General features: G+C 62.0%; 91 protein-coding genes and 14 pseudogenes (2 of these 105 cut by a window edge). 72 read left to right on the forward strand and 33 right to left on the reverse strand.

Features of this window, described 5'->3' with window-relative positions; translation table 11 throughout:
- A protein-coding gene (locus N0Q91_RS29220; protein ID WP_275598971.1) for a D-TA family PLP-dependent enzyme crosses the window boundary here: on the reverse strand, positions 1-931 show its 5' portion. Its footprint begins 128 nt before the window's first position; the window shows 931 of its 1,059 coding nt (coding positions 1-931); the start codon lies at positions 929-931; the stop codon falls past the left edge of the window.
- Positions 932-1,088: 157 nt separating this feature from the next.
- Here N0Q91_RS29220 and N0Q91_RS29225 point away from each other — a divergent pair, with 157 nt between their 5' ends.
- The 6 genes from N0Q91_RS29225 to N0Q91_RS29250 all read left to right on the forward strand — a co-directional run bounded on the left by N0Q91_RS29225 (position 1,089) and on the right by N0Q91_RS29250 (position 5,380).
- Positions 1,089-1,931, forward strand: coding sequence for a transporter substrate-binding protein (locus N0Q91_RS29225; protein ID WP_102762326.1), 843 nt, complete (start codon positions 1,089-1,091; stop codon positions 1,929-1,931).
- A 63-nt stretch (positions 1,932-1,994) separates the two neighbouring features.
- Positions 1,995-2,657, forward strand: coding sequence for an amino acid ABC transporter permease (locus N0Q91_RS29230; RefSeq protein ID WP_026168824.1), 663 nt, complete (start codon positions 1,995-1,997; stop codon positions 2,655-2,657).
- Positions 2,658-2,662: 5 nt separating this feature from the next.
- The gene (locus N0Q91_RS29235; RefSeq protein WP_275598972.1) at positions 2,663-3,322 is read left to right on the forward strand and encodes an amino acid ABC transporter permease; all 660 of its coding nucleotides are present in this window, start codon (positions 2,663-2,665) and stop codon (positions 3,320-3,322) included.
- A gap of 13 nt (positions 3,323-3,335) precedes the next feature.
- The gene (locus N0Q91_RS29240) at positions 3,336-4,103 is read left to right on the forward strand and encodes an amino acid ABC transporter ATP-binding protein (RefSeq protein WP_275598973.1); all 768 of its coding nucleotides are present in this window, start codon (positions 3,336-3,338) and stop codon (positions 4,101-4,103) included.
- Positions 4,104-4,139: 36 nt separating this feature from the next.
- Complete coding sequence (locus N0Q91_RS29245) at positions 4,140-4,523, forward strand: RidA family protein (protein ID WP_275598974.1); 384 nt, start codon at positions 4,140-4,142, stop codon at positions 4,521-4,523.
- Positions 4,520-5,380, forward strand: a complete 861-nt coding sequence (locus N0Q91_RS29250; protein WP_275598975.1) for an IclR family transcriptional regulator — start codon at positions 4,520-4,522, stop codon at positions 5,378-5,380. The genes N0Q91_RS29245 and N0Q91_RS29250 overlap by 4 nt, the downstream gene beginning before the upstream one ends.
- A gap of 41 nt (positions 5,381-5,421) precedes the next feature.
- On the opposite strand, the gene N0Q91_RS29255 is transcribed toward N0Q91_RS29250, so the two are convergent.
- The 6 genes and pseudogenes from N0Q91_RS29255 to N0Q91_RS29280 form a co-directional block, all read right to left on the reverse strand.
- Entirely contained in the window at positions 5,422-6,504 is a 1,083-nt protein-coding gene (locus N0Q91_RS29255; RefSeq protein ID WP_275598976.1) for an ABC transporter ATP-binding protein, read from the reverse strand.
- Positions 6,501-7,441 (reverse strand): annotated as a pseudogene (locus tag N0Q91_RS29260) (PfkB family carbohydrate kinase). The gene N0Q91_RS29255 and the pseudogene N0Q91_RS29260 overlap by 4 nt, the downstream one beginning before the upstream one ends.
- Positions 7,438-8,463: an SIS domain-containing protein gene (locus tag N0Q91_RS29265; RefSeq protein ID WP_275598977.1), complete on the reverse strand. Its 1,026-nt coding sequence runs from the start codon at positions 8,461-8,463 to the stop codon at positions 7,438-7,440. Before N0Q91_RS29265 ends, N0Q91_RS29260 begins: the two are co-directional and overlap by 4 nt.
- Positions 8,460-9,305, reverse strand: coding sequence for a carbohydrate ABC transporter permease (locus N0Q91_RS29270; RefSeq protein ID WP_018097139.1), 846 nt, complete (start codon positions 9,303-9,305; stop codon positions 8,460-8,462). Before N0Q91_RS29270 ends, N0Q91_RS29265 begins: the two co-directional genes overlap by 4 nt.
- On the reverse strand, positions 9,305-10,186 hold the full coding sequence (locus N0Q91_RS29275) for a carbohydrate ABC transporter permease (protein ID WP_275598978.1): 882 nt from the start codon (positions 10,184-10,186) through the stop codon (positions 9,305-9,307). The genes N0Q91_RS29270 and N0Q91_RS29275 overlap by 1 nt, the downstream gene beginning before the upstream one ends.
- Before the next feature lie 244 nt (positions 10,187-10,430).
- A complete protein-coding gene (locus N0Q91_RS29280; protein WP_275598979.1) occupies positions 10,431-11,669 on the reverse strand; it encodes an extracellular solute-binding protein in 1,239 nt (412 codons plus the stop codon).
- Between the two features lie 221 nt (positions 11,670-11,890).
- On the opposite strand from N0Q91_RS29280, the gene N0Q91_RS29285 reads away from it, so the two are divergent.
- The 8 genes and pseudogenes from N0Q91_RS29285 (at position 11,891) to N0Q91_RS29320 (ending at position 21,726) form a co-directional block, all read left to right on the forward strand.
- Positions 11,891-13,120 carry an ROK family transcriptional regulator gene (locus N0Q91_RS29285; RefSeq protein WP_275598980.1) on the forward strand — a complete coding sequence of 410 codons (1,230 nt, stop codon included), beginning with the start codon at positions 11,891-11,893 and terminating at the stop codon, positions 13,118-13,120.
- A 207-nt stretch (positions 13,121-13,327) separates the two neighbouring features.
- Positions 13,328-14,227 (forward strand): sulfate adenylyltransferase subunit CysD, encoded by a 900-nt coding sequence (cysD, locus tag N0Q91_RS29290; RefSeq protein WP_100670571.1) that lies wholly within the window; start codon positions 13,328-13,330, stop codon positions 14,225-14,227.
- Positions 14,227-16,127 (forward strand): annotated as a pseudogene (gene nodQ / locus N0Q91_RS29295) (bifunctional sulfate adenylyltransferase/adenylyl-sulfate kinase NodQ). The gene cysD and the pseudogene nodQ overlap by 1 nt, the downstream one beginning before the upstream one ends.
- Positions 16,124-16,930: a 3'(2'),5'-bisphosphate nucleotidase CysQ gene (cysQ, locus tag N0Q91_RS29300; RefSeq protein ID WP_275599758.1), complete on the forward strand. Its 807-nt coding sequence runs from the start codon at positions 16,124-16,126 to the stop codon at positions 16,928-16,930. The pseudogene nodQ and the gene cysQ overlap by 4 nt, the downstream one beginning before the upstream one ends.
- A 135-nt stretch (positions 16,931-17,065) precedes the next feature.
- Positions 17,066-19,027 (forward strand): asparagine synthase (glutamine-hydrolyzing), encoded by a 1,962-nt coding sequence (gene asnB, locus N0Q91_RS29305; RefSeq protein ID WP_275598981.1) that lies wholly within the window; start codon positions 17,066-17,068, stop codon positions 19,025-19,027.
- A 31-nt stretch (positions 19,028-19,058) separates the two neighbouring features.
- Positions 19,059-19,799, forward strand: a complete 741-nt coding sequence (locus N0Q91_RS29310; RefSeq protein ID WP_275598982.1) for a PHP domain-containing protein — start codon at positions 19,059-19,061, stop codon at positions 19,797-19,799.
- Positions 19,796-20,791 (forward strand): ATP-grasp domain-containing protein, encoded by a 996-nt coding sequence (locus N0Q91_RS29315; RefSeq protein ID WP_275598983.1) that lies wholly within the window; start codon positions 19,796-19,798, stop codon positions 20,789-20,791. The genes N0Q91_RS29310 and N0Q91_RS29315 overlap by 4 nt, the downstream gene beginning before the upstream one ends.
- A gap of 5 nt (positions 20,792-20,796) precedes the next feature.
- The gene (locus tag N0Q91_RS29320; protein ID WP_275598984.1) at positions 20,797-21,726 is read left to right on the forward strand and encodes an NAD-dependent epimerase/dehydratase family protein; all 930 of its coding nucleotides are present in this window, start codon (positions 20,797-20,799) and stop codon (positions 21,724-21,726) included.
- A gap of 116 nt (positions 21,727-21,842) precedes the next feature.
- Here N0Q91_RS29320 and N0Q91_RS29325 read toward each other — a convergent pair whose 3' ends face one another.
- The 6 genes and pseudogenes from N0Q91_RS29325 to N0Q91_RS29350 form a co-directional block, all read right to left on the reverse strand.
- Positions 21,843-23,006 carry a calcium-binding protein gene (locus N0Q91_RS29325; protein WP_275598985.1) on the reverse strand — a complete coding sequence of 388 codons (1,164 nt, stop codon included), beginning with the start codon at positions 23,004-23,006 and terminating at the stop codon, positions 21,843-21,845.
- A 119-nt stretch (positions 23,007-23,125) separates the two neighbouring features.
- Positions 23,126-24,206 (reverse strand): annotated as a pseudogene (locus tag N0Q91_RS29330) (glycosyltransferase family 4 protein).
- A 65-nt stretch (positions 24,207-24,271) separates the two neighbouring features.
- Positions 24,272-25,498, reverse strand: a complete 1,227-nt coding sequence (locus N0Q91_RS29335; protein ID WP_275598986.1) for a glycosyltransferase family 4 protein — start codon at positions 25,496-25,498, stop codon at positions 24,272-24,274.
- Positions 25,499-25,704: 206 nt separating this feature from the next.
- A pseudogene (locus tag N0Q91_RS29340) lies at positions 25,705-27,889 on the reverse strand (polysaccharide biosynthesis protein).
- Positions 27,890-28,171: 282 nt separating this feature from the next.
- Entirely contained in the window at positions 28,172-28,594 is a 423-nt protein-coding gene (locus tag N0Q91_RS29345) for a DNA-3-methyladenine glycosylase (protein ID WP_275598987.1), read from the reverse strand.
- A 1-nt stretch (position 28,595) separates the two neighbouring features.
- A complete protein-coding gene (locus N0Q91_RS29350) occupies positions 28,596-29,111 on the reverse strand; it encodes a formyltransferase family protein (protein WP_275598988.1) in 516 nt (171 codons plus the stop codon).
- Between the two features lie 520 nt (positions 29,112-29,631).
- Between N0Q91_RS29350 and N0Q91_RS29355 the strand changes: the two genes are divergently transcribed.
- From N0Q91_RS29355 to N0Q91_RS29400, 10 genes and pseudogenes are all read left to right on the forward strand, one after another.
- Positions 29,632-30,480, forward strand: coding sequence for a TRAP transporter substrate-binding protein (locus N0Q91_RS29355; RefSeq protein WP_275598989.1), 849 nt, complete (start codon positions 29,632-29,634; stop codon positions 30,478-30,480).
- Between the two features lie 23 nt (positions 30,481-30,503).
- Positions 30,504-31,055, forward strand: coding sequence for a TRAP transporter small permease (locus tag N0Q91_RS29360; protein WP_275598990.1), 552 nt, complete (start codon positions 30,504-30,506; stop codon positions 31,053-31,055).
- 3 nt (positions 31,056-31,058) lie between these two features.
- Positions 31,059-32,339, forward strand: coding sequence for a TRAP transporter large permease (locus N0Q91_RS29365; RefSeq protein ID WP_275598991.1), 1,281 nt, complete (start codon positions 31,059-31,061; stop codon positions 32,337-32,339).
- A 41-nt stretch (positions 32,340-32,380) separates the two neighbouring features.
- Positions 32,381-33,436, forward strand: coding sequence for a LacI family DNA-binding transcriptional regulator (locus N0Q91_RS29370; protein WP_275598992.1), 1,056 nt, complete (start codon positions 32,381-32,383; stop codon positions 33,434-33,436).
- Between the two features lie 9 nt (positions 33,437-33,445).
- Complete coding sequence (locus N0Q91_RS29375; RefSeq protein ID WP_100670545.1) at positions 33,446-33,904, forward strand: MaoC family dehydratase; 459 nt, start codon at positions 33,446-33,448, stop codon at positions 33,902-33,904.
- 139 nt (positions 33,905-34,043) lie between these two features.
- Positions 34,044-35,236 (forward strand): annotated as a pseudogene (locus N0Q91_RS29380) (CaiB/BaiF CoA transferase family protein).
- On the forward strand, positions 35,236-36,387 hold the full coding sequence (locus N0Q91_RS29385; protein WP_275598993.1) for an ABC transporter substrate-binding protein: 1,152 nt from the start codon (positions 35,236-35,238) through the stop codon (positions 36,385-36,387). Before N0Q91_RS29380 ends, N0Q91_RS29385 begins: the two are co-directional and overlap by 1 nt.
- Positions 36,388-36,509: 122 nt before the next feature.
- Positions 36,510-37,280, forward strand: coding sequence for an enoyl-CoA hydratase/isomerase family protein (locus tag N0Q91_RS29390; protein WP_275598994.1), 771 nt, complete (start codon positions 36,510-36,512; stop codon positions 37,278-37,280).
- Positions 37,281-37,600: 320 nt separating this feature from the next.
- Complete coding sequence (locus tag N0Q91_RS29395; protein ID WP_275598995.1) at positions 37,601-38,524, forward strand: sulfotransferase family protein; 924 nt, start codon at positions 37,601-37,603, stop codon at positions 38,522-38,524.
- A 163-nt stretch (positions 38,525-38,687) separates the two neighbouring features.
- Positions 38,688-40,156, forward strand: a pseudogene (locus N0Q91_RS29400) (pectate lyase).
- Positions 40,157-40,273: 117 nt separating this feature from the next.
- Here N0Q91_RS29400 and N0Q91_RS29405 read toward each other — a convergent pair.
- From N0Q91_RS29405 to N0Q91_RS29430, 6 genes and pseudogenes are all read right to left on the reverse strand, one after another.
- Positions 40,274-42,269, reverse strand: a pseudogene (locus tag N0Q91_RS29405) (polysaccharide biosynthesis tyrosine autokinase).
- 82 nt (positions 42,270-42,351) lie between these two features.
- Positions 42,352-43,185, reverse strand: coding sequence for a class I SAM-dependent methyltransferase (locus tag N0Q91_RS29410; protein ID WP_275598996.1), 834 nt, complete (start codon positions 43,183-43,185; stop codon positions 42,352-42,354).
- Between the two features lie 157 nt (positions 43,186-43,342).
- On the reverse strand, positions 43,343-44,656 hold the full coding sequence (locus N0Q91_RS29415) for an O-antigen ligase family protein (RefSeq protein WP_275598997.1): 1,314 nt from the start codon (positions 44,654-44,656) through the stop codon (positions 43,343-43,345).
- A gap of 34 nt (positions 44,657-44,690) precedes the next feature.
- Positions 44,691-45,929, reverse strand: coding sequence for a glycosyltransferase family 4 protein (locus N0Q91_RS29420; protein WP_275598998.1), 1,239 nt, complete (start codon positions 45,927-45,929; stop codon positions 44,691-44,693).
- Between the two features lie 54 nt (positions 45,930-45,983).
- Complete coding sequence (locus tag N0Q91_RS29425; RefSeq protein ID WP_275599759.1) at positions 45,984-46,823, reverse strand: sulfotransferase family protein; 840 nt, start codon at positions 46,821-46,823, stop codon at positions 45,984-45,986.
- 327 nt (positions 46,824-47,150) lie between these two features.
- Positions 47,151-48,503 (reverse strand): lipopolysaccharide biosynthesis protein, encoded by a 1,353-nt coding sequence (locus tag N0Q91_RS29430; RefSeq protein WP_275598999.1) that lies wholly within the window; start codon positions 48,501-48,503, stop codon positions 47,151-47,153.
- Positions 48,504-48,916: 413 nt separating this feature from the next.
- Here N0Q91_RS29430 and N0Q91_RS29435 point away from each other — a divergent pair, with 413 nt between their 5' ends.
- The 4 genes from N0Q91_RS29435 (at position 48,917) to N0Q91_RS29450 (ending at position 52,911) form a co-directional block, all read left to right on the forward strand.
- Positions 48,917-50,170, forward strand: a complete 1,254-nt coding sequence (locus tag N0Q91_RS29435; RefSeq protein WP_275599000.1) for a polysaccharide biosynthesis/export family protein — start codon at positions 48,917-48,919, stop codon at positions 50,168-50,170.
- 62 nt (positions 50,171-50,232) lie between these two features.
- Complete coding sequence (locus N0Q91_RS29440) at positions 50,233-50,913, forward strand: sugar transferase (protein ID WP_275599001.1); 681 nt, start codon at positions 50,233-50,235, stop codon at positions 50,911-50,913.
- A 52-nt stretch (positions 50,914-50,965) separates the two neighbouring features.
- Positions 50,966-51,652 carry a PIG-L deacetylase family protein gene (locus tag N0Q91_RS29445; protein WP_275599002.1) on the forward strand — a complete coding sequence of 229 codons (687 nt, stop codon included), beginning with the start codon at positions 50,966-50,968 and terminating at the stop codon, positions 51,650-51,652.
- Positions 51,653-51,720: 68 nt separating this feature from the next.
- Positions 51,721-52,911 (forward strand): DegT/DnrJ/EryC1/StrS aminotransferase family protein, encoded by a 1,191-nt coding sequence (locus N0Q91_RS29450; RefSeq protein ID WP_275599003.1) that lies wholly within the window; start codon positions 51,721-51,723, stop codon positions 52,909-52,911.
- A 37-nt stretch (positions 52,912-52,948) separates the two neighbouring features.
- On the opposite strand, the gene N0Q91_RS29455 is transcribed toward N0Q91_RS29450, so the two are convergent.
- Together N0Q91_RS29455 and N0Q91_RS29460 are read right to left on the reverse strand one after the other, a co-directional pair.
- Positions 52,949-53,791 carry a sulfotransferase domain-containing protein gene (locus N0Q91_RS29455; protein ID WP_275599004.1) on the reverse strand — a complete coding sequence of 281 codons (843 nt, stop codon included), beginning with the start codon at positions 53,789-53,791 and terminating at the stop codon, positions 52,949-52,951.
- Between the two features lie 179 nt (positions 53,792-53,970).
- Positions 53,971-54,246, reverse strand: coding sequence for a hypothetical protein (locus tag N0Q91_RS29460; RefSeq protein WP_275599005.1), 276 nt, complete (start codon positions 54,244-54,246; stop codon positions 53,971-53,973).
- A gap of 49 nt (positions 54,247-54,295) precedes the next feature.
- Here N0Q91_RS29460 and N0Q91_RS29465 point away from each other — a divergent pair, with 49 nt between their 5' ends.
- From N0Q91_RS29465 to N0Q91_RS29480, 4 genes are all read left to right on the forward strand, one after another.
- Entirely contained in the window at positions 54,296-55,486 is a 1,191-nt protein-coding gene (locus N0Q91_RS29465) for a glycosyltransferase family 4 protein (protein WP_275599006.1), read from the forward strand.
- 260 nt (positions 55,487-55,746) lie between these two features.
- Positions 55,747-57,858, forward strand: a complete 2,112-nt coding sequence (locus tag N0Q91_RS29470; protein WP_275599007.1) for a mechanosensitive ion channel family protein — start codon at positions 55,747-55,749, stop codon at positions 57,856-57,858.
- A gap of 78 nt (positions 57,859-57,936) precedes the next feature.
- Positions 57,937-59,034, forward strand: coding sequence for a glycosyltransferase family 4 protein (locus N0Q91_RS29475; protein ID WP_275599008.1), 1,098 nt, complete (start codon positions 57,937-57,939; stop codon positions 59,032-59,034).
- A complete protein-coding gene (locus N0Q91_RS29480) occupies positions 59,031-59,801 on the forward strand; it encodes a polysaccharide deacetylase family protein (RefSeq protein WP_275599009.1) in 771 nt (256 codons plus the stop codon). The genes N0Q91_RS29475 and N0Q91_RS29480 overlap by 4 nt, the downstream gene beginning before the upstream one ends.
- A 21-nt stretch (positions 59,802-59,822) precedes the next feature.
- Here the strand turns inward: N0Q91_RS29480 and N0Q91_RS29485 are convergent, their stop codons facing one another.
- Complete coding sequence (locus N0Q91_RS29485; protein ID WP_275599760.1) at positions 59,823-62,195, reverse strand: aconitate hydratase AcnA; 2,373 nt, start codon at positions 62,193-62,195, stop codon at positions 59,823-59,825.
- Here N0Q91_RS29485 and otnK point away from each other — a divergent pair.
- The 4 genes from otnK (at position 62,160) to N0Q91_RS29505 (ending at position 65,641) form a co-directional block, all read left to right on the forward strand.
- On the forward strand, positions 62,160-63,374 hold the full coding sequence (gene otnK, locus N0Q91_RS29490) for a 3-oxo-tetronate kinase (RefSeq protein WP_275599761.1): 1,215 nt from the start codon (positions 62,160-62,162) through the stop codon (positions 63,372-63,374). The genes N0Q91_RS29485 and otnK overlap by 36 nt on opposite strands.
- 124 nt (positions 63,375-63,498) lie before the next feature.
- A complete protein-coding gene (locus tag N0Q91_RS29495; RefSeq protein WP_275599010.1) occupies positions 63,499-64,899 on the forward strand; it encodes an NAD-dependent succinate-semialdehyde dehydrogenase in 1,401 nt (466 codons plus the stop codon).
- Positions 64,900-64,910: 11 nt separating this feature from the next.
- The gene (locus N0Q91_RS29500) at positions 64,911-65,327 is read left to right on the forward strand and encodes a cupin domain-containing protein (protein WP_275599011.1); all 417 of its coding nucleotides are present in this window, start codon (positions 64,911-64,913) and stop codon (positions 65,325-65,327) included.
- The gene (locus tag N0Q91_RS29505; protein WP_275599012.1) at positions 65,324-65,641 is read left to right on the forward strand and encodes an antibiotic biosynthesis monooxygenase family protein; all 318 of its coding nucleotides are present in this window, start codon (positions 65,324-65,326) and stop codon (positions 65,639-65,641) included. Before N0Q91_RS29500 ends, N0Q91_RS29505 begins: the two co-directional genes overlap by 4 nt.
- Positions 65,642-65,702: 61 nt before the next feature.
- Here N0Q91_RS29505 and N0Q91_RS29510 read toward each other — a convergent pair whose 3' ends face one another.
- Positions 65,703-66,533 (reverse strand): MBL fold metallo-hydrolase, encoded by an 831-nt coding sequence (locus tag N0Q91_RS29510; protein ID WP_102762356.1) that lies wholly within the window; start codon positions 66,531-66,533, stop codon positions 65,703-65,705.
- 229 nt (positions 66,534-66,762) lie between these two features.
- Between N0Q91_RS29510 and N0Q91_RS29515 the strand changes: the two genes are divergently transcribed.
- Positions 66,763-67,983, forward strand: coding sequence for a DUF3095 domain-containing protein (locus tag N0Q91_RS29515; protein ID WP_275599013.1), 1,221 nt, complete (start codon positions 66,763-66,765; stop codon positions 67,981-67,983).
- On the opposite strand, the gene N0Q91_RS29520 is transcribed toward N0Q91_RS29515, so the two are convergent.
- The gene (locus N0Q91_RS29520) at positions 67,954-69,291 is read right to left on the reverse strand and encodes a nucleotide sugar dehydrogenase (RefSeq protein ID WP_275599014.1); all 1,338 of its coding nucleotides are present in this window, start codon (positions 69,289-69,291) and stop codon (positions 67,954-67,956) included. The two genes, N0Q91_RS29515 and N0Q91_RS29520, sit on opposite strands and share 30 nt — an antisense overlap.
- Before the next feature lie 447 nt (positions 69,292-69,738).
- On the opposite strand from N0Q91_RS29520, the gene N0Q91_RS29525 reads away from it, so the two are divergent.
- From N0Q91_RS29525 to N0Q91_RS29565, 9 genes and pseudogenes are all read left to right on the forward strand, one after another.
- Positions 69,739-71,088, forward strand: a complete 1,350-nt coding sequence (locus tag N0Q91_RS29525; protein ID WP_100670486.1) for an adenylate/guanylate cyclase domain-containing protein — start codon at positions 69,739-69,741, stop codon at positions 71,086-71,088.
- An 8-nt stretch (positions 71,089-71,096) separates the two neighbouring features.
- Positions 71,097-72,066, forward strand: a pseudogene (locus N0Q91_RS29530) (heparin lyase I family protein).
- A gap of 220 nt (positions 72,067-72,286) precedes the next feature.
- A complete protein-coding gene (locus N0Q91_RS29535; RefSeq protein ID WP_275599015.1) occupies positions 72,287-74,179 on the forward strand; it encodes an ABC transporter ATP-binding protein in 1,893 nt (630 codons plus the stop codon).
- Positions 74,176-76,077, forward strand: coding sequence for an ABC transporter substrate-binding protein (locus N0Q91_RS29540; protein WP_275599016.1), 1,902 nt, complete (start codon positions 74,176-74,178; stop codon positions 76,075-76,077). Before N0Q91_RS29535 ends, N0Q91_RS29540 begins: the two co-directional genes overlap by 4 nt.
- A 1-nt stretch (position 76,078) precedes the next feature.
- Entirely contained in the window at positions 76,079-77,077 is a 999-nt protein-coding gene (locus N0Q91_RS29545) for an ABC transporter permease (protein ID WP_275599017.1), read from the forward strand.
- Positions 77,074-78,249: an ABC transporter permease gene (locus tag N0Q91_RS29550; RefSeq protein WP_275599018.1), complete on the forward strand. Its 1,176-nt coding sequence runs from the start codon at positions 77,074-77,076 to the stop codon at positions 78,247-78,249. The genes N0Q91_RS29545 and N0Q91_RS29550 overlap by 4 nt, the downstream gene beginning before the upstream one ends.
- A gap of 79 nt (positions 78,250-78,328) precedes the next feature.
- Complete coding sequence (locus tag N0Q91_RS29555; protein WP_275599019.1) at positions 78,329-79,543, forward strand: glycosyltransferase family protein; 1,215 nt, start codon at positions 78,329-78,331, stop codon at positions 79,541-79,543.
- Positions 79,544-79,549: 6 nt separating this feature from the next.
- Positions 79,550-80,797, forward strand: coding sequence for a glycosyltransferase family 4 protein (locus N0Q91_RS29560; RefSeq protein ID WP_275599020.1), 1,248 nt, complete (start codon positions 79,550-79,552; stop codon positions 80,795-80,797).
- A pseudogene (locus N0Q91_RS29565) lies at positions 80,779-81,950 on the forward strand (glycosyltransferase family protein). Before N0Q91_RS29560 ends, N0Q91_RS29565 begins: the two are co-directional and overlap by 19 nt.
- Positions 81,951-82,077: 127 nt before the next feature.
- On the opposite strand, the pseudogene N0Q91_RS29570 reads toward N0Q91_RS29565, so the two are convergent.
- Positions 82,078-82,487 (reverse strand): annotated as a pseudogene (locus N0Q91_RS29570) (class I SAM-dependent methyltransferase); the annotation flags it as partial.
- 272 nt (positions 82,488-82,759) lie between these two features.
- On the opposite strand from N0Q91_RS29570, the pseudogene N0Q91_RS29575 reads away from it, so the two are divergent.
- The 10 genes and pseudogenes from N0Q91_RS29575 to N0Q91_RS29620 all read left to right on the forward strand — a co-directional run bounded on the left by N0Q91_RS29575 (position 82,760) and on the right by N0Q91_RS29620 (position 94,507).
- A pseudogene (locus tag N0Q91_RS29575) lies at positions 82,760-85,470 on the forward strand (ABC transporter transmembrane domain-containing protein).
- A gap of 95 nt (positions 85,471-85,565) precedes the next feature.
- Entirely contained in the window at positions 85,566-86,030 is a 465-nt protein-coding gene (locus N0Q91_RS29580; protein WP_100670470.1) for a cyclic nucleotide-binding domain-containing protein, read from the forward strand.
- 80 nt (positions 86,031-86,110) lie between these two features.
- Complete coding sequence (locus N0Q91_RS29585; protein ID WP_275599021.1) at positions 86,111-86,860, forward strand: FkbM family methyltransferase; 750 nt, start codon at positions 86,111-86,113, stop codon at positions 86,858-86,860.
- A gap of 113 nt (positions 86,861-86,973) precedes the next feature.
- Positions 86,974-88,067: pseudogene (locus N0Q91_RS29590) on the forward strand (LacI family DNA-binding transcriptional regulator).
- Positions 88,064-89,086: an ABC transporter substrate-binding protein gene (locus tag N0Q91_RS29595; protein WP_275599022.1), complete on the forward strand. Its 1,023-nt coding sequence runs from the start codon at positions 88,064-88,066 to the stop codon at positions 89,084-89,086. The pseudogene N0Q91_RS29590 and the gene N0Q91_RS29595 overlap by 4 nt, the downstream one beginning before the upstream one ends.
- Before the next feature lie 88 nt (positions 89,087-89,174).
- Entirely contained in the window at positions 89,175-90,002 is an 828-nt protein-coding gene (locus N0Q91_RS29600; RefSeq protein WP_018097071.1) for an ABC transporter permease, read from the forward strand.
- The gene (locus N0Q91_RS29605) at positions 89,999-90,778 is read left to right on the forward strand and encodes an ABC transporter permease (protein WP_018097070.1); all 780 of its coding nucleotides are present in this window, start codon (positions 89,999-90,001) and stop codon (positions 90,776-90,778) included. Before N0Q91_RS29600 ends, N0Q91_RS29605 begins: the two co-directional genes overlap by 4 nt.
- Positions 90,771-91,799, forward strand: a complete 1,029-nt coding sequence (locus N0Q91_RS29610; protein WP_275599023.1) for an ABC transporter ATP-binding protein — start codon at positions 90,771-90,773, stop codon at positions 91,797-91,799. Before N0Q91_RS29605 ends, N0Q91_RS29610 begins: the two co-directional genes overlap by 8 nt.
- Positions 91,800-91,805: 6 nt before the next feature.
- The gene (locus N0Q91_RS29615) at positions 91,806-92,729 is read left to right on the forward strand and encodes a nucleoside hydrolase (RefSeq protein WP_275599024.1); all 924 of its coding nucleotides are present in this window, start codon (positions 91,806-91,808) and stop codon (positions 92,727-92,729) included.
- A complete protein-coding gene (locus N0Q91_RS29620; RefSeq protein WP_275599025.1) occupies positions 92,726-94,507 on the forward strand; it encodes an adenine deaminase in 1,782 nt (593 codons plus the stop codon). Before N0Q91_RS29615 ends, N0Q91_RS29620 begins: the two co-directional genes overlap by 4 nt.
- Before the next feature lie 6 nt (positions 94,508-94,513).
- On the opposite strand, the pseudogene N0Q91_RS29625 reads toward N0Q91_RS29620, so the two are convergent.
- Positions 94,514-95,682 (reverse strand): annotated as a pseudogene (locus N0Q91_RS29625) (M20 aminoacylase family protein).
- A 151-nt stretch (positions 95,683-95,833) separates the two neighbouring features.
- Here N0Q91_RS29625 and N0Q91_RS29630 point away from each other — a divergent pair.
- The 4 genes from N0Q91_RS29630 (at position 95,834) to N0Q91_RS29645 (ending at position 98,924) form a co-directional block, all read left to right on the forward strand.
- On the forward strand, positions 95,834-96,544 hold the full coding sequence (locus N0Q91_RS29630) for a phosphoribosyltransferase (protein ID WP_275599026.1): 711 nt from the start codon (positions 95,834-95,836) through the stop codon (positions 96,542-96,544).
- Between the two features lie 278 nt (positions 96,545-96,822).
- Positions 96,823-98,115: an NCS2 family permease gene (locus tag N0Q91_RS29635; protein ID WP_014530473.1), complete on the forward strand. Its 1,293-nt coding sequence runs from the start codon at positions 96,823-96,825 to the stop codon at positions 98,113-98,115.
- Between the two features lie 169 nt (positions 98,116-98,284).
- Entirely contained in the window at positions 98,285-98,524 is a 240-nt protein-coding gene (locus tag N0Q91_RS29640; RefSeq protein ID WP_018097064.1) for a DUF4160 domain-containing protein, read from the forward strand.
- Positions 98,517-98,924, forward strand: coding sequence for a DUF2442 domain-containing protein (locus N0Q91_RS29645; RefSeq protein ID WP_275599027.1), 408 nt, complete (start codon positions 98,517-98,519; stop codon positions 98,922-98,924). The genes N0Q91_RS29640 and N0Q91_RS29645 overlap by 8 nt, the downstream gene beginning before the upstream one ends.
- Positions 98,925-99,033: 109 nt before the next feature.
- Here N0Q91_RS29645 and alc read toward each other — a convergent pair whose 3' ends face one another.
- On the reverse strand, positions 99,034-100,056 hold the full coding sequence (gene alc / locus N0Q91_RS29650; protein ID WP_275599028.1) for an allantoicase: 1,023 nt from the start codon (positions 100,054-100,056) through the stop codon (positions 99,034-99,036).
- Positions 100,057-100,065: 9 nt separating this feature from the next.
- Entirely contained in the window at positions 100,066-101,481 is a 1,416-nt protein-coding gene (puuE, locus tag N0Q91_RS29655; RefSeq protein ID WP_275599029.1) for an allantoinase PuuE, read from the reverse strand.
- Between the two features lie 167 nt (positions 101,482-101,648).
- Between puuE and uraH the strand changes: the two genes are divergently transcribed.
- The 4 genes from uraH to xdhC are packed head-to-tail and all read left to right on the forward strand — an operon-like array spanning position 101,649 to position 106,747.
- Positions 101,649-102,020 (forward strand): hydroxyisourate hydrolase, encoded by a 372-nt coding sequence (gene uraH, locus N0Q91_RS29660; RefSeq protein ID WP_275599030.1) that lies wholly within the window; start codon positions 101,649-101,651, stop codon positions 102,018-102,020.
- A 5-nt stretch (positions 102,021-102,025) separates the two neighbouring features.
- Positions 102,026-103,507: a xanthine dehydrogenase small subunit gene (xdhA, locus tag N0Q91_RS29665; protein ID WP_275599031.1), complete on the forward strand. Its 1,482-nt coding sequence runs from the start codon at positions 102,026-102,028 to the stop codon at positions 103,505-103,507.
- Between the two features lie 13 nt (positions 103,508-103,520).
- Entirely contained in the window at positions 103,521-105,854 is a 2,334-nt protein-coding gene (gene xdhB / locus N0Q91_RS29670; RefSeq protein ID WP_275599032.1) for a xanthine dehydrogenase molybdopterin binding subunit, read from the forward strand.
- 35 nt (positions 105,855-105,889) lie between these two features.
- The gene (xdhC, locus tag N0Q91_RS29675) at positions 105,890-106,747 is read left to right on the forward strand and encodes a xanthine dehydrogenase accessory protein XdhC (protein WP_275599762.1); all 858 of its coding nucleotides are present in this window, start codon (positions 105,890-105,892) and stop codon (positions 106,745-106,747) included.
- Here the strand turns inward: xdhC and N0Q91_RS29680 are convergent.
- Positions 106,737-107,129: a winged helix-turn-helix transcriptional regulator gene (locus N0Q91_RS29680; protein ID WP_275599033.1), complete on the reverse strand. Its 393-nt coding sequence runs from the start codon at positions 107,127-107,129 to the stop codon at positions 106,737-106,739. The two genes, xdhC and N0Q91_RS29680, sit on opposite strands and share 11 nt — an antisense overlap.
- Before the next feature lie 100 nt (positions 107,130-107,229).
- Between N0Q91_RS29680 and N0Q91_RS29685 the strand changes: the two genes are divergently transcribed.
- Positions 107,230-108,210 carry a quinone oxidoreductase family protein gene (locus N0Q91_RS29685; RefSeq protein WP_275599034.1) on the forward strand — a complete coding sequence of 327 codons (981 nt, stop codon included), beginning with the start codon at positions 107,230-107,232 and terminating at the stop codon, positions 108,208-108,210.
- An 11-nt stretch (positions 108,211-108,221) separates the two neighbouring features.
- Here the strand turns inward: N0Q91_RS29685 and N0Q91_RS29690 are convergent, their stop codons facing one another.
- On the reverse strand, positions 108,222-109,169 hold the full coding sequence (locus N0Q91_RS29690; RefSeq protein ID WP_018097054.1) for a LysR family transcriptional regulator: 948 nt from the start codon (positions 109,167-109,169) through the stop codon (positions 108,222-108,224).
- Positions 109,170-109,318: 149 nt separating this feature from the next.
- On the opposite strand from N0Q91_RS29690, the gene N0Q91_RS29695 reads away from it, so the two are divergent.
- Both N0Q91_RS29695 and guaD read left to right on the forward strand, forming a co-directional pair.
- Positions 109,319-110,557, forward strand: coding sequence for a urate hydroxylase PuuD (locus tag N0Q91_RS29695; RefSeq protein WP_018097053.1), 1,239 nt, complete (start codon positions 109,319-109,321; stop codon positions 110,555-110,557).
- Entirely contained in the window at positions 110,554-111,897 is a 1,344-nt protein-coding gene (gene guaD, locus N0Q91_RS29700) for a guanine deaminase (RefSeq protein ID WP_275599035.1), read from the forward strand. Before N0Q91_RS29695 ends, guaD begins: the two co-directional genes overlap by 4 nt.
- Before the next feature lie 213 nt (positions 111,898-112,110).
- Here the strand turns inward: guaD and N0Q91_RS29705 are convergent, their stop codons facing one another.
- Positions 112,111-112,617 (reverse strand): Hsp20/alpha crystallin family protein, encoded by a 507-nt coding sequence (locus N0Q91_RS29705; RefSeq protein WP_275599036.1) that lies wholly within the window; start codon positions 112,615-112,617, stop codon positions 112,111-112,113.
- A 121-nt stretch (positions 112,618-112,738) separates the two neighbouring features.
- Positions 112,739-113,218 carry an Hsp20 family protein gene (locus N0Q91_RS29710; RefSeq protein WP_275599763.1) on the reverse strand — a complete coding sequence of 160 codons (480 nt, stop codon included), beginning with the start codon at positions 113,216-113,218 and terminating at the stop codon, positions 112,739-112,741.
- A 374-nt stretch (positions 113,219-113,592) separates the two neighbouring features.
- Between N0Q91_RS29710 and N0Q91_RS29715 the strand changes: the two genes are divergently transcribed.
- The 5 genes and pseudogenes from N0Q91_RS29715 (at position 113,593) to N0Q91_RS29735 (ending at position 115,220) form a co-directional block, all read left to right on the forward strand.
- The gene (locus N0Q91_RS29715; RefSeq protein WP_275599037.1) at positions 113,593-113,898 is read left to right on the forward strand and encodes a DUF982 domain-containing protein; all 306 of its coding nucleotides are present in this window, start codon (positions 113,593-113,595) and stop codon (positions 113,896-113,898) included.
- Between the two features lie 95 nt (positions 113,899-113,993).
- Positions 113,994-114,212, forward strand: coding sequence for a hypothetical protein (locus tag N0Q91_RS29720; protein WP_275599038.1), 219 nt, complete (start codon positions 113,994-113,996; stop codon positions 114,210-114,212).
- Between the two features lie 35 nt (positions 114,213-114,247).
- Positions 114,248-114,481: an AbrB/MazE/SpoVT family DNA-binding domain-containing protein gene (locus tag N0Q91_RS29725; protein WP_275599039.1), complete on the forward strand. Its 234-nt coding sequence runs from the start codon at positions 114,248-114,250 to the stop codon at positions 114,479-114,481.
- Entirely contained in the window at positions 114,478-114,882 is a 405-nt protein-coding gene (locus N0Q91_RS29730) for a type II toxin-antitoxin system VapC family toxin (RefSeq protein ID WP_275599040.1), read from the forward strand. The genes N0Q91_RS29725 and N0Q91_RS29730 overlap by 4 nt, the downstream gene beginning before the upstream one ends.
- 48 nt (positions 114,883-114,930) lie before the next feature.
- A pseudogene (locus N0Q91_RS29735) lies at positions 114,931-115,220 on the forward strand (DUF982 domain-containing protein).
- A gap of 39 nt (positions 115,221-115,259) precedes the next feature.
- Here the strand turns inward: N0Q91_RS29735 and pbpC are convergent.
- Positions 115,260-115,343: the 3' portion of a penicillin-binding protein 1C gene (pbpC, locus tag N0Q91_RS29740; protein ID WP_275599041.1), read on the reverse strand. The gene runs 2,061 nt beyond the window's last position; the window shows 84 of its 2,145 coding nt (coding positions 2,062-2,145); the start codon falls outside the window, past its right edge; its stop codon occupies positions 115,260-115,262.

Raw genomic sequence — 115,343 nt, forward strand, 5'->3', positions numbered from 1 at the left:
CGACCTTTAGCCCGATCGGACCGTCCGAGACGAGGCGGCCATGCTCCTCGGAGAGCTGATCGATACGTATGTCGTCGCGGCCGAGCACGTGGCCGTAGCCGGTGAGACCCAGCAGGTCGGAGGTCAGGACCTTGCTGCCGGCATCGATGATCGCCCGGTTTTCGCTGGGAACCGAGACCACGGTCGCGAGAACGGTGAGGGCGCAGTCGTCCCATGACGCCACGCCCCGGGCAACCAGCGACCGGTCGTTATAGATATACGTACCCGGCCTGTGCTCGCTCGCTATCGGCGCCTCGGCTGCCTGCATCATACCGGGCGTGCCCCCTGATGTAATGCAGGGAACTTCGAGCCCCTCTGCCTCGATCAGCCGCTTCGCATCGCTCATGAAGGTCTGGACGCGTGCGGCGCCATCGGCCGGCGGATAGGTCATCAATCCGCCGAAGCGCAGTCCCGGTGCCTCGGCTATGCGCCGGGCAAGGCGCGCCGCCTCGGACGGTGTCCCGACGCCGCAACGATCTGCCCCGGTGTTGCATTCGACAAGTACGGTCAAGGGCTTGCCGGCATCGGCGAAGAAAGCTGCGAGCCCGTCGACGACGGTCGCATTGTCCGCGACGACGCTGACCGTCACCTTTTCCCTGAGTCGCGCGAGCCGCGCGAGCTTCTCGGTCCCGAGGAGGTTGTAGGTGATCAGCACATCCTCGATCCGGGCGCTGCCGTCGACCATCGCCTCCGCCTCCGTCACCTTCTGGCAGGTGATGCCGATCGCCCCTGCATCGAGCTGCAGCTCGGCCATCTGCGGAAGCTTGTGGGTCTTTATGTGCGGGCGCACGCGGATGCCGTTCCGGTCGGCATAGGCTTGAAACGCAAGGACATTGCGCCGGGCGATATCGAGATCGACCAGCACGGCGGGGGTTTCGATCGGCAGTGTCATGCGGGCATTTCCTCGATGCGAAGTGGATCGGCGGCGAATGTAGCCGATCCTGCTTGACAAGTAATGGCCCAAGGCATTTGATGGGTCAATCCGTTATTCAGGACGCATGTCCATTATACCGGAATATATGAGTGGGAGCGAAAGGGGAGGTCTTTCAATGATCAGCAAATTCACGGTCGCCGCGAGCGTCATCGCGGCCGTGCTGGCGGCTATGCCGGCGCAAGCACAACAGGCATCGAGCAAGCTCGACGAAATTCTGAGCCGCGGCCATCTGATACTCGGCACCGGCAGCACCAACGCGCCGTGGCATTTCAAGAGCGCCGAAGACAAGCTCCAGGGTTTCGACGTCGACATGGGCCGCATCATCGCCAAGGCGCTCTTCGGGGACCCGGAGAAGATCGAGTTCGTCAACCAGTCGTCCGATGCCCGCATTCCGAACATCACCACCGGCAAGGTCGATATCACCTGCCAATTCATGACGGTTACCGGGGAACGCGCTCAGCAGATCGCCTTCACTATCCCTTACTACCGGGAAGGCGTCGGCCTGATGCTGAAGGCGGACGGCGAGTATGCCGATTATGAAGCGCTGAAAGCTGCCGGCTCTTCGGTGACGATTTCCGTATTGCAGAACGTCTATGCCGAGGACATGGTCCATGCGGCCTTGCCGGAGGCGACGGTCGACCAGTACGAATCCGTCGACCTGATCTATCAGGCGCTCGAATCCGGCCGCGCCGATGCCGCCGCCACCGACCAGTCCTCGCTCGCCTGGTACATGACCCAGAACTCGGGGCGCTATAAGGACGCCGGCTATGGCTGGAACCCGCAGACCTATGCCTGCGGCGTCCGGCGCGGTGATCAGGACTGGCTGAACTTCGTCAACACGGCGCTGCACGAAGCCATGACCGGTGTCGAATTCGATTTCTATGCGAAGTCGTTCAAGACCTGGTTCGGCAAGGACCTCACCCCGCCGCAGATCGGTTTCCCCATCGAGTACAAGTGAGCCCTGCCAATGGCGGCTCCGCCTCTTGGTGGAGCTGCCTTGTTCCACGAAACGGCTGCTTCCATGACATATTCCTTGAACTTCGCGGCCGTGTGGCGCTCGTTCGACCTGCTTCTCGAAGGTCTGGCGCTCAGCCTCGGCCTTGCATTTGTCGCGATCCTCGCGGGTTGCGTGATCGGGTTGATCACGGCCTTTGGGCTCGTTTCCAGAAGGGCATTGCTGCGCAAGCCTGCCGGGCTCTACGTCACCGTGATCCGCAACACGCCGATCCTCGTCCTCGTCCTCTTCAGCTATTTCGCGCTTCCTGAACTCGGAGTCCGTCTCGGCAAGATCGAGAGCTTCGTCGCGACGCTTGCAATCTACTCGGGGGCCTACCTTGCCGAAGTGTTTCGCGGCGGCCTCATCGCCATACCGCCGGGGCAGCGCGAGGCGGGGCTCGCGATCGGGCTTACGGAGATGCAGATACGCACGTCGATCATCATTCCGCTGATGCTGCGCAGCGTCCTGCCGTCGCTTAGCAGTACGATGATCTCGCTCTTCAAGGATACCTCGCTCGCCGCCGCGATCGCGGTTCCGGAACTCACTTTCGAGGCACGCAAGATCAACGTCGAGACCTTCCGCGTCATCGAGACCTGGATCGTTGCGAGTTGCCTCTATGTCGCGACCTGCTCGTTGCTGGCCGCGCTTATGCGCGCCGCCGAGCGGCGTCTTGCAGTGCCGAGGTGACCGTCATGGATTTCTCGTTTCTCGACCAGCTCTGGCTTGCCCGGATACCGCTCCTCAAAGGGCTCGGCGTCTCCGTCTCGATATCGTTTCTCTCGATCGTCGTCGGCACCGTGCTCGGTGTCTTCGTCGGTCTGGCGCTCGTCTACGGGTTTCGTCCCTTCAAATGGGTCGTGCGCGGCTACACCGATTTCATCCGCGGCACGCCGGTGCTCGTCCTGGTGCTCGCGAGCTACTACGTCCTGAGCACGATCGGCATCGATCTCGGACCGTTCCAGGCCGGTGTTCTGGCCCTTGCCGTCTTCTGCAGCTCGCATGTCGGCGAACTGGTGCGCGGCGCGCTGCAATCGATCCCCAAGGGGCAGACCGAAGCCGCCAAGGCGATCGGTTTGACCTTTGCGCAAACCTTCGCCTATGTGCTCGCCCCGCAGGCTTTGCGGCAGGCACTTCCTGCCTGGGTCAACACAGCGGCCGAGATGGTCAAGGCATCGACGCTGCTTTCGATCATCGGCGTGAGCGAGTTGCTGTTGCGGACGCAGGAAGTGATCTCCCGCACCTTCATGAGCCTCGAATTCTATTTCTTCGCAGGCTTTCTCTATTTCGTCATCAATTACGGCATCGAGCGCTTTGGCCGTTACGTCGAGCGCAAGACCGCCGTTCCATCGTGAGGCTCGCAATCCGATGACCAATCTTCTCGAAATCCGCGATCTTCACAAACGCTACGGCACGGTCGAGGTGCTGAAGGGCGTCGATTGCTCGATGCGCCAGGGGGAGGTGATCAGCATCATCGGCTCCAGCGGCTCGGGCAAGACGACGATGCTTCGCTGCATCAACATGCTGGAGGAGTTTCAGGGCGGCACGATCGCCATCGACGGCCAGGAGATCGGCTACGAGACGGCAGGAGGCGCCCGCCGGCGCAAGTCCGAGCGGGAGATCGCCCGTCAGCGCGCACTGACCGGCATGGCCTTTCAGCAGTTCAACCTGTTTCCGCATATGACCGCCGCGGCCAATGTCATGCTCGGGCTTGTCAAAGTGAAAAAGATGAGCCGCGACGAGGCGAGGGTGCTTGCCGAGAGATGGCTCGACCGGGTCGGCCTGCTCTCGCGCAAGGATCATTATCCGGGGCAGCTTTCCGGCGGCCAGCAGCAACGCGTGGCGATCGCCCGTGCCATCGCCATGAATCCGAAGCTCATGCTCTTCGACGAGGTCACTTCGGCGCTCGATCCGGAGCTCGTCAACGAGGTCTTGCAGGTCATCAAGGGTCTCGCCGAGGATGGGATGAGCATGCTGATCGTCACTCACGAGATGCGCTTCGCCTACGAGGTCTCCTCCCGGGTGATCTTCATGAACCAGGGGCGCATCGGCGAGGAGGGGGACCCGCGCGAGATGTTCCTGAAACCGAGGACTGAACGCCTGGCCGAGTTTTTGAAGACCTCGACGTTCAACTGAGCAAGCAATGAATTTGATGAAGAAGTGGAGTGAAGCGTGACGATCAAGCGTTATGGAACGGGCGAAACCGGTGCGGGCAAGCAGCCCCTGCCATTTGCACGCGCCGTGGAGGCGAACGGGTGGCTCTATGTTTCCGGTCAGGTCGCCATGGAGGCGGGCGAGATCGTCGGCGGTGGAATCGTCGCGGAAAGCCGCAAGGCGATCGAGAACATGATCGCAATCCTGGACGAAGCCGGCTATGGGCTCGAAGATGTGGTGCGTGTCGGCGTCTGGCTCGACGACCCCCGTGACTTCTGGACCTTCAACGGCGTCTATGCGGAGTATTTCGGCGCCAACCCGCCGGCCCGCGCCTGCGTCCAGTCGCGCATGATGGTCGACTGCAAGGTCGAAGTTGACTGCGTCGCCTACAAGGCTAATTGAGGTCAATTCTGAAGGACCGGAATAGAAGCGGCAAGGAGGGCGCGGTGGCCGAGGCGGAAGACACGATAAATCGCAGGGCCAGGGGTCTCGACCGGGCTTTCGAAATCCTCGATTTCCTGCGTCTGCAGCGTCAGCCCTTGCGCCCCAACGAGATCGCGCAAGGGATTGGCGCGCCGCGTTCGTCGGTCTATGAGCTCGTCAACCTGCTCGTCCGCCAGGGGGTCATCGAATATCGCGGCGATGACGGCCGCGTCTTTCTCGGGCGCAAGCTCTATTTCCTCGGCGCGGCCTATGCCGAACAGTTCGACCTGATGCGCGAAAGCGAGCATCTTCTGGGGCGGATCGCCGAGGAGACGCGCGAGACGGCGCAGATGTGCCAGCTCGAAGGCGACAAATATGCCGTCGTTCTGATGAACGAGGGGAGCCGCCCGTTCCGAATCTCCACCAATATCGGCGAACCGGTCGCCATTCCGTGGACCGCATCCGGCCGTCTCCTGGTGGATCACATGAGCGACGAGGAAATCCTGGCCTTCATACCGCAGGAGGATTTCGTCCTGCCGGATGGCACGCGCCTCGAGCCCTCCGAATTCATCGCTCAAGTCCGCAAAGCCAAGAAGGAAGGCTATTTCACCTTCAACAGCATCGTCGACAGCTTCACCCATTGCTTCGCCGTCCCGGTCTACGACGCGGAAGCGGTCTGCATCGCGACGCTCTGCCTCGTCGCACCGAAAGAGGATGGTCTACGCAATCGCGAGGCCTATCTCCGCGTGCTGATCGACGGAGCTGGCGAGCTCTCCGAGAAGCTTGGCTATCGCCGCGACCGGGAGGCTTCTGCACGAGCGGCTGCCGGACGGTGACAGCCGCCTCCGCATCTGGTGGTGGTAGATCGCCCTTCTCTCTATTCCATTCTGAGCGAACGGCCGCTTTCCGGATCGAACAGATGCAGAGCCGTCTCGTCGAAGGTGAAGGCATGAGCCGATCCCATTCCGACTGCCGTGCGCGGCGGCAGGCAGGCGGTGATGCGCTGTCTGCCGACTGTGGCCGTGGTCACGAGTTCCGGCCCTGTGAGTTCCACAACCTCGACATGCGCGGTCAATCGCCGAGCCTCTGACCCGGCTGCGAGCCGCAATGCCTCCGGACGAATGCCGACCTTCACGCGCCGTCCTGCCGAGGCGGCCCCGCTAAAGGCTGCCGGCAGGGGAAGCACCTCCTCGCAGCCGTCGAGCTTCAGGCCGTTTGCGGTCACCTCGGCGTCTAGAATGTTCATCGGCGGCGAGCCGACGAAGCCGGCGACATAGAGTGTCGCGGGGCGGTCGTAGACCTCTTCCGGCGTGGCGAGCTGCTCGATGCGGCCGTCGCGCATCACGGCAATGCGGGTTGCGAGCGTCATCGCCTCGATCTGGTCGTGGGTCACATAGACGACCGTCGTCTTCAGCATCTGGTGCAGGCGTTTGAGTTCGGTGCGCATCTCCATCCGGAGCTTGGCGTCGAGGTTCGACAGCGGCTCGTCGAAGAGGAACACCTCGGGGTTGCGCACCAGGGCCCGGCCGATCGCGACGCGCTGACGCTGGCCGCCGGAAAGCTGGCCCGGCTTCCGATCGAGCAGGTTCTCGATCTGCAGCAGCCTTGCGGTGTCGCGCACCGCCTTGTCGCGCTCGGCCGGCGGCACGCGGCGCATTTCGAGGCCGAAACCGATGTTTCGGGCGACGCTCAGGTTCGGATAGAGAGCATAGGACTGAAACACCATCGCGATGTCGCGATCCTTGGGATGAACTCCCAGGACCGAACGCTCGCCGATCAGGATGTCGCCGCCGCTCGGTTCGGCAAGCCCGGCAATGATGTTGAGCAGCGTGGACTTGCCGCAGCCGGAGGAACCGAGCAGCACGAGGAACTCGCCGCTTTCGAGCGCGATGTCGATGCCCTTCAGCGTTTCCACTTCGCCGTAGCGCTTGCGGATGTTGCGGATTTCGAGAGCGCTCATCGCCTGGATTCCTCGAGAAAGGCAGAAAGGGGCTTGCCGTAGCGGCGCGGAAGGGTGGAGATCGCTTCCGAGGCGATCGTAACCCCGGTCTTGAGGCAAGCTTCGAGCGGCATGTCGGCGGCGAGTGCCGCCAGGAAGCCCGCATTGAAGACGTCGCCGGCGCCGATCGTATCGACGACCTGAACCTGCGGCGCCGGCACGGAAAAATTCCGCCGTCCCGATCGATGGCGAGCGCTCCATTGGGGCCGCGCTTGACGACGACGATGGCGTCCGCAGGCATTTCGCCCTTCAGGGTCAGCGCGGCTTCGGCCGGATCGGACAGACCCGTAAGCGTGGTCGTCTCCACCTCGTTGAAGAGGGCGCAATGACAGCGTTTCAGCCAGCCGAGCGTCTTGAGCCGGTTGGTCTCCGTCCAGCCCTCGAGCGGCCACCCGGTGTCGAGACCCACTGCGATGTCGTGGGCGTCCGCCCAGTCGAAAAGCGCGTCGTAGGCAAGGGTGAGCGCGTCCGTCAGGAAGGAACCGGAAAGCAGCGCATAGCCGCCTCGAAGTCGGTTGCCGTCTAGCATCGAGTGCACTTGCGGGAAGCTGAACAGCGGCAGATGGCCGCGCGTCGTGAAGAAGGTGCGTTCGCCATCCGGGTGGGTGATGCCCACCGAAAGCGTCGTGCCGACCGCTTCCACCGGCCAGTCGTGCGAGCGCTTCCCGAACGCCTCCTTCAGCCAGGTGCCGAACTGATCGTTGCCGACATTGGCCGCAATCACATAGTCCACGCCGAGCGAATCCCAGGCAAGAGCGTTGTTGCCGGCGCAGCCGCCGACGCGCAGTTCGTCATGATCGACGATGACCTCGGTGCCGGGCTTCGGCCAGGGTTCGGCCGGGCCGAGTATCAGATCGACGTTGACGTTGCCGATGGCTGCAAGCGGACGCATCGTCATTCGCTCCGGGTGACCTTGGTGGATCGCACCGGCGTCCCGGCGTTTTCGACGCGGGCGTCGGCAAAGGCGATCATCAGGGATTGCGCGACCGGAAGCATGGCGAGGATCGCGGCCATGCCGGCCGCCGGCTTGAAGGGGATTGTCGTGGCACCCGCGGCCGGAGGCTCGCCCGATGCGTCGAAGACGATAACCGGCGAGCCGGCTTCGGCTGCCGAGGTTGCCATGGCTCCGACGAGCTTGGCGGTCGGATCGGCGGCGCGGAAGAGGACGACGCCGACAGAAGGCCCCAGCATTTCCATCGGCCCGTGGCGCAACTGCCCGCCTTCGAGCGAAAAACAGGGCAGACGTGAGAGTTCCGTAAGCCCAAGGGCGATCGCTTCGGCGAGCCCCTGCAGTTTGCGGCCGGAGGTGACGATCGCGCCGACATCGGCGAGCGTCGCGAGCGCGCCGTCGATTGCCGGCGCCTGGGGATCCTTGAGGGCGTGAAGTGCGTCGGCCGGATCGGCGCCGAGGGCGGCGAGGACCGCCAGGTGCAGCGCAAAGGTCACCGTCAGGCTGCGCGTGGCCGCAAAGGCCCGCTCCGTCCCGCCTGATCCCACGAGCGAAGGCACGGCCTTGGCCAGGAATGCGTCCTCTTCGAGCGTCAGCCCGAATGTCTCGCTTGTGCCGCCGTCCGTTTCGCGGAACCAGCGCAGCACTTCCGCGCTTTCGCCCGATTGTGAAGTGACGAGAACGGTCTTGCCTTCGATCGATAGCGGCTCGCCGAGCTGTTCGGAAAGCGGGACGGCGACCGCCTCGATGCCAAGGGCGCGATAGAGCGGTTCGACGGCGCGGCCGACGGCATGCGAACCGCCCATACCGAGAAGTAGGAGTCGGCCCGTCGCTTTCAGCGATGCGGCGATCCGCCGCGCTGTGGCCGTCGCTCTCTCGTAGGAAGCGATCGCGTCGACATGCTGGCGCGCCATCTCCCGGTCGATTGCAATGAGCCCTGCCGGGCGGTCCTTCGATATGCTCATGGTCATCCCTTGACGCCGCCGCTGGTGAGCCCGGAAATCAGGGCTCTTTGCATGATAAGGCCGATCAACACCGGAGGCAGGGCGGCAAGGACCCCGGCGGTTGCGATCAGCCCGTAATCCGAAACACGGCCGCCGGCGAGGTCGGCGATGGCGACCGTGAGGGTCTTGGCGCGCTGGTCGGAAGTGAAGAGCAGCGCGTAGAAGAATTCGTCCCAGGCGAGCAGGAAGGCAAAGAGCGCCGAGGTCGCCATGACAGGGGCGGCAAGCGGCAGCGTCAGGAGCCTCAGGATCTGGTCCAGCCGCGCGCCGTCGATCATCGCCGCGCTCTCGATCTCCCGCGGTATGGAATCGAAGCCCGATTTCAGGAGCCATGTCGTGAAAGGGGCGAGAATGGTGAGGTAGACGAGCGCCAGGCCGAAGACGGAATTGAGCAGGCCGAAATAGGCAAGACCCATATAGAGTGGCACGGCAAGGGCGACCGGCGGCAGCATATAGGTGGCGATTACGGCATAGAGCGACCAGGCGACGGCCGGCGTGCGCGACACGGCCCAGGCGGCCGGAACGGCAACGACCACAGCGGCGAGCGTCGCCATTCCTGCGACCTTGAGGCTGTTCAGGAGCGAGGCGATGAAGGCCGCACCGGCACTGTTCTCGACAGCCGACAAAAGCGTGCGGTACCGCGAGAGGTCGATGTCGCTCGGCCACCAGGCCAGCGGTTTGGCACTGAGGTCCGCGGCAGGCGAAATGCTCATGATCAACAGCCAGGCGACCGGCGCGAGGATGACGACGGCCAGAAGCAGGGCACTCGCATGGATGAAGACGGAAAAGAGGGGGCTTTGGCGTTCCATCACGAAGCTCCGGCGGCCTTTCGAAGGAGCGCCGCATAGGCGGCGGCAAGGATTGTCACGAGCAGGGTGACGATGAGTGCAAGCGACGCGCCGGAGCCGGCGCGCTGGAAGGAAAACGCTTCCTGATAGACGAGGATCGAGAGCGTGCGCGTGCTGTTTGCCGGTCCGCCGCGCGTCATCACCCAGATGATGTCGAAGACCTTGAAGGCCTCGATAGTCCGCAGCACCAGCGCCACCAGCAGCGGGCCGGCGAGATAGGGCATGATGACGAAGCGGAAACGGTTGAACGGACCGGCCCCATCGACGAGCGATGCAGCGGTGATGTCGCGCGGCACGGCCTGGAGCGCAGCGAGTGCGATCAGCGCCACCAGCGGAAAGTTCTTCCAGCAATCCGCGACGATCAGCGCGGCAAGCGCCGTTCCCGGCTCGCCGAGCCAGGAGCGATAGCTGTCGAGGAGGCCGACCTGCGTCAGCGCGGCATTGAGCGCGCCATACTCCGGATTGTAGATGAGCCGCCAGAGGGTCGCGTTGACCACCGTCGGCAGTGCCCACGGCAGGATCATCAATGCACGAAGCGCCGTTCGCCCGCGGAATTGCTGGTTGAGAAGGAGCGCGGCAAGGACGCCGAGCACCATTTCTGCGGCAACCGAAATGACTGCGAACCAGGTCGTGGTGACGAGTGCCCGCTGAAAGTTCGATCCGGTCAGCATTTTGATGTAGTTCGCCGGTCCGATGAAACCGCCCTCGGTGCCGACGAGCTTCGCATCGGTGAAGGAGAGCCGAACGGTGTCGACGAGCGGCCAGCCGATGACAGCGGTCATCACCACGAGGAGCGGCAACATCAGAAGCCAAGCGCGCGTCGAAATCCAGGTGCCGGTCATGAATGGAAACCTCTTCTTCGGTAGCTACCGGCAATACGCAATCAGGACCCTCATTCCTGTGCCTGTCACAGGAAACCAGCCAGCCCAGGTTCCTGGGCTGAAAGCTCCTTCAGCGCCGCAGGCGCGGCGCCGAAGGATCGCTGTGACAAGCACAGGAATGACGAGGAAACGCCGTCGCCGCACCGACCGCGCGCTGGGGCGCCGGCCCGGACGGCGAACGCGTCCGCGACCGATCGAGCCGTCATCAGAGACCGCTGTTCTCGGCGGCACTCTTCAGGGCATCTTCCGCAGAAGACTGGCCGAGCAGTGCTTCCTGGATCGCCTGCTGCAGGGCGGTCGAGAGCTCCTGATATTTCGGCGTCGTCGGGCGCGGATACATGGCGGCAAGTCCACGCTTGGCGGCAGCGATCAGTTCCTCCTGGCCCTTCGTCACTTCGGGGTCCTCATAGGAAGAGGCCCAGATCGGGAGGCTCAGCTTGGCATAATCGTTCTGCGTCTCCTGCGAGGTCATATGGACGATGTATTTCCAGGCTTCTTCGGGGTGCTTGCTGGTCGCGGTGATGCCGAGCCCCATGGAGCCGTTGACCGCCGAAACCTCGCTCTTGCCGGCAGCGCCCGGGGCAGGAACGACGCCCACCTTGCCGGCCACCTTGCTCTCCTTGGGATCGTTGGCGAGATTGTACATGTAGGTCCAGTTGAGCGCGAAGGCGGCTTCGCCGTTCTGGAAGACCTTCCGTACGTCCTCCTCGAGGAATTCCTTCGAGTTCGGGTTGGTGAGCCCCGACGTGTAGCTCGTTACCATGTAGTTCAGCGCATCGAGCCCGCCGCCGGTGGTGAAGGCCGGCTTGCCGCCGTCGAGGAATTTGCCGCCATAGGCGCTGACCAGCGTCGTGTAGTCGCAGATCGCCGCTTCCGCCTGAGACCAGCTCCAGGCGATCGGGCTTTCGAGCAACCCCTTGTCCTTGATCGCCTTGGCTTGCTCGGCAAGTTCCTCCCAGGTCTTCGGCGGTTCCTTGATACCGGCTTTGTCAAGGATTTCCTTGTTGTAGAAGAGATACTTCGTGTCGAGGATCCACGGCATTCCGTAACGTTTGCCGTCATATTCCACGGTCGTCCATGCTCCCGGCAGGACGCCTTTGTTCATCTCGTCCGTGACGCGGTCCGTGACGTCGAGGAGGACGTTGTTGGCCGCGTATTCGGCAGGCCAGATCACGTCGAAGAGGACGACGTCATAGCCGCCGCCGGAACCCTGGGCGAGCACCGTCTTGTCGTGCAGTCCCTCGTAGGGAACGAATTCGAGATTGACCTTGATGTCCGGGTTGGCCTTGGCGAAAGCCTCCGTCATGGCGCGGACATCGGCCTCGCTATAAGCGGCCTGTGCCATGAACAGCGCGTTCAGCGTCGTTTCGGCCTGGGCATGGCCGGTGAAGCCAGCCCCGATGAGCGTCGCGCCGATCAAAGCGTTGCGGGTGGATTTCAACATTGTCGCCTCCAGTAGCTGACCGTTGCAGTCTTCGCGGCGCGCCTGCGCGCGCCGAACAGGAATCCGCCGCTTCTCGCGGCCGACGTCGACAAATCAAACCGGAGCGCTCGCGGGCATTTCGGGCCGCTTTCGTTCCCCCGAGGTTCTTCGACCTCTTAATAAGTCAATTGTCTTGACTTATTTCTTGTTCAATAGTCCAGATGTGTCAAGAGGATTTGTTCATGAACGAGATCCGCCCGATCCGGGCGAAGAGCGGGACCAATCAGGAAGGCGCGAGCGCACACAACCGCCGTGTCATGATCGACGCTCTGCGGCTGAACGGGCGCTTGTCGCGGGCCGATCTGGCGCGTGCGACCGCACTCACCAAGCAGGCCGTTTCCAACATCATCGAGGAGCTCGAGAACGACGGGCTCGTGGCGTCGCTTGCCGCGGTGCGCAAGGGGCGGGGGCAGCCATCGACGCCCTATCGGCTGGTGCCGGAAGGCGCTTTTGCCATCGGTCTTCAGATCGACCGCCACGTGACGCGCACGGTCGCCGTCGACCTGGTCGGCACAGTCCTCGCCCGCAACGAGGTAATCCTGCCAGCCGGCGGTCCTGAGACGGGTGTCGGGGCCATACTGACGTTGATCGACGAAACACGGCAGGAACTTTCGGCCATCGCACCGCAATCCAGGGACCGTCTCGTTGGTCTGGGTGTTGCTATGCCGGGCCCGTTCGGCGTCGACGCCGAGGCCGACGATCCCTGGATGATGGCTGCCTGGCAGAGCTTTCCCTTGCTTGAAAGGCTCTCGGCGGGGACCGGTCTCGACGTGCGCCTCCAGAACGACGCGGCGGCGGCCGCGACCGCGGAAAAGATGGTCGGCGCTGCCCATGGAGTGGACCACGCCCTCTGCGTCTATCTCGGTTACGGGCTTGGAGCGGGGCTGATCCTCAATGGCGAACTCTATCGCGGCTCGCATGGCAATGCCGGCGAGATCGGCATGATCCTGAGCAGGCCGCGTGGCGGCGCCGACGACGGGAGGGCACCGCTGGAGCATCGCATATCGATCGCCTCGCTGTGCAAGATTCTCGAGATCGATCCCGCCGATGGCGATCTCTACGGCCGCATCGACGCCATCGCTTGTTCGAAGGATCGTCGCGTAGCTGCCTGGATCGCAGACGCGGCGTTCGAATTGCGGGCGACGATCCAGTTGCTCGAAACGGTTTTCGATCCGCAGACGATCATTCTGTGCGGCGGCATGCCGTCCGGGCTCGCCCGCCTTCTCATGGACGCTCTCCACCCGCTGCTGCCATCGATCGCCGAGCGGAGGCAACGCAGCGCGCCGCGGCTGCAACTGGGTTTCACGGACCCGTGGGCGGTTGCGATCGGTGCCGCGGCCGAGCCGATCAGTCGGACCTTCGATCCGCGTTTTTCGGCGATCCTGAAGACGCGGGCCGTGGGGTTGCCCTGAGCGCTACCGGGGCCGCGAATCGTCCGCGGAAATGAGGATTGTTATTCTTACTTGAAATATTGCCGATATAGCGCTTAAATGCGCACCAGTCGGCGGGATCACATTTAACTGCTGCACGATTATTTGATTGCGTCTGCAACATTTCGCAGGCGGCTACTTTTTTATTTGCATGCCATTTTTATTATTTAAAATCAGAGGGATTGCGATATGTCTCTTCCCCATCTTCGGCGGCTCGAAGCCGAAGCGATCCATGTCATTCGAGAAGTTGTTGCAACATTCTCAAACCCGGTCGCGCTTTACTCGATCGGCAAGGACTCCTCGGTATTGCTGCACCTGGCGATGAAGGCGTTCTACCCCGCCAAGCCGCCATTTCCGTTTCTGCATGTAGATACCAAATGGAAGTTCCGGGAGATGATCGAGTTTCGCGACCGGATGGCGCGAGAGCTCGGCTTCGATCTCCTCGTTCACGTCAATCAGGACGGGATAGATCAGGGCATAGGCCCCTTTACCCACGGCTCCAACGTGCACACCCATGTCATGAAGACGATGGGGCTCCGGCAGGCGCTCGAGAAATACGGTTTCGACGCGGCGCTCGCGGGCGCGCGGCGCGACGAGGAGAAGTCGCGCGCCAAGGAACGCATCTTCTCGATCCGCAGCGCACAGCACGGCTGGGATCCCCAGCGCCAGCGCCCCGAGATGTGGAAGACCTACAATACGCGGGTCGGGCAAGGCGAGACGATGCGGGTTTTCCCGCTCTCCAACTGGACCGAATTCGATATCTGGCAGTACATCCTGCGCGAAGAAATTCCGATCGTGCCGCTTTATTTCGCGGCCAGGCGCCCGGTTGTCAAACGAGACGGCATGCTGATTATGGTCGACGACGACCGCATGCCCATCCAGCCCGAAGAGGAGGTTACCCGACAGCTGGTGCGTTTCCGCACGCTTGGCTGCTATCCGCTGACCGGGGCGGTCGAGTCCGACGCCGTCACCGTTCCCGAGATATTGCGGGAAATGCTGACGGTGCGCACGTCCGAACGGCAGAGCCGACTGATCGACACGGATGAAGTCGGGGCGATGGAGAAAAAGAAGCGGGAGGGCTACTTCTGATGTCGTATGTTCAATCCATACCGCCGCATGACATTGAAGCGCATCTGGCCGAGCACGACAACAAGTCGATCCTCAGATTCATCACTTGCGGTTCGGTCGACGACGGCAAATCGACCCTGATCGGGCGGCTGCTTTACGATGCGAAGCTTGTCTTCGAGGACCAGCTCGCGAACCTCGGGCGCGTCGGCTCTCCCGGCGCCGCCAACGGCAAGGAAATCGATCTCGCCTTGCTTCTCGACGGGCTTGAGGCCGAGCGCGAGCAGGGCATCACCATCGACGTGGCCTATCGCTATTTTGCCACGTCCAAACGCAAGTTCATCGTCGCCGATACGCCCGGCCACGAGGAATATACGCGCAACATGGTGACCGGAGCTTCGACGGCGGATCTCGCCATCATCCTCATCGACAGCCGGCAGGGCATTCTCCAGCAGACCCGGCGCCACTCCTATATCGCTTCGCTGCTCGGCATCCGCCATGTCGTCCTGGCCGTCAACAAGATCGATCTCGTCGATTTTCAACAACAGGTGTACGAGGAAATCGTCGCGGACTACATGGCTTTCGCCAAAGAGCTCGGTTTTGCCAGCATACGGCCGATCCCGATCTCGGCGCGCGACGGCGACAACGTCATCTCGGCTTCGGCCAATACGCCCTGGTACAGAGGGGCGGCACTGCTCGAATATCTGGAAACGGTAGAACTCGAGCCAACGGACCAGGCAAAGCCTTTCCGTTTCCCGGTTCAAATGGTCATGCGGCCGAACGCGGATTTTCGCGGCTATGCCGGGCAGATCTCCTGCGGGAGGATTTCCGTGGGCGATCCGGTCGTCGTCGCGAAGACGGGGCAGCGCACATCGGTCAAGGCGATCGTGACCTATGACGGGGAGCTTGCGACGGCAGGGGAAGGCGAAGCGGTGACGCTGGTTCTCTCTGACGAGGTGGATGCGTCCCGCGGCAATATGCTCGTCGCCCCGGTGCCCGGCCCTTCGTGGCGGACCAGTTCCAGGCGCATGTGATCTGGTTCGATGCGAACCCGATGATGCCGGGACGAAGCTACATCCTGCGCACGGAGACCGACAGCGTCAGCGCGACGGTCACCACGCTCAAGCACCAGGTCAACATCAACAGCTTCATCCGTGAGGCGGCGAAGTCGCTGCAGATGAATGAAGTCGGTGTCTGCAACATCTCGACACAGGCTCCGATCGCCTTCGACGCTTACAAGGACAACCGGGCGACGGGCAATTTCATCATCGTCGACCGGGTGACGAATGCCACGGTCGGTGCTGGGTTGATCGATTTTCCGCTCCGGCGCGCAGACAACGTCCACTGGCATGCGCTCGAGGTGAACAAGAGCGCGCGCAGCGCCATGAAAAATCAGCTCCCTGCCGTTCTCTGGTTCACCGGGCTTTCCGGCTCCGGAAAATCGACCATCGCGAACGAGCTCGACAGGATCCTCCACGCCCAGGGCAAGCACACCTACCTGCTCGACGGCGACAATGTACGTCACGGCCTCAACCGGGACCTCGGCTTTACCGAGGAGGACCGGGTAGAGAACATCCGCCGCGTGGCGGAGGTGGCCAAGCTCATGGCCGATGCCGGTCTGATCGTTCTCGTCTCCTTCATCTCGCCGTTTCGGGACGAACGGCGTATGGCGCGGGAATTGATGGAGGAGGGCGAGTTCATCGAGATCTTCGTCGACACGCCGCTCGACGAGTGTGCGCGCCGCGATCCGAAGGGGCTCTACGAGAAGGCCCTCGCCGGCCAGATCGCGAACTTCACTGGCGTATCCTCGCCCTATGAGGCCCCGGAAAATCCGGAACTCCATATACGCACCGTCGGCCACGAACCGACCGACCTGGCGCTCGCGATCGAGGAATTCCTTGACCGCAGGATGGAGGAGAAATGACGCCCCTTTGCGAAATGCTGGAGCGCATGGCGCTCGATGCGGGTGCGGCAATTCTCGATGTCTACGACGCCGGTCCCCAAGTCTGCTACAAGGACGATCAATCGCCCGTCACCGAGGCCGACGAGCGGGCCGAAGCGATCATTCTCGAGAGACTTGCGGCGGCGTTTCCGCACATCCCCGTGGTTGCCGAGGAGTCTGTTTCCTCGGGCCGCATTCCGGACATTAGCGGCGGCACGTTCTTTCTCGTCGATCCGCTCGACGGCACGAAGGAATTCATCAATCGCCGCAACGACTTCACCGTCAACATTGCCCTCGTCGAGGGCAATGTGCCGGTTGCCGGCATTGTCTATGCACCCGCGCAGCGCTGTGCCTATGTCGCCGATGGCGGCAGGGCGGAAAAGCTTCTGCTCGATCCCGCATGGGCACTCGAGCACCGGCAGCCGATCCGCGTGCGGATGCGGGGTGCGGAACTGACGGCGGTCGCCAGCCGCTCGCACAACAGTTCCGAGACCGAGGCCTTCCTCACCGGCCATGGCGTGATGAATTACGCTTCCGTAGGCTCGTCGCTGAAATTCTGCCTGCTGGCGGAAGGCAAGGCGGACGTCTATCCGCGGTTCGGCCGCACGATGGAGTGGGATACGGCTGCCGGCGACGCGGTGCTGAAAGCTGCCGGCGGATCGGTCGTTCGCCTGGACGGCTCGCGCCTCCTCTACGGCAAGACGGTGCAGGAGGAGGACAGCGCCTTCGCAAACCCGCACTTCATCGCCTGGGCGGACATGTCGCCTGCATTGGAGGTTCTCTAGAGACGGCCCGTGCGTCCAAGGAGTTATGGACGCTTTGGACAAAAATGGCCTGAGGCGCGTCGCGTTAATTCGATCGAATGCGACGCGCCTTGGCAGCCAAGAGCGCTTTGCACTGCACCGCCAAAGGGATGTCTCATGTGTGGAATTGCCGGTCTGATAGACTATACGCAGCAGGGAGGCTATGAGCTGGCCCGGACGCTGACGCGCATAACGGATGCGCTTGCTCATCGCGGGCCGGATGCCTCCGCTACATGGCTGGATCGCGAGGGGCGCGTCGGTCTTGGTCACCGCCGGCTGTCCATAATCGACCTTTCTCCCGCAGGTGCTCAGCCGATGCATTCCAGCAGCGGCCGATACTCGATCGTGTTCAACGGGGAAATCTACGGGTTCCTGTCCCTGAGGTCCGAGTTGGAGGAACGCGGGTCTCGGTTTCGCGGCCATTCGGATACGGAAGTGCTGCTGGAGGCAATAGAGACCTACGGTGTCGAAAGTGCATTGCGACGCTGCAACGGCATGTTTGCCTTTGCGCTTTACGACAGCGCGGCACGGCAGATCATCTTCGCCCGCGACCGGATCGGGAAGAAGCCGCTCTATATCGGTGTGTCCCGAAGCGCGGTCGCTTTCGGGTCCGAGCTGAAAAGCATCAAGGCGCATCCGGCTTTCCAGTCGGCTGAAGTCGACCGCGATGCGCTGACGCTTTTCTTTCGACATGGCTACGTGCCGACGCCCTATTCGATCTATCGCGGCATCTTCAAGCTTCCGCATGGTTCCTGGCTGAGCCTCTCGGTCGACACCCCGCCTGCCTCGACGTCGGCCGCGCTGGCCGGAGTGAAGAGCTATTGGGATGCTTTCGACGCCGCGGAAAAAGGGTCGGCGCAACGGATCGAAAGCCCGGACGAAGCCCTCGATGAGCTCGACGAGGCGTTGAAGCGCGCGGTGAGCGAGCGTCTGGTATCTGATGTCCCCGTCGGGGCGCTCCTTTCCAGCGGTGTCGACTCCTCCCTGATATCCGCCGTGATGCAGGAAGTTTCGACGTCACCGGTGAAAACCTACACGGTGCGATTCCTGGAGGAACAGTATAACGAGGCCGATCTGGCGTCTGCCATCGCCAAGCAGCTCGGCACCGATCACACCGAGATCACCGCCGAACCGGACACGGCGCTGCGTCTCGTGGACGAATTGCCGGACGTGTATGACGAACCGTTTGCCGACCCGTCGCAGATTCCAACGCTGCTTGTCTCGAAATTGGCGCGGAGAACGGTGACTGTGGCGCTCTCCGGCGATGGCGGGGACGAGTTCTTCGGTGGCTACAAGCGCTATCGGCAAATGATAGCCTTCGATCGTCTTGCGAAAAAGACGCCCGCCCTTGCCCTGCGGGCAGCGAGGCACGCGCCTCAATGGGCACTCGAATTTGCCGCGGCCGCGGGACGACAGGTGCGTCCGTCTTCGCTTCAGGATGAACTGACGGGCAAACGCCTGAGAAGACTAGCCGAGCTTCTGGAAATACAGGATCCGGATGACCGTTATCTGGACTTTCGTTCGCTCTGGTCGGATCCGGCGGAAGTCGTGATCGGGGGCGTCGAGCTGCCGACCGCAATGACCTCCAAACGAAAGCCGGCTTGTCTGGGCGCAGTCGACCGGATGATGTACAGCGACATGGTCGACTATCTGCCTGACGACATCCTCGTGAAGATGGACCGCGCATCGATGTCGGTGGGTTTGGAGATGCGGGCGCCGTTGCTCGATTACCGCTTCATCGAATTGGCTTGGCGCGCACCCCGGTCGCTCTGTTTTTCCGAAGCAAAAGGCAAGCCCGCGTTGCGCAAGCTGCTTTCCCGACGGCTGCCGGAACAATTCATAAGTGTTCCAAAGCGCGGTTTCGGCGTTCCCGTAAACGCCTGGCTGCGTGGGCCGCTGCGCGCCTGGGCGGAAGAGATGCTGTCGCCGGCTCGCCTGGAGCGCGACGGTATCCTGCGTGCCGAGCCGATCGTCAGTCGCTGGAAAGCGCACATTGCCGGCGATCGCGACTGGGGACCGCAGCTGTGGTCGGTGTTGATGTTCAATCTCTGGCATGACCGGTGGCTACGCTCCGGTTGAAATTCACGATGCTTATCGAAGGGCAATGTCCATGCACGGACCAGGGAAGACGCAGACCCGCAAGCCTGCGTTCAGCCGCTTTCGGAACCTCAGCCGGGAGCACATGAATGTGGAGTTCCAGGTCCATACGAGTTGGACCGACGGCCAGGCGACCGCGCTTGAAATCCTGCAAGCGGCCAGTGAACGCGGTCTCGCCGCGCTGGCGTTCACGGAGCATGTGCGCGAGGACACGTCGTGGTTTCCGGAATTCAGGGACGAGATTCTCTCCGTTGCGCGGGGTTTCGGCCATATGAGCGTCTATGTCGGCTGCGAGACGAAGGCCATGGCTGAGGACGGCAGGCTGGATGTATCGCAGGATGTGCTGGATCGATGCGATATCGTTCTCGGCGTCGTTCACCGGCTCCCGGACGGCCGCGGCGGCTATCTGGATTTCAAGCAGCTTTCCTATGAAGAGACGGCCGAGATCGAGTTCCGCCTGTCGATGGGAATGGTCAGGAACGCGCCCATCGACATCCTGGCCCATCCGGGCGGCATGAGCCTGAGGCGGCACGGGCGTTTTCCGGAAACCTATTTCAGGGACCTGATGAGAGCGACCCTCGAACGGCGGATCGCGATCGAGATCAACTCCTCCTACCTCGTCGACATGCCGGCGTTTCTGGCTCTGTGCGAGGAGGTCAATCCGTTCGTTTCGATCGGTTCCGATGCGCACCGGTTGAGCGAACTGGGTCATTGCAGAGATCAGCTAATCGAATTGGGAGCAGGGCGGTCATGAAGGTCTTTATTACAGGGGCGGGCGCCCTGCTCGGGCAAGGCATCATTCGCGCCCTGCGGCGCTCGACGTTGAACGCGACAATAATCGTGGGGGATCCGAGTCCGCTCTCGGCCGGGCTTTACTGGGGGGATGCCGCCTATCTCGTGCCGATGGCCAGGGACCCTTTATATCTGGACCGGCTTGGCGAACTCCTGCATGCGGAACGGCCCGACATCCTCATTCCGGGAACCGACGTGGAACTTCCGATCCTCGCGGCGAACAGGGAAGCGATCGAGAGAACCTACGGAACCAAAGTGATCATCAGCTCGCCGCGGGTGGTATCGATTGCCAACGACAAATGGCTGACCTCCGAGTTCTTTCGGGAACGGGGCCTCGGATATGTTCCGTCCTGTCTGCCGGGCGACGAAGACACGCTGATCGAGGAATGCGGATTTCCGCTCGTCGTCAAGCCGAGAGTTGGCGCCCGTTCGATCGGCTTCAGTGTCGTGCGCAATCGGGAGCAGCTGGCGCGCGCAATCGAGGAGCAGCCAGGGATCGTGATCCAGAAACATGTCGGCTCCGAAACGAGCGAGTACACCGCCGGGACGCTGACTTTCGACGGGAAATGCCATGCGACAATCGTCATGCGCAGGGACCTTCGGGACGGCAACACCTACAGGGCATTTGCCGAACCATTCCCCGCGCTGAACAAGGCCATGGCAGAAGCTGCCGATGCCCTCGGCGCCTATGGGCCGGCGAACTTCCAGTTTCGTCTGGACGACGGTGTTCCCCGCATCTTCGAAATCAATGCGCGGTTCTCCGGAACGACGGCGGTCAGGATCCATGCCGGCTTCAACGAGGTGGAGATGTGCATCCGCCATCTGCTCTTCGACGAGCCGATCGAGCAGCCGCAGATCATGCCGGTGACGATATTGCGGCACTGGTCTGAAACCGTAGTGAGACCCGGCGATCTGGTCACTGCTTCTTCCGCGAAGCTCGACGAAACGGTGTAGGGGAAATGCGGCTGGCGGTTACCGGCGCGACCGGGTTCATAGGTGCCAGGCTGATCGATCGAGCCCTATCGAGAGGTTACGAGGTCACCGCACTTGCGCGCGATCCGGAGCGGGTGGCAGCCGGAACGGGCTCGGGTCTCCGGATCGAGAGATGGTCGGTTGGCGATCCCCTCCCGCCGCTCGGTCGAACCGATGCGGTCCTTCATCTTGCCGCCTACATTCCCGCCGATCTCAGCGATGCGCGTCAGGCCGCCAGATGCTTCGAGATCAACACGACCGGGGCCATCCAGGTCGGCATGGAAGCGGCATCGCAAGGCGTGAACCGTTTTGTCCTGTTCGGATCGGCGCAGGTCTATGCTTCTGGCGCAGGCCCCGCTTCGGAAGCGAGCCCGGCCTTTCCCGTGCACCGCGCGAGCTATTATCTGGCGAGCAAGCTCGCCGCCGAAATCTGCCTGCTCGCCTTCGGCAAATCCAATGCCATGCCGGTGACGGTGCTCCGCCTCGCATCGGTTTACGGCCCCGGCATGCATCACACCGGTATGGTGCCCACCTTCGTGCGGACACTTGGAAACGGGCACTCCCTGGTCATTCAGGACGGGGGCCAATACAGCGTCGACCTCGTCTATGTCGACGACGTCGTGACGTTGGCGCTCGAGGCTGCGGAGAGAGCCGAAGGGGGCGTCTTCAATGCGGGGAGCGGGCGTGCTTCTACTTCACTGGAAGCAGCCCAGATCGTCGCCGATGCCGTCGGAGCAGAACGGCAGCTCATCGCCGTCGAGGGCGGCAGCACGGATGCGGCGCCGCGCGGCTTCAGGGCCCTCGATGTTTCCAAGGCCGCAAAAGAACTGAACTATGCGCCGCTCTCCTTCCGGGAGGGGATCGAAGCATGGAAATCGAGGACCGGCCTGACGGATTTTCGGGACGTGAACGCATGAAACGGAAGGCGCTCGGCGCACGTCCGGGAAGTACATAGTTTCAAACGGATAGAGCGTTCAGTTCAGTATTTCGATGAAACACCGAACGCTCCGGTCGGCGCCTTTCCCGTCGCCAATCAGGCGAAAAGGAAATCACTCCCCGAAAAGTTCGCAGCCGCGAGTACGCTGTTGGGATCATCCACCAGGATGGAGAAGGCATTTCCGGTGGAGTCGTAGCCCACTACCTGCACATCGCCGTCTGTGGTGTCATAGGCGTAGACCGTGCCCGAGGCGCCGGAACTGGAATATTGGCTGACCCCGAGCTTCTCGATGAGGAGAAAGTCCACGCCATCCTCGAAATCCATGATGGTATCCTGACTGCTGAGTGCTGCGGCACCCTTGAAGACGAAACGATCGGATTCGGTTCCGCCCCAGAGAATGTCGCTTCCCAACTCACCGATGAGGACGTCCTGGCCCGCATCGCCACGCAGGGTGTCGTTGCCGTCGCCGCCAAGGATTCGGTCGTCGTCGTGGCCGCCGCTCAACTGATCGTCGCCGCCTTCACCGGTCAGGACGTCGTCGCCGTCATCGCCGAAGACCAGATCGTTTCCGCCGCCCACGGCGATCCGATCATTGCCGCTGCCGCCGTGTGCCTCGTCCGTGCCGCCCTCCGAGTCCAGCACATCATTGCCGTCGCCGCCATCGAGAAAGTTGTTCCCGTCGCCGCCATCGACGATGTCGTCGCCGATGCCGCCGTACACCCAGTCGTTTCCGGACTGGCCCTTCAGCGCGTCGTTGCCCTCTTCGCCGTAGATCCTATCGTTGCCAGCGCCCCCGCCGACGGCCTGTTGCGTCAACTGTCCGGTTGCCGGATCTATGCGATTGTTGAAGCCGTCGTCGCCCGCGCCCGCATAGATGATGTCGTCGCCGTCGCCTGCGTCGATGTATTCTTCGCCCGCGCCACCATAGATCTTGTCGTGTCCCCGACCACCCACGAAATGGTCATGGCCATCGCCGCCGTACAGGATGTCGCTACCGTCGCCGCCGTCGAAGATGTCGTTTCCTAATCCGCCCTTGAACGTGTCGTGCCCAAGGCCGCCGTCGAACCGATCGTTGCCATCGCCGCCCTCGGCATAATCGTCTCCGTGCCCGCCGACGATGTAGTCGTTACCATCGCCGCCGAAAAACATGTCATTGCCATCGCGGCCCTCGAGATAATCATCCCCCGCATAGCCCCAGAGCTCATCGTCGCTCAGAGTGCCGAGGATCGTGTCGGAAAGATTGGTTCCCTTCAGAATCATTTTGATGTCCTCTAGCTGTGGGCCGGAGGGCGGGTAAATTGAGAATAGGGCGCAAAGTGATCCCCCTATAGTCTCTCCGCCACCAGGAATTATTTACTCTTCCAATGTCTTTCTTTCATTCAAGCCGCCAGGAAATCTGAATATCTTGCGGTCACCGCAGCGATCGCATACTCACTTTCGATGCGTTCGCGCGCCGCGCGCGCATAACGCGCATACTCCGCCTCCGGCAGGTCGAGAAAGGCGCGCATCGCACCGGCAAGAGCTTGCGGGTCGCGCGCCGGTACTGCGATACCGGCCTTTCCGGCGATCGCGGCCGCGTCACCGACATCCGTCGTGACGATCGGCTTGCCGAAGCTCATGGCCTCCGCGATGACGTTCGGGAAGCCTTCGGTCCGTGACGAGAGGACCAAGAGATCGATGCTCTGATAGAATGCAGGCATGTCGCCGATCTCCCCGGAGATCGACGGCGTGGGCCGGAAGACCGGCTTGTGCCATCAGCTCGATAACGGCCGGGTTGTCGCCGACGAGGCCATTGCCGGCTGCGGAGAAGACTGCCTGCGGGTGGGTCTTCACTACCTGAGCGGCCGCTTTGAAGAAAGTTCCGTGATCTTTCTGCGGGTGGAAGCGACCCACGATACCGATCCGCCGGGCGGTTCGCGGTTCGGGAGCCGTGAGCTTCGGAAGGTCGAAGCCGTTGGGAATGACGACCGCGTTCCGATTTGCGTAGCCGTAGGCGCGATGCAGTTCGAGCGCGCGGGCGCTGTTGTAGATGATGCCGCTCGGCCGGTGCGACAACAGTTTCGCCGCCGCAATCGCGACGCGGGAACTGCGCGTAAGGGAAGCGGGATCGTCCAGCGACTGGCGCACGTTCCAGAAGACCGGCGCTCCATGCCGAGCCATGCCCGCCGCCAGGGTGCCGGCGACCATAGCGTGGTACATCCAGCAGAGGATCACGTCGGGCTGCTCCTTCCGGATCAGCCGGGCAAGCCGCAGGATCGCGCCGGGAAGCGCCGCGAGCGAAGCGGCACCCAGCGAGACATAGGCGACCCTCGGATTGTCGGCGAGGCGACGGTTGCGCTCGGAAACGCCGATGAGAGAAACCACGACGATGCGCTCGTCCGTCGCTCCGTGCAGCAGCCGTGCCAGCATCGTTTCGGCGCCGGCACTCGCGGTGAAATTGGTGATGACATGCATTATCATCGCGGTGCCCCATCTCTGCCGCGGCGACGTTCTAAGTGGCTGATCTGCAGCACCATGAAAATCCCTCAATCGGCCAGGTGCATGCCGGCAAACAGCATTCTGTTGATCATGTGGACGTCAAACTTGGTTTCCGCGAGTTCTCGCGACCGCTTTCCCATTTTCTCCGCGAGGTCCGGGTCCCGCGCAAAAGCGGCCATGGCGTCTGCAAGCGCTGCGACGTCGCGCGCCTTCACGACCATTCCGTTGGTTCCCGGCTGCACGGTGTCCCGGCAGCCCGGCAGATCCGTCGTGATGACCGGGCGTCCCGTCGCCAGGGCCTCGAGAATGCTCCGCGGAATTCCTTCACGGTAATAGGAAGGCAGGACGAAAACGTTGGACGCCGCGAGATAGGGCCGCACGTCCACTGTCGTGCCGAGGTAGTCGAGTATTCCCTCGCGCACCCAGCCATCGATTTCCTCGCGCGAAATCGCCGTCGGGTTGCTGTCGAAATGGCCGAGCAGCCGAAATCTGGCATGCGGGAAAGAACGGTGCACGATCCGTGCGGCTTCGACATATTCGACGACGCCCTTGTCGCGCAGCAGCCGGGCGACCATCAGGAAAGTTGGCCCACCCCGAGGCGGCTTCGAGAATTCGAAATGGTCGAGATCGACGCCCGATCCGGAGATCATCGTCGGCGAGAGGCCGCCCTGCAACATTCGGTAGCGGCGAATGTCGTCGTCGTCCGCGTCGTTGTAAACGAAGACGACGCGGGCGCCCCGCAGCGCCGAACGGTATAGCCGGACACACAGGTGTCGTATTGCCCGCGCCTTGAGCGAAGCACCGGCGGCTTCCGAGAATATATGGCCGAGCCCCGTGACGAGGAAGCAGCGCTCCTTTATCCCGAGCGTCCTGGCCGCGATCCCGGCGTAGATGATCGGCTTCATGGTATAGGGAAGGACGATGTCCGGTTGCAGGCGGGCGAAGTGGCGCCGCAGCGTCCAGAAGGTCCGCAGGTCCTCCAGCGGGTTGAGCCCGGTGCGCGCCATGGGGATCTGGATGAAGCGCACGCCGATGCGCGCAAGCTCCTGCTCGACACGGGGGTCGTGTTCGGGTGCGAAGGCTATGACATCGTGCCCGGCGGCGACCAATCGCTTCAGCAGCTCGAGCCGAAAGATCACGAGCGAGGCTGTCAGGCTGGCGACGACGGCAACAACGCGCTTCTGCCGCAACGGGCGCGCCACTCCGTCGTGTTTCGCCGAACGGTCCGTAAAGTCCTCGGCTTCGGTTCGAGGAACCTTTTCAACAAGATCCACTGCTCGTCTCCCGGGATCGGCTCCACCGTCCAGCGGTGGTATTCAACGTTCAACTTCCAACTGCGTCGGCCGTACACGCGGGCCGCGCGGGGTGCGCCGACTGGTCTGCTGCAAGATCGGCGCGCGACACGGCTTCCGATCGGCGGACTTTCGCAGGCGGCCGCAATGCCGTCCCGATGCATCCGCACCGATCGTGTACGCCGTCGTCACCTCCCGGGCAGGCGGACCTCCGCGCCGTAGCCGCGTGGTGATTTCGCTGCCTTGGCCCTGATCCGGCTCTTCGGCCGCAACGGCGTGCGTGTGCTCGCCGCCGCCGTTTTGCGATCCGCCTCGTGCTCATATCGCGGCAGCAATTCGCGCATGACCGCCACGACGCTGGCCTCATTGCCACGTTCCGAATAGCGCTGCAGGCGCGCGAACGCGTCCCTCAGCGTGGGCAGCGGAATGGGTTCGGGCACCGCTCCAAGGACGCCCGGCACCGGCGAGCTTATGCGCTTGTCGGTTTCGTCGAAAAGCTCCTCGAAGAGCTTTTCGCCCGGCCGGCAGCCGATGATCTTGATTTCGATCTCCTGGTCCGGCGTGAAGCCGGCAAGCCGGATCATCCGGCGGGCGATATCGATGATCTTGATCGGCTCGCCCATGTCCAGCACGAAGATTTCGCCCTGGCCGAGCTGCTTTTCGAAGCCATAGGCGGAAGCCTGTAGGGTGAGTTCCACCGCTTCGCGGATCGTCATGAAGAACCGCGTCATATTAGCATCGGTCACGGTCAGCGGCCCGCCCCGGGCCAATTGACGCTTGAAGAGCGGGATCAGCGAACCGCTGGAACCCAGCACGTTGCCGAAGCGGACCGTCATGAAGCGCGGGCCGAGACCCGTTTCGATGCCGTTCAGGTCGAGCGCCTGGCAGTAGAGCTCGGCAAGACGCTTCGTCGCGCCCATGACGCTCGTCGAATTGACGACCTTGTCGGTCGACACCTGGACCATAGCGAGCGTGCCGTATTTCTTGGCGGCGTTGGCGACATTCATGGTGCCGACGACATTGGTGAGCACGCCCTCGCAAGGATTCATCTGCACCATGGGCACGTGTTTCAGAGCCGCGGCATGAAAGACGAGTTCAGGCCGGTGCCGCTCGAATATCTCCTCGACCCGCTGGCTGCGGCGGACGCTGCAAAGATAGCTCCACCGCGGGACTTGGGGGAAGCTTTCCGTGAGCGTCATGTCGATTGCGTAGAGGTTGTATTCCGTGTTGTCGATCAGGACGATCTCCGCCGGATCGCAGGCGGCGACCTGGGTCGTCAACTCGCTGCCGATCGAGCCGCCGGCCCCGGTGATGAGTACCCGGCGCCCGCGAACGAGGCGACTGATCGCCTCCCGATCGAGCGCTGCCTGCGGCCGTTCCAGGAGGTCGGTCAGTTCGATCGAGCGCAGTTCGTAGGGGTTGTCGCCCTTGGCCCGCTTCAACTCCGTCATCTGCGACAGGCGCGAAACGGCAATGCCCAGCCTTTCGGCGGATCTCAGCAGGCCGTCGGAAGCCTCCTCTCCAAAGGCCGCAGGGGCCTCGGTGAAGACGATATGACGGGGTTGCTTGCCCTGTTGCTGCAACTCCGCAACCACCCCTTCGAAGTCCTGGATACGGCCGGCGATCGGCACGCCGCGCAGGCTCATGCCGATCTGATCCTCGCTTCTGTCGAGGCATGCGACGGGCGTATAGGTCGCGTTGGGATCGCGTGCGAGAGCGCGAAGATAAAGGTCGGCGGCATCGCTCGCGCCGATAAGCAGCAGCGGAATTCGGTTGTCGTCCTGCGCGTCCTTGCTGCGCCCGGGCCGCCTCAGCGCGAGTTCCTCCGCGCGGAAGCTCAGCCTTGCTGCTGCCAGGAAGGCGATGAGCAGGAGAGACTGCATCGGAACGACGGTGCGCGGGATGTCGGTGAGCCTGGTGGAGAAAAACAGCAGCGTGACGAGCAGCAGGGAGGTCAGCAACACCGCCCGCAAAATGATGAAGAGGTCGGAAATGGAGCCATATTTCCAGTTACGGCTGTAAAGGCCCGAGAGGGGAAAACGAGTGCGCATATAGCGAGGTATTGCGCACCGGACCAGAACAGCACCGAGGCGGTCTCCGGTCGTGCGGAAAGCTCGCCGACGCCGTAGCGCAGCAATAATGCCATCGCGAGCGCGACGCCGACCGATGCCAGGTCGGTGAGATAGAGGGCAGGATATTTTTGAACGCTGCGGACCGCTCCCCTTATCCGCCTGAAGCCGATATCGAGGGCGGCTCCGCAGATCGCCCAGAACATTCTGGCCGGTGCTCTGCTGCCCCCTCTCTTCCCAAAATAGTCGGTAACGTCAGGAAATGATTACGAACTGCCTTCGCGGCGGCGTGTATACGCTGCATGACGGCCCCTTCCAATACTTATAAGCCCTACAGCTCCGCCGAACGACGAACGCACGACCCCCAAAGCTCTTATGGTGGCTAAGAACAGTGCGTCTGTTGTGTGTCTGTTCGACCTGCTCGAAAGGCTAGATAAAATGAATTCAACAAAAATAGGCGTTCGCGATCATTTCAACCGCAACGCAAAATTCCTAGGCATATTCGAATACCGTAATAAAAAAGCACGTCTTTAATGGGTTGTAAACAGTTTTCCAGTATTGGCCCAATTATAGTTTTCTACTGTTCTTATGTATTTTGCCCAGAAGCCTGGAGCGGGTCCGACCCGCCGAGCTTGCCGTGAACCGGAGGCCGCCTGGCCGAGGGCCATTCCCATGCGTGCGCCTCGATGCATTCCCCGTCACCGCAAAGCACGATAAACCCGCGCTCCGTATGCGCCTGAATCTGCCCCGTCAGGCCGATATATTGCCTGGAGTTCTCGACCGGGGTTGCCGCATCGATGCGTATTTTCTGGCCTTTGTAGAATGTAAAGGCGCCCGGATAGGGATCTCCGACCGCGCGGATCAGCCGCAAGATGGATGCGGCCGGGTCATGCCAATCGATCCGGCCATCCTCCGCGGTGCGCTTCGCGCAATAGCTTGCCTCGGCTTCGTTCTGCCCCATCCGGGCCGCGTTTCCCGCTTCGACCTGTGCCGCCGCCTCGACGACCATCTCAGCCAGATTTTCGGTGTGCCTTGTATAAAGACTGCGCGCTGTCTCGTCCGGAGCGACGGGAAATTGCCGCTGTAACAGGATCGGTCCCGAGTTCGATGCCGTCGTCCAGCCAGAAAAGGGTTGAGCCCGTTCGTTCCTCATCCCGGAGGATGGTCCAGGGGATGACGCCGCGGCCCCGAAGACGCGGCAGGGCTGCCGGGTGAAAACCGACGGTGCCCGCGCGCGCCGCATCCCTGAACGGGCGCCGGCAGACCTGCGACCAGCCGATGACGAGCGAAAGTTCCGGGGCGGCCGCCAAAACGGCCTCCAGCGTCGCCTGGGAATTTATGTCTGTCGTATAATGGATCGCGCTTCCGGCCGCCCGCCCGATCTCCCCGAGGTTCACAAAATCGGAATGGCGCCCCGCCGCTTCGGGCGGCAGCGTTATTACGAGCACCGGAGTGCGCTTTGCCCTTATCAGCGCTTCCAAAGCAATCTTGGAACTCTCGACGGCGCCGACGAATACGATACGCATGGTCACACCATAAAATTGAATAGAAATCACTGACTGAGGTCGAGGGGGACTTCAAAGAAATTCAAGATCAATATCGCTCTATCGAACACAATTGCTACGGGGAAGTCCAGAGCCGTTCCGGGAAAAGCACTTTCGTCGTGAAGCGTGCATTCGCAACAGCTTGGAGAGGGGCGGTGTCGGCGAGACACCGAAACGCTGCGAGTTGGTACGGACATAGGCGGTCCTTCGGCCGCCGGACGGGCTCTCATCGGGGGTCCGCAGGCTTTTAAGGGCCGAAGTTCTGACTTCGCCGCGACATTCCTCTTGCAATACGCCTCGTCTCGGCGTATCCGTTTCTGATGTTAGCGCTAACGCTAGCGCTAACGGTAACGTTGACAGGGAGGATTCGACGTTGTTTGCAAAGACCATTTTCGCTGCGGCTGCGCTCGTTGCGGTGTCGGTTTCTGGAGCCACTGCGCAGCAGGCGGCCACTTTCGGAGGGTCCGATGCCCTCGGGTCTCTATACGACCGGCAAAACCGCATGTTTACGGAGTTGGTCAATGAGCGCTCCGGCGGCGCACTGACCGTCAATTTCATTGAAGGCGAGCAACTCGGCAGCGACGTTCAGGTCATCGAGCAGACGATGGCTGGCGCAGTTCAGTTCTATGGTGACGACCTCAGCTGGTATGCCAACTGGGTGAAGGACTATGCCATCCTGGGCTGGGGATTTACCTTTCATAGTCCTGATCACATGCAGCGCTTCTTTGACAGCGATGCCTACAAAGCGATGTCGGACCGTCTGATCAAGGATCAGGGGGTGCGTATCTTGGCGCAGGCGCCGATCCAGTCACGAATGACGTTTTCGAACAAGGCGATCAGCTCGGCGGCCGATTTCGACGGGCTGAAGATGCGCGTCCCCGAAATCAAGACCTATCTGGAGTTGTGGGAGACGCTTGGTGCGCGTCCGACCCGCCTTGCCTGGGGCGAAGTCTTCCTTGGGCTGAAGACCGGGGTCGTCGAGGCGGCCGAGGGGCCCGTTTCTGCGGCTTACGCGGCAAAATTCCATGAGGCGGCGCCCTTTGTCGTTCGCACCGATCACATTCTCACGGCGACGCATATCTTGGTTGGCGAGGCCTTTTATCAATCCTTGTCGCCGGAGCTTCAGCAGGTCGTCACGGATGCGGCGAAGCAGGCCACCCAGTGGGCTCGGGAACAGGCTCAGAAGGAGACGGAGGACATGATTTCGAAGATGGCCGCCGAAGGCGCGCAAGTCAGCGAAATCGAGCTGGGGCCGGTCCGTGAGAAGGCGGTGGCGGCTGTCACGCGAATGGAAGACGCGGGCGCCTGGTCCAAGGGCCTCTGGCAGTCTGTCCAGGATCTCGCTGACTGACGAGTAATAAGGGAGAGCGCGTCGTGCTGACATTTTGCAGAAGGACGCTGCGCGTCGTCGAGAGGATCGAGATGACTGCAGCGATGGTGCTTTTCGCGGTGATCATCCTGTCGATATTCGCGCAGGTGATCAGCCGGTATGGCTTCAGCCGGCCGATCGTTTGGGTGGAGGAGGCGGCGACCTATGCCTTCATCTGGATCGTGTTCCTTGGCGCTTCCATCGGCATGAAACGCCTCTCCCATATCCGTATCGAGGCGCTGTCGCTCGTGCTCAGTGCTCGTGCCCAGTCGGTGCTCCGGATGCTTGGCTATGGGGTGATGCTGTTCGTGGCGGCATATCTCTGCCTGCGCCTTCCTGTCGTGATCGGCATCGAATCGCGCAGCGGCTCGGTTTCCCTGCCGGTGCAGCTGCCGCGCATGTGGTTCTACTCCGTACCCCTCTTCGTCTCGTCGATCTCGATCGTGCTGACGCTCGCCTACTATCTCGTTGCCGAGCTCGTAAGCCTCTGCACGGATAAGCCGATGACCTATATCGATGGCGCTCCCATCGACGACGTCGCAAGAGAAGGAATCTGACAGATGTCCATACTCCTTTTGATGGGCATTTTTCTGGTGCTTCTTGCCCTGGAGGTGCCCGTAGCCTTTGCGATGATCTTCTCTGCCCTGGTCTTCATTTTGACGGGCCCCGGTCTTCCGGACACGATCGTCATCCAGCGCATGACGGGCGGACTCGACAGCTTTCCGTTGCTTGCCATCCCGCTCTTCGTTCTGGCCGGCCACTTGTTCAACCGTGCGGGTATCTCAGAGCGCATCTTTGATTTCGCGTCCGCCTTCGCCGGCCACATGCGCGGCGGCCTGGCTCAGGTCAACATAGCGGCCAGCATCATTTTCGCGGGCATGTCCGGCGTGGCTCAGGCCGATGCGGCCGGTCTCGGTGCCGTCGAAATCAGGCAGATGAGGGAGCGGGGCTATTCCGCAGGCTTTTCCGCTGCCGTCACTGCAGCCTCCTCGATCATCGGTCCGATCATTCCGCCAAGCGTGATCATGGTTATCTATGCGGTCACGGCGCAGGTATCGCTGACCGATCTGTTTCTGGCCGGCATCGTCCCAGGTCTCCTGATGGGCCTGAGCCTGATGATAATGGTCAACATTCTGGTCCGGTTTGGTTTTGAGCAAGCGCCGCGCAGCAGCAGGGCGTCCTTGTCGCACCTCACCGGAACGTTCTGGAAAGCGCTGCCCGCCCTGATCGCGCCGGTGCTTCTGGTCGCCGGCATGCTGACGGGGGTCGCGACGCCAACCGAACTGGGCGCATTGATCGTCGTCTATGCGGCGGTATTGGGCTTCGTGAACAGGGAACTTACCTTTCGTGGGTTGCTCGATACGCTCGCCATGAGCGCGGTCACGACGGGCGTCCTGGTATTCATCATCGCGGCAGCCTTTCCGTTCGGTTGGCTGATCTCGGTACAGAATTTGCCCGGCATCCTCGTGACGTTCATGCGGTCGCTGACGGAAGACCCGGTGATGCTGCTGCTGATCCTGAACATCGCCCTCCTGATCGCCGGGCTGTTCATGGAGACGACTGCGATCATTCTCGTCGCGACCCCGGCGCTGCTGCCGCTTGTGCTCTCCTACGGAATCGATCCCGTTCACTTCGGTGTGGTCATGATCATCAATCTCCTGATTGGTGCGCTTACCCCTCCGTTCGGCGTGATCCTTTTCATTTGCAAGCACATCGCTCAGGTGTCGTTCGGTCAGATGATCCGATCCATCCTTCCTTTCTATATTCCCCTCCTGGTTGTGCTCCTCCTTCTGACCTATTGCCCGCAACTGGTTCTGTGGTTGCCGGGCCTGTTCAGATAGGTTGAGTCCACATCAGGCGTCGAAGGTCAGAGAGTTCCCAAATGGATACGGAAACCGACAAGCCAAAGCGTAGAAAGCGGGAGCGGCGAACGTCGCCAAGCCGGGTGACAATGGCGGAGGTTGCCCGCGAAGCCGGGGTCTCTGCTCAGACCGTGTCTCGGGCGATCAACTATCCGGAGCAGGTCGGGGAGGCGGTTCGCACCCAGGTTCAGGAAGCCATTCGTCGCCTGAACTACGTACCGAACTTCGCTGCCAGCCAGATGGCGACGAACCGTAGCGGAATTATCGCGGTTATCCTGCCGTCGATTTCCGCCTCGATTTTCGCCGATACCGTGCAGGGACTTTCGACGACGCTTTTGCCCGCCGGATATCAGATCCTGCTCGGGCACACCTTTTACGATCCGGAGCAGGAAGAGGCCCTCGTCCGCAGCTTCCTGGGGCGGGGGCCGGAAGGCATGGTCGTCATGGGGACCACGCATACCCCCGCAGCCGACTCTCTGCTCAAGCAGGCGGGGCTTCCGATCGTTGAAACCTGGGAATGGACGGAGGAGCCGATCGACCTGCTGGTCGGATATTCGAATGAAGATGCAGCGATAGAGATGGTGGAGCATCTCTTCGCCAAGGGGTATCGCCGGCTTGTGTTCTCCGGCGTCGTCGAGAGTGGAGACGCGCGTGCGAAAGCCCGTCTGCGCGGGTTCCGGAGTGCCGCCCAGAGACTTGGGCTCGATGCCGATCGCGTGCTTCTGCTGCATGGCCGCAACGTGTCCATGAAGGTGGGGGCCGCCTCCATAGCGGAGATCCGCACCCGCTTCCCGGATGCGGATGCGGTCTTCTATTCTTCCGACGTCTTCGCGGCGGGTGCCGTGCAGGAATGTCTGAGGAGCGGTATTCGCGTGCCGGAGGATATTGCGATCGCCGGTTTCGGCGGTTTCGAGATTGCGGAAATCCTCATCCCAAGTCTGACGACCATAGTGGTCCCGTCAGTACGCATCGGCCAGCAGGCGGCGGATCTCCTGTTGGCGAAACTGAAGAAACAACCAATCGGCGAGCCGCGTGTGAACGTCGGATACAAGCTCGTATGCGGTCAAAGCACCTAGAAGATCATCATGAAACTTAGCGAAAAGAACTACTACGAAGATCTGGAGATCGGATTTGAGTACGAAACGCCGGCCATTACGGTTGGCGAGGCGCATGTCCTCGGCTTTGCGGGCCTCACGGGGGATTTCGCAGATGTACATGTCGACGAAGCCTTTGCTCGGGAGATGGGCTTCAAGGGGCGTCTGGCACATGGAATTCTGGGCCTAGGCCTGATCGACGCGCTGAAGAACCGGTGTCTGGTCGGTTTCCATGTGGTGGCCGCGCTCAACTGGCAGTGGCGGTTCGTCGGCCCCCTTTATATAGGCGATCGGTTGAGGGCGCGCCTCACGATCTCTGAAAAGCGGCTGACGAGCAGGAAGGGCCGCGGAATCATCACGCTTGCGATCAAGGGCGTCAATCAGAACGACGAAACTGTTCAGGAGGGCACGAACCAGATCATGGTGCTCTGCCGGCCGGCCGGCGCTTAAAGGCGACAAACATAAACGGGAAGTGACGAGTCTGGACCCGACGCGAAGGCGAACGGGCAACGGATAATCGCGTCTTCCATAAACATGAACATGCCGGCTGCATCGGCAGTCCGGCGGCAAGACTGAAATGGAGAAACCAATGGGAGTTCTGAGCGGATACAGGGTGTTGGATTGCTCGATTGCGATGGCCGGTCCGTTTGCGGCGCAGCGTCTGGGCGATCTTGGTGCCGATGTCGTAAAGGTTGAACCGGTGACGGGTGAATGGCAGCGCCACGTGTCGGCCGGCGGTGCGCAGGGCAATCGCATTAATGTTTCGTTTCTTTCGCTGAACCGCAACAAGCGTTCCCTTGCCGTGGACCTGAAGTCGCCGCAAGGCAAGGCGTTGCTCATGGACCTGGTGAAGACCTCGGACGTCTTCCTGCAGAATTATCGCCCGGGTGTCGCAAAGCGCTTGGGTGTCGACTACGAAACGCTCTCGCAGATCAATCCGAAGCTCGTCTATGTATCGATGTCCGGCTACGGAGAGGATGGGCCGTATGTCGATCGTCCGGGGCAGGATCTCATTCTGCAGGGCATGTCGGGTGCCATGCTTTCTGCCGGCCGCGAGGGTGAGCCGCCAACGGCTGCCGGCCAGTACCTGGTCGATGCGATTGCTGCCTATAATGCCTTCGAAGGCGTGCTCGCCGCGCTGCTGCATCGCGAGCGGACGGGCGAGGGGCAGCTCGTTCAGGTCAACATGCTCGATGCGATCGCCACGATACAGATGCAGGAGCTTTCCGTCTTCACGATCGGGGGAAGCCTCAGAAACGTTCGGCCGAGCCTCATGCCCACGTTTATATCCGCGCGCCCTACGGTGCTTTCGCCACCAGCGACGGCTATATCATCGTCGCATTCCCGCCGCTCAAGAAACTGGGAGAAGTGATCGGCGAGGAAAGTTTTCTGGCGATGGATGACGAAGCCGATTCCTGGAGCAGGAGGGACGAGATTTTCGCGAAGACGCGTGAGCGTCTCAAGATGAAAACCTCCGCGGAGTGGCTCGCACGCATGCGCGCCGCCGACATTTGGTGCGGCCCCGTCTATGGATATGAGGACCTTATCAACGATCCCCAAGTCAAGCACAACGGCACGTTTATCGAATACGATCATCCGACCGAGGGCCGCATCAAGGCGCCGGGCTTCCCTATCCGCTTCTCCAAGACGCCGAGCCGCGTCGAACGTGGCGCCCCGCTCACAGGACAGCATACCCGGGAGGTCCTGACGGAAGCCGGATATGACGCCGATCGCATCGAGTCGTTGCGAAACGCCGGCGTGATCTTCATCGGAGAGAACTGATGCGGACCTATTCAGGACTGACGTGGGATCACCCGCGCGGCTATAACGGGCTTGCCGCGGCCGCCGTTGCCCGATCCGGCATCGACGCTGTTTCCGTCTCCTGGGAAAAGCAGCCGCTGGAGGGTTTCGAGACTCACCCAATTGCCGACCTGTGCGCCCGTTACGACATCGTGGTAATGGATCATCCACATGTCGGGGAGGCGTACGATGCCGGCTGCCTGCAGCCCCTCGAGGCAATCTTCTCGCCCGAGGTGCTTGCCGAAATCGCAAGGAACTGCATTGGCCCCACCTTCGACAGCTACCGCTTTGCAGGCAAGCATTGGGCTTTGCCTCTCGATGCGGCGACGCAAGTCTCGGCATATCGGCCGGATTTGCTGAGTTGCCCAGCGCCCGTCACATGGGACGAAGTCGTCGCCCTGTCTCGCAGCACGGGCCGCGTCGGTCTCTCCCTGGCCGGACCGCATGCGATCTGCTCGTTCATGTCGATCGCTGCCGCGTTCGGCTTCCCTCCGGCGGCGGACGACCCCGACCTCTTCGTCTCGAAGGAAGTGGGAAGGGAGGCTTATGAGATCCTGGCTGAGCTTGCTGCGCTCAGCCCTGCGCCGTTGCGGGAGATGAACCCGATTGCAATTCTAGGTCACATGGCGAGCCATGACGATGTGCTGCTGTGCCCGCTGATCTATGGCTACGTGAACTATGCCGCACCTGCAGCCGGTTTGCATCGCGTCGCATTCGCCAACGCACCGCGCATGGCGGCCGGCGGACGACCCGGCTCCACTCTCGGCGGAACCGGCATCGGCATATCTGATCGATGCGAGGTGACGCCGGAGCTGAAACGGCATCTGCTTTGGCTTATGGGCGCCGAGGCTCAGGTGGAGTTTTTGCAGGCGCACGATGGCCAGCCATCGCTTAGGCAGGCATGGCACGATGCGGCGGTCAACGCACGGTGGGGCGACTTCTACAAGGACACCGCCGAGACCCTTGAAAAGGCCTATGTCCGGCCACGCCACAGCGGCTATATCGCCTTCCAGGGCGCGGCCTCCGCCTATCTGCGCCAATCATTCGGCAACTCGTTGCAAGCCGGGCAGGTAATCGAGCGGTTGCAGGACCTTTATACCCGCCACCGACCGGTGGCCGGTGGCGAGCGCTAGCACGGGATGAGGAAATCCGTGCGCGGGTTTCGTCCCCTGTCCATTTCAACCGATCAGAAACGATCACATCGGTGATTTCGGGTCATCCGACCTGAAGTCATCGCGATCGAGGAGTTCCGTAGATGACTGATGATGTTCGTTTCGAACGCGACGGCCATGTCGCCGTCATTACCTTGAATTGGCCGCAGAAGCTGAACGCCGTCACACCTGAAATGGCCGATGCGATCGTTTCTGCCGTTGGTGAATGCAACGAAAGCGACAGCATTCGCTGCGTGATCCTGACGGGTGCCGGGGAGCGGGCTTTCTGCGCCGGATCCGATATCCGCGAGCTCGACGGCTACGATACGCCCTGGCAGTTTCGCAACCGGCCGGATTACTGCGACGCGGTCCGGGCACTTTTGAAGCCGACTATCGCCGCGATAAATGGCTACGCCTTTGGCGGCGGCCTGGAAACTGCGATGTCTTGCGACATTCGCATCGCTGCGGAAAACGCACAGTTTGCCGCGCCGGAGATCAAGCTCGGCTGGATAGGGGGCGGCGGTATGGCGGCACATCTGACGCATTCGATCGGCGCTTCGAATGCTGCTCTCATGCTTCTGACGGGGGATCCCGTCAGCGCAGAAAGGGCTCTCGCATGGGGGCTGGTGAGTGAAGTGGTTCCGCAAGGAGAGCTGATGGCACGCGCAAGGACCATCGCAGCGGTCATTGCATCGCGGGCACCCATAGCTGCGGAGACGGCCAAGGCGAATCTGAAGGCCGCGGTCTCGATGCCACTCGAAAAAGCGATTGAATACGAACGGGATCTGCAGACGATCTGCTTCGCGACGGAAGACGCGGCGGAAGGGCGCGCCGCATTCAAGGAAAAGCGCAGCCCGGTTTTCCGGCGCAGATGAACGGTCCGGCGGCATGGGCCGTCAGGACCGAGATCCGAAACGTGCGGTGCGCAGAATGCTCGGCGTGCGGCCCGAACGGCGGCTGAATAAATCGGCACCACCAGCTAACGTTGCAAATTGCTGCGCGCCGGAAATTATGGTAGGTCTTGCGCTGTGCGGAGCGACGCCGGCGCGATATGTCGGTGGCCGCAGCTATTATATCGATTTTTAAAATACTGAAAGTGCCACGCAGTGGCGAATTATTTTGGGCAGACACCTGCCCGCAATGGAACGTTCGTTTCAAGTTCCAGCTATATTTTTGTTAAAGGGAAGGCTTTACGATGCCCTCGCAACCAGTTCGCATTGCTTATATTGCAGGTTATGGACGCAGCGGGTCGACGATCCTCGACATTGCTTTGGGACAGCATGCCGCCTTGGTGGGAGCGGGGGAGATCACCTCGCTCACACAACACGTGTGGCGCAACAACGAATATTGTGCTTGCGGCAAGGCAATTCGCGACTGCTCCTTCTGGAGCTCTGTTCTCCGGGAGTGGTCGAATGGCCAGCATTCCGGACTGATGGAGGAGTATTGCGCCCTCCAGCAAAAGTTCGAAGGGCTTTCGATGGTTACGAAACTGCTGAGTGGCATCGGCCTCGGAAAGCAGTTTTCGCTGTATACGCGCCATACGAAGCGCCTGTTCGGCGCGATGCATTCCTGTTCCGGCCGCCAGATGATCGTCGACTCTTCGAAGTTGCCGGGGAGGGCGATGGCGCTTGCGCAGATCCCTGGAATTGACATGCGGGTCATCCATCTCGTGCGCGACGGACGCGGTGTGGCGTGGTCGTTGCTAAAGGGCTACGAGCGCGACACCACGTCGGGCTTGCAGAAAGAGATCAAGCCGAAGTCGGTATTCAGGACAGCCTTGCGGTGGAGCATGGTCAATCTTGCGGTCGAATATCTATCGCGAAAACTAGGCCCGGAAAGGGTCATTCGTGTCAGATACGAGGATTTTGCATCGGAACCTGTTGCCGTGATGGAGAAAATCGGGGCGTTTCTCGAGCTTGACCTGAGCCGGGTCGGCACATCCTTGCAGAATGGAGAGGCCATGGGGCCGGGACACCAGGTGGCCGGCAATCGGTTACGCATGAACACGTCGATCGCGCTCAACAAGGACGAGACGTGGCGCGCACGGATGCCCGCCCGCCAGCAGATTTCCTTTCAGCGGCTAGGCGGCTGGATGCTCAGACGCTACGGCTATCTCTGAAGGAGATGTCACAGGTCGCCGGCGGTTCCCTGATGCCTGTCCAATGGTCCGGTAGGGCCTTCGATCGACATTCCGGCGCGGCGCGGTTTTGCCGTGCGAGGATTTCAGCCGCGGGTGATTGCAGGCGGAACGAGTTTCAGCTTCGACTTGGTGGTGCGAGAGCATGACGGCAATCTATCGGGCGCATGACGTAAGGGCATTTGGTTTCGCGGTCGCTCGCTGCCTGATGATGGGGGGGCTGCTGTGCGGATCTTGGCTCGGCTATCCGGCGCAGGCGCTCGCCCAGGCGGCATCGATGGAGCCGCTTTCACCCAAGCTTCCGGACGGCAGGCAACGCGCCTTTCCCACAGCCGAGGGCTTCGGCGCCGGCTCGCTCGGGGGACGAGGGGGCAAAGTGCTCTACGTCGTCAACACGAACGAGGCAGGCCCGGGCTCCTTGCGCGCGTGCGTCGAAGCGTCCGGACCGCGCGTTTGCATCTTTCGTACGGGCGGGACCATCGTACTGCGCGAGAGGTCGTTGGAGGTCCAAAATCCATTCCTGACGATTGCCGGAGAAACGGCGCCCGGCGGTGGGATCGCCATTCGGAACGGAGAGACGCAAACGCGCCCTTCGATCGCAATCAGGACAAATGATGTGATCATCAGGCACATTCGTCTCCGGCCCGGTCCGCATGCGGTCGAGGCCTGTTGCTCCGGCGGCCTCGGCATGTACTCCGAGGCGGCCAAAGACATCATGCTCGATCACATCTCCGCCAGTTGGGGATCCGACGAAACGATCGATTCCGAAGATGCGAGCAATTTTACCTGGCAGTGGGGTATTGCAAGCGAACCGCTTCTGCGGGGAGGCCCCGGGAAAAAGAACCGCGCGCGTAATATGTTGTTCACAAAGGGTGGCAACGTCTCCGTACACCACTCTCTCTTTGCTTTCGGCCAGTTCAGGAACCCCCTGATAAAGATGAAAATTCCCGGCGCCGTCGCTGATGTCGTCAACAACGTGTTTTTCTCGCCGAAGTGGCAATATGTCCTGAGCTTCGGCGACGAATGGGCGCGCATTCAAGCCAATGTGGTCGGCAACTACAAGATCGCGGGGAGAAGCTGCGAAACGACCATATGGTTCACCTCTTCGAGGAAAGCGGACGCGGCCACGCGATTTACCTGAAGGACAATTACGACGAGCCCTACCGCACCGACCCCGGACAGGATGAGAGCCTCGTTCTGGCCGAGGAGCAGAGAGGGTTTGTGTCGGCGACAGCATTCGATGCGCCGGCGGTCCGCGCCTTCGCCCCTGAAATTGCTTACGACGACGTCCTGACGAACGCCGGAGCCACGAAGCCGCAGCGCGATGCAGTCGATAGCCGCATTATCGATGCGGTCAAGAACCGCCGCGGACAGTTGCTCCAGAGCCACCCGCAGGATGTCGGCGGTTGGCCGGAACTCGATGCCGGCGTGCCGTACCAGGACAGCGACATGGACGGCATCTCAGACGACTGGGAAGTTGAAAACGGCACCGACCCGAAAGATGCCAGCGACGGGCAGCAAGACACGGACGGCGACGGCTGGACGAACCTCGAGGCATTTCTCCACTTCATGGCGGGAGATACCGCAGGCAGGATAACGGCTGCTCACGAGTGACCGGCGCCGCCGGTTTGCTTCTGCTTCTTCTGCTTCAGGCGCGAACTCTGCGAACACCCGTATTGGCCAGCGCACCTTCTCTCCATCTTGATGGAGAGAAGGATGATCGGCATGGGTTCAAGCGACATTCGACGGACGCGTGATCGAAGCTCTTGCTGCAGGAGCGGGCAGGGGGTTGATTTCTGCCTCCGACCGTTCAGGGGATGCCCCATTGCCGCGAAGGCGATGCCAGCCGCCGGCCGGGATCCGCTTGGACGTTATGACGAAGCCCCCATAATGGTGGCGCCGATGGATTTCGGGATTGACCTGGTTGATGACGGTGCCGATCAAATGCGCATGGTTCATCCGGAGCTGTGCGGCAGATTCCTGCAACTGCTCTTCAGTCGTCTTGCCCCAATTGGCCATGAGGATCACCCCATCGACAAAGGGCGCCAGCCAAGTCGCATCGCCGGAGGCGAGCACCGGCGGAGCATGCAGCACGATGAAATCATATCCGCTCTGCTTGAGGTCCATGATGAGTTCACAGAGCTTGTCTGAGTCGAGTGATCTGAACGGCTCCGTCATGACGTGCGTAGCGTCGATGAACCCAAAGCCGGGCAAGGTCGGAACGGACTGCACGATCTCGCCTATGACGGCCTGATTTCTAAGGTAACGCTCGATCGTCTCCGGCGAACGTTCGAAGCGCCTCAGATAGGGAACGTTGTGACGATTGAAATCAAGATTCACGAAGGCGGTAGGGCGACCGTCCGCTGCTGCGGCCGTGGCGATGCCCCAGGCCGTCGACGCATTCGCGATGTCGTGAACGCAGGAGGTCACCATCACAATGCGGCGCAATTGCTTCGCGTCCGAGTAACGACCGGCCATATAAACCGCCCGCTCCGCTTCCGCGGACGTGAAATTGCTCCAGTCCGGTATGCACGAGGATCGCTTGGCGCCCGGAAAGGTCAGATGCTTCGGTATCCTGGGTACATAGCCGAGATTAGGGACGCGCAGGAGTTGCGCGGCACGTTGTCCGCTGCGGACACGCGTGTCGATTGTTTCCAGCAAGAGCGCGAGTACGCAGGCCAGCAGCGTGGAACCGGCGAATGCCGCCGGAATGATGAGGCCGGGCTTTGGAAACGACGGTGAATTTGGAAGTTCCGCCGTCGACACAATCCGTGCGCTGGGTTTCAGGGACTCGGCTTCGAGGTCCGACAGAATACGCTGCACTTCATCCTCGATCATGCTGCGGATGCCTGCTATCTGCGAATCCGCATCGATCATTTGAGGGTGATTTTTGCCGTACTTGGCGGCAAGTTCGGCTTTGCTCTGCAGCAATCGGGCTTCTTCGTTCCGCAGCGTGATCAAAAGCGGCTGCGTCATGCTCTGCCGGAGGAAGGCCACTGCGCCGCCGGTGTTGAGTGCGCGTTCCTTGTCCGCGACGCGCTCATCCTGTTTGAACTCGAGCGAAGCTTCGACATAGAGGGTGGCAATCGTATTGGCGATCTGCTGGGCAAGTCTCGGATTCTGATTGACCACGACAAGCCGCACGGCAAGGCTCTCGCCGGTCCGGCTCACCTCGAACTGGGACAGCAGCGCGGAGATCGCATGATCCCGCTGGGCTTTCACATCGGGTATGACTCTGTCTGCGGTCGGTGAGCGGCGAATGCCGAGCATATTCCGGATATATTCGAGGGGACCGTTTCCGGCGCCGCTCGCCTTCTCGCCGCCTGGCGCGTAAGGATTGAAGGTAGGGTCTTCGATCAAATTGAGCCGGTCCACGATACGGCCGGCAAACTTTCGCGATTGCAGGACGTCCATCTCGGTTTCCGCCGCCGAGCGGTCGCGGTCGATGGATGTCAAAGCTGCATCGGTGGCAAATGGCCGGACATCTTTGCGCTCCAGAACCACCTCCGAGCTGGCCGTATAGGATTTCAGGGAGCGTGAAAGATGCAACGGCAGCCAGCAACGTGCAGCCGATGATGATTGAAGCGAGAAACCAGATCCGCCGCTTGACCACGGCCCAGAGATCGAAGAGGCCGACCGTGGGGCCGCTCTGCTGAGTGGCGAAATCGACAGTTTCACGGTGATGAGCACGGGCAGATAGGCTGCCATCGGAAACGAATGTCGTCATGGAAACCTTCTATCAAAAATTTTTTGCTTTATTCCGTTAGCTTAATTAAATATTCAATTCGGCGCAATAATTTAGTTGATTGCTAATAAACCGAAGCTGGCCCAGGGCGGCTTGCCTCACGGCAATTTCGTGAACACATATTCATTGCATCCGTGCCGTCCCCAACGGTCTTGATCTGATCCAAGCGGTAGCCCTTCTCGCGGTAGAAATCGAAAATTTGCTTGGGCGTAGAAACCTCGAAGGGATAGCCGCCTAGCCAGTCAAGGTGATCGTACCAAAAGGACATTCCTCTCGGAAGTTTTCGGCCCTGCACGTATTTTAAAATATAGCTTGGCAAGGCAGGGTACAGAAGATGGATGAAAATGATCGGTGGCCTCAATATGGAATATTTGTTATATAGTCTTTTTACATGTGTCCAGTATTTACTCGTAAGTGGCTGATAATTGTAGAGAGCGATAAATAGTTTTCCATTTTTACTTACATTGCCGTCCACATTTTCCAATGCTTGCCACATCGCCCCGGTGTGATGCAGGACGCCCCACGAGTACACAATGTCGAACTGGCCAAGTCGACGGAGATAGTCTGCGTCCAGTACGGATCCCTCTTCGATTAGCCAGTCCGTGCTTTCAGGGAAGTAGCGCTGCTTTAGAGCACGCGTGCAGGCGACTGACTGGGGGTCATAATCGAACGAATGGACACGTGCGCCAAGCTTCCTGGCCGCCAGTGAAAACAAACCGCTGCCGCTGCCTATGTCCAAGAACGTTTTATTGTGCAGATCGTCAACTCTGAGCATCGCCTTCAGGCTGTCAACCGCATGTTGGAGACGATCTTCGTCGAGAACAGTCAGGAAGTTGTACCAGTTGCGTCCGAATTCAAATCGGCGGCCGTTGGTGATTTCGTCAGCTACTTGCGTCATTGTTGCCCCCATTTGGTTTGATGCATAATCTGCATTTGGACTCTGCCGATCGGAGCTGACCGCCGGGCTGTATCCGGAAACGGATCGACCACGGCAAGACCAGTAAACTACGTGCCTGTTCCAGCGATTTGCCGTTAACCCCCCGGGTTTGGTCGCCTCAACCCGCGGGAAGCGTTCGATTTTTTCTCGGAGCTACGGGCGGCACGGTGCGCCGCAGCTCTGCAAGGCCAAGTCCAAACGCTAAAAAGAGTGGTATCGTCCAGTATCTCGCGTACATGTGCGGATTGAAGAGAGCAATTACGAGAAAAACCAGGATCGGCGTGACCACCGCTGCGAGTGCGCGTTTGTCTCCGCCGACCTTCAAGATCGCGAGGCCCAGCAGCATGCCGGCCCCGGAAAACGTCATCCAGCCGATTAGGGCGGGCAATCCGCCCTCGACCCACAGGAGGAGATAGAGATTGTGAACGGGGGCGTCCTGAACGCTTCTCTCACGGAATTGATCGGCACCGATCCCGACGATCGCGATACGCTCTTCGGAAATGAGGTGGAGTGCTTCCCCCATCAGTTCGGCTCGCGAAACGAAGGTGCCCGCTTCGGAGATGTCGCCGGAGGACAGCGCGCCCAGAACGCGGGTCTGAAACGTCTTGGGCAGCATCTCCCTGCTGCCAAAAAGGGCGAACCCGCCGACGACGATGGCCATTCCAAGTGCCAGGCGCAGGACCAGGCGTGGCGTCGAGATCAATGCAATGAAGATGGAGAGGCATAGCGCCGTCGAAAACAGACCGCTGTTGGAACTCGTCAGGACGACCGTGACGATGATGATCGCGAGGGCCGGCACGGCAAGATAGGATTTCGCGCGGCCCGAAGACCAGAAGAACAGCAGGATCGGAAGTGTCAGTGCGTTTATCGACGCAGCCAGGTTCGGATTGCGCAGCACGGTGGCGAGACGCTTCGCACCAGTCACGACGCCCTTGCCGTCTCCAGGAACGTAGCCGACCGTGTAAAACGTGATGATACCATGAATGTCGATGAGGACCACGCTGACCAGGAATATGGCGGCGAACCGATAGGCTTCCCTTGGATCCTCACGGATAAGGATGACCATCAGGATCATATAGGCGAAGAGATACTGCGCCATGACGATCAGTCCCCGCTGGGGACTGCCGTTGAAGAGGCTGCCAAGCATGATGCCGACGAACAACAAGGTGAACGCGAAGATCCATACCGATGTCGTCTGTTCGAGCGGCCTGCTCTTGATCCGACCGGTGATCAGCAGAAGGAAGAGGCTCAGGCAGAAGAAGAAATCACTGAACGTGAAGAAAAGCTCGGAAAACCGTAAAGTCGCATAGGGTGCCAGAAAGATACCCAAGTAGACGACGCCGCGTTCGATCGCCGCCAGGTGGGTGTTCGTTCTGCTGGGCTGGCCACCAAAATGAAGTTGATGTGCCGTTCTCATACTGGCCTCTGACACGATCGCCTCACGCCGGTTTGAGGGAATACCCCGTTCACGGGCCTACACTCGCAGAGCGCCGGATGGCGGTCACACCCATCAGTTCCTCGTAGACCGATGTAATTGCCTGCACGTGGCGCTCGAAACTGAAACGGGCGCGTGCCTCTTTGCGCGCGGTTTCCACGATGTGGTCGCGAAGCGCAGCATTGCTGAACAGTGCGAGGCAGGCCTTGGCGAATTCGTCCGGATCGTCCGCGCGTACGAGCATGCCGGTTTTGCCATCTTCGACCACCTCCGGATTTCCGCCGGAGTCGGCCGCGATCACGGGTGTGGCGAGCAACATCGCTTCGACAAGGGTTCTCCCGAGAGGCTCATTCACGGCAGTCACCAGCAGAGCATCCAAGCCCGCGATCCAGGGCTCTCCCGGGTAACGAAAGCCCATGAAGTGAATGCAATCCGCAATCCCGAGCGCCTCGGCACGCGCTCTTGCGGCGTCGTCCAGGCCGTTGAGCGCATTTCCGAAGAACAGGCCCGCAACCTTGGTCTCAGGCGAAAGCCGTTTCAGGGCCGCAACCGCTTCGACAAACAGGATCGGTCGCTTGCGATCGACCAGAGTCCCGACATAACCGAGCAGCTTCGTGTCAGGCGAGCACCCGATCGCGGCCAGCACGTTGTTGCGGGCTTCCACCCGCTCGAACCCGTCCATTTTTCTAACGTCGAAGGGACTGTGAACGACACTGCATTTGCCCGCGGCCGAGAAAAGCCCGGGGCGGGGCGATGCGAATTTAGATACGGCCACAAGGCGATTGGGAAGCCATGGCGCGACACGGCGCAGGCCGAACGAAGTCGCGTCGCCGCGATGATGCCAGAGATGCTTCGACCCTGCGACGCGCGCAGCGAGACCCCAGATGAGATGTGTGCGTCCATCATTCGTGTGTACGATCGAGGCATTGTTCGCTCGAAGGAACGGAACAAGCGCCGGAAGTGTGCGCATGACATTGACGACTGCGGCGCCGTTGCGCGGAGCCGCCCGCTCCAGGCGGTTCAGAACCGGAGCGGCCACGAAGTCGATACCTTCCCGGCGAAACAACTCTGCGACAGGTCCATCGGTGTGGTGCAGGACGACCAGCGGCACGAAACGCGATTTGGGGAGGTTCCGTATCAGGCCAAGGGAGGACATGTGGCTCCCTCCAACGAGGTCGCCGATGAAAGGAAAGCACACGACCGCCTGATCGCCGCCGTGTGTGCCGGGCGTTTCGGGTTGACGAAAATCAACTGCTGCAGAGTATGTCATTACCTTGGATCCCAAGAAGTGCTGAGGGTTCGACGACCGCGGCCACGCCGGGTGTCATTTCTCCAGGCTTCTGTTTCTCAGCCAGTCCGTCAGATCCCTTCCGACGAGGGCGCCGAGCTTTTCCGTCTCAGGCGCGAAGTAGTCGGTCATCCGCGCGCGCAGGTCGCGGCTGAGCGGTGCGTATTGAAGCTCACCGGCGATCAGCGAGCGCAGTTTCTTGAAGCCGGTATTCTGCCGGAATGGAGCAGCTACGGGTTTCAAGGGACGCAGGAGGCGGCGCAGGGTCGGATTGACGACCGGTTCCGACTTGTCCTTGACCTTTTTTGAAAGCGGCTTCAGCGGCACATCGGTTTCCAGCCCGAGGAAGCCGCGGACGCGGGCGAGTTGGACGCGGGCGTCGACCTTCAGGTCCTCGTAGAGGAGCACCAGAAGCTGCTCCATGGGGAAGCGATCGAGGTAGCGCTGCAACTGCTGAAAATAAAGACCGCCGTTCAGGAAGCGTCCGCCCGTTCCTTGTCGCGGATCGAGGTACTGGGCGATGTCGCGCCCGACCTCGGCGCGGCGATAAAGCATGCAATAATCGGAATAGGCCCGGTCCACCGGATTGCGAAGCTGCGCTATCAGGCGGGCCTGGGGCAGTTTTTCCTTTATTCTCTCCGCCGCTTCCGGCACATCCATGTAGGAGTTGGATTTTTCACCGCGCAGCCGCCGGTGCTCCTGGCCTGCGAAATGTTCCAGATACCATTCGTCGCCGCGCTCGTAATAGCGGCTGAAATAGTGCAGTTCGGGATCGGGCATGAATATGCCCGGGTCCTGCTGCAACGATTGCTGAAGCCACGTCGTCGCGCTCTTCGTCGCTCCGATGATCAGGAAGTCGATATCGCGCATTTCCATCTTTGGCCCTTTCATCGATCGCCTCCAGGGCGATTACACCGAAACGAACGGTTCGCCGCCCCCAACAGGGGCTTTGGTCCTGGGTCAAACAGTGCTTCCGAAATTCGCTAGCGTGAACGGGGTGCAGCTACGGCCGGCCGTCGGTATTTGAATGTATAGGTTGAGGTTCCGTGGCGAAGCAGCAGAATTTGCGCGAAAAATCCGGAAAAGCGACCTCAGTTTTAAGTGTTAATCCCAGCAATATTTGAAATAAATAAAATCTGGCGGCGAATTTCACAGAAAAATAGGCTGGAGGCAAGATGCTTCTTTAACTTTGTGTTTCAATCCTCACGGCGCAGGGGTTCGGCGGTAGCTCAGCATCATGGTGGACAGCCAGATCAAGGCCATGACGATGTGGGCGACGTTCGCCCCCATTGCGCCTATGACCGGAATAAGGGCGAATGCGGTCGCATGAAAGCCGATCGCTGCGATCGTGACGCTGCGCAGTATTTCGTTTTCGCGTCCCATCGCGAGAAGTGCTGAGCGGATGACCGCACCGCAAAGGGTCATGGTCACTGCGACCGACTGCACGACGACGAGGGGACCCGCAGCTGCGAAATCAGGCCCGGCGGCCCAGGTGAGCAGCGGGCCGATCACCAGGTAAAGACTGCCGATCAGCAGCAGGCCGCAACCGAGAAGCAGTCCCTGCATCTGCGCGACCGCGCGATGGAAGGCGCCGAGGGCCTTGGTTGCCCATGCCCGGGCGAGCTCCGGATAGAGGACTGCCTGAACCTGCACGCCGGCCTGCTGCGCGATGCGGCCGATGCGTTTTGCAATGTGATACAGGCCGGCCGAGGTCGGATCGGCAAGATAGCCGACGAGCAGCGTATCGAGCTCATTTGCGCTTGAACGAATGGTGAGCGAGAGGTTCGCCGAGATCGCGAACTTCCACAGACCCGGAAACCGCTTGGTAATGCCGCGAAGCGGAGCGCTCATCAGGCCCGAAAGGACGCCCTGCCGTCGCAGTTCGGCCAGCGAAAAAATCACTAGGACGACGGTGCCGAGGATCTGAGCCGCCATCCAGATCAGCGCGAATTCGAGCAGCCCTGCGCCGGTGGCGACGCCGATGGCGCAAAGAACGACCCTCAGCACGCTCGTAACGACCTGGCCATAGGCGATCGCCATGAAGCGCCCGTAGAGGCGCAGCACGGCGGTCGGCATGCCGGAGACCTGGAACGGCAGGACCGTGCAGTAGAGGATTGCGAGGTTTGCCCCGTCTCCCGAAATGCCGAACCAGGGCGCGGCCACCAAAATTAGCACGACGGCAACCAGCCATCCCGCCAGGGCCGCGGAAATATCGAGCAGAAGGCCGAACTTGAGCAGGGCCCGTATTTCGGTCGCATCGTCGGCGTTCTCCGCGAGCGAATGCGCACCATACTTGATCAGTGGTTGCCAGGACTGGAAGCTTACGATCCGCTCGACTGCGCGTGTGTACGAGAAGCACAGCGCGAGGATACCGTAACCCGCCGGGCCGAGTGCCCTGGCCGTGAGGGCAAAGCCGATAAGGCCGATGACCGAACTCAGAATGTTTCCCGTGAGCAGGTGCGCAATGCTTTGCAGGCGCTCCAGCATCGTTTTCTCTCGACTGAGAACTTGCCGCAAACCACCGAACTTCTTGAGAAATTTCTTTCGGAACGCCACTGGAGCCGCCTGTGATTAGGGATAAAAAATATCTGCAAAATGCTTCGTGCGGAGCCGACAGTCATACGCCGCTCGCGGCGGACCATGCGCCCTCGACTTTTCGTATAGACTTAAATGAATCGCGTCATTGGAAGAACCGGCGAAAACCGTGCAGACAAGCATGCACGCCGTCCGCATTTATTGCTAGAACCGCTATTCCCCCGCTAACGTTCTCCTCTAAAAACGCAATAAGTTTCAGTAAAGGATTGAATTAATATATGATTCTATATTTTGAGGACGATGCATAAAGGATCAAATCCGACATTGAAGCCGCGAATAGCTAAAAACCTTTGACGTGACAGCGCGTCGAAGAATATAGTCGCCCAATATTTTTTGGTAGAGTTTTCTTTATTCCTTTTTTTGGAGGTCGTGAGATGGGGATTTCACCGGCCGTTTGTGGGACGATTTTGCCCCGTTGGAAGCTTGGGGCGTTCCTGCTGCTGATGGTTCTATGGGTGCTTGCGTGCCCGATAATCGGGACAATGTCCGCTCAAGCTGATGAATACCGGCTCAACTCGGGAGATGTCCTGACTTTCGACTTCCTCGACGACGCCGACGTGCCGGTTACCGCGACCATCTCGGGCGCTGGGGCAGCGCAATTTCCGCTTATCGGCGCGGTCGAGATCGTCGGGCTCACGGTACCGGAGGCCCTGGAGCGGCTTCGTGGTGAGTACCGCAGGCGCGACATTCTCGTCGATCCGAAAATCTCCCTCGAAATTTCGACCTTTCGGCCGATTTTCGTCCTCGGAGAAGTCAAAACACCGGGCTCGTTTCCCTTCTACAGCGGGTTGACGGTCGAACAGGCCATCGGTCTGGCGGGAGGCATGCAGGTCGTTGCGGCAAACGCGTCCGACCGGATCATCGCACGCGCACGGTTGCGCGGAGAGATCGAGGGTGCCAGCGCCGAGATCGTCCATGAGGCCGTTTATGCGGCAAGGCTCGTGGCGCAGTTGAAGTCCACCGACAAGATCGACCTTGCCGACGTCCCGGAGGTCGCACGCGACTATGTGACCGGCGTTCCGCTCGATGGTGTCATAGAGCTCGAAGAAAAGATACTGAGGGCGGATCTGGCGGCCAGCAAGTCGCAAACGCAGATCCTGACCGAGGGCATCACCCAGGCGGAGGGTGGGATTGAGATACTGAACCAACTCATCCAGCAGCAAAAGGATGTGGTGGAGAACAGCAAGGAAGACGTGGGCCGTATCGCTACCTTGCGCAAGCGCGGCCTGAACACGGAAAGCGATTTGTCTCGCGCCGAGAATAATGCCTCGGCCGAACAGGCGCAGCTTCTCGAAACCTTCGCTACCCTTGCACGGTCGCGTCAGGAAATGAGTGAGTTGAAGCTGCAGCTGGCAAAGCTGGAAGCAGACCGTGAGAAAGACATCCTCACTCAGCTTCAGGCGCGTGAGATCGCTATCAAAAAGCTGATTTCCGGAAAGCACTCCGCCGAAGAGCAGATACTCCTCATGGCGGCTGTGGCCGAGGACGAGTCCAAGAAAAAACAGATTTCATACACCTATGAGATACGCCGAAATCCAGTTGGCGGTACGCCGGCCAGCATAAAGGCGTCGCCCTTGACTCCGCTTGTTCCGGGCGACGTGCTCACGGTGGCTATTGCCGGAATGTAAGACTTTAATTTCAGTTATTTTTAAAACACGCTTTAAGCGCCCTGCGCCAAGGGAATATTGAGTTGAAAACCTACAGAGAACCTGCGGCCGTCAGCTTTGGCTTGCCTGCCTCCTTGGGATTTTACCGTCTCAAGCGTTTCCTCGATTGCCTGTTTGCCGGAACCGTTTTCGTCCTGTGCCTGCCGCTCATGGCGGTTACGGCAGCGGTCGTTTGGGCTAGCCTCGGCCTGCCGCTATTCTTCACCCAGGCGCGTGCCGGTGCGGGGATGCGCGTCTTCACCGTTGCCAAATTCCGCACGATGACGGATGCGCGGGCGCCGGACGGCACGCTTTTGCCGGATGCGTTGCGGCAGACCGCCGCAACCGCTCTGTTGCGACGGCTGCGTTTCGATGAGCTGCCGCAACTCATTGCCGTGCTTTCCGGCGACATGTCGATGGTAGGTCCGCGCCCGCTTCCCTTGGCGACCGTCGCCGGCTTCGGCGAACTCGGCCGCATGCGCTGCCGCGTCGCCCCGGGCATGACCGGCTGGGCACAGGTAAACGGCAATACGCGACTTTCGGACGAAGAGAAGATCGCTCTCGACCTCTGGTATGTCGCACACGCCGGTCTCTGGCTGGATGCGCGGATCCTCCTGTTGACCGTGAAGACGCTGGTCACCGGCGAGCGGGTCCATGCACGGCACCTGCAAGAGGCCAGGGAGTTTCTCTCGCGTCGTCTTGGCGCGGAGACGCCGAAGGCGTGATGCGGCGGATGAGCACGCGCCGAGGCGACAATATTTTTGATCAGGAGGTTTTATGGGTGGCGGGCAGATATCTTTCGGGCGCACTCTGGTCGTGGCGCCGCATCCCGATGACGAGGTGCTCGGCGCAGGCGGGACTATCGCAAGGCTTGCGGCCGAAGGCGAAGAGGTGTTCGTCGCGGTCGTGACGGAGGGAAAGCCTCCGGCCTTCGATCCGGAGGGAACTGCGCGGATACAGGCGGAAGCGAGGCAAGCGCACCGCGCCTTGGGCGTGACGGAAACCATATGGCTCCGGCTGCCGGCGGCACAGCTTGCGGAAACGGCGCATGCGACCGTCAATGCCGCCTTGCTCGAGCTCGTTCGCCGGCTGTCGCCGCAAACCGTCTTATTGCCCTTCGTGGGCGACATGCACATGGACCATCAGTTGACCTTCACGTCGGCGCTGGTCGCCTGCCGCCCGCATCAGGCGGAATTCCCGAAGCTCGTTCTCGCCTACGAGACCCTGTCCGAGACCAATTGGAACGCGCCCTATCTGTCTCCGGCATTCGTGCCGAACGTCTTCGTCGATATCAGCGAACATCTCGAGGCAAAGCTCAAGGCGATGGAGATGTTTGCTTCGCAGGTACGCCAGCCGCCGCATGAGCGCTCGATTGCGACCCTCAGGGCGCTGGCGACCTTGCGCGGCGCGACCGTGATGCGGCAAGCGGCCGAAGCTTTCGTATTGGTCCGGCACGTCGTTTAGGTTGAGGAACGGCGTCACACGGAATTTCTCACTAACGCCATAAGACCCAATTCAATTCGGAGGGACAGATGGGACGCTGGCCGGTTTACGACGAGGAGCAGATCGAGGATGTCGTGTCGGTCCTCAGATCTGGCGAAGTGAATGCCTGGACGGGACCGCACGTACGCAACTTCGAGGCTGCGTATGAGCGCTTTCTCGGCGTAAAACATGCGGTGGCTCTCGCCAACGGAACGGTGGCGCTGGATCTCGCGCTCTACGCGCTCGGACTTGAGCCGGGCGATGAGGTCATCGTGACGCCGCGCAGCTTCATTGCCTCGGCCTCCACGGTGCCGATGGCGGGTGGAGTTTCGGTTTTCGCCGACGTCGATCGCGACAGCCAGAACATCACGGCGGAAACCATAAGGGCGAAGCTGACGCCGAAGACCAAGGGCGTCATCGTCGTACATCTGGCCGGCTGGCCCTGCGACATGCCCGCCATCATGGCGCTTGCCCGCGAAAAGGGGCTGTGGGTGATAGAGGATTGCGCCCAGGCGCACGGCGCCGAAATCGACGGCCGACCGGTCGGCAGTTTCGGTGACATCGCGGCTTTTTCCTTCTGCCAGGACAAGATCATCACCACTGGAGGCGAGGGCGGGCTCGTGGCGATGAACGATGACGAGCTCTGGAAGAAGGCCTGGAGCCGGAAGGACCACGGCAAATCGTATGACGCCGTCTACAACAAGGAGCACCCTCCGGGTTTCCGCTGGCTGCATGAGTCCATCGGCACCAACTGGCGCATGATGTCGATCCAGGCGGTCATGGGATCGCGTCAGTTGCAGCGCCTGACGGAATGGCGCAGCATAAGAGCGCACAACGCGGCCATTATCGCCAGAGCGGCCGAGGAGATCGAGGCTTTGCGCACGCCTCTGCCGCCCCGTGGGATTCAGCACGCGTGGTACAGGTTCTATACGTTTCTTCGGCCGGAGCGCCTGCGGCCCGACTGGAGCCGGGACCGGATCATTGCCGAAATCAACGGCGCCGGCGTCGCATGCTTCAGCGGCAGTTGCTCGGAAATCTACCTGGAAAAGGCTTTTGTGGACATCGGCATGGCCCCGGCGCAGAGATTGCCCGACGCGCGCGAGCTCGGCGAGACGAGCCTGGCCTTCCTGGTCGATCCCGCGCTCGATACGGCGGCAATGGAGAAGACGGCGCATGTTCTGCGGGAGGTGTTTGCAAGGGCCAGCATCGGAAGGCCAGCCCTCGATGCCGCGCGGCGTTAGAGCAGTTCTATCCGCGAACGGGCGCGCAGGTGCGGGGTCAGACGTTCAATCCCGTGTGGCCGACGAGACGTTTGGCGGCAACCGTCAGGTCGGCCGCGCACAAACGCTCGACCTCTGCGACCTGCGCCTCGTCCAGATAGTCCCTGAACCCACCTGCCTTGCCACGGCGCATGCGCAGGCTTTCCACGTCGTTCCGATCGTAGTCATGAGCCGGAATGCCCTCTACCCGTTCCCTGTCCTGCATGGCCTCGAAACGGCCGGCCTCGACCGCTGCCCGGAGCGCCGCTCGATCGACCGGACAGCGGAGAAATTCCAGCACCGCCTCGGTTCGTCCTTCCGTGTCGGCGGAGAGACCCTCGTAGCTCAGAACGAAGTGGGCGCGGTTGGACAAACCGGCTGCCCAGCCATTGAGATAACCGATCATCTTGGGCATGCCCTGCTCATGGTCCTTTATGAACTCCGTAAGGGTGCCGGCGAAACGGTGTTTGTGCCGGGTCGCATGAAAATAGGCCGACACGATCACGTCGCGCGGGTCTCTTACCATCATGATGACGGGGCGCCTGAGGAACAGGCTGGCGCGATGGTCCAGGTGACTGACAAGGATCGTCGGGATTGCGTCTTTCGCCTCCCGGAAGCGGTAACCCGGCATTCCGCGCACCGGGTCGAGATCGAAATTCGGTACGATCGAGAACATGTTATGAAGGTCTATCGGTTCCGATACGCGCGCGATCGTCGCGAGATAGTGGGAAAGAACGTACCGAAACCAGGTGCGGCCGGATTTTGGATAGGAGATCAGGAAACTGTCGGCTTGAGCGGCATAGGAGGTAAGCCGTACCCGCTTCTCCACCCGACGCCATGCCCGCCTGAGAATACTTGCCATCGTCTGTCCCTCAAATTGAGTTCACCGGCGCGCGGTGCACGCATGGGTAAATGTAGTTTAGGTGCGATGATCGCGCAGAATAGAAGAATATGTGGTTTCAGAAATAATTCTACATCCCATTTCATGATGGGGCGTGGATTGAAAAAAAGAAATTCTTTGCGTGTGCAGTGGTCGCGCGTCTAGTGTGCTATTGATTCTTTGAAACAAATAATTAAGTTTACGATACCGGTCGGCCGGCGGCTGGCAATTTCAGGCATTCGTTTTAGCAATTTGAATATGAAATGAAAAACAAGCATTCTGTCAATAACGTGCTTGCATAGGGCGTGGGAGGCGCGCCCGGTAACATTCCAACCGGCATTGATGAAGATCGTGATGTTTTGCATCGCGAAGACGGAATGGAGGCACCAGATGATGTCCCTTGGGCGAAGAGAAACCGTTGCTGCGGCGGCAGCCATGACACCTGTCCGTGACGCTCGCCGGGTTTCAGGGGAGGGGTATTTCGAAATGAGCGACAGTTCGGATTTCCCGCCGCATGAGGCGTCGAATATATCCGGAGCGCGGGTGACGATCGTCCTGCCGGGCCTCGGCGCCGGCGGCACCGAGCACGTGGTGAACCTGGTCGCCAACCATTGGGTTCGGCGCGGCTGCACAGTGACGCTCATCACCCTCGAACCGCCGAATGCGAAACCCTATTACGCGTTGGATCCAAAGATCTCGATCGAGCGCCTGGGTCTGCCGCCTCAAAGGGCTGCGAAACTCATGGCGGGGGTTCTCGTGGTCAAGAGAATTCATCGCCTGCGCTCCGCCATTCGCCGCTCAAAGCCGGATTTCGTCCTGAGTTTCCTGACGCGGACGAATGTGCTTACGCTGCTGGCGACGATCGGACTGGCGGTTCCGGTTATCGTTTCCGAGCGCAACAATCCGGCGCTCCAGCCTTTCGGCCCAATCTGGAAATGGGCTCAGCGCCGTCTGTATCCGCGCGCGTTCGGTCTCGTGACGATGACCAGGGGCGCGCTCGACTATTTTCCGCAGAAGATGCGCAGCAGGGGGTGGGTGATCGCCAACGCCGTCGACCTGCCCGGCGAATGGCAGAAGAGACGCGGCAGCAATATCTTGACCGCGGTTGGCCGGCTCACGCGTCAGAAGGGCTTCGATCTCCTGATCGAGGCCTTTGCGCGGATTGCCACGCGGCACCCCGAATGGAAGCTCGTCATCTGGGGTGAGGGCGAGGACAGGAAATCGCTCGAGGCACTGCGGGACGCGCTGGATCTGAAGGACAGGGTCGAGTTGCCGGGAGTGACGCAAAGACCGGGGCTATGGGTGGAGACGGCGGATGTGTTCGTATTGTCGTCCCGTTACGAGGGATGGGGCATCGTCTTGCTCGAGGCGATGGCTGCAGGGCTTCCCGTGGTTTCCTTTGAATGCGAGTGGGGCCCCTCGGACATGGTGAAGCATGGCGAGGACGGGATCCTCGTTCCCAGCAACGATGTGGATGCGCTTGCCGAGGCACTGTCCAGGGTGCTCGGCGACGGTGAACTCAGGGGTCGCTTGGCTACCAATGCCGAGGCGAGCGCCAAGAGATACTTGCCGGAACGCATACTTTCGCAGTGGGACGCAGTCGCGTCGTCGGCCCTGAAACACTCGGCCCGCGAACATGCCGCCACAGTGTCGGCCGCTGAAGCCGGTTCCGCTTGAACCGGACCATAATCCGGAGAGCCTTGCGCAGGCCTACAGCGCCGCGCCCTACCGGGCGCGCAAAGGTTGCTGTGGTACTTTGATCTGCTGCATGTCTCCTTTGACCGGCTGCGACCAAAGAAGACATGCACGCGCGCCGGCGCTTCGGCGCGGGACCCCGATCATGCATCCTTCGGAGTGCTAAGGGATTGCGGGGTGACGCGTATGTGTTGATATGCCACTATCATCGCCGAGTGGTCTGGCGATCAGGGGGCTATCGCATGGGTGCAGGTGTAGGGCGCGTCGCAGCAGTCGTTGTCTTTTTTCTCCAACTGATCTTTGCTTCTGCGGCTCTCTCGGCGGCTCAAGAGCCGGGGGCAGCGCCTCCGGCCAAGGTTCAGCAGCTCATTCAGCTGCTGGATGATCCCGAGGTCCGTCAATGGATCGAGACCAGGCAGGGGATCGAGGCCAGGCAGGCCGCCTCCGCGCCCGTTGCCGCCACGCCGCCCCAGAGCTTCGCTTCACGCTGGATGGCCGAGGCCAGGAGACACCTTACTGCGCTTCTGAATGCCGCGCCGCGCGTATTGCCCGAATGGCAGGCGGCACGAGACCGTGTGTACGGCGACATGGAGAGACAGGGAAGATTGCCGATCATCTGGGCTTTTGCCCTGGTTCTGCTGATCGGCTACGGCGCAGAGTTCCTTCTGCGCCATCTCCTGCGGCGAAGCGCCAGCCGCAACAACGTGCAGGCAGGAAGCGGGTTGGCGGCCTTCGTTCGCATCGCGCCGCTTGTCGCCTTCGCCATTGCGGCCGTCGCTGCTTTCGTGATCGCCGATTGGCCGCGTCACCTCGGGGCAGCGGTGGCGCCGCTCCTGATCGCATGGATCGTGGCTCGACTTCTGATCGCGATCGCATCGGCCGTGTTGACGCCGGCCATCTCGGAGGGGGATCAGGCGAGGTCGTATGTATCGCTTGCTCCGCATCGTGCCCGTTACTGGCTCAGGCGGTCCGTATACTTCATCTGCACCGTCGCTTTCGTATGGGCCGTCGGCGATGTGATGCGCGCGCTCGCGTTTCCCGAAGACGTGCGCAACCTCACCGGCGCGGTCCTGGGGCTCTTCGTTCTCGGACTGGCGATCGACACGACCTTGCGCCGGCCGATCGCCGAGATGGCGCCCGCGCGTCGCATCCTGCGAAATTCCTTGATCGTTTCCTTCCTGGTCTTGCTCTGGGTCTTCTGGGTTGCAGGCATGGATGTGCTGTTCTGGCTCGGCGTCTATGCCCTCGGTCTGCCGCCTCTGCTGCGCTTCACCAGCGCCGCGACCAGAACGATGCTGGATGCTGCCGCGGCGGAGGACTTCCGCGTCCTGCGCAATGTTCTGATCGAGCGAGGGGCGAGGCTCGTGATCATCGCGCTCGCGGCCGTATGGCTTGCCATGACCTTCCGCATCGACGGCGCGCAGATGATGCAGGACGATGCCTTCAACCGCATCTTCCGCGGCGTGCTGGCCGGCATCGTCATACTGCTTGCGGCCGATCTCGTCTGGCAGCTTGCCAAGGAATCCATCAACGTGCGCATGGCGCGCGCCAGCCTGACCGTGCAGGATTCCTCCGAGTTCGCGCGCAACACGCGCCTGCGCACGCTGCTGCCGATCTTGCGCAATTTCCTTGCGGCCTTCATCGCGGTCGTCGCCGGTATGATGGTGCTTTCGGGCCTTGGCGTCGCAGTCGGTCCGTTGATCGCCGGCGCCGGGGTCTTCGGCGTCGCCATCGGCTTCGGCTCCCAGACGCTCGTCAAGGATATCATCAGCGGCATCTTCTACATGATGGACGATGCCTTCCGGGTCGGCGAATATATACAGAGCGGCAGCTACAAGGGCACGGTGGAGTCCTTCAGCATCCGCTCCGTAAAGCTGCGACATCACCGGGGACCGGTGTTCACCGTGCCCTTCGGCTCGCTCGGCGCGGTGCAGAACATGAGTCGCGACTGGGTCATCGACAAGTTCCTGATCAATGTTTCCTATGACTCCGACGTCGCCAAGGTGAAGAAGGTCGTGAAGGGCATCGGGGCTTCCTTGCTCGAAGACCCGGAGCTCGCGCCGATGATCATCGAAACGGTGAAGATGAAAGGCGTGGAGCAGTTCGGCGATTACGGCATAACGCTGAGCTTCGCCATGAAAACCAAGCCGGGCCACCAGACCCAGGTGAGAAGAAGGGCCCAGGCCATGATCAAGGAGGCCTTCAAGACCAATGGCATCCAGTTCGCCTCGCCGACGGTCCAGGTGGCCGGAGACGACGTGCAATCGGCGCCGGCGGCAGCTGCCGCGACACGCGACGCGATCGCCAAGAAGAACGCGGCGCTCGCCCAAGGCGGGGAGGCAGCGGCGGAATAGCCGGGGCACTGCAGCCGCACGTCGGCGGGGCTGGGGGCCAGTTGACATCGCGACGGGAGGCGGGATAGCTCGCGCCGAATGAACATCGCCTTTCATGCGCCACTGAAATCACCCGACCACCCTGTCCCTTCCGGCGACAGGCAGATGGCACGCATGCTGATCGAAGCGCTGCGGCTGGCAGGTCACGACGTCAGCATTGCCTCGGAGCTGCGCACCTTCTCGCGTGAAGCCTCGGATGCGGCATTTTCAGCGTTCCGCAAGGAGGCCGAAGGGGAGATTGCGAGGCTTCGGCGGCTCTGGCAGTCGAAAGGGCCGCCCGACCTCTGGTTTTGCTACCACCCGTACTACAAGGCTCCGGATCTCATTGGTCCCGCGCTTTCGGCGGAGTTCTCCATTCCATACGTTACTGCCGAGAGTTCTTATTCCTTTCGGCGCAACCTGGGGTCATGGAAACTTGCGCAAGATGCGGTCGCCGCCGGTGCAAGGCAGGCTGCGGTCAATATCTGTTTCACCCATCGTGACCGCGAGGGTCTCGAAGAGGCGGTACCCGAAGTGCGCTCTGCGCTGCTCGCCCCTTTCATCGATGTGTCGCCGTTTCGCGACCTGCGAAGGACCGGGGCCGGCGGCAACCGCCTGCTTGCCGTCGCGATGATGCGTCAGGGCGACAAGATGGATAGTTATCGCATGCTTGCCCGCGCGCTCGCCCTCGTCGCCGATGTGCCCTGGACGCTCACGGTGGTGGGCGACGGCCCTGCACGGGCTGACGTATCGGAAGCCTTTTCGGCCTTTCCCGCAGGACGGCTGGATTGGCTTGGCGAAAGGCCGCCTCAGGCGATTCCGGAGATTCTCGCCGGCGGCGACCTCTATGTCTGGCCGGGCTGCGGGGAGGCCTACGGCTTGTCCTATCTGGAGGCGCAGGCTGCAGGCCTCGCGGTCGTCGCGCAGCGCACGGCGGGTGTGCCGGAAGTCGTACGTGACGGCGAAACGGGATATCTGACGACGGCCGGGGACATCGACGCACTGGCGGCAGCGGTGCGGCGCTTCCTCGTGGACGGATCCCTACGCAGACAATTTGGCGAGCGCGCGCGGCGCTTCGTTTTCGAGCACCGCTCGCTTCCCGCCGCCGCCGCACGTCTCTCGGGGATCTTCGCCGATTTCGTTGGGAGTGCGAAATGACGATCGCATCGATCTGGGAAACGCTGGCCGACAGGCTCGATCGCCTGCAGGAGGCAGGCCAATCGGTCGACTTTTGGCTGCGGGACGACGACGCCGTCGAGCCGACGGCCGCGCTCCACCGATTGCTCGACCTCACCGACCGCTTTTCGGTGCCGGTGACCTTAGCCGTCATTCCGGCATGTACCGACGAGCGCCTTTCGCGCTGCCTTGCCGGCCGACCGCTTGTCGATGTTGCCGTCCACGGGTGGTCCCATCAAAACCATGCCCCCGCTACAGAAAAACGCCAGGAACTAGGAGGTCACAGGTCGCGCGAGATGGTTGCGTCCGACTTGCGCGCCGGTTGGGCGCGTCTGCGCGCGCTTTATCCTGCCGCTATGGTCCCGCTCCTCGTTCCGCCATGGAACCGGATCGACCCGGGGCTGGTGCCCGGACTGCACGAGATCGGCTTTAGGGCCCTTTCGGTTTTCGGACCGGAGGACGGGAAAAAATCCGCCGTGTTACGCGTCCCGGGGCTGCAGCTCATAAACGCCCATGTGGATGTGATGGACTGGCACGGCACCCGCGGCTGCCGCCCTCATGGCGAGATCCTTCGCGACATCGATCGCCGGCTGGATGAAATCGAGAAGGGCGGCGGGACGGTGGGAATTCTCACCCACCACCTCGTTCACGACGAGAGCGTATGGGAATTCCTATCCAGACTTTTCGACATCACCGCCTCGCACGCTGCCTGCCGCTGGCGCAGGGTTGCGGATCTTTTAGGCCAATGACAATTTCCAGCCCGATGGCATCTATTTACTTCCTTCCTTAGTAAATGCGCCGCCCGGTATGGGGCGAACGAAATCGGGCGTCTTGGGTACCACCAGTTCCGCCAGGTGGCGGTCAAGAATGAGGGAAATCATCCCGCCAGCGACAAGCGTTTCAACCTCCTGCTCCGTCTCCACCGCTGCGCGCGCCGTCAATGTCTTGGCTGCGCCAGAGGCGCTCAGCAAGACCAGCCTGATACCGCAGCGCGCTTCTATGTGCCTGGCGTCAACTTCGATGAGGTCCAGTGCCGAAAGTGAGGGAATTGTGTTCTCGATGACGATGGGCAGGATTCCCATGCCGATCAGGTTCGTGCGGTGGATGCGCTCGAAACTTCTGGCGATGACGGCGCGCACACCAAGCAGCGCAAGGCCCTTGGCTGCCCAGTCGCGCGAAGAACCGGCGCCATATCGCTCACCGGCTACGATCACGACGGAGCGCCCTTCCTGCCGGTAGCGTTCGGCCACCTCCCATAGCGGGCCTTCATCCATGGTAGGGGCATACACGGTTCTTGAGGCCGGTCGCCCGTCAAGCAGGAGGTTGGACGCCGTGGGATTGTCGAAGAGACCGCGGACCATGGCCGCCCAGTTCCCGCGTCTGGCCGCATAGACGTTGAGGTCGTTTGGCGGATCGCCGGCCGCAACGAGATGGCGTCCGGCATAACTCTCGGCATCGATCTGGCCGGCGGGCGAGATGTGATCCGTGGTCATGTCGTCGCCCAGCACGAGCAGCGGATGGGCCGTATAGGTTCCGAGCCGATTGGTGTTGCTCGCGACGGCAAAGGGCGGTCGCCGGATATAGGTGGAGATTTCATCCCAGGGAAATGTTGGAGAGGATGGCGCCTCGAGGGCAAGCCATGCATCGTTCTTCGTGGCGTCGTGAAACGCCCGGCCAAAATCCTCGCACTGCGAAAAGTCACGCAAAATGGCATCGATTTCCTCATCGGACGGGAGGAGATCGCCAAGGCAGACGGCGGATCCGTCCGCGGTGTCCGCGACTTTGACATTCAGCGGATCCCGACAGAATTTTCCGATCAGCGAGAGGGCGACGACATGCGGCGGCGAGGCGAGGAAGCCGAACTGCAGGCTCGGATGCACCCGGCCGGGGAAGTTGCGATTGCCCGAGAGAAGGGCGGCGGCGACAGTGCCATTGGCGATTGCTTCGGCCATGTCCGGCTGGAGCGGCCCCGAATTTCCGATGCAGGTGGTGCATCCATGACCCACGATGTTGAAGCCGGTCGCCTCCAGATCCGTCAGCAGTCCGCTTCTTCTCAGGAAGAGTTCGGCAGACGGCGAGCCCGGCGCCAATGATGTCTTGACCCAGTGAGGCGGCCGCAGACCGAGCCTGTTTGCCTTGCGGGCCACAAGACCAGCGGCAGCTAGCAGACGCTGGTCGGAGGTGTTGGTGCAACTCGTGATGGCCGCGATAGCAATCGCGCCGTCCGGAATCCCGTTGGATATCTCCTCAAACGGCCTGCCGGCTGCCGTCTCCAAGGCAGATGCAGCCTCAGTCAGCGCGCATTTGTCCTGCGGGCGCCGCGGCCCGGCAAGAAGGGGACGCACATTGCCGAGATCAAGTTCGACGACCCGACTGTAGCGCGGCTCCGCGTCCGGATCGAACCAGAGCCCCATCGCTCGGGCGACACCTTCAACCATTGAGCCGTGCTCCGCCCTTCGGCCGGTTCGCCGCAGGTACTCGATAGTCTGTCCGTCGATTGGGAAATAGCCGGTCGTCGCACCATATTCGGGCGCCATATTGGCGATGACGGCGCGGTCGCCGCCGGTGAGCGTCGACACCCCTGGCCCGAAGAATTCGACAAACTCTCCCGAGACCTTGTGGCGCCGCAGGAGGTGCGTGACCTCCAGGGCAAGGTCTGTCGAGAGCACGCCGGGGCACAGCCGCCCGGTCAGGCGCACGCCGACGACCTCCGGCAGCCGTATCGTGACCGGAAAACCAAAGAGGACGCTTTCCGCCTCCAGCCCGCCAACGCCCCAGGCGAGAACTCCGATGCCGTTGATCATCGGCGTATGACTGTCAGTGCCGATGAGCGTGTCCGGCGTCGCCCAGGTTTCGTCGTTCCGCTCCTCGAGACGGATGACGGTCGCCAGCTGCTCGAGATTGAGCGTGTGCATGATCCCGGTGCCAGGCGGATGCACCGTAACACCTGGAAGGGCTTGGGTTGCCCATTTCATCAGGCGGTAGCGCTCGCTGTTGCGCTCCATTTCGCGTTGCATGTTAAAGGCGCGGGACCGAGGCTGTCCATACATGTCGACGCCCGTGTCATTGCGGACGATTTCACCGGGGCGAGCGACATCGCCAACACGATCGCGAAGGGCCTGCCGGGGCAGGGCGGCCTTCACACCGTCCAATGTCTAGGTGTTCCGAGCGCTGCCGCCGACGCGGAGGTCGAGGCGGGCGTGATTGCGCTGAAGAGCCGCTCCATCGATGCGGCCGTAGCCGTCGAGCAATCGCTGGAGGCGCTGAAATGGCTGCTCGATCAGGGCTGCGAGCAGATCGTCTTCAAATATTGCTCGACGTTCGATTCCACGCCGGCCGGAAACATCGGTCCGGTCGCGGAGGCGCTCGCCGACGCGCTTGCCGTGAAGGGTGTCGTCGTCTGCCCGGCATTCCCAGGGGCCGGACGCACGATATATCAGGGGCATATCTTTGTAAAAGATCGTCTTCTTGACGAGTCTGGTCTGGAGAACCACCCGCTCAATCCAATGACCGATGCCGATATCCGCCGTTGGCTACGGCTGCAGACGACCTCGGATGTCGGACATGTCGACATTGCCACCGTCCGCAGCGGGACTTCGGCGATCGAGGCCGCCTTGCGCAGGCATGGCGATGACAACCATGTTCTCGTAGTCGTCGATGCGATCACCGATGACGACCTCGTCGTGATCGGCAAGGCTGTCGCCGATCATCGCCTTGTCACGGGAGGATCCGGGATTGCGATCGGGCTGCCGGCAAATTTTATCGCCCGCGGGTTAGCCAAGGGACAGAGTTCGGCGAGCTTCGGCGTTGATGGTCCGGAGGCCATTCTTGCCGGCAGTTGTTCCGGCGCGACGCGGGAACAGGTGGACCTCCATCGGAATTCTTATCCGACGCTCGCCATCGATGTTGCCGGCGTCATGAATGGAACGGTGACGACGGTCGACCTGACTTCGTTCCTGCTTGCCAACCGGGGAAAGGCACCCCTCGTCTATTCCTCGGGCACCCCTGACGAGGTTCAGGCGATCCAGGCGCGCTTTGGCCGGGAAAAGGTCGCCGAAGCCCTCGACCATCTCTTTGCCGAGACGGCACGGGAACTGATCGGCGCGGGCATACGCCGGCTGGTCGTTGCCGGCGGGGAAACATCGGGCGCGGTGGTTTCGGCGCTCGATCTTGGCACGCTGACAATCGGGTCTGAGATCGACCCGGGCGTCCCGGTCCTTCTGTCGAAAGGAGATGATCCGGTGGCGCTCGCGCTGAAGTCAGGAAACTTCGGCGCCCCGGATTTTTTCACAAAGGCCTTGGAGAGGCTTGCAGGACGATGAGTGCAGGAAACAAGCTCCGCGAGGACATCGTGGACGGTGTGCTTGCGAGCAGCCGCGACCTGCGTTGACGACGTGCGAGGCCACGCAAGGCTTTACTCAATCAAGAAGAATGAAGGAGATGGCGATGATCGTCACGACCAATCCGGCCACCGGCGAGGAACTTGCCCGCTACGAACTCCATGACGATGCCTTTGTCGATGCAGCGCTTTCCGCCGCCGCAAAGACGCAAAAGGCGTGGCGCAAGAAGCCTGTCCAAGAGCGGGTTCGACTGCTTGGCGCCATGGCCAGGGTGCTGCGTGCCGGCAAGCCGCGCTATGCTGAGATGATCACGCGCGAGATGGGCAAGCCGATCGTCGAGGCCGAGGCGGAAATCGAAAAATGCGCCTACAACTGCGACTTCTATGCCGAGCACGCGGCGCAATACCTCGCCGACGAAACGGTCGCCTCGAATGCGTCCGAAAGCGCCGTCGTCTTCGAGCCGCTTGGTGTTGTCCTCGCCATCATGCCCTGGAACTATCCGTTCTGGCAGTTTTTCCGTTTTGCAGCGCCGGCTTTCGCCGCGGGGAACGGCGCCGTACTGAAGCACGCGAACAATGTGCCGGAATGTGCACTTGCCATCGAGGAAATCATGCGCGAGGCAGGTTGCCCAGAGGGCCTCTTTGCCACCCTGCTGATCGAGCCGGCCAAAGTGGCCGGCATCATTGCGGACGACAGGATCGCAGCTGTCACGCTGACGGGCTCCACCGAAGTGGGTGCCATCGTTGCGTCGCAGGCCGGCAAGGCGCTGAAAAAGCAGGTGCTGGAACTCGGAGGTTCCGACCCCTTCATCGTGCTTGCCGACGCCGATCTTGAAGAGGCGACAAACGTCGCGGTCAAGGCGCGCTACATCAATGTCGGGCAGTCCTGTGTCAACGCCAAGCGCTTCATCGTCGAAGAAGCGATCGCCGACCGTTTCGTCGAGCTCTTCTGCGAGAAAGCCGCGCAACTGAAATTGGGCGATCCCATGGAGCGCGATACCGGTATCGGTCCGATGGCACGGGAAAACCTGATGAGCAGCCTGCACGCGCAGGTCGAAAAGACAATTGCGGCGGGCGCTGAACGCAGGCTCGGCGGCGCGCCGCTGAGCCGGCAAGGCTATTTTTATCCGCCGACCGTGCTCGATCATGTGCGCCCCGAGATGGCCGCCTTCTGCGAGGAGACCTTTGGGCCGGTCGCAGCCATCATCCGCGTCAGGGATGCCGAAGAAGCGGTTCGGCTGGCCAATCAGACCGAATACGGTCTCGGCTCGGCGATCTGGACCGCGGATGTAGAGCGTGCACGCCGGCTCGCGCGCGACATCGATGCGGGCGCCGTCTTCATCAACGGCATGGTCGCGTCCGATCCCCGATACCCCTTCGGCGGCATCAAGCGTTCAGGCTACGGCCGCGAGCTCGGTGTCTACGGCATCCGCGAGTTCGTCAACATCAAGACCGTCTGGATCGGCCCGGCCAACGCAGCCCAGCCTGTCGCCAAGGCGCCGGAATAAGGAGAACCCAGATGACCCAGCCAGCAATCCTTCGCCCAAAGGAGCTCAAGAGCAATGATCGTGGCAACGGCGCCCGCACGACGCCGCTCGTGACGCGCAAATGCGGCTCGACCACCATGATCAACGGCATCACCGCTTTCGACCCTGGCGCCGCGATCGGTCTTCACAAACATAATTGCGAAGAGAGCGTGATGGTCCTCGACGGGCAGGCCATTGCCGAAATCGACGGGGTCCGATACCCGCTCGGACCCAACGACACGACCTGGATCCCGGCAAACGTTCCCCATCGCTTCATCAATGCGTCCGAGACCGAGCCAATGCGCATTTTTTGGATCTATGCCTCCATCGATGCGACCCGGACCATGATCGCTACCGGAGAGGAGCGCCCGATCGATGCGGAACACCATCAGCAGGGAGCGAAATCATGATCGTTGAAGTCGCGGAGATTTCCGTCAAACCCGGCAGCGAGGCGCAATTCGAAGCGGGCGTGTCACGAGCGGCACCCCTGTTTCTGAGGGCGAAAGGCTGCCACGGCGTGGCGCTGCACCGGGTCGTCGAGACGCCGCATCTTTATCGTCTGCTGGTCAAATGGGACACGGTCGACGACCACATGGTCGGCTTCCGCAATTCTGATGATTTCCAGGAATGGCGGCGTCTCGTCAGCCCTTATTTCGACGGCGTGCCAAAGGTGACCCATTCCGAGGGGGTGGCTTTGCTCAGAGAGGGCGGACAGGAGTGCTGACGCCTGGGTTGTGACCGGCGCGAATCAGCCGAGCATTTCAGCAGTAACCGTGTCACAGATCTTATAGATCGATGACCTGACGGTCGCACGCGGCAAAGGCACCCGAGAAGAAAGCCTGGACTTCCTGTTCCATGGCGGCGAGTGCGGCGTCGGTGCGCGACGGATCGTGGTGGAACATGGCGAGGCGCGTGACGCCGGCGGCTTTGGCGAGCTTTGATCCATGCATCCCGGTCGAGTGTCCGTAGCCGCGAAAGGTCGGCATCTCGCTTTCCAGATAGGTGCAGTCATAGATCATCAGATCGGCTCCGGCGATGAAATCGAGGAGTGCGGGGTCGAGAATCCCCGGTTCGTGTTCCGTGTCGTAGACGAGCGCGACCGCCCGTCCGCCCCATTCGATACGGTAGCCGACACATCCCCCGGGATGCACGAGGCTCATGGTGCGAATGGAAATGTCTTCTCGCGGCGATAGTGTTTCACCCGGACGGAAATCGACGGTGTCGAGGCTCGCCTGGCAGATGCCCGTTCCGACCGGGAACCATGGCGGTCTCATGAACTCGTTGATCATTTCGGCCGTGGACATCGTGCCGTGGAGATGGCCGGACCAGAAGCGGACGGCGGAGCTGCAGCGGTAGATCGGCTTGAAATAGGGCAGGCCGATGATGTGATCGTAATGGGTGTGGGTGAAAAAAACGTCGAACTCGGCGATACCTTCGGACATCAGCGACAGCCCGGCTTCGCGCAGGCCCGAGCCCGCGTCGAATATCAACACCTCTTTGCCGCAGCGAATTTCGATGCAGGGCGTATTTCCTCCGTAGTGCAGGAACTGCTCGCCGGATACCGGCAAGCTGCCTCTTACGCCCCAAAACTTCACTCGAAATGTATCGTCCTGCATTCCGTTCCGGCTTTATCCTGCCTGCCGTAGCATTTTGCCCGGGCGTAGTGATTAGACAAGCACAAATCATGAGGGTCCTGCAATGCCATTGGCGCCGTCGCGCACGCATTGCATGGCGAGAAGAGAAATCTATCCATTGAAGCGAAGGTGCTTTATCCGTCGTAATCGGCTGAAAATCGCTCCAGCCTGGAAATCAGCAACAGATGTCGCCTCTAGGAGTTTGGCAACGATGGTGCAGCCGGCCGACAGGGAATTTTATGCGGGCCTTCCTCTTTTCGAGGCATTCGAAGGGGTCGCCGACGAGGCCAACTACCGGCCCTTGCCCGACGGCTGGTGGCTCGCCGTTGCCGATATCGTCAATTCGACGGGAGCGATCGCCGAAGGGCGATACAAGAGCGTGAACATGGCGGGCGCGAGCGTCATCTCGGCGCTCATGAACGGGCTCGACGAGAAAAACCTCGCATTCGTCTTCGGTGGCGACGGGGCGCTCGCTGCCGTGCCCGGAACGCTGGCGGCAAAAGCGAGGGACGTGCTCGCCGCGGCCAAGACATGGGTGGCGGAGGAACTGGGCCTTGAGCTTCGCGCCGCAATCGTCCCGGTATCCGACGTGCGCGCCAGCGGGTTCGACATGCGTGTCGCCCGCTTTAAGGCGAGCGAGGAGGTCTCCTACGCCATGTTTTCCGGCGGTGGTGCCAGTTGGGCGGAAGCGGAAATGAAGGCGGGCCGCTACCAGATCGAGGCCGCGCCGCCCGGCACGAGACCCGACCTGACAGGATTGTCATGCCGCTGGAATCCGATCGTCTCGCACCACGGAGCGATCGTCTCCATTATCGCGGTGCCGGGGGAGCGGGGCATCGGTCCGGAATACCAGGCGCTGATCGGCGACATCGTGTCCCTGGCCGAGGGGGAGGAGCGAGGCGGGCACCCGGTACCGGAAAAAGGACCCGAGCCGCACCTTTCCGTGCGCGGCATTACGGTGGAATCGCGCGCCGTCGCGCCGAGGGGCCGGCGCTTCCTCGCCTGGTCCTTCGTTGCGGCGCAGAGCCTTGCACTGTTTCTCTGTTTCAGGCTCGGCATCAATTTCGGACCGTTCGACGTCAAGCGATACGCGCGCGACCTCGCCAGCAATTCGGACTTCCGCAAGTTCGACGACGCGCTGAAGATGACGATCGACGTCAGTCTCGATCGGCTGCGCCGTATCGAGGAACGGCTGAAGCAGGGAGCGGCGGCGGGCATATGCCGCTACGGGCTGCACCGGCAGGATTCGGCGCTGATGACGTGCATCGTTCCGAGCCCGATGAGCAGAGACCACATGCACTTCATCGACGGTGCGGCCGGCGGCTACGCAGTGGCCGCCCGGAACCTGAAGGCCGGTCTTTCCGAAGGGGACCTGTCACGCATCGGGGATATTCCCCCGCGGTCAAGCCTTGACGATGTGCTCGGCAGCTAGGCCGTGGCGCGCGAAGACGTTGCGCGTGTCGACGATCAGCGGCGCCCAATCGGCAAGCGCGGCATAGTCCACCGCGTCGTGGTCGGTCGCGATAAGCACGGCATCGAAGCCGCGAACCGTCGCTTGGTCGAAGACGACCGACCGCCGGCCCTTCAAGGCCATGTGTTCTCGGGTCGAGGGAATTTCATCCACATGGGGGTCGTAGAAGGCGGCCCTGCCGCCACGCTCCTCGATGAGTTCTATCAGCTTCAGGGAGGGGCTTTCACGAATGTCCGGAACATTCTTCTTGTAGGCGAGGCCGATGACGAGGACCGCCGAGCGGCTGAGCGCCTTTCCCTCCCGCCGGTCGAGCGCCTCGGCGAGCCTTGCCACGACGTGACGGGGCATTGCCGAATTGATCTCCCCGGCGAGCTCGATGAAGCGCGTCGGCAGCTCGTACTCCCGGGATTTCCATGTCAGATAAAACGGATCGATGGGAATGCAGTGGCCGCCGAGCCCGGGTCCCGGATAGAAGGGCATGTAACCGAAGGGCTTCGTCTTGGCGGCATCGATCACCTCCCAGACATCGATGCCCATCGCCTCGTAGACGACCTTTAGTTCGTTCACGAGGGCGATGTTGACGGCGCGGAAGATATTCTCGGTCAGTTTCACCGCCTCTGCGGTCGCGTTGGACGAAACCGGAACCACCGTCGTGACCACGGCGGCATAGAACCGCTCCATCAGCGCTGCGGCCGTTGGGCCGTCTCCGGCCACGACCTTGGGGATGCTCGTGGTCTCGTAAGCGCGATTGCCCGGGTCTTCCCGCTCCGGCGAGAATCCGACGAAGAAGTCGGCGCCGGACTTGAGCCCCGTTTCCTCCAGGATGGAGCGCACGATACCGTCGGTGGTGCCGGGATAGGTGGTCGACTCCAGAACGACGAGCTGACCCGGCCGCAAGCGGTCAGCGATCTCGCGCGACGTATTCTCCACGAAGGAGAGGTCGGGATCGCGGTGCCTGGTGAGCGGGGTCGGCACGCAGATGATGATGACGTCGCAAAGGCCGAGATCCGAAAAGTCGGTCGTGGAGCGGAACCGCCCGGCGCCGGCTTCACGGGCAAGCGCCGCGTCCGAAACCGCTTCGATATAGGAGCTCCCGGCGTCGAGCGCGACGATCTTGCCCGGGTCTATGTCGAAACCGGTGACATGGAAGCCGGAGCGCGCGATTGCAACGGCAAGCGGCAGGCCGACATAGCCGAGGCCGATCACACCGACGCGGGCGGTGCGGCGGGAGATCGATTCGAGCAGCCTGTCGTGATGCGGAGAGGTCAAGATTGGCTTCCAGTTCTGTTGCCGGGAGGGCCGCTTCAGCGATCCGGCTGCGGAGCCCGGTGCCGTTTTGTTGGCGGGAAAGCCACCGCAAGTCAAGCGCGGCGCGCCGTCGGCGAAGCCGCACGCCTCAAGGCCTGCGTCGTTTTGTCTGGCCCGGGCAGGCGCGCGGTCGTGAGGGACCCCAGCAATTTCAGGGTGCAATGCGCAGGGCTGTTGCGTGTACGATCCGGCAACGATCAAAAATCGCTCGTGGTCTCTGGAAAATGTGCTCCCCGGTGAATATCTGCAGGAGCGCAGCGGTGACCCGATCGCTGCACGAACGGCCGCGGGAGGCGGCGGGAGCCTTCTTTCACCGACGGGTACCCACTCAGTGCTACCGCGAGCGAGCGATCGCTGCTTCGCGGTCGGCGCCGGTGGCGACCGTTGCCGCGACGATGAGGACATGGCATGAGCCCGATCAACGACAACGTTTCCCAAATCCTCCTGGACAAGGTCGCCGACTGGCTCATGCGAACCTCGCTCAGCGACGAAACACTCGAAACCATCGTGCGCGGTTTCTGTGAGCGGTTGGCGGCGGCGGGCCTGCCGCTCATGCGCGTCCATCTGTCTTTCTCGATGCTTCACCCGCTTTACGACGCCCTCGGCTTCACCTGGTGGCGAGGTCAGGGTGTCGAGGTGAGCGGTCTGCGCCATGAGGAATTGGCGCTCAATCCCGAGCGATTCCTGCACAGCCCGTATTATTACCTGCTCAGCAACAATCTCGATCATGTCAGGCGCCGGATCGATCCCGCCTTGCCCTCGGAGTTTCCGATTCTGGACGAGCTGAAGGAGCAGGGAGCGACCGACTACATAGCCTTCATGCAACCTCTTGGAGCCGAATCCGAACACGGAATGGTCGGCTCGTGGACGACGGACCGTCAGGGAGGTTTCAGCGACGACGTCATTGCGGCCCTTCTCAGACTTCAGAACCATCTGGCGATCGCTGCCAAAGTGGCCGTGCTCGGCAAGCTCGCCGACAACATGCTGACCACCTATCTTGGCGCCAATGCCGGGCGCCGCGTGATGAGCGGCCAGGTCCGGCGGGGCGACGGCGAGACGGTACGCGCAGTTCTCGTCATGGCGGATATGCGCCAGTCGACGATGCTTGCCGAAAAGGAAGGCCGGCAGGCTTATATCGAGTCGTTGAACGGATTCTTCGACGCGATCGCCACGCCCTTCAACCGCAACGGCGGACAGATACTGAGCTTCATCGGCGACGGCTTCATCGGCGTCTACCCCTGCGGCCGACATAAGGAGCCGTCGGAGATGGCCAGCCGCGAGGCATTCGCCGCCGTGGGCGCGGCGACGGCGCGCATGGCCGCCCTCAACGCGGAACGCAGGACGCAGGGCCGCGACCCAATCGGCTACGGCATCGCCCTGCATGTCGGGAACGTCATGTTCGGCAATGTCGGCCTGCGCGACCGGCTGACCTTCTCGGTGTTCGGCTCTGCGGTGAACGAGGTACAGCGGCTGCAGAATCTGACGAAGAAATATGACCACAGCGTCGTCGCGAGCGAGGCCTTCGTGAATTATTGCGGCGGGGAATGGCAAACGCTCGGGCAGGAGAAACTGCGCGGGGTTCGTCAGAAGTTCACGGTCCTCTACCCGCGGGATACCGCACTTGCCGCAATCGCGCAGGAGCGGGCATATGATGCAACCGAGGATGGACTTTCCGAGGCCGAGCATGTCATGTTGCTCTACCGCAACAAGAAGCGGCCGCCCGGCCCGCGCGGTCTGATCGACAAGATGCTGCAATGAGGGGACCGATGTTTCGTATAGCTCTACTGGCCGCGGCGATTGCCTTGCCGAGTTCTCACTTATGCCCAGTCGGCGGAGGAGCCGGCAGTCTACGAACGGAAATTGTTCGATGGTTTCGAGGGCACGGATTTCGCGCCTGAAGGGGGGCTCTACTACCGCAAGAATTTCGAGCAGAGCGCCGGCACATACGAGTTCCAGAGCGCCGTCAAACGCAGCGGCAACGGAGGGCTGAAGCTTAGCATCGTGCCGAATTGCCCTGCGGATCACGACGGCTGCAGCGAACGCGCGGAGATCTGGGAAAAGACCGAGTTGCGAGTACCCTACGACAAGGGGGTCTGGTACGGCTTCTCGGTAAAGTTCGACGATCCGGTGCCGAGCGACGACCACCGCTATCTCATCGCACAGTGGAAGCGAGAGATCGATCCCGGTGCCGAGGGCGACTTCAGCCCCTTCCTGGCGCTGCGCATGAATTTTGGAAAGCTCTTCGCCACGGTCGAAACCAACGATCTGCCTCCGGTCACCGCCGGCCCTGATGGCGTAGCGGCGCGTTGCGCCCCAGGCCAGGCGCCGGTCTGGCTCCGTCCGGAAGTCAACCAGATGCGCATGCTGGTGGCGACCGACGGCAACTGGAAGCCGGAAGACGGCAGCCTCTTCAATTCATGCACGGACGGGATCACCATTACCAGCCATGGCAATCCCTTGCCGGATCCGAAGTCCGGCTGGATCGATTTCGTCGTCTTCACGAAACCCGGTCCCGACGGCTCGGGCCACATAGAGCTCTTTGCCAACGGCCAGCCGATCGTTTCCGTCAAAGGCCATGTGGGCCATGCGGACAAGGGCCTCGGTGAGAACCAGTACTTCAAGTTCGGACCTTATCGGGCCGCCGATACGACCGATTGGACGCTCTATTACGACGATTTCCGGCGTTCGCCGCGCTGCGAGGACGTCCTGACCAACGGCAGCTGCCCCTTCTCTTAATGCCGCTCCACGCTTCCTGACCTTCCGGTGGCCTGCTGGACAGCCCGTTTAACCTAGGCTACTGTTTTTGAGTGGCAAAAAGTTACGGTGCCTCCGGCGGGGCTAGCTTTGCACGCGGGGTCAGACGCGCGGCGCTGCAGAAAGTGGCTGCATGATTTTATTTTGGGGGCGGCCTCGAGTTGGAATTGTGCAGGAGGGGTATTGAGGGAAGCGTGCTGCGATGACGTCAGGAGCGGACCTGCTGCGAGTTGAGGGTCTGCGGATCACATTCTCGGTGCTAGGCGGCGAGGTTGAAGCCGTTCGGGGAGCGAATTTCAGAATTCTGCCCGGAAGGGTGACGGCGCTCGTCGGCGAGTCCGGGTCCGGCAAGTCGGCCATCAGCCAGGCGATCATGGGCATCCTGCCGAGCGTGGCAAGCGTCGGCGGCCGGGTGTTGTTCAACGATCCCGAAGCCGATGCAAAGGGCGTCGACCTGCTTTCGCTGGATACGGACGGGCGCGATATCCAGGAGATCCGCGGCGCACGCATCAGCAAGATCTTCCAGGAACCGATGACCTCGCTGTCGCCGCTTCACACGATCGGCAACCAGATTTCGGAAGTGCTGAAGATCCATACGGATACCGACAAGGCAGGGCGCCGCGAGAGGACGGAGGAACTGCTCGGCTATGTCGGCTTTTCCGATCCGAAGCGGGCATACGACATGTATCCCTTCGAACTTTCCGGCGGCATGCGACAGCGAGCGATGATCGCGATGGCGCTGATCTGCCGACCGGCGCTGCTCATCGCGGACGAACCGACGACGGCCCTCGACGTGACGGTTCAGGCGCAAATATTGCAGCTTTTGCGCGAGCTTCAAAGCAAGCTCAACATGGCCATGCTTCTGATCACCCACGATCTCGGGGTCGTTGCCAACATGGCCGACGAGGTGGTCGTTATCTACCATGGCGAGATCGTCGAGGCAGGACCCGTGGATGCGATCTTCCGTAATCCCCGGCATCCCTATCTCAAGGGTTTGATGGCCGCCGTGCCGCACTTCGACATGAAACCGGGCGAGCGGCTGAAGGCGTTGCGCGAGGTGCCGGTCAAGGCCGGCGCGATCGTCGGCGACCGCGAAGTCAAGAAAGCCGCGGGTCCCAATGTCCTCGTGTCCGTCCGCAACCTTTCGAAGACGTTTTCCACGCGCAGCTCCGGCTGGTTCGGCAGCGGCACCGCATATCGGCATCGCGCTGTAGACAATGTCAGCTTCGACATCCGCCGCGGTGAATGCCTCGGGCTCGTCGGCGAAAGCGGCTGCGGCAAGACGACCGTCAGCAAGATCCTCATGCGGGCCGTGACGCCTGACAAGGGCACGATTACCTTCGACGACGGGGAGGGCGCGCTTGACGTCCTGAAGCTCGACGGCGGGGAACTCAAGGCTTTGCGGGCGAAGATCCAGATGGTCTTCCAGGATCCCGTCTCGTCGCTTTCGCCGCGCATGACCGTAAAGAACATCCTCAGCGAGCCGCTGGAGATTCACGGCCGAGGGACGCCGAAATCGCGTGAGGAACACGTTCGCTCCCTTTTGCAGGCGGTCGGGCTCGACCAGCGTTTCATCAATCGTTATCCCCACAGCTTCTCCGGCGGCCAAAGGCAGCGCATCGGGATCGCCCGGGCGCTCGCGCTCGTGCCGCAGCTTCTGATCTGCGATGAACCCGTTTCTGCGCTCGATGTTTCGGTGCAGGCACAGATCCTGAATCTTCTCAAGGACTTGCAGAAAGAGCTCGGTCTGACGATGCTGTTCATCTCGCACAACCTCGCGGTCGTCGACTACATGGCCGACCGGATCGCGGTCATGTGCGCGGGCCGGATCGTGGAGCTGGCGCCGCGCGAGGTGCTGATGCGCAATCCGGCCCACCCCTACACGAAGTCGCTCCTCGCCGCCGTTCCCTATCCCGACCTCGACCGTAAGCTCGACTTCGATTCCCTTGCGGCGAGCGGCGGATCGGACCAGGAGCGCTGGGGCGCACAATTTTCCGACGGCGGCGAGAACGGTGCTCTTATTCCCGCCGACCTCGGTGGCGGGCACTATGTCCTCGCCCGCGAATTGGTGGATGCCAGGGAGTTACGCCGATGATCACCCGAAGAACCGCGCTTGGCATTCTCGCGTCGGCTGCGTTTCCAAAAGCAATGCTCGCGGCCGCAGGCGGAACCGACGCGCTCGCCGCCCTCGTTCAGGAAGGCAAGCTTCCGCCGGTCGGCGAACGATTGCCGAAGACGCCGAGGGTGATCGATGTCGCGGCGATGGGACGAAAGGCCGGCCGCCACGGCGGCACGATCCGCAGCCTGATCGGCAGTGCGAAGGACATTCGCCTGATGACGATCTACGGCTATACCCGCCTGGTCGGCTACGACGAGAAGCTCAATCTCCAGCCCGATATTCTCGAAAGCTACGAGACGGTCGAGGATCGTATCTTCACCTTTCATCTGCGCGAGGGCCACAAGTGGTCGGACGGCACGCCTTTGACGGCCGAGGACTTCCGCTATTGCTTCGAAGACGTGCTCCTTAACGAGAATCTGACCCCGGCCGGCCTGCCGCCGGCGATGGTCATGGACGGGCAGGCGCCTAAGTTCGAAATCGTTGACGAGCGAACGGTCCGCTATTCCTGGCCGATGCCGAACCCGGTTTTCCTGCAGGAACTCGCTGCACCACAGCCGCTGGTCGTCGTCATGCCCTCGGCCTATCTCAAGCAGTTCCACACAAAATATCAGGACGAGGACAAGCTGAAGACGTTCCTGAAGGAACAGCGGGTCAAGAAGTGGAGCCAGCTGCACATGCGGATGGCGCGCTCTTACCGGCCCGAAAATCCGGATTTGCCGACCCTCGACCCGTGGCGCAACACCACGCCCCTGCCGGCCGAACAGTTCATGTTCGAACGCAATCCCTATTACCATCGGGTGGACGAAAACGGCTTGCAATTGCCTTATATCGACCGGTTCGTGCTCAGCGTCAGTTCGTCCTCACTCATTCCGGCGAAGGCCGGCACGGGCGAAAGCGACCTGCAGGCCTATGGGGTCGATTTCGTTGACTATACCTATCTCAAAGATGCGGAGAAGCGGCACCCGGTCGAGGTAAAGCTCTGGAAGAAGACGTCGGGGTCACGCCTGGCGCTGCTGCCGAACCTCAACTCTGCCGACCCGGTGTGGCGGCCGCTGCTCAGGGACGTGCGCGTCCGTCGTGCGCTGTCGCTTGCAATCGACCGTCGCGAAATCAACATGGCCGCATTTTATGGGCTGACGAAGGAAAGCGCCGACACTGTGCTGCCTGAAAGTCCTCTCTTCCGGCCCGAATTCGCGAATGCCTGGATCGCCCATGATCCGGAACAGGCGAACGCGCTGCTCGACGCGGCCGGACTGGCCAAGCGCGGCGGCGACGGAATCCGTATTCTTCCCGACGGCCGAAAGGCGCAGATCGTCGTAGAGACGGCCGGCGAAAGCACGCTCGATACCGATGTGCTGCAGCTCATAACCGATTACTGGCGCGAGGTCGGCATTTCGCTGTTCATTCGCACCTCGCAGCGCGATACCTTCCGCAGCCGCGCGGTCGGCGGCGAGATCATCATGTCGATGTGGTTCGGTCTCGACAACGGCGTGCCGACCGCGGACATGAGCCCCAGCCAGCTTGCACCGACCACGGACGACCAGCTGCAGTGGCCCGTCTGGGGTTTGAACTATATGTCGCATGGCGAAATGGGCGAGGCACCCGACCTTCCCGCGGTCGTCGAGCTCCTCGACCTGCTCAAGCGCTGGAGGCATTCCGCGGACGATGCCGAGCGGGCTGACATCTGGAGACAGATGTTGTCCATCTACACGGATCAGGTCTTCTCGATCGGGCTGGTCAACAGCTCGCTGCAGCCGATCCTCGTCACGAAGAAGCTGCGCAATTTCCCCGATGAAGGGTTGTACGGTTTCGACCCGACGAGCTACCTCGGCGCCTACAAGCCCGACACCTTCTGGCTGGAACAGGACGACTGAGATGCTGCGGTACATTCTCTGGCGCATCGCAGTCATGGTCCCGACGCTCCTCATCATCTCCGCGCTCGTCTTCGCCATCATCGAACTGCCCCCGGGCGACTATTTCGAAAGCTACATTGCCGAGATCAGGGCGCAGGGCGAGGGCGTCAACATGGAACAGATCGAGGCGCTGCGTAAGCAGTATGGCTTCGACCAGCCGCCGATCCTGCGCTATGTCCACTGGGTCGCGGGGATGCTCCAGGGCGATTTCGGTTATTCCTTCGAATATGAATTGCCGGTGAGCGAGGTCGTCGGCGAGCGCCTGTGGCTCACGGTCCTGGTCTCCTTCTTCACCATCATCTTCACCTGGGTCATCGCGTTTCCGATCGGCCTCTATGCTGCCACGCACCAGTACAGCTGGGGCGACTACGGCCTGTCGCTGATCGGACTCATCGGCATCGCAATCCCGAATTTCATGCTGGCCCTGGTCCTCATGTATTTCGCCAATATCTGGTTCGGAACTTCGATCGGCCATTTGATGGACCAGAAGTATCTTTCCGAGCCGATGAGTTGGGAAAAGGCGAAGTCGATACTGGAGCATATCTGGATCCCGGTCATCATCGTCGGCGCGGCCGGTACCGCCGGCATGATCCGGCGCCTCAGGGCCAATCTGCTCGACGAACTCCAGAAGCAATATGTCGTGACCGCCCGCGCCAAGGGGCTTTCGCCCACCCGAACCCTGCTCAAATATCCGCTGCGCATGGCGCTCAATTTCTTCATTTCGGATATCGGGTCGATCCTGCCGGCGATCATTTCGGGTGCGGAAATCACGGCAATCGTGCTGTCCCTCGAAACCACCGGACCGATGCTGATCAAGGCGCTGCAGAGCCAGGACATGTATCTCGCCGGGTCGTTCCTGATGTTCCTCGCGTTCCTCACCGTGATCGGAGTGCTGGTTTCCGATCTGGCGCTCGCCGTCCTCGATCCTCGAATTCGTCTGCAAGGCAGGAGCACAAAGTGACGTCACCGATCCCGGCGCCCGGCGAGCCCCTTCCGCACTACGTTTCGACCGCGCCCTTCGACCCCTATTCCGTGGAGGTCATGACCGAGGAGCAGGTGCGGGTGAACCAGGCATCGCAGCTGCGTCTGATGTGGTGGAAGTTCAAGCGCCACAAGGTCGCGCTCGTCTCGGGCATCTTCCTCGCGATGCTCTACGGGATGATCCTGATCTGCGAGTTTCTCGCGCCCTACAACCTGCATACACGCAATGTCGATTTCATCTACGCGCCGCCGCAGAGCGTTCGCTTTTTCCACGAGGGTGAATTCGTCGGCCCCTTCGTCTACGGCCGGACGATGAAGCTGGACATGGACACGCTGAAGCGCAACTACACGGACGATACGACGGCCGTCGAGCGGATCCGGTTCTTCTGCCGCGGGGACGACTACCGTTTCTGGGGTTTGTTCGAAAGCAATCTGCATCTGGTTTGCCCGGCGGAGGGAGGGCAGCTTTTCCTCCTGGGCACGGACCGTCTCGGCCGCGACGTGCTGTCGCGGATCATCTACGGAGCGCGGATATCGCTGACGATCGGACTTCTCGGCATCACCGTCAGCTTCGTTCTCGGCATCGTCATCGGTGGGCTTGCCGGATATCATGGCGGGATCTTCGACCTTGTGGTTCAGAGACTGATCGAAGTCCTGCAGTCGATCCCGAGCATTCCGCTGTGGCTTTCCCTGGCGGCGATCATGCCGGCGACATGGAGCCCGCTTCTCATCTATCTGGGTATAACCGTCATCCTGGGCCTTCTCGACTGGACCGGCCTTGCGCGCGCCGTGCGCTCGAAGCTGCTGGCGCTCAGGGAGGAAGACTATGTCCTTGCCGCGCAGTTGATGGGCGCGAAAAGCGGACGCATCATAGGGCGCCACCTCGTTCCGGGCTTCATGTCCCATCTCATCGCCACGGCAACGATCTCCATACCCGGCATGATCCTTGGAGAAACGGCGCTGAGCTTCCTCGGCCTGGGGCTGCGTCCTCCGATAACCAGCTGGGGCATCCTGCTCACCGAGGCAAAGAGCGTCAGCGTCATTGCCTTCTATCCGTGGCTGCTTTTCCCCACGATCCCGGTCATTCTTGTGATATTGGCGTTCAACTTCCTGGGAGACGGGTTGCGCGACGCCGCCGATCCCTACAAATAAGCCCCGGTATCGCTGTTGGCTGCAAGCGATCGCTGCAATAGACTTCGACGTTTCTATCTTTGAGCGAAAGGTTTTTCGTATGACACGGCGCTTCGAGGATGCCCGCATCCTCATGTACAGCCACGATACCTTCGGGCTCGGCCATCTCAGACGTTGTCGCGCCATCGCCCATGCCCTGGTGGAAGATTACAGCGGACTGCAGATCCTGATCATCTCCGGTGCGACAATCGCCGGCGCCTTCGATTATCGCGCCCGCGTCGACTTCGTGAAGATTCCGAGCGTCATAAAGCTCCGAAACGGCGAATATACTTCGCTGGACCGCCACATCGAGCTGCACGAAACGTTGAAAATGCGGCAGTCGATCATCCGTTCGACGGCGGAAAACTTCCGGCCGGATATTTTCGTCGTCGACAAGGAGCCGATGGGCCTGCGCGGCGAGGTGGAGGATACGCTCGCCTACCTGAAGACGCACGGCACCAGGCTGGTGCTTGGCCTAAGGGAAGTGATGGACTCGCCGCACCTCCTGGAAGAGGAATGGAAGCGGCGCGACACGATGCGCAAGATCGAGCAGTTCTATGATTCGATTTGGGTCTACGGACCGCCGGATTTCTACGATCCGCTGGTCGGGCTCGACGTGCCCGTTGCCGTGCGCGATCGCATGAACTTCGTCGGCTTTCTGCAAAGAAGCGTTTCCCACGATGCGCTGCACGGCCATAAGCCGGAAGGCGACTACATACTGGTCACCACCGGCGGCGGCGGCGACGGAGCGGACCTCATCCATGACGTGATCCACGCCTATCAGGAGGATCCCGAACTCACGCATAACGCGCTCGTCGTCCTCGGCCCCTACATGCCCGCAAAGCAGCGCAACAAGCTGATCAAGAAGGGAAGCAAGATCCCATTCATCAAGATTATCGAGTTCGACAATCGCATGGAGGAACTGGTAGCCGGCGCCAGGGGTGTGGTGTCGATGGGCGGCTACAACACCTATTGCGAGATTCTCTCTTTCGACAAGCCTGCTCTGATCGTGCCGCGTCTTCAGCCACGCGAAGAACAATTGATCCGCGCCCAGCGTGCCTCCGCACTCGGGCTCGTCGACATGCTGCTTCCGCAGGAAGCGGAGGAGCCGCTGCGCCTTGCTGCGGCCCTGAAGGCGCTGCCGCAGCGCGCACCGCCGTCGCTCCGCGCCAATGGCCTGAGGCTGGAAGGCCTCGTCCACATATCCGACATCGTCGGCGAATGGCTCGATCATAGATCGAAGGAGCATTTGGCCGTCGTGAAAAGATCGAACTGAAGACACGTGTTACCGAAACCGAAGATCGCCGTCGTGCTGAAGGGTTATCCACGCCTTTCGGAAACGTTCATTGCGCAGGAACTGCTGGGCCTCGAAAGAGCAGGGCATGAGCTCGTCCTGGTCGCCCTGCGCCGTCCGACCGACAGGAAGCGCCATCCCGTCCATGACGAAATACGCGCGGCCGTCCATTACCTGCCTGAATATCTGCATGAGGAGCCGTGGCGCGTTCTCCGCGCGCTGGTGAAGACCGTCCGGAAGCCCGGCTTCCGGCGCGTGCTCGGGCCGTTCCTCCGGGACCTCGCGCGAGACGTTTCACGCAACCGCTTCCGCCGTCTCGGCCAGGCGCTGGTGCTCGTAACCGAATGGCCGGAAGACGCCGCGTGGCTGCATGCCCATTTCATTCACACGCCGGCCTCGGTAACGGACTATGCGAGCATCATCACCGGCATACCCTGGACTTGCTCCGCCCATGCAAAGGACATCTGGACCTCTGAGGATTGGGAGCTTTCGGGCAAGCTCGACCGGGCCCGCTGGACTGTGACCTGCACCCGAAGCGGCTATGAGCATCTGCGGGACCTGTCGAAGGACCAGACCCGGGTCCATCTGAGCTATCACGGCCTCGATCTCGATCGTTTCCCGGCCTTCGAAGGCGAGCATACCCGGCGCGACGGCTCGGATCCCGACGATCCGGTGCGCATCGTCAGCGTCGGGCGCGCCGTTCCCAAGAAGGGATATGACGTCCTCCTGAAGGCGCTGTCGTTGTTGCCTGCGGATGCCAACTGGCGCTTCGAGCACATCGGTGCGGGAGAGCTCACCGGCCGGCTCCAGGCGCTTGCTGCAAAGCTTGGCATCGAGGATCGCGTCCGCTGGCACGGGGCGCTCGATCAAAAGGACGTTTTGGACCGCTACCGCGAGGCCGACATCTTCGCACTGGCCTGTCGGGTGACGGCCAATGGCGACCGCGACGGGCTGCCGAATGTGCTGGTGGAGGCGTCGAGCCAGCGGCTTGCCTGTATCTCGACCGCAGTCTCCGGCATTCCCGAACTTCTCGAAGATGGCAAAAACGGGCTGGTGGTGCCGCCGGAAAGCCCGGAGCCTCTTGCTGCGGCACTGGAGCGATTGATCCGCGACCCGGAGCTTCGCCGGCGACTTGGCGCCGCCGGCGAACGGCGCGTGCGCAACGAGTTCGACCATCACTCCAGCGTCGGTCAGCTGGTCGGGCTCTTCGAAAGCGAATGGAGAAGAAGCCCTTGAGCAGGCCTCGCGTCTTATTCTATGTGCAGCATCTACTCGGTATCGGGCATCTGGCGCGCGCGAGCCGCATTGCCGGAGCGCTGGTCGAGCAGGAGTTCGAGGTCACGATGGTGACCGGCGGCACGCCGGTGCCGGGCTTTCCGGGGAAGGCGTGCAGACCGTCGCACTGCCGGCGGTGACTGCCGGCGACAAAGGGTTTTCCGGGCTTGTCGACGGCGACGGAAACCCGGTCACGGCCGCTTTTCAGGAGCACCGACGGGATCTGCTCATCGAGGCGTTCCGACGCGCGGAACCGGACGTCGTCATCATCGAGGCCTTCCCCTTCGGGCGTCGGCAGATGCGGTTCGAACTGCTGCCGCTGCTCGCTGAAATTGCGGCGAGCGACCGGCCGCCGCTCGTGGCGACGTCGCTGCGCGACATTCTGCAGGAGAGGGTCAAGCCTGGAAGGGCCGAAGAGACCGTCGACCTCGTCAAGAACCATTTCGATCTTGTATTCGTTCACGGCGATCCCGGATTCGCCCGCATCGAGGAAACATTTCCCCTTGCCGACGAAATCCGCGACAAGGTCGTCTATACGGGCCTCGTCGCCCCGCCGCCGCCGAATGAAGCGGCCGAGAAATTCGACATTGTGGTTTCGGCGGGCGGAGGCGCTGTCGGCAGGGAGCTGATCGGCGCGGCGCTCGAGGCCGCGAAGCTTCTGCCGAATGCGCTTCGCTGGTGCCTGATAACAGGCCCGAACCTGCCGCAGGCGGATTTCGACACATTCGCGGCCGCGGCTCCGGAGGGCGTCAGCCTCTTTCGTTTCCGGCGGGATTTCGGTGGCTTGCTCGGCGGTGCCCGCCTTTCCGTCTCGCAGGCCGGCTACAACACCGTGTGCGACATTCTGCGTGCCGGATGCGCATGCCTCCTCATCCCCTTTACCGCGGGTGGCGAGACCGAACAGAGCACGCGGGCGGCACGGCTCGAACAGCTCGATCTCGCCGGGGTGCTGCCGGAGGAGGGGATCACGCCCGAGCTTCTGGCCGCGAAGGTGAGGGCGATGCTTGCACGACCGAGGCCGGCCATCCCGCCGCTCGACCTCGACGGAGCCGCAGGAACGGCGAGGATCATCGGTGAGCGCCTTTTGTCGAGACAGCGCTTTAGATCACGATGATTTAGGTCGGATCGACCTGGATCATGATGTGCTAATAAGTCGAGACGAGGCAAGCAGGCGGAAAACCGCACTTTTCCTCATCCCGCTCCAGGAGTTAGACCGACCCGATCAGCATGACGCGCGTGGCGAGTTGCTCGCAGCTCGTGTTGGTCAGCAGCTCCGCATTCAGGGCGCGATAGTCGAGCGTGTGCGTATCGGCTCGACCGCGGGATCGAGGTCGCAGCTCACGGCGAATTCGATGTCGAAGCGCAAATCTTCGAGCAGCATGGCCGACAGGACGCCGTACCTGCCGCCGAGCACGACGACCCGGCGACAATCTGCGCCGATGCTCTCGAAGAGCTTGTCGCACCCACATCTTTCAGTCGACCTGCTTGTGGTTGAAAGCGTTGGCAATGTTCGCGTGCGGATGCTTCGCAATGACCCTGGCTATGCCACCGACGAGCCGGCTGCCGGAATACGCAGCCAACCCCGGGCAAGGTCATGGGCGCTTTCGCGCCAATCTTCGCGAAGGCGGGAAGAGTGGCTGGCATGCGTCATGCGGCTGTTGTAAGCTCACGGCCAGTTGAGCGCAAGGCGCCGGAGTGGGCCGCAGGAGTGGAGGCAAGACGCCTGCGCAGATGAGCGGTACTGCATATCTATCGAGGCTTGACATAGCGCATCGCTCTGCTCTCATGCCGGGTAGTCACGATTTCGTGGAGGCAGCGCAGGCCCATTGACGATCAGGCGGACCGGCACCAAGTGCGGCGCTGTAGTCCGCCGGCAGAACAGCCGAGCGATCCCGAATTTCAGATAGGTCTCTTTACCGGCACATGGAACCACGTCTTTCCCGCTACATCTGGACTCACACCCGCAAGCAGCAGCTCTGGATATTGCTGGTCGTGGCGCTGTCGATGGTTCCCTATTTCCTGTCGTTCGATCTGCCGAAGCAGATCGTCAACGGACCGATCCAGGGTGCAGGTTTCGACGGCCCCGAGGCGACTCAACCGTTCCTGCCGATTTCGTTCAACCTGCCGTTCTTCGGTGAGGTCAACCTCTTCTCGGGTTTCGATCTCGGCAGGGAAGGCATGCTGCTGGCCTTGAGCCTGGTATTCCTGCTGCTCGTGATCATCAACGGGCTCTTCAAATTCTATATCAACACCTACAAGGGCCGGCTCGGCGAACGGCTTCTGCGGCGAATCCGCTTCGAGCTCGTCGACCGGGTTCTGCGCTTTCCCCCGGCTATCTCAAGCGCGTCAAGCCGGCCGAAATCTCGACCATGATCAAGGACGAGGTGGAGCCGATGGGCGGCTTCACAGGAGACGCCTTCGTACAGCCCGCCCTTCTCGGCGGCCAGGCTCTGACGGCGCTCATCTTCATCCTCCTCCAGAGCTTCTGGCTGGGCATCATCGCAGCCTCCATAGTCGCCGTTCAGGCCGTCATTATCCCGCGTATGCGCAGGCGACTGCTGGTGCTCGGCCGCGAGCGTCAGTTGACGGCGCGTGAGCTGTCGGGGCGCGTCAGCGAGATCGTCGACGGCATCGGCACGATCCGCGCCCACGATACCTCGAATTTCGAACGGGCCGACATTGCCGCGCGGCTCGGCCGGATATTCAAGATCCGCTATGATCTCTATCAGTGGAAGTTTCTGGTCAAATTCCTGAACAACTTCCTGGCCCAGGTGACGCCGTTCCTGTTCTATTCGATCGGCGGATATTTTGCGCTTCAGGGCCGGCTCGATATCGGCCAGCTTGTCGCAGTCATCGGCGCCTACAAGGACCTGCCGGGTCCCTTGAAGGAATTGATCGATTGGGACCAGGCGCGCCAGGATGTGCAGGTCAAATATGCCCAGGTCGTCGAACAGTTCAGCGTCGAACCGCTGATCGACCCCAAGGTGCAGGCGATTTCCCTCGACCCGGCAACGCCGCTCACCGGAGCGCTGACGGCCGTCAACCTTTCGGTCGCCGACGATGGCGGCTCGAAGGTCGTGGAACATGTATCGCTGCAGGTCCAACCCGGCGAAACGGTCGCGGTTACCGGGGGTACGTCCGGAGGCGGCGAGGCGCTGGCCGAGGCATTCGGCCGGCTGACCTGGCCCGCAACCGGCCGAATCCTCATAGGCGACGTCGATATTCATGAGTTGCCCGAATCGGTGGTGGGCAGGCGAATATCCTACGCCTCCTCCGACGTCTTTGCCTTCCAGGGCAGCCTCGGCGACAATCTGCTCTACGGGCTCAAGCATGCTCCGTTGACGGAGGTCGTCTATGAGGGCGACAGGGAAGCTCAACGCAGGTGGGAGCTTGTGGAGGCGAAGCTCGCCGGCAATCCGCATTACGACCTGAACAGTGACTGGATCGATTACCCGGCCGCGGGCGCGACGGGGCCGGACGACCTCTTCGCGAAGATCAGAGCCGTGCTGGACGTCGTTCTCTTGAGCAATGACGTCCTGGCGCTTGCTGTCCGTTCGACGATCGATCCGACCGAGCACGAGGCTTTCGCCGGCGAGATCGTGGCGATGCGCAGCGCGCTTCGGCAAAGGCTCGAGGCCGAGAAGCTCAGCGACCTCGTCGTCTTCTTCGAACCGGGCTCCTACAATGTCGAGGCGACCGTCGGGGAGAACCTGCTCTTCGGCACGGTCACCGACAGCAACCGATGGGAGAAGGCGCTCGAGGACCATCCCTTCTTCAAGACCGTTTTGAAGCGGGCGGGCCTGCACGAGACCTTCTACGAGATGGGGCTGGAAATCGCCGAGAACGTCGTTGAACTGTTCCGCGACTTGCCGCCGGACCACCCGTTCTTCCAGCAGCTCACCTTCATGACGGCCGAGGAAATCCCCGCCTACGAGGCGCTTCTTCAGAAGGTGAGGGGAAAGCCGCTCGAGGAGGTGTCCGAGGATGATGCCATCAGGATCATCCGCCTGTGTTTCGGCTATATCGAGCCGCGGCATCGCTTCGGTCTCCTGACGGACGATCTCATGCAGAAGATCGTCGAGGCGCGCCGTGAGTTCAGCGACGGCCTCCCGGCCGATCTCGTCGGCATCATCGAGCATTACCAGCCGGACCGCTACATGGCCTCGGCGACGATCCTGGACAACGTGCTGTTCGGCCGCATCGGCCACAAGCACACGGACGGGTCCGAGCGGATACGCGCAATCGTGCGTGACCTGTTCGAGTCGCTTGGGCTTTACAACAAGGTGCTCGTGTTCGGGCTGGATTTCGACGTCGGCGCCGGCGGCAAGCGATTGACGTCCGGCCAGCGCCAGAAGCTCAATCTCGCGCGTGCCCTGATCCGGGTCTCGGATTTCTACGTCTTCAATCAGCCGCTTCTGGCGCTCGACCAGCGCACGCAGGATCAGATCACCCGGAAGGCCTTCGCTTTCCTGAGGGATGGCGAGCGAAAGCCCGCTATATTGTGGGTTCTTGCCAATCAGGATCTGGCGGAACTCTTCGACCGCGTCGCCCATTTCGAAAACGGACGGTTGACGCACGACGAACCGGTGGAAACGCACTCAAGAGACAGCGACTACAAGGAACTGGCATCTTGATGTAATATTGTTGTCAGGAGGCAAGCATATGTTCCCGCCGGCCGGGTTAGAACCTGTTTGCACCAAGCGCGACGCATTCGGAGAAGCGGACTGTTATGCTCCTAAAAGATGAAGTGGAAATGCTGCGCCGGATAACGCTGTTTTCCGGACTTCCGCCTGCCAAGCTCAAGCTTCTGGCTTTCACCTCCGACCGGGTGATGTACAGCGCGGGAGAAGATCTGTTTCATCAGGGGGATATCGGCGACGCTGCCTATGTGATCCTTTCGGGCAATGCGGATGTGCTCGTTTCGACGCCGAGCGGACAGCTGAAAGTCGCCGAAGTGGAGCAGAATTCGATCGTTGGCGAGATCGCCATCCTCTGCAACACGCCGCGTACGGCAACCGTCAAGACGACCACCTCACTCGAAGCATTGCGGATCCGGAAGGATGATTTCCTCAAACTATTGGCTGATTTCCCGGAGATGGCAGTCGAGATCATGCGGGTGCTGGCCGACCGTCTCAGCCAGACGACTTCAGAGTTGACGGAGGCGCGCAGCCGCGCCCAGAGGGCAGAGGCCTGAGTTTCGGCCACCCGTACCTGTCTCCCGCAACTTCCCGGAAAACGGTTCCGCTTTGTGAATTCATGCGCTAGAGAAGCGCGATGCGCGCGATCACCTATCACAAGCGAACCGTCTATTTTCCCGACAAGCCGGAAAAGGCACGCTTCTTCAGCCGCCTCCAGGCGGGCCAATGGGAGCCAGGCACCTTTCGCAATATCGCGCGCTTCGTCGACGAGAAAACGACCTATATCGATATCGGCGGGTGGATCGGCGTGACGCCCTATTGGGCGGCGCAAAGCGCCGACAATGTCATCGTTGTCGAACCCGACCCGGTTTGTTTCGGTATCCTCACCGAGATGAAAGACGGAAACGCCGGCGAGGTCGAACTCGTCAACGCGGCTCTCTCGCAGGACGAATGCCTCGTTCTCAATTCAGTGGGTGGCGGTTTCGGAAGCTCCGAAACGTCTGCGCTGATCGCCGACGACACCGGCATGTCCATCGAGGCAAAAACGATCACCATTCCCGAGCTTCAGGCGATGGCGAGGACCGAACGGCTTTGCTTCAAGATCGATATCGAGGGTTACGAGTACAAGGTGCTCGACCAGTTTCGGGCGATCGACCGGAAGAGGACCGCGAGCGTGCTTCTCGCGGTGCATCCGCAAATACTGGCAGCGTCGCTCTCCGGGCCTGCCGTTCTGCGTCTGGCCAGGACTGCGGTGGCGACCCTCCGTCTAATAAGAAGTCTGCGCGGCTTTCGCCTGGAAAACCGGGCGGCGCTCTGGCGCGCGATACGTAAATCGATCTCCAGAGGTGAGATCAAGGGCTTCGACCTGCTCTTCGTCGCGCGGTAGGTGCCCGAGCAGCGCTCGATCCACAGCTTCTTGGGAAAAATGATTCGACAGGGTCAATCGGCTGATATATCGCTGGTTAATCGTTTAATCAGCTTGCGGCGGAAAACTGGACCTTGGCACGTCCCGGACCTAAACTGACGAGGATAGCCACTACTCTCGGCGTCTCCGCGGCGACGGTTTCCAACGCGCTTTCGGGCAAGGGGCGTGTTTCGGCGGAACTTGCCGAAAAGATCCGCGCCACCGCGACGGAGCTCGGTTACGTGCCGAGCCAGGCGGGGCGGGCGCTCAGGACAGGCAGGAGCGGCGTTATCGGGCTGGTGCTGCCCGATATCAGCAATCCGCTTTTTCCCCAGATCGCCCAGGCCATCGAGTTCGCAGCGTCTTCTGCCGGCTACGGCGTGCTGATCGCCGATTCCCGCGGCGACGTCGCGGTCCAGACGAGTGCGGTCGAGCGGCTCATCGAACGGGGCGTCGAGGGCATGGTCATCGTGCCGCGCCGCGGAACCCGCATTGCCGATGTCGGTTGCCCGGTTGCAGTGGTGGACACGCCGTCGACGCCAGGCAACACGGTGGCTGCGGATCACTGGGACGGTGGACGCCAGATCGCCGAACATCTCCTGAAGCTCGGCCATCGGCGCCTGCTGATCATCGGAAACAATCCAGCCTCGAACGTACAGAACGACCGCATTGGCGGCCTTCGCTCGGCTTTGGGTGAAGGCGTGCGCGTCGAGACGCTGTGGATCGAGCGGCTGGAGCAGGTAGCCGGCAGGGGTTGCCCGCTGGGGCTGGCCGGGAAGGTAGCGCAGGGCGTGACTGCCTTCGCGGCAGTCTCCGACCTTCACGCATTGCGAGCGCTGACGGAACTGCAGCGCGCCGGTATCCATGTCCCGGAGCAGGCGAGCGTTACCGGCTTCGACGACCTGATCTGGTCGCCGGTCGTGACGCCGGCGCTGACGACGGTCAGAATGGACATGGCGCGCATCGCAGCGATTGCGATCGAAGCGCTGGTGCAGGCGATCGGCACCCGAGAAGCCGAGCCTCGCCCGCTTGGCGCGCCCGTTGCAGCCACCATTTCGAAAGTGCCCATGCAACTCGTCGTCCGCCAGTCCACGGCGACGCCACCCCCAACGTGCAGCCGCCCCCCAACGTGCAGCCACCCCCCAACGTCCAGCCACCCATTGTCAGCGAAGGAGAACCGCAGCCATGAAGAACATCCTGCTCGCCTCGAGCGCACTTCTCTTGATCGGCGCCCATGCCGCATCCGCTCAGGAGAAGACACTGACCATCTCCGTCTACGGCTTCGCCCAGGACGCGTTCAAGGAGCTGGTCTATGATCCCTTCGAAGCCAAGTGCGGCTGCAAGCTCGTGGTCGAAACCGGCAACAGCGTCGAGCGCCTCGCCAAGATGGAGGCCAACAAGGCAAATCCGGTCATCGACATGGCAGTCGTTTCCATGGCGGACGCGCTTTCCGCTACGAGGGCCGGCCTGATCGAAAAGATTGATACCTCGAAGCTCAGCAATTTCGACAAGCTCTACGACATCGCCAAGGATCCGAACGGCGACGGCATGAGCGTCGGCTACACTTTCTACGCCACCTCGATCGTCTATCGGTCCGATAAGGTGGAAGTCACGTCCTGGGCCGATCTGCTCGGCGACAAGCTCGCCGGGCATGTGGCTCTTCCGAACGTCACGACCAATCAGGGCCCGCCCACGCTCTACATGATCGGTGAGGCGCTGGGGCAGAATGCGCCTGACCTCAAGGCTGCGATCGCCGCCGTCGGCGAGAAGAAGGACGATATCGTCACTTTCTACGTCAAATCCTCGCAACTCGTGCAGTTGATGCAGCAGGAGGAAATCTGGGCAGCGCCGATCGGCCGTTTCTCCTGGGAGGGCTTCACCAAGATGGATCTGCCGATCAAGTGGGCGACTCCGAAGGAGGGCCAGACCGGCGGCATGAACGTCATGGTCCTGGCCAAGGGCTCGAAGAACCAGGATCTGGCGCTTCAGTTCATGGATTTCTGGCTGTCGACGGAAATCCAGACGGCGCTCGCCGAAAAGCTGGTCGACAGCCCGGCCAACAAGGAGGTGAAAGTCTCGCCCGAGATTGCCGAGAATCTCACCTACGGCGAAGAGACGGTCAAGAACCTGAAACTGATCCCGTCGGCCGTGGCGCTCGACAACCGGGAAGCCTGGCTTTCCGAATGGAACGCCAAGGTCGGCCAGTAAGAGCCGGGCTCCTGTTTCGCGCGACGCCAGAATCTGCCGGCGTCGCGCCACGTATCCAACGGCGGCACTGCCGCGGAAAGGCGTAGAGATGTTCCACAACCGGGCCGAGGCGCTGGCGCTTGCCTTGCCGGCGGCCGTGTTCGCCGCCGTCGTCTTTCTGGCGCCGGTTGTCATTCTGCTCGCCGAAGGCTTCCGCAATGCGGAGGGCTGGTCGGTATCCGCCTATACCGGCTTCCTTTCCGATCCGCTCAACCGGACGGTGTTCCTGCGCACGCTGCGGCTCGGCGCGACGGTAACCGTGGTCGCCGCCGTCATCGGCTATGCCGCTGCCTTTGCCATCGTCAACCTGCCGCCGAAGGGCAAGGGCCGGATGATCGGTCTCGTCGTGCTGCCGCTGATGATATCGCCGGTTGCGCGCACCTATGCCTGGATCGTCATTCTGGGAAGGACCGGGATCGTCAATCAGGCACTGACGAGCGTCGGCCTGACGGACGAACCGGTGCGCTTCCTGTTCACGGAGACGGCGGTCTTCGTCGGACTCCTGCAGCTCTTCCTGCCGCTGATGATCCTGGCTCTGATCAGCGCGCTCGAAAACATGCCGAAGGACGCGATCCCCGCCGCGCGGGTACTCGGCGCCAATTGGTTTCAGGTCTTCTGGAAGGTCATTTTGCCGCTCACCAAGGAAGGTCTGGTGATCGGCGGAACGCTCGTCTTCACCGGCTCCCTGACAGCCTATATCACGCCGGCGATCCTCGGGGGCTCCAAGGTCCTGATGCTGGAGACGCTCCTCTATCAGCGTGTGACCGTCGCCAATGATTTCGTCTCCGCAAGCGTCATCGCCTTCATCCTGATCGTCATGAGCTTCGCAGCCAACCTTCTCTTGAAGCGGCTCGCCACCGCGAGGAGCAAGCGATGAATTCCCGTCTTTTCCCGGTAACGGTGCTCGTACTCGTCACCGCGTTTCTGATCGGCCCCTTCTTCATCATCGTCGCGGCATCGCTGTCGGGGGGCGAAACGCTTGCCTTTCCGCCGCAGGGCCTGTCGCTGAAATGGGTCGCAAAGGTCTTCGAGGTCGAGAGCTTCCGCGAGAGCTTCACCATGTCGATGCTGCTTGCCATCGGCGGGACGGCTGCCGCGCTCACCCTCGGCATCCCGGCCTCCTACGCGCTTTCGCGTTACCGGCTGCCTTTCGGCGAAACGGTGCGCACCGTCGTCTCCCTGCCGATCATCGTGCCCGGCATTATCGTCGGCCTCGCGCTGCTGCGCTATCTCGTCGTCCCCTTCGGCTTCAACATCACGCTCGCGCTCTTCCTGGCACACACGGCGCTCGTCTTGCCCTATGCGGTGCGCGTCGTCTCGGCGAGCCTCAACAATCTGCGCTCCGATATCGAGGAGGCCGCCGTGCTGCTCGGCTCGTCGCGTTCAGGCGCCTTTTTCCGTGTGGTCATGCCGAATATCCGCAGCGGCATTCTCGCCGCCTTCATCCTCGGCTTCGTCACCAGCTTCAATCAGGTGCCGGTTTCGCTGTTCCTTTCCGGCCCCGGCGTGCGCACCCTGCCGATCGACATGCTCTCCTACATGGAGATCACCTACGATCCGTCGGTCGCGGCGCTTTCGGCGCTTCTCGCCTTCATGTCCATCGGCATCGTCTTCCTCGCCGAGCGTTTCCTAGGATTTTCCCGCTATGTCTGACCCCGCCTTCCTCAGCCTCGAAAAACTGACGCTCGCCTATGGCGACACCGTCGCGGTGAAGGATCTCGATCTGTCGATCCGAAAAGGCGAGCTTGTCGCCTTTCTCGGACCTTCGGGCTGCGGCAAGACCACGACGATGCGCTCCATCGCCGGCCTGCTGAAGCCGCAATCGGGCCGTATCAGCCTCGACGGCGCCGACATCACCCGCGTCGCCGCGAACAGGCGTTCCGTCGGTCTTGTCTTTCAGTCCTATGCGCTATTCCCGCATCTCACCGTCTTCGAAAATGTCGCCTTCGGTCTGCGGCTGAAGGGCCTCTCCGGCGCTGAGCTCGAATCCCGTGTCGGGACCGGCCTGAAATCCGTCGGGCTGACGAGCTTTGCCGACCGGAAACCGGCCGAGCTTTCCGGCGGTCAGCAGCAGCGCGTAGCACTTGCCCGCTCTATGGTGATGGAGCCGAAGGTGCTTCTTCTCGACGAGCCCCTCTCCAACCTCGACGCGCGGCTGAGGCTCGAGATGCGCACGGAACTGCAGCGGGTCCAGAGGGAAACCGGCGTCACGATGATCTTCGTCACCCATGATCAGGGCGAGGCGCTGTCACTGGCCGACCGCATCGTGGTGATGCTGAACGGTGCGATCGAGCAGATCGGCACGCCGGAAGAGATCTATAACCGGCCGGCCTCCGCCTTCGTGGCCGATTTCGTCGGCTTCGAGAATATCTTTGCCATCGAGAACGGCAAATTGCGCGCCGGACACGGTCCGATCGAGCTTCCCGGGCCTTTGCCGCATGGTGCGGCGGGGCTTGCCTGGCGCCCGCGCATGGTGACCCTGGGGTCAGGTCCTTTCACGGGCACAGTGCGCGGGGCCTCTTTTTCGGGCAGCACGCGCGAATACCTGCTCGATACGCCGCTCGGGGCACTGAAGGCCGAAGTGGATGCGGCCGTGCCCGCGCATGCCGCAGGCACCACGCTCGCCTTCGATCTGCCGCTCGAAAGGGCCGCGAGGCTGGAAAGGTTCAATTGATCCGCCATGGGCATCTGGATCGACACGGATATGGGCTTCGACGACATCGCCGCGATGCTCGTCGTCCTTCACGCCGGTGAGGCCGTCGACGGCGTCTCGCTGGTCTACGGCAATGTTCCGCTCGGGCAGGTGAAGCGCAACGCCGCGGCAGCAGCGCAGGCCTTCGGTTGGACCTTTCCGATCCATCAGGGACGGGCGCTACCCGTGCTCGGGAAGCTCGAGACGGCGGAGCGCATCCTTGGCAGGACCGGCATTCCGACGGCGGGAATGAGCCTCCCCGATGCACCCGCCCTGCCGGATAGCGACGCGTTCCGTGCTCTCTGCCGCTGGCTGGAGGACGGCGGCGGTCCGCATCGCATCCTGGCGCTCGGGCCGCTGACCAATATCGCTGCCCTTGCTCTGGCACGTCCCGATCTCGCCGGGCGGATCGACGAGCTCACCTGGATGGGTGGCGGTGTTTCCAGCGGCAATCATACGGCGTCGGCCGAGTTCAACGCCTTCGCCGATCCGGAAGCGCTTGCCATCGTGCTTGCCCACGGCGTGCCGTTCCGGATGGTCGACCTCGACCTCTGCCGGAAGGTCATCGCCTATCCGGACGATGTGGAAGCCATGCGCACCGCAGGTGGCGCGAAGGCCGCGCTGATTGCCGACCTTCTCGCCGGCTACGTCGCGATCGGCACGAGCCGTGGAAGGGCGGGCATGGCGATCTACGATCCCTGCGCAGCCGTTGCGCTGGTCGATGGAAACGCTGTGTCGTTTCGCCCGGCGCGAATCGATGTCGAGCTTGCCGGTGCCTTGACGCGCGGCCGGACGGTGGTCGAGACCCGGGGGAGCCACGAGACATTCAACGCCCATTATGCGGTCGACGTGGATGCGGAGCGTGTCCGCGGGCACCTGCTGGGTGCGCTCGCCAAGGAAGCCGCCAGATGAAGGACCTGCAGCAACCCGCCGATCTCGATGACGCCGGCTTGCGGGCGCGCGCAGTTGCCGCCGCACGCGGAGATGCGCCCTTCGACGTGCTCGTGGCCGGCGGCACGGTCGTGGATGTCGTGACGGGCGAATGCCGGGCAGCGGATGTCGGGATCGTCGGCGCGCTCATCGCGAGCGTCCATGCACCCGGGTCGCGCAGCGACGCAGACACGGTCATCGATGCGGCGGGAGCCTACCTTTCGCCCGGCCTTATCGACACGCATATGCATGTCGAAAGCTCGATGGTGACGCCCGCGGTCTACGCTGCCGCCGTGGTGCCGCGCGGCGTGACCACAGTCGTCTGGGACCCGCACGAACTGGGAAATGTGAGCGGACTTGCCGGCGTGCGCTGGGCTGTCGACGCAATGGGCGGTCTGCCCTTGCGCGCCGTGGTGCTGGCGCCGTCCTGCGTGCCCTCCGCTCCCGGTCTGGAGGTCGCCGGCGCGGATTTCGACGCCGATGCCGTCGCGGAAATGCTGTCCTGGCCGGAGATCGGTGGGATTGCGGAGGTCATGAACATGCGCGGCGTCATCGACGGCGATCCGCGCATGACTGCGATCGTCGAGGCGGGGCTGAAGGCGGGCAAACAGGTCAACGGGCATGCGCGCGGCCTGGCGGGAGCCGATCTGCAGGCCTTCGTGACGGCCGGCGTCAGCTCCGATCACGAACTCGTCTCCGGCGACGACCTGATAGCGAAGCTCCGCGCGGGACTGACCATCGAGCTGCGCGGCTCGCACGATCACCTTCTTCCCGAGTTCGTGACAGCGCTCGGTGCTTTCGGGCATCTGCCGCAGACGGTCACACTTTGTACCGACGACGTGTTCCCGGACAATCTTCACCGCGACGGCGGCCTCGACGACGTGGTCCGCCGCCTCGTGCGCTACGGGCTCAAGGCCGAGTGGGCGCTGCAGGCGGCAACCCTCAATGCCGCCCGGCGGCTCGGAAGGGCCGATCTCGGCCTGATCGCTCCCGGTCGCCGTGCCGACATCGTGTTCTTCGAGGACATTCGCGATTTCCGTGCGCGGCATGTGCTGGCGAACGGCAGGCTGGTGGCGAGCGGCGGTGGGATGCTTCAGGCGCCCGTCGCGGCCGATGTCTCGCCCTTGCGCAACACGATGAAGATCGAACCGCTGACAGTGGACGATTTTCGCATCGCTGCCACTGGCAGCACGGCCCGGGTCGTGACGATCGACCGGCCGCGCTTCACCCGATGGGGCGAGACGAGAGCCGAGGTTTCGGGCGGATGTCTGGTGCCGCCGAAGGGTACGACGCTGATCGCCGTCGCCCATCGGCATGGCCGCGCCGACAGCCGTCCGCGGGTCGGTTTGCTTGAAGGCTGGGGCGAGTGGCGCGGCGCCTTTGCGACGACCGTTTCGCACGACAGCCACAATCTGACGGTCTTCGGCGGCAACTCCCGCGACATGATGGTTGCGGCCAATGCGGTGATTGAAGCCGGCGGCGGGATGGCGGTCGCTGCCGAAGGCAAGGTCGAGGCGCTGCTGCCTCTGCCGCTTTGCGGGCTTGTTTCGGATATGTCGCTGGCCGAAGTCGCAGCAGGGTTCGCGGCCATTCGCGAGGCTGCCGGCAGAATCGTGGAGTGGCAGCCTCCTTATCTCGTGTTCAAGGCCTGCTTCGGGGCGACGCTCGCCTGCAATGCCGGGCCGCACCAGACGGATCGCGGCATTGCCGACGTGGCGACCGGCAAGCTGCTCGAAAGCCCGGTCCTGGAGACGTTCTGACGCTCTTCAGTCCTCGAGCTCCTGTTCCACCAGCGCGGTCCAGAAGGCAGCGCCGGGACCGATCGCCGCGTCGTTGAAGTCGTAGGCGCTGTTATGGTGCAGCGCGCCGTCGACGGCGGGGCCATTGCCGAGCCAGACATAGCAGCCGGGCGCCTCCAGCGCAAAAAAGGCGAAGTCGTCCCCGGCGGTCGAGGGCGGGAAGCTGGTCAGCGCCTTCTCGCCGAAGACGGACCGGGCGGCCGAAAGTGCGCGTGCCGTCGCGTCCGGATCGTTGACGACCGGGGAATACGCCGCTCGAAACGATAATCGGCCTCGATGCCGTACATCGCCGCGGTCCCCTGCGCCAACCGACCGATCTCTTCTTGCAGCTGGTCGCGCACATGCGGCGTATAGGCGCGCGCCGTGCCGCCGATCTCGACCGTGTCCGGAATGACGTTCAGGGCTTTCGGATCGCCTGCTTGCAGCGCGCAGGCGCTGACGACCGCCGGCTGCAGCGGGTCGACGACCCGGCCGACCACAGTTTGCAGGGAAGCAAGAAACGTCCCTGCGGCCGTGATCGGATCGCGGCCGAGATGCGGCTTGGCGCCGTGCGTGCCGACGCCGCGGAAGGTGAGGCGCCAGCTGTCCGACGAGGCAAGCTGCGGCCCCGCCACGACGGCCATCTCGTCCACTGCAAGGCCCGGCATGTTGTGCAATCCATAGACCGCGTCGCAAGGGAAAAGGTCGAACAGCCCGTCCTCCACCATGCGCCTGGCGCCGCCGCGGCCTTCCTCGGCAGGCTGGAAGATGAAATGGACCGTTCCCGAGAAGTCACGCGTGGCCGCAAGGTGGCGCGCAGCGCCGAGCAGCATCGTCGTATGGCCGTCATGGCCGCAGGCATGCATCTTTCCCGCTATCTTGGATTTGTAGGGCCGATCGGCGAATTCCGGCATCGCGAGCGCATCCATGTCGGCGCGCAGGCCGATCGCGCGCGTGCCGTTGCCGACCTGCAGCGTGCCCACGACGCCTGTCTTGCCGAGGCCGCGGTGGACCTTGAGGCCTGCTTCTTCGAGGAGCTTCGCTACGAGGTCGCTCGTCCGCTCTTCCTCGAAACCGAGTTCGGGATAAGCGTGCAGGTCGCGGCGAAAGGCCGTGAGAAAGGTGAGATCGTCGACAATCCCGGGGGGCACGCGCATCGGCAGGCATTCCTTGAGCAGTCTGGAAAGGGCCTGAATTCCCCAGCTTTTGGCGCTCGGGTGTGCCCTTTCGGTTTGATCGAAGCGGCAATGGGTATAGACGAAAAACTCTGGGATCAGAACCTTTTACTCACCCGAACGGACGCTTGGCATGACGGAAACGAAGGCGATCGAGCCGCACGATTACTGGCAGGAGGTCTTTCCACCCGGTAGCTTTGCCGGGCACGGCGGCTTCCGCGCCTCATTTCCAGCCACTCTCGCGGACGGACGCCAGATCCTCCTGCCGATCCGGCCGCTTTCGGACGGCAAGCATGCGCTGGCCTCGCTGATCATCAATCAGGCGAGCTTCGAGGTGGAGGACGCGCTCGCGGAGGAACTGGCCGCCCGACTGGCGCCCTTCCGACCGGAAATCGTCGCGGGTCTTCCGACACTCGGACTGACGCTTGCCGCAGCCGTTGCCCGCAAGCTCGGCCACAAGCGCTATGTGCCGCTCGGAACCTCGCGAAAATTCTGGTACGTCGACGATCTATCCGTTCCCCTGTCGTCCATCACGACACCGGGCCAGAAGAAGCGACTCTACGTCGATCCCCGCATGCTGCCGCTGTTGAGGGGCCGGCGAGTCGCCCTGATCGACGATGTGATATCGAGCGGGGCCTCGATACTTGCCGGCCTGTCGCTGATGGCGGCCTGCGGCATCGAGCCGGTCGCGATCGCTGCCGCCATGTTGCAGTCGGACCGGTGGCGCAAGCCGCTCGCCGACCTTTCTCGGCAATGGCCGGAGCGGACCGTAGGCGTCTTCGCGACGCCGATGCTCGTCCGGGCCGAAGACGGCGCCTGGACCGCGTCCGATACCCGGATCTGACGTTGCCGGTGCCCGCAGGAGCGCCGGGAATGCCCTCGAAAACTTGAAAGTCTTTCGCTCCCGGCGTCGAAATCGGTGGCTAGCGATCATGCGCGCGAAAACGCACAATCGGGTGCTTGCGATGGCGTCCCATCCGGCGAGGCCGCACGGCCTGGATCATACCCCCTGAAGAAATATCGGGGCGCGATCAACTTGCAATGGCCGGGCTCTTGGAGGAGCAACACACCCGGTCTCTGTCGTTCGGCTGCGTCGAGATGACGTCTGCCAAGGGAGGAAAAATGTTTGAACGACTTTTCAAGCTTAAGGAGCACGGCACGACCGTCCGCACGGAAGTGATCGCCGGCGTTACGACGTTCCTTACGATGTCCTACATCATCTTCGTCAATCCTGACATCCTGTCGACCACGGGCATGGACCGCAACGCGATCTTCGTCGCGACCTGTCTTGCGGCCGCTCTCGGCTCCGCCGTCATGGCTCTCGTTGCCAATTGGCCGATCGGCATGGCGCCCGGCATGGGCCTCAACGCATTTTTCGCCTTCACGGTCGTCGCCGCCCTCGGCTTCACCTGGCAGCAGGCACTCGGCGCCGTCTTCATCTCCGGCATCATTTTCCTGCTCCTGACGGTCACGGGGGTCCGAAGCTGGCTGATTGCAGGCATACCGCATTCGCTGCGCAGCGCGATCGCGACCGGTATCGGCCTGTTTCTGGGCATCATTGCCCTGAAAAACGCCGGCATCGTCGTCGACAATCCGGCGACGCTGGTCGGCCTCGGCGATCTCAAGCAGACGGGACCGCTGCTCGCGATCCTCGGCTTCTTCGTCATCGCCGTTCTCGACGCGCTCAATGTCCGCGGATCCATCCTCATCGGCATCCTGGTGGTAACGGTCCTGTCGATGTTCCTCGGCGTGTCGGAATTCCAGGGCATCGTCTCTGCGCCACCGAGCATTGCGCCGACCTTCCTCCAGCTCGACATCATGGGCGCCCTGCATGGCGGTCTCGTCCACGTCATTCTCGTCTTCGTGCTCGTCGAGGTCTTCGACGCGACCGGCACGCTGATCGGTGTCGCCAAGCGCGCGAAACTGGTGGAAGAGGGCAAGCCCAGCCGTCTCGGGCGTGCATTGCTTGCCGACAGCTCGGCCATCGTCGCCGGCTCGCTGATGGGCACCAGCAGCACGACCGCCTATGTCGAAAGCGCCTCGGGCGTGCAGGCGGGCGGGCGCACCGGTCTAACGGCGCTGACGATCTCGGTGCTGTTCCTCGCCGCGCTCTTCATCTCGCCGCTTGCCGCCGCCGTTCCGTCCTATGCGACCGCGCCGGCACTGCTTTACGTCGCCGGCCTGATGATGCGCGAGCTCACGGAGATCGAATGGGACGACCTGACGGAGGCGGCACCCGCGGCGCTGACCGCCATCGCCATGCCCTTCACCTATTCGATCGCCAACGGTCTCGCCTTCGGCTTCGTAAGCTATGTCGTCCTGAAGGTCTGCACCGGCAAGTGGAACGTCATCCACCCGGCGACCCAGCTCGTCGCGGCACTGTTCATCGTCCGCTTCGCATTCTTCGCCGAGTGACGGAGCATGGTTGGGGGAGGGTCGCGACCGGCGCGGCCCTCCAAGCCGCCACGGTCGTTGACAAGCCGTCAAACCTCTCGCGTTCTTGCCGGACTTTAAGACATACTTCGCGGCGCTCGCTTGACAAAGTTGGACTTGAGTAACCCATCATGATAGGTTACTTGCGTATATGGTCACGATCTATCGCGCAAACGGCCTGAGCGTCGTCATCTTTACTGACGATCATGAACCGGCCCATGTACATGTCTTTGGCGATGGGCAGGTCAAGATCAACCTGATCGGACCGGATGGCGTTCCGGAATTGATTTGGGCTGATGGCATGAAGCGGAGCGATGTGCGCCGGGCCGTCCAGATCGTCAACGAACGGCAACAGCAATTCCTCGGCAGATGGAGGGCGATTCATGGCTGAATTGACGGACACCCAAATCGACGCAGCTTTGGAGAGCGGCCGGATGGCGCGAGAAACAGAGCCCCGTGCTGAATCTGCGCGCTATGACGATCGAAGCGGCCGGATCGTTGTGGAGTTGACCAATGGCTGCACGTTCGCTTTTCCGCCACGCCTGGCGCAGGGACTGGAAGATGGGAGCAGCGATCAGCTCGCCGCAGTCGAGATCCTTGGGCAAGGTTATGGCCTGCATTGGGAGGCCTTGGACGTCGATCTCTCGATTCCGGGCCTTTTGGCCGGCATATTCGGCACCAAGGCTTATATGGCGCGGCGGGCGGGGCAAGTGACATCGCCGGCGAAGGCAGCAGCCGCGCGTGCTAATGGTGCCAAGGGCGGGCGGCCGCGCAAAACGGCCCGCGGCTAGAGCGGGATGAGGAAAAGTGTGCGCGGTCTGCCGCCCACGTCCCGCTCTAACCTATTGAATCGATCACACTCACGACTCTCAGGTCAACCCGACCTAATGTCATTCTGATCTAGGATATGCTCGCCTCGGCGACCCGGCCGTAAATGCGCAGGCGGCTGACGCCGCCATCCGGGTAGATGTTCAGGCGCACATGCGTGACCGGACCGGCATGTCCAAGCATATCTGCCCCATACTCATGGATGCTGTCGGCGGAAAGCTTCCGGTGCGGCAGAAGCTCTTCCCAGAACATCGCGGAGGAGGCGGCGAGCATGTCGCACCCGGCAGCCACGCCTGCGAGGTCAGCCGCCTGTAGCGAGCAACCGTCCGGGTAGTTGCCCTTGAAGTGCGCCGTGTCGACGACGATGCGATCGACGTGCCCGCGTGCGGCAAGCTTGACGATGATCCAGTCGTAGCCCGGTTCGCGGCGTCGGCGCGTTTCCCAGCCATCGCCCATATTCGTACCCCGGCCGGGCGCAATGAGGCGCTCGTGGCCGTAATGGCCGTTGGAGAAGGCGACGATCCGGCCCCCGGAAAGGCAGGAGGCGAGATCGATCGTCTCGTTCGCCATAGCCTTGAGATCGAGTGCCGGAGTGCCGTAGACCCGCAGCCGGGCGATACCGCCATCCGGATGGATGCGCAACCGGACATGGCTGTAGACCGCGTCGGAGTGCACGGCGAAGAAGTGATGTGCATTCGGTCCGAGGGCGGTGACCGCCAGCAGTTGGATCCACTCTGTCGCCTCGTCCGGATCTTCCGCCGAATGACAGGCTTCTATCGAGCAGGCGCTCGGATAATTGCCGGTGAAGTGCGACGTGTCGACGTCGAAGCCGGCAATCCGCCCTTTCACGGCGAGCGCGATGACCGCGTAGTCGTGGCCGACACCGCGGCGGCGGCGGGTTTCCCAGCCGTCCATCCATTTGCCGTTATCGTCGTAAAGGCCGGGGTGGAACGCGGCCGGCTCGTCCTTGAGCATGCGCTCCACCGGGCCGAAGAATTCGTCCGTCGCAAAGAGCGCGCGGGCGTCGAGGCCCGCGGAAGCGAGGTTGATCGTCCCGCCCGCAAAGCCGGGGGGAACTTCAGCGGCGCGCGTCATGGCGCCGCCTCAGTCCGCCAAAGTGTCGCGCAGCCGCAACAGCGCGATCCGCTCCACCTGGCGGCACGCGGTGTTGAACTCGGTCTCCCGATCGTTGCCGATACGGTTCTCGAAGGCGGCAAGAATCTCGTCCTTGCTGCACCCCTTGACGGCCATGATGAAGGGAAAGCCGAACTTCTCGACATAGGCATGGTTGAGGGCCGTGAAGCGCTCGCGCTCCTGATCCGTCAGCGCGTCGAGACCCGCCGAAGCCTGCTCCGAAGTCGAGCTTTCGGTCAGGCGCTTCGCCTGGGCGAGCTTGCCGGCAAGATCGGGGTGGGCGGTGAGGACGGCTAGCCGTTCCTCGTCGCTTGCCTCGCGAAAGACCGCGCAGAGCGCCGCGTGCAGTCCCGACGCGGTGTCGTTGGCGGGGCCGAGTTCGCCTGCGAAGGCGCGTCTGGCGATCCAGTCCGAGTGCTCGAACACCCCTCCGAAGCGACCAATGAAGTCATCTTTCGACAGTCGCGCCGGCCGATTTTCATTCGGCTGGAACGGATAGGTTTCTGCCCAGTAGCGGGCAATGTCGATGCGGCGGGCGAGCCAGACCTTCTCGTGGCTCTTCACATAGTCGAGGAAGCGCGCCAGCGCGGCGGCGCGGCCGGGCCGGCCGACCAGCCGGCAGTGCAGGCCGATGCTCAACATCTTCGGCGCGCCGGCAGCGCCCTCGGCATAGAGAACGTCGAAACTGTCCTTCAGATAGCTGAAAAACTGGTCGCCGCTGTTGAAGCCCTGTGGCGTTGCGAAACGCATGTCGTTGGCGTCGAGGGTGTAGGGGATGACGAGCTGGTGCCGGCCGGCATGTTCGTGCCAGTAGGGCAGGTCGTCCGCATATGCGTCGGAGACGTAGTCGAAGCCGCCGGTCTCGGTCACGAGGTCGAGTGTGTTCACGGAACAGCGGCCGGTATACCAGCCGGTGGGCCGTTCGCCGGTTACGATCGTGTGAAGGCGGATCGCCTCGGCAATCTCGGCGCGCTCGCGCTCCGCGTCGAAATCCTTGTGCTCGATCCATTTGAGGCCGTGGGAAGCGATTTCCCAGCCGGCGTCCTGCATGGCGGCCACCTGTGCGGGCGATCGCTTGAGCGCCGTAGCGACGCCGTAGACGGTTGCCGGTATCTCCTTTTCGGTGAACAACCGGTGCAGCCGCCAGAAACCGGCGCGCGCGCCGTATTCGTAGATCGATTCCATGTTCCAGTGGCGCTGGTCTGGCCAGGCCTGAGCGCCGACGATTTCCGAGAGAAAGGCCTCCGACGCCGCGTCGCCATGAAGCACGCAGTTCTCTCCGCCCTCCTCGTAATTGATCACGAATTGCACGGCGATCCGGGCGCCGTCGGGCCAGGCGATGCGCGGGTTCGGACCATGGCCCAGGAGATCGCGGGGATATCTCATAGCAGCAGCTCCTCCAGAGATTGTCTCGTCGCCCAATTCGTAGCGAGAATTCCGCTCTCCCATTCCCCCCGAAAAATTTGAAAGTCTCGAAGGTTGAGCCCGCTACACAAGGGCGCCCGCCCCCCGGATACTCTATCCTCGATGTTGACTTTCGGAGGAGCGACAGAATGCAAGTTCAAGACGGAACGCCCGGGCGCCTGACGACCCACGTATTGGACACGGCGAGCGGGAAACCGGCAAGCAATCTGCGCATCGATCTCTACCGGATTGAAGGTGAACGGACGGAGTTTCTTTCCTCGACCCGCACCAACGATGACGGGCGCTGCGATGCGCCGCTTCTCAACGGCTCCACGATGGCAACCGGAACCTACGAGCTGCGCTTTCACGCCGGAGAATATCTCGGCACTGCGGACGAGCGCGGCACGCACCCGTTTCTCGACGTGATCCTTATCCGCTTCGGGATCGCCGACCGGGCCGCGCATTATCACGTGCCGCTCCTGCTTTCGCCCTACGGCTATTCCACCTATCGCGGGAGCTGACGGCAATGACGACCGAAATCCGCAATACGATCCGTTTCCTTTTGAACCACCGGCCCGTCGAGCTTGCCGATGTATCGCCGGTGCAGACGCTGCTGGACTTTCTGCGCATCGACCGGAGTCTGCGCGGGACGAAAGAAGGCTGCGCGGAAGGCGACTGCGGCGCCTGCACTGTGCTTGTCGGCCGGCTTCTCGACGGCAAGCTCAAATACGAATCCGTCAACGCCTGCATCCGCTTCGTCGCATCGCTTGACGGCTGCCATGTGGTGACGGTCGAAGCGCTTGCGCAGCCGAACGGGCCGCTGCACCCCGTGCAGCAGGCGATGGTCGACACGCACGCCTCGCAATGCGGTTTCTGTACACCCGGTTTCGTGATGTCGCTCTACGGCCTCTGGATGACGAATGCGAAGCCGAGCGTTCAGGAAATCGAAAAGGCGCTGCAGGGCAATCTCTGTCGCTGCACCGGTTATGCGGCGATCATTCGGGCGGCGGAAGCGATTGCATCGGTCGGCGAGCTCGGCAAGGATCCGCTGATCGTGGAACGTGAGGAGATCACGCGGCAACTGGAGGCGCTTCGGGACGGGCGGCGCGTCGAGATCGGAGGCGAAGACGAGCGCGTCGTGCTTCCGGCCTCGCTGGACGATTTCGCTGTGGTTCTTGAGACGAACCCCAAGGCGACGATCGTCGCCGGTTCGACCGATGTCGGGCTCTGGGTCACCAAATTCATGCGCGACATCGCGCCGGTCGTCCATCTCTCGCATCTTGAAGAACTGCGGCGGATCTCCGTCGACGCGAACGGGATCAGCCTTGCCGCCGGCGTAAGCTACACGGAGGCCTATCCGGTCATCGTCCGGCACTTCCCGCAACTTCGCGAGCTCTGGGATCGTATCGGCGGCGAGCAGGTGCGCAATATGGGCACGGTCGGAGGCAATATCGCCAACGGTTCGCCGATCGGCGACACGCCGCCGGCGCTGATCGCACTTGGCGCTTCGGTGATCCTGCGCAAGGGAACACGCCGCCGCACGCTGCCCCTCGAAGCCTTCTTCATCGAATACGGCAAGCAGGATCGCGAACCCGGCGAATTCGTAGAGACTGTCCGGATCCCCTTCCTGGACGAGACCGACCGCTTCGCCGTCTACAAGATCACGAAACGCTTCGATGAAGATATCTCCGCAGTCTGTGGCGCGTTTCGCGTGAAGCTCGACGGTGACGGCAAGGTTGCCGACGTGGCTATCGCCTTTGGCGGCATGGCGGGCACGCCGAAGCGCGCGTCGAACGTGGAGGCCGCACTCAATGGCGCGCAATGGAACGACGCTGCCATCGAGGCTGGCGTAGCGGCCTTCGAGCGGGATTACACGCCGCTCACCGACTGGCGCGCCTCTTCCGAATATCGGATGCTCGTTGCGAGGAATCTTCTGCGGCGCTTCCATCTGGAAACGCAGGAAACGCGCAATATCCGGATCGACCGCACGGTCGCGGTGGCTATGTAGAGAGGGTGGACCCATGAATGTGATGCAGCCCGTCGATCGCGTCCGCGGCGCCGTCCACGACAAGGAACGCCACGAATCCGGTCACAAGCACGTTTCCGGAACCGCAGAATACATTGATGACATTCCCGAGCCGGCGGGCACTCTTCATGGCTATCTGGGGCTCTCGCAGCGCGCGCATGCCGAAATCCTGTCGGTGGATTTCGAGGCCGTGCGTAACAGTCCTGGTGTCGTGGGAGTGCTCACGGCGGAGGACATACCCGGCGAGAACGATATCAGTCCGGCGCACAAGCACGACGATCCGGTCTTCGCGACCGGTAAGGTCGAGTTCCACGGCCAGCCCATCTTCGCGGTCATCGCGACCTCGCGCGAGGCCGCCCGGCGCGCGGCCGCCAAGGTAAAGATCGATTATCGCGATCTGCCGCATGTGACCGATGTTCTCGAAGCCGCGGCTGCAAACTATCCGCTGGTGATCGATCCCCTGAAGCTCGAGCGCGGCGACATCGATGCCGGCTTTGCCAAGGCTAAAAACACCGTTTCCGGCGAAATGCGCATCGGTGGCCAGGATCACTTCTATCTCGAAGGCCAGATCTCCTTTGCGATCCCCGGCGAGGATGACGAAGTGACGGTCTTTTCCTCGACCCAGCATCCGAGCGAGACGCAACTCATGGTCGCCCATGTGCTGGGCGTGCCGTCGAATGCAGTGACCGTGAACGTCCGGCGGATGGGCGGCGGCTTCGGCGGCAAGGAGACGCAGGCAAATCTTTTCGCTGCGGTTGCGGCAGTGGCCGCGAGGAAATACCGCCGCGCGGTCAAGGTGCGCCCGGACCGCGACGACGACATGACGGCGACCGGCAAGCGCCACGACTTTCACGTCGATTACAAGGTCGGCTTCGACGACGAGGGCCGCATCGAGGCGGTGGACGCGGTCTTCGCCGCCCGCTGCGGCTTCTCGGCCGACCTTTCCGGACCGGTGACCGATCGCGCACTCTTCCACGCCGACAATTGCTATTTCTACCCGAACGTCCGGCTGCGCTCGCGGCCGCTGAAGACCAACACGGTCTCGAACACCGCGTTCCGGGGTTTCGGTGGACCGCAGGGCATGGTCGGCGGCGAGCGGATAATCGAAGACGTCGCCTACGCGCTCGGCAAGGACCCGCTCGAAATCCGCAAGCTCAATTTCTATGGCGGCGAGGGGCGTAACCTGACGCCGTACCACCAGACGGTGGAGGACAACATCATCGGCCGGATCATCGACGAGCTCGAGCGTTCGTCCGACTATGCGGCCCGGCGGCAGGCGGCCGTCGCATTCAACCGCGAGAGCTCCGTCATCAAGCGCGGCATCGCGCTGACGCCGGTGAAGTTCGGCATCTCCTTCACCAAGACGGAATACAATCAGGCCGGCGCCCTGGTCCATGTCTATACGGATGGCTCAATCCAGCTGAACCACGGCGGTACGGAGATGGGGCAGGGGCTCTACACCAAGGTGGCGCAGGTCGTAGCGGACGAGTTCCAGGTCGATCTCGACCATATAAAGGTGACCGCGACCTCGACCGGCAAGGTGCCGAACACCTCGGCGACGGCCGCTTCGTCCGGCTCGGACCTCAACGGCATGGCAGCCGCCAATGCCTGTCAGCAGATCAAGGAGCGGCTCGTGCGCTTCGCGGCCGAGCACTACGGGGTGAGCGAAGCTGATATCGCCTTCGAGCCGAACACGGTCCGGATCGGCGCCGGACGCATCGCCTTTACCGATCTTATCAAGGCGGCTTATGCCGCGCGCGTGCAGCTTTCGGCGGCCGGTTTTTACAAGACCCCGAAGATCCACTGGAGTCGCGCCGAAGGGCGGGGGCGTCCATTCTATTACTTCGCCTATGGCGCTTCCTGCTCCGAGGTCAGCGTCGACACACTGACCGGCGAGTACCAGGTCGAGCGGACCGATATCCTCCACGATGTCGGCAAGTCTCTGAACCCGGCGCTCGACCTCGGCCAGGTCGAAGGCGCCTTCGTGCAGGGTATGGGCTGGCTGACGACGGAGGAACTCTGGTGGGATGCCAAGGGCCGGTTGCGGACGCATGCGCCCTCCACCTACAAGATCCCACTTGCCTCCGATCGCCCGCGCGTGTTCAACGTGCGCCTGGCCGAATGGTCCGTCAACCGGGAGGAGACGATCCGGCGCTCGAAGGCGGTCGGGGAACCTCCTTTCATGCTGGGGATTTCGGTTCTGGAGGCGATATCCATGGCAGCGGCGAGCGTCGCGGATTATCGTATTCCGCCGCGCATCGATGCCCCGGCAACGCCGGAGCGCGTGCTGATGGCGGTCGAGCGCCTGCGCGCCCACCGGGACGGGTAGGGACGATCGCGCGGCGAAGATAATGGATGACTGAGATGGCGCGCCGAGAAGACATCCGGGATTTCCTGAGCCGTGAAAGGGCCTGCGTGCTTGTCGAGGTGGCGAGCGCGGCAGGCTCGACGCCGCGCGATACCGATGCCTGGATGCTCGTTTCAAAAGACCGCACCTTCGCCACGATCGGCGGCGGACAGCTGGAATTCATGGCGATCGACCACGCGCGGAAACTCGTTCAGGGGGCGAAGGCGGATCTTCGACTGGCGATCCCCCTCGGCCCGGAGATCGGCCAATGCTGCGGTGGCCACGTCGCGCTTTCCTTCAAAAAGGTCGATGCGGACACGCGTGCGACACTCATCGAGCGCAGCGACGATGAGATCGCGCATCGGCCGCATGTCTATATCTTCGGCGCCGGCCACGTCGGCAACGCGCTCGCCATGGCGCTGTCGCACGTGCCGCTCAGGACCGTTCTCGTCGACACCCGCGAACATGAGCTCTCGGCCGCCGACGTGCCGGGTATCGAGACCTGCCTGACCGCAATGCCCGAAGCCGTCGTGCGCGACGCGCCCCCGCGCAGCGCCTTCGTCGTCCTCACCCACGATCACGCACTCGACTTCCTGATCGCGACTGAGGCGCTCGGGCGCGAAGACGCCAGTTACGTCGGCATGATCGGTTCGAAGACGAAGCGCGCGACTTTCAAGAACTGGCTGTCGCGAGAGGTCAATCGTCCTGAGCTTTTCGAGAGGCTGGTTTGCCCGATCGGCGGTACGGTGGTGAAGGACAAGCGGCCGCCGGTGATCGCAGCCCTTGCCGCGGCCGAGATAATGACCGCGGCGCTGAACCGCCATCTGCAGCCTCGCGCGCTCACCCCGAAGAGCCAGAGATCGATCAAGGCATAGGCCGGTTGTCGCCCTTTCGCGGGCGGATCACGCAGTCTGTCACGCGATCGGTCTCGTTCAGCTCGGCGGCGTGGCGCTGACCCCACTCGCAGAGTGCCAGCAGGACTGGCTCGAGGCTGAGGCCGAGCGTCGTCGCAGAATATTCGACGCGCGGCGGTATCTCGCGGAAAATCTCCCTGTGTACGAGGCCATGCTCCTCCATTTCGCGGAGCTGCTGGATCAGCACTTTCTGGCTGACGGCGGGTATCAGCCTTCGCAACTCGGAAAGCCGCTTCGGCCTATCGAACAGATGGTAGAGGATGATGGCTTTCCAGCGTCCGGAGATCACCTTGAGTGCGCGCTCGGAGGGCAGCACCGGCAATTTCTTTATGATCTCGGCCATGGTTACCCATCGGTCAGTATGGAACGAAAGAGTGTGTAGATGCGGTCCGAAGACTACCCCTAAATAGCCGCGCAAACCAATAGTTTCGAGGTAAGTTCTTATGAAGGCCATTGAATTTCGCCGCTTCGGGGCGCCAGACGTGCTCCGAAGCGTCGATGTCCCTACACCGAGCCCGGGCAGAGGCGAGGCGCTCGTCCGCGTGGGTGCCGTTGGCGTCAACTATTTCGAGGTTCTGATGCGGCAGGACCGCTACGCGGTCACGCCCGAACTGCCGATGATCCCGGGTGTGGAGGTCGCCGGCGTCGTCGCAGCGGTCGGAGAGGGTCTTCCTCAAGATCTCGTCGGCAGTCGTGTCGCGGCCCCGATGTTCGCTCATGGGCGGGGTACCGGCGGATATGCCGAATATGTGGCGGTCGAGGCCGCGATGCTGGTGCCGATCCCGGACGGACTTTCCTTCGAAGCGGCTGTTGCCATGATGGTACAGGGCCTCACGGCTCTTTATCTCGTCCGGCAAAGCGCGCTGCAGAACAAAACGCTGCTGATCAGCGCTGCGGCAGGCGGTGTAGGTTCACTGCTCGTGCAATTGGCAAGGAAAGGCGGTGCGCGGACGATCGTTGCCGTTGCGAGTTCGGAGGAAAAGCTCGACTTCGCCCGTTCGAGGGGTGCTCACGTCGGCATCAACTATGCGGCCCCTGATTGGACGGCAACGCTCAGGAGGGCTTTGAACGGTGGCGGAGTCGACATTCTCTACGATTTCGTCGGCGGCGAATTTACCGGCGCTGCGATCGATCTGCTGGCACCGGCGGGAGAGCTGGTTTTCGGGGCCCTCGGCAGGTTTGCGTTGAGCGCCCGGCAAGCAGAATCGATGTTCGCACTGAACCAATCCCTGCGCGGCTTCGCCTTACTGCCGCTCTTGAACCTCGCCGGCTTGAAGGCGGATCTCACCGAGCTTTTCAACCGGGCGCAAGAGGGCGCCTTGACGGTCGCGATCGACAGCCGCTTTTCGCTGGATCGGGCAGCGGACGCACACCGGGCGATCGAGAGCCGCCGAACGATCGGTAAGGTCGTGCTTGTGCCTTGAGGGCGCTGCGCTCAAGCGCTTGAACGCTCCTGCACCTCATGAGGCTCGGCAAGCACTTTGCCGATCAGCCGCTGACAGCGCTCGGCCATGAAGTCGATCATCAGCCGGACCTTCGGATCCTGGAAGCGCTTGTGCGGGTAGATCGCCGCAAGCTGGGCGCCGAGCGGCGGCGTCTCCTCGAGCACCGGGACGAGCAAGCCCTCGTCGATATGCTGTTTCACCTCGAAGAGCGGCTTGTTGACGATGCCGCGTCCGTCAAGCGCCCACTGGGTGAGCACGTCGCCATCATCCGAATCATAAGGACCGCCGACCTCGAACTTGCGGACGCCATCCGGTGTCTGCAAGGTCCAGTAATACTCCTTCGACCCGGGATAGCGCAGCAGAAGACAGTCGTGGCTGTGGCTTAGGAGGTCGTCCGGCGACGAGGGGATGCCGCGCCTTTCGAAATAGCGCGGCGACCCGCAGAGCACGCGGTCGCAGTTCATGATGCCGCGCATGCGCAGGTTCGAATCCTCGAGTATGCCGAGCTTGAAGGCGATGTCGACGCCCTCGGCAAGGATGTCGACATTATGATCGGAGAGGCGCAACCGCACCTCGATATCCGGGTAGCGATCGTGAAACTCCGGTATGCCGGGCGCGATCAGCCGCCGGCCGATGCCGAGCGGGGCGGTGATCTTCAGCGCTCCCTTCGGATTTCTTGAAAGATCGGCAATGGCGCTCTCCGCCTCGTTCACCGCTTCGAGGATCTTTACCGCGCCTTCGTAGAAGACTCGTCCGTGCTCGGTCGGCGTCAGTTTTCTGGTGGTGCGGTTGAACAGGCGCACGCCCATATGCCGCTCCAACTCCTTGATTCTGTTGCTGGCAACCGCCGGCGTGACGCGCTGATCGCGGCCCGCTGCCGACAGCGTTCCAAGTTCCACGACGCGCACGAACACACGCACATTATCGAGATAGGACATGCTTTCGCCTCTGCTCTTCCGGCGCGAACGTAGCGCTCCGGCCCCTCTTCGATTTTATAGTTTTTTTTGAAAGAGTTGGTGCGATGGCGCCGTTCCCGCCTCCCCAAGCAATGACACATAATGAGCGCGAGAGAAATGGGGAGAACTCAATGTACGAGTATGCCATCGCCTGGGATTGGCTGACATTTGCGGTGAGATGGCTGCATGTCATCACCGGCATAGCCTGGATCGGCTCATCCTTCTACTTCGTCGCGCTCGACCTGGGGCTGAAGCAGCGTCCGGGCATGCCGGTCGGCGCCTACGGCGAAGAGTGGCAGGTGCATGGCGGCGGCTTCTATCACATCCAGAAGTATCTGGTTGCGCCGGAAAACATGCCGGAGCACCTGATCTGGTTCAAGTGGGAGTCCTACGTCACCTGGCTCTCCGGTTTCGGCATGCTTGCGCTGGTCTATTATGCCGGCGCGGACCTCTACCTCATCGATCCGAACGTGCTCGACGTCTCGAAGCCGATGGCCATCGCCATCTCGCTGGCTTCGCTCGGCTTCGGCTGGCTTGCCTATGACACGATCTGCCGTTCGCCGTTCGGCAACGACAATACGCGGCTGATGGTGCTGCTCTATTTCATCCTCGTCGCCGTCGCTTGGGGTTACACCCAGCTCTTCACGGGCCGGGCGGCCTATCTCCATCTCGGCGCTTTCACGGCGACCATCATGTCGGCCAACGTGTTCTTCATCATCATCCCGAACCAGAAGAAAGTCGTGGCCGACCTGATCGCAGGCCGTACGCCCGATCCTGCGCTCGGAAAGCAGGCGAAGCAGCGTTCGACGCACAACAACTATCTGACGCTACCCGTGCTGTTCCTGATGCTTTCGAACCATTATCCGCTCGCCTTCGGCACGCAGTATAACTGGATCATCGCCTCGCTGGTCTTCCTCATGGGGGTCACGATCCGTCACTGGTTCAACACCCGCCACGCCAACAAGGGCAGCCCGACCTGGACATGGCTCGCGACGGTGCTTCTGTTCATCGCCATCATGTGGCTCTCCACCGTGCCCAAGGTTCTCTCCGAAGGCGGAGAGGCCAGGGCTTCGACGGCCGTCGAGGCCGTCGTCGCGTCGCCGGACTTTTCCAAAGTGCGCGATACCGTGCTTGGCCGCTGTTCCATGTGCCATGCGCGCGAGCCCGGATGGGAAGGCATAATCGTGCCGCCGAAGGGCGTCGTTCTCGAAGCCGACCGCGACATCGTCGCGCATGCCCGCGAAATCTACCTGCAGGCGGGGCGATCGCATGCCATGCCGCCTGCCAACGTCACCGGCATCACCGAGGAGGAACGCCAGCTTATCGCCTCCTGGTACGAGACGACCGTAAAGGAAGGAAAGGTCCAATGAACGATCTCTTGATCCGCGGCCGCGTGCTGACTTTCGTCAAGGAACCCGAGAGCATCGACGACGCCAGCTCCTACCGCTACTTCGAGGACGGCGCCGTTTTCGTGAGGAACGGCAAGATCGAGGGCCTCGGCCCTTACGGCGACATAGCGAGGCAGGCGGGGCCCGGCGTAGAGGTCGCCGATCATCGGCCGCACCTCGTACTGCCCGGTTTCATCGATACGCACCTGCATTTCCCGCAGACACAGGCTATCGCCTCCTACGGTGCGCAGCTCCTCGAATGGCTGAACACCTATATCTTCGTCGAGGAGCAGAAGTTCAAGTCGCCCAAGCACGCCGCCTTCATCGCGGGCCGCTTCATGGACGAACTCCTCTCCAACGGCACGACCACCGCAGTTGCCTATTGTTCTGTGCATCCGGAAAGCGTCGATGCCTTCTTCACCGCGGCCGAAGAGCGAAACATGCTGATGATCGGCGGCAAGGTGATGATGGACCGCAACGCGCCGGACGCGCTGCAAGACACGCCGGAAAAGGGCTATGACGAGACGAAGGCGCTCATCGCCAGGTGGCACGGCCGCGGCCGCGCGCATTATGCGATCAGCCCGCGATTCGCGATCACTTCGACGCCGGAACAGATGGAGGTGAGCCGCGTGCTCGCTGCCGAGCATCCGGATTGCTACGTTCAGACCCACCTGTCCGAAAACCGGGACGAGATCGCTTTCGCCACCTCGCTCTATCCGGAAGCGAAGGACTATACCGACATTTATGCGCGCTACGAGCTGCTCGGCCGCAAGACTCTGCTCGGTCACTGCATCCATCTGAGCGACCGCGAGATATCGGTCCTCGCTAAGACCGGAGCGGTCGGCGTCTTCTGTCCGACCTCGAACCTGTTCCTCGGCAGCGGGCTCTTCGATCGCGACCGTTTCGACAGGCTCGGCGCACGCCATGCGGTTGCGACCGATGTCGGCGGCGGTACGAGTTTCTCGATGCTGGAAACGATGGACGAAGCCTATAAGGTCCTGCACCTGCAGGGCCAGCGGCTCTCGCCGCTCAATTCCTTCTACATGTTAACGCTCGGCAATGCGCGCGCGCTCGATCTCGAACACCGGATCGGCTCGCTGCATGCCGGCGCGGATGCGGACATCGTCGTCCTTGACAGCCGTGCCAAGCCGGCCATGGAGCTCAGGATGCAGGTTGCCTCGACGCTTGCCGAAGAGCTCTTCATTCTGCAGACCATGGGCGACGACCGCTCGGTGGCCGAGGTATATGTGGCGGGCAGGCAGATGAAGAGCGGACGGCGGGAGACGAAGACCGAGGCCGTGAGGGCACTGGCGACGGCATAGCTGAAAGTACGATCAAAGGAAGCGTGCTGCAGCGCCCTCATTCGCCTCCGGTAGCTCGCCCCATTTAGATAAGGAGAGGGGACAAGCGCCGGTCTCCGTGAGCTTCGCGAGGGACGGGGAAGGTGCCGCGAACCCCTCGCCCCCGCCTGCGGGGAGAAGGTGCCGGCAGGCGGATGAGGGGCCTTCGCCGACGGCGGGGACTGCAAGGGGCAACTACCGTCCGTTGATCGCAATGCGCTTGGCTTTCGACTGGGCCTGCTCGGTCTTCGGCAGGGTCACCGTCAGGACGCCATTGCGGAAGGTCGCATTCACCCTGTTTTCATCCACCTCGTATCCGAGCGGAATGCGCCGTTCGAAGCGACCGTAGTATCGCTCCGAGAACTGGTTTTCCTCGTCCTCGGTCTCTGCCCGTTTTTCGCCTCGCAGCGACAGCACGCCCTCGGACAAGGACAGTTCGACATCCTTTTCCTCGAGACCCGGCAGTTCAGCGGTCACCTTGATTTCCTTATCCCGGTCAGAGACCTCCACGCTCGGCCAGCCGCCTGCAAAACCCGTAAAGCCGCTGAAGGGCAGGCGGGTTTCGAAGCTGCGGAAGGCGTCGTCGAACAGGCGGTTCATTTCCCTGTGGAGCGCCAGGAAGGGATTTCGGTCGTTGTCACGATAGGAAGCCGGCACCTGGCCCTGCGCGCGGCCCCATGGGATGAGATCACGTACATTCATCGGTCCGCGTTCCTTTCTTTGCATTGGGAGCGGTGTGTGGGGTCTTGCGGCCTCTCCCGCTCCCATTCCGGAACCGAAGCGTCAGCGTCCGCCGGCGCTTCGGTGCGATTGGCATGCGCAGCTACGCTGCGTGCTTTTCGCCTTCGATCTGTTTCGAGGCCTCGCCGGCCGGCAATGCCTCTGCTTGATGTATCTCTATCCGACGCGGCTTCATCTGCTCGGGAAGCTCACGGACGAGGTCGATCTTGAGCAGGCCGTTGGCGAGGTTGGCGCCGGTGACGCTGACAAAGTCGGCGAGCTGGAAGCGACGCTCGAAGTTGCGTGCGGCAATACCGCGGTAGAGATACTCGGTGTCGTCTTCCCCGGTTTTCGCACCGGTCACGGTCAGCATCTGCTGCTCGTGCGTGATGGTGATCTCGTCCGGCGCGAAGCCCGCTACAGACATTGCGATCCGGTACTGGTTCTCACCGACCCGCATAATGTCGTAGGGCGGCCAGTTGTCGTTCGGCGCCAGGCGACTTGCGGAATCCAAGAGGTCGAACAGATGCTCGAAGCCAACGCTGGAGCGTGACAGCGGCGAGAAATCGAAGCTTGTTCTCATAGCCATATCCTCCTTGAGCAACATGGACGATGAGGAGCGCCGAAGAGAACGGAGCTCCTCGACTGCGAGCCCCTTACAGGCGGCTCTCGCACCCGATTTAGTCATTCGAAGCCGGGTTTCAAGGGTCTCCGGACATCGATTTTCGTCCTTTACTCCGGCCATGAGCGACCGCAAAAATCGGCCGTTCGAACGAGGGCCCAAGCCGCCGATCGAGGTTCTTGAATTTACCTTTTCCGCTCCAATATCTGGTGAGCGCGATACGTTTTCGAGACGCGCAGAGATCAATATGGCACCTCGCAGCGCTGCCTGGTTCGTTCGACCCGTGAGAGTGCAGCGGGCGTGCAGTTCATTGACGGCATAGGAAAGGAGGAAAAATGCTTCTCAATGAGATCCCCTGGACGATCCCTCTCACCGTGCGCCTTTCCAACGGTCTGACGCACACTTTTGCCTCCGTTTACGAGGCCCTCGACTTCCTGGAAAACGAGTGGCCGCTCAGGAAGGGCGAGCGCTACGAACGGGCGGTGCGGACCTGTCGGCGGGCGTTGAACCGGATGACGCCGGCGGCAGTGGCGCGGGAAGCCTTCATCGCCGCTTGCCTTGAAGCGGGCATGCCGCTCGTCATGGCACCGCCGTCCCGCGAGCCGCAGGGCGATAGCGTCAAGGCTGCGCAAACGGCGTAAAGGAGGCGGATCAGGTAATCATGCACAGACCCCGGCATGCGCGCCGCGACGCCGTCTTCATTTCGGCGACGCAAAACGTCTGTTGAGACGAAGAAATGGCCTTCGGGCGGGGGCCGGACGATGATCTGCTACCAGATACGCGCGACGCCGGTAAATGCTGCGGCTGCACGCGCGAGCAATTGCGTGTGATCGCTGACCGGGCGCGCAGTTGGGAGGAGGCGTTTCCCGATGTGGAAGCCGTGCTCGACGAGGCCCTATCACTCGTCGAGCGCATGCTTGCACGCTCCGTTCTTGAAATCGACCGGGTAAAGTAATACCTTGATTAAAGTATTCCTTACCGAGGTAGATTATGAGCGCGACGGTGACGACAAAAGGTCAGGTGACCATCCCGAAGCCGGTGCGGGACTTCCTTGGCATCGTGCCGGGAACACGGGTGGACTTTCTGCGTGCCGCAGACGGCACCGTGGTTTTGACGCTGGCGGATGAGAAGCGGCCTGCGAGCCGCTTCAGCAAGCTGCGCGGCCATTCCGGGAAGGGTTTGAGCACCGATGCCATCATGGCGCTGACGCGCGGTGACGAGTGACGTTCGTCGATACGAACGTCCTGCTCGATGTGGTGACCGACGATCCGACCTGGGCGGATTGGTCGATCGGGCAACTCGAAGCCGCGGCGTTGCGCGGGCCGCTTCTGATCAATGATGTCGTCTATGCCGAACTTGCGGTGCGCTACGAGCAGATCGAGCGACTGGATGCGTTTCTGTCGGAGGCCGGGATCGATATCGCCGCCATGCCGCGGCCGGCGCTTTTCCTGGCTGGCAAGGTATTCCAGAAATATCGCAAGGCAGGTGGACAGCGCACTGGCGTCCTGCCGGATTTCTTCATCGGCGCGCATGCCGCCGTCGACCGGTTGGATCTGTTGACGAGGGATACGGGGCGGTATCGGAGGCATTTCCCGACTGTAACGTTGATTACGCCGGACCGATAAGTCGCTTAATCGCGGGGATGCGCCGGAAGTGGGCTCTAGCAGCAACAGATCTCCTGGACGATCCCTCTCACCGTGCGCTTTCCAACGGTCTGACGCACACTTTTGCCTCCGTTTACGCGGCCCTCGACTTCCTGGAAAACGAGTGGCCGCTCAGGAAGGGCGAGCGCTACGAACGGGCGGTGCGGACCTGTCGGCGGGCGTTGAACCGGATGACGCCGGCGGCAGTGGCGCGGGAAGCCTTTATCGCCGCTTGCCTTGAAGCGGGCATGCCGCTCGTCATGGCGCCGCCGGCCCGCGAGCCGCAGGGCGATAGCGTCAAGGCTGCGCAAACGGCGTGAAGGAGGCGGACCGGCGGTCGCGTGGAGCGTCCGTTCGTTTCACTGGACGAAGACGCGTACGCTGGCGGCACGCCCCAGCGCATCGATGACCGTGAGCGTCGAGTAGCCGCCGCCATCCGGCAG

This window comes from Sinorhizobium prairiense (genome assembly GCF_029201645.2).
Classification (GTDB): domain Bacteria; phylum Pseudomonadota; class Alphaproteobacteria; order Rhizobiales; family Rhizobiaceae; genus Sinorhizobium; species Sinorhizobium meliloti_A.

Coding starts and splice junctions, on each gene's coding strand:
- N0Q91_RS29710 (WP_275599763.1), bottom strand. CDS start 113,218: ATGAGAACAAGCTTCGATTTCTCGCCGCTGTCACGCTCCAGCGTTGGC.
- N0Q91_RS29690 (WP_018097054.1), bottom strand. CDS start 109,169: ATGTCCTATCTCGATAATGTGCGTGTGTTCGTGCGCGTCGTGGAACTT.
- asnB (WP_275598981.1), top strand. CDS start 17,066: ATGTGTGGAATTGCCGGTCTGATAGACTATACGCAGCAGGGAGGCTAT.
- N0Q91_RS29545 (WP_275599017.1), top strand. CDS start 76,079: ATGCTGCGGTACATTCTCTGGCGCATCGCAGTCATGGTCCCGACGCTC.
- N0Q91_RS29600 (WP_018097071.1), top strand. CDS start 89,175: ATGTTCCACAACCGGGCCGAGGCGCTGGCGCTTGCCTTGCCGGCGGCC.
- N0Q91_RS29535 (WP_275599015.1), top strand. CDS start 72,287: ATGACGTCAGGAGCGGACCTGCTGCGAGTTGAGGGTCTGCGGATCACA.
- N0Q91_RS29635 (WP_014530473.1), top strand. CDS start 96,823: ATGTTTGAACGACTTTTCAAGCTTAAGGAGCACGGCACGACCGTCCGC.
- N0Q91_RS29235 (WP_275598972.1), top strand. CDS start 2,663: ATGGATTTCTCGTTTCTCGACCAGCTCTGGCTTGCCCGGATACCGCTC.
- uraH (WP_275599030.1), top strand. CDS start 101,649: ATGCAAGTTCAAGACGGAACGCCCGGGCGCCTGACGACCCACGTATTG.
- N0Q91_RS29510 (WP_102762356.1), bottom strand. CDS start 66,533: ATGCAGGACGATACATTTCGAGTGAAGTTTTGGGGCGTAAGAGGCAGC.
- N0Q91_RS29410 (WP_275598996.1), bottom strand. CDS start 43,185: ATGACGCAAGTAGCTGACGAAATCACCAACGGCCGCCGATTTGAATTC.
- N0Q91_RS29725 (WP_275599039.1), top strand. CDS start 114,248: ATGAGCGCGACGGTGACGACAAAAGGTCAGGTGACCATCCCGAAGCCG.
- N0Q91_RS29715 (WP_275599037.1), top strand. CDS start 113,593: ATGCTTCTCAATGAGATCCCCTGGACGATCCCTCTCACCGTGCGCCTT.
- N0Q91_RS29615 (WP_275599024.1), top strand. CDS start 91,806: ATGGGCATCTGGATCGACACGGATATGGGCTTCGACGACATCGCCGCG.
- N0Q91_RS29240 (WP_275598973.1), top strand. CDS start 3,336: ATGACCAATCTTCTCGAAATCCGCGATCTTCACAAACGCTACGGCACG.
- xdhC (WP_275599762.1), top strand. CDS start 105,890: ATGGCGCGCCGAGAAGACATCCGGGATTTCCTGAGCCGTGAAAGGGCC.
- N0Q91_RS29685 (WP_275599034.1), top strand. CDS start 107,230: ATGAAGGCCATTGAATTTCGCCGCTTCGGGGCGCCAGACGTGCTCCGA.
- N0Q91_RS29350 (WP_275598988.1), bottom strand. CDS start 29,111: ATGCGTATCGTATTCGTCGGCGCCGTCGAGAGTTCCAAGATTGCTTTG.
- N0Q91_RS29645 (WP_275599027.1), top strand. CDS start 98,517: ATGGCTGAATTGACGGACACCCAAATCGACGCAGCTTTGGAGAGCGGC.
- N0Q91_RS29455 (WP_275599004.1), bottom strand. CDS start 53,791: ATGGCAAGTATTCTCAGGCGGGCATGGCGTCGGGTGGAGAAGCGGGTA.
- N0Q91_RS29680 (WP_275599033.1), bottom strand. CDS start 107,129: ATGGCCGAGATCATAAAGAAATTGCCGGTGCTGCCCTCCGAGCGCGCA.
- N0Q91_RS29345 (WP_275598987.1), bottom strand. CDS start 28,594: ATGGTCGTCGAGGCGGCGGCACAGGTCGAAGCGGGAAACGCGGCCCGG.
- N0Q91_RS29605 (WP_018097070.1), top strand. CDS start 89,999: ATGAATTCCCGTCTTTTCCCGGTAACGGTGCTCGTACTCGTCACCGCG.
- N0Q91_RS29395 (WP_275598995.1), top strand. CDS start 37,601: ATGCCCTCGCAACCAGTTCGCATTGCTTATATTGCAGGTTATGGACGC.
- N0Q91_RS29445 (WP_275599002.1), top strand. CDS start 50,966: ATGGGTGGCGGGCAGATATCTTTCGGGCGCACTCTGGTCGTGGCGCCG.
- N0Q91_RS29425 (WP_275599759.1), bottom strand. CDS start 46,823: ATGGAAATGCGCGATATCGACTTCCTGATCATCGGAGCGACGAAGAGC.
- N0Q91_RS29470 (WP_275599007.1), top strand. CDS start 55,747: ATGGGTGCAGGTGTAGGGCGCGTCGCAGCAGTCGTTGTCTTTTTTCTC.
- N0Q91_RS29275 (WP_275598978.1), bottom strand. CDS start 10,186: ATGACCGGCACCTGGATTTCGACGCGCGCTTGGCTTCTGATGTTGCCG.
- N0Q91_RS29225 (WP_102762326.1), top strand. CDS start 1,089: ATGATCAGCAAATTCACGGTCGCCGCGAGCGTCATCGCGGCCGTGCTG.
- N0Q91_RS29540 (WP_275599016.1), top strand. CDS start 74,176: ATGATCACCCGAAGAACCGCGCTTGGCATTCTCGCGTCGGCTGCGTTT.
- N0Q91_RS29505 (WP_275599012.1), top strand. CDS start 65,324: ATGATCGTTGAAGTCGCGGAGATTTCCGTCAAACCCGGCAGCGAGGCG.
- N0Q91_RS29720 (WP_275599038.1), top strand. CDS start 113,994: ATGGCCTTCGGGCGGGGGCCGGACGATGATCTGCTACCAGATACGCGC.
- N0Q91_RS29705 (WP_275599036.1), bottom strand. CDS start 112,617: ATGAATGTACGTGATCTCATCCCATGGGGCCGCGCGCAGGGCCAGGTG.
- guaD (WP_275599035.1), top strand. CDS start 110,554: ATGAACGATCTCTTGATCCGCGGCCGCGTGCTGACTTTCGTCAAGGAA.
- xdhB (WP_275599032.1), top strand. CDS start 103,521: ATGAATGTGATGCAGCCCGTCGATCGCGTCCGCGGCGCCGTCCACGAC.
- N0Q91_RS29495 (WP_275599010.1), top strand. CDS start 63,499: ATGATCGTCACGACCAATCCGGCCACCGGCGAGGAACTTGCCCGCTAC.
- N0Q91_RS29620 (WP_275599025.1), top strand. CDS start 92,726: ATGAAGGACCTGCAGCAACCCGCCGATCTCGATGACGCCGGCTTGCGG.
- N0Q91_RS29640 (WP_018097064.1), top strand. CDS start 98,285: ATGGTCACGATCTATCGCGCAAACGGCCTGAGCGTCGTCATCTTTACT.
- N0Q91_RS29385 (WP_275598993.1), top strand. CDS start 35,236: ATGCGGACCTATTCAGGACTGACGTGGGATCACCCGCGCGGCTATAAC.
- N0Q91_RS29585 (WP_275599021.1), top strand. CDS start 86,111: ATGCGCGCGATCACCTATCACAAGCGAACCGTCTATTTTCCCGACAAG.
- N0Q91_RS29270 (WP_018097139.1), bottom strand. CDS start 9,305: ATGGAACGCCAAAGCCCCCTCTTTTCCGTCTTCATCCATGCGAGTGCC.
- N0Q91_RS29480 (WP_275599009.1), top strand. CDS start 59,031: ATGACGATCGCATCGATCTGGGAAACGCTGGCCGACAGGCTCGATCGC.
- xdhA (WP_275599031.1), top strand. CDS start 102,026: ATGACGACCGAAATCCGCAATACGATCCGTTTCCTTTTGAACCACCGG.
- N0Q91_RS29420 (WP_275598998.1), bottom strand. CDS start 45,929: ATGACATACTCTGCAGCAGTTGATTTTCGTCAACCCGAAACGCCCGGC.
- N0Q91_RS29465 (WP_275599006.1), top strand. CDS start 54,296: ATGAGCGACAGTTCGGATTTCCCGCCGCATGAGGCGTCGAATATATCC.
- N0Q91_RS29460 (WP_275599005.1), bottom strand. CDS start 54,246: ATGGCTGCCGCCGCAGCAACGGTTTCTCTTCGCCCAAGGGACATCATC.
- N0Q91_RS29580 (WP_100670470.1), top strand. CDS start 85,566: ATGCTCCTAAAAGATGAAGTGGAAATGCTGCGCCGGATAACGCTGTTT.
- N0Q91_RS29280 (WP_275598979.1), bottom strand. CDS start 11,669: ATGTTGAAATCCACCCGCAACGCTTTGATCGGCGCGACGCTCATCGGG.
- N0Q91_RS29375 (WP_100670545.1), top strand. CDS start 33,446: ATGAAACTTAGCGAAAAGAACTACTACGAAGATCTGGAGATCGGATTT.
- N0Q91_RS29610 (WP_275599023.1), top strand. CDS start 90,771: ATGTCTGACCCCGCCTTCCTCAGCCTCGAAAAACTGACGCTCGCCTAT.
- N0Q91_RS29435 (WP_275599000.1), top strand. CDS start 48,917: ATGGGGATTTCACCGGCCGTTTGTGGGACGATTTTGCCCCGTTGGAAG.
- N0Q91_RS29285 (WP_275598980.1), top strand. CDS start 11,891: ATGAACGAGATCCGCCCGATCCGGGCGAAGAGCGGGACCAATCAGGAA.
- N0Q91_RS29265 (WP_275598977.1), bottom strand. CDS start 8,463: ATGACCATGAGCATATCGAAGGACCGCCCGGCAGGGCTCATTGCAATC.
- N0Q91_RS29370 (WP_275598992.1), top strand. CDS start 32,381: ATGGATACGGAAACCGACAAGCCAAAGCGTAGAAAGCGGGAGCGGCGA.
- N0Q91_RS29450 (WP_275599003.1), top strand. CDS start 51,721: ATGGGACGCTGGCCGGTTTACGACGAGGAGCAGATCGAGGATGTCGTG.
- N0Q91_RS29325 (WP_275598985.1), bottom strand. CDS start 23,006: ATGATTCTGAAGGGAACCAATCTTTCCGACACGATCCTCGGCACTCTG.
- N0Q91_RS29390 (WP_275598994.1), top strand. CDS start 36,510: ATGACTGATGATGTTCGTTTCGAACGCGACGGCCATGTCGCCGTCATT.
- N0Q91_RS29355 (WP_275598989.1), top strand. CDS start 29,632: ATGTTTACGGAGTTGGTCAATGAGCGCTCCGGCGGCGCACTGACCGTC.
- N0Q91_RS29630 (WP_275599026.1), top strand. CDS start 95,834: ATGACGGAAACGAAGGCGATCGAGCCGCACGATTACTGGCAGGAGGTC.
- N0Q91_RS29365 (WP_275598991.1), top strand. CDS start 31,059: ATGTCCATACTCCTTTTGATGGGCATTTTTCTGGTGCTTCTTGCCCTG.
- N0Q91_RS29695 (WP_018097053.1), top strand. CDS start 109,319: ATGTACGAGTATGCCATCGCCTGGGATTGGCTGACATTTGCGGTGAGA.
- N0Q91_RS29500 (WP_275599011.1), top strand. CDS start 64,911: ATGACCCAGCCAGCAATCCTTCGCCCAAAGGAGCTCAAGAGCAATGAT.
- alc (WP_275599028.1), bottom strand. CDS start 100,056: ATGACGCGCGCCGCTGAAGTTCCCCCCGGCTTTGCGGGCGGGACGATC.
- N0Q91_RS29310 (WP_275598982.1), top strand. CDS start 19,059: ATGCACGGACCAGGGAAGACGCAGACCCGCAAGCCTGCGTTCAGCCGC.
- N0Q91_RS29320 (WP_275598984.1), top strand. CDS start 20,797: ATGCGGCTGGCGGTTACCGGCGCGACCGGGTTCATAGGTGCCAGGCTG.
- N0Q91_RS29255 (WP_275598976.1), bottom strand. CDS start 6,504: ATGAGCGCTCTCGAAATCCGCAACATCCGCAAGCGCTACGGCGAAGTG.
- N0Q91_RS29315 (WP_275598983.1), top strand. CDS start 19,796: ATGAAGGTCTTTATTACAGGGGCGGGCGCCCTGCTCGGGCAAGGCATC.
- cysD (WP_100670571.1), top strand. CDS start 13,328: ATGTCTCTTCCCCATCTTCGGCGGCTCGAAGCCGAAGCGATCCATGTC.
- N0Q91_RS29525 (WP_100670486.1), top strand. CDS start 69,739: ATGAGCCCGATCAACGACAACGTTTCCCAAATCCTCCTGGACAAGGTC.
- cysQ (WP_275599758.1), top strand. CDS start 16,124: ATGACGCCCCTTTGCGAAATGCTGGAGCGCATGGCGCTCGATGCGGGT.
- N0Q91_RS29595 (WP_275599022.1), top strand. CDS start 88,064: ATGAAGAACATCCTGCTCGCCTCGAGCGCACTTCTCTTGATCGGCGCC.
- N0Q91_RS29475 (WP_275599008.1), top strand. CDS start 57,937: ATGAACATCGCCTTTCATGCGCCACTGAAATCACCCGACCACCCTGTC.
- N0Q91_RS29555 (WP_275599019.1), top strand. CDS start 78,329: ATGACACGGCGCTTCGAGGATGCCCGCATCCTCATGTACAGCCACGAT.
- N0Q91_RS29515 (WP_275599013.1), top strand. CDS start 66,763: ATGGTGCAGCCGGCCGACAGGGAATTTTATGCGGGCCTTCCTCTTTTC.
- puuE (WP_275599029.1), bottom strand. CDS start 101,481: ATGAGATATCCCCGCGATCTCCTGGGCCATGGTCCGAACCCGCGCATC.
- N0Q91_RS29230 (WP_026168824.1), top strand. CDS start 1,995: ATGACATATTCCTTGAACTTCGCGGCCGTGTGGCGCTCGTTCGACCTG.